At 60.3% G+C, this 109078-nt stretch carries 92 protein-coding genes, 4 tRNA genes, 1 rRNA gene and 1 pseudogene (1 of these 98 cut by a window edge); 75 read left to right on the top strand and 23 right to left on the bottom strand.

Annotated elements, in window-relative coordinates:
* Together rrf and ACNAZA_RS11620 are read left to right on the top strand one after the other, a co-directional pair.
* Nucleotides 1-82, top strand: a 5S ribosomal RNA gene (rrf, locus tag ACNAZA_RS22390); the annotation flags it as partial.
* Between the two features lie 98 nt (nt 83-180).
* Nucleotides 181-927 (top strand): 16S rRNA pseudouridine(516) synthase, encoded by a 747-nt coding sequence (locus tag ACNAZA_RS11620; RefSeq protein ID WP_415796725.1) that lies wholly within the window; start codon nt 181-183, stop codon nt 925-927.
* Between the two features lie 72 nt (nt 928-999).
* On the opposite strand, the gene ACNAZA_RS11615 is transcribed toward ACNAZA_RS11620, so the two are convergent.
* The 4 genes from ACNAZA_RS11615 to ACNAZA_RS11600 all read right to left on the bottom strand — a co-directional run bounded on the left by ACNAZA_RS11615 (nt 1000) and on the right by ACNAZA_RS11600 (nt 4825).
* A complete protein-coding gene (locus ACNAZA_RS11615) occupies nt 1000-1812 on the bottom strand; it encodes a DNA/RNA non-specific endonuclease (RefSeq protein ID WP_415796736.1) in 813 nt (270 codons plus the stop codon).
* A 420-nt stretch (nt 1813-2232) separates the two neighbouring features.
* Nucleotides 2233-2676: an RNA-binding S4 domain-containing protein gene (locus ACNAZA_RS11610; protein ID WP_415796724.1), complete on the bottom strand. Its 444-nt coding sequence runs from the start codon at nt 2674-2676 to the stop codon at nt 2233-2235.
* A complete protein-coding gene (locus tag ACNAZA_RS11605) occupies nt 2673-4139 on the bottom strand; it encodes a sensor histidine kinase (RefSeq protein ID WP_415796723.1) in 1467 nt (488 codons plus the stop codon). The genes ACNAZA_RS11610 and ACNAZA_RS11605 overlap by 4 nt, the downstream gene beginning before the upstream one ends.
* Nucleotides 4136-4825, bottom strand: a complete 690-nt coding sequence (locus ACNAZA_RS11600) for a response regulator (protein ID WP_415796722.1) — start codon at nt 4823-4825, stop codon at nt 4136-4138. Before ACNAZA_RS11600 ends, ACNAZA_RS11605 begins: the two co-directional genes overlap by 4 nt.
* A gap of 145 nt (nt 4826-4970) precedes the next feature.
* Between ACNAZA_RS11600 and ACNAZA_RS11595 the strand changes: the two genes are divergently transcribed.
* The 14 genes and pseudogenes from ACNAZA_RS11595 to ACNAZA_RS11530 all read left to right on the top strand — a co-directional run bounded on the left by ACNAZA_RS11595 (nt 4971) and on the right by ACNAZA_RS11530 (nt 22606).
* Nucleotides 4971-5930 carry a Bug family tripartite tricarboxylate transporter substrate binding protein gene (locus ACNAZA_RS11595; protein WP_415796720.1) on the top strand — a complete coding sequence of 320 codons (960 nt, stop codon included), beginning with the start codon at nt 4971-4973 and terminating at the stop codon, nt 5928-5930.
* A gap of 222 nt (nt 5931-6152) precedes the next feature.
* A complete protein-coding gene (locus ACNAZA_RS11590; protein WP_415796719.1) occupies nt 6153-6746 on the top strand; it encodes a tripartite tricarboxylate transporter TctB family protein in 594 nt (197 codons plus the stop codon).
* Entirely contained in the window at nt 6746-8266 is a 1521-nt protein-coding gene (locus tag ACNAZA_RS11585) for a tripartite tricarboxylate transporter permease (RefSeq protein WP_415796717.1), read from the top strand. The genes ACNAZA_RS11590 and ACNAZA_RS11585 overlap by 1 nt, the downstream gene beginning before the upstream one ends.
* 245 nt (nt 8267-8511) lie before the next feature.
* The gene (locus ACNAZA_RS11580; protein ID WP_415796735.1) at nt 8512-10053 is read left to right on the top strand and encodes a sigma-54 interaction domain-containing protein; all 1542 of its coding nucleotides are present in this window, start codon (nt 8512-8514) and stop codon (nt 10051-10053) included.
* 120 nt (nt 10054-10173) lie between these two features.
* Nucleotides 10174-12156, top strand: a complete 1983-nt coding sequence (locus tag ACNAZA_RS11575) for an acetoacetate--CoA ligase (RefSeq protein WP_415796716.1) — start codon at nt 10174-10176, stop codon at nt 12154-12156.
* 48 nt (nt 12157-12204) lie between these two features.
* Nucleotides 12205-13080, top strand: coding sequence for an amidohydrolase family protein (locus ACNAZA_RS11570; protein ID WP_415796715.1), 876 nt, complete (start codon nt 12205-12207; stop codon nt 13078-13080).
* A 299-nt stretch (nt 13081-13379) separates the two neighbouring features.
* Nucleotides 13380-14570, top strand: coding sequence for a substrate-binding domain-containing protein (locus tag ACNAZA_RS11565; RefSeq protein ID WP_415796714.1), 1191 nt, complete (start codon nt 13380-13382; stop codon nt 14568-14570).
* Between the two features lie 108 nt (nt 14571-14678).
* Complete coding sequence (locus ACNAZA_RS11560) at nt 14679-15446, top strand: ABC transporter ATP-binding protein (RefSeq protein ID WP_415796712.1); 768 nt, start codon at nt 14679-14681, stop codon at nt 15444-15446.
* Nucleotides 15443-16171, top strand: coding sequence for an ABC transporter ATP-binding protein (locus tag ACNAZA_RS11555; RefSeq protein ID WP_415796711.1), 729 nt, complete (start codon nt 15443-15445; stop codon nt 16169-16171). The genes ACNAZA_RS11560 and ACNAZA_RS11555 overlap by 4 nt, the downstream gene beginning before the upstream one ends.
* A 94-nt stretch (nt 16172-16265) precedes the next feature.
* Nucleotides 16266-17249, top strand: coding sequence for a branched-chain amino acid ABC transporter permease (locus tag ACNAZA_RS11550; RefSeq protein ID WP_415796710.1), 984 nt, complete (start codon nt 16266-16268; stop codon nt 17247-17249).
* An 11-nt stretch (nt 17250-17260) separates the two neighbouring features.
* Nucleotides 17261-18319, top strand: a pseudogene (locus ACNAZA_RS11545) (branched-chain amino acid ABC transporter permease); the annotation flags it as partial.
* Nucleotides 18320-18377: 58 nt separating this feature from the next.
* The gene (locus ACNAZA_RS11540; RefSeq protein WP_415796709.1) at nt 18378-20579 is read left to right on the top strand and encodes a 3-hydroxybutyrate oligomer hydrolase family protein; all 2202 of its coding nucleotides are present in this window, start codon (nt 18378-18380) and stop codon (nt 20577-20579) included.
* 65 nt (nt 20580-20644) lie between these two features.
* Entirely contained in the window at nt 20645-21583 is a 939-nt protein-coding gene (locus ACNAZA_RS11535; protein WP_415796708.1) for an alpha/beta fold hydrolase, read from the top strand.
* 72 nt (nt 21584-21655) lie between these two features.
* A complete protein-coding gene (locus ACNAZA_RS11530; protein WP_415796707.1) occupies nt 21656-22606 on the top strand; it encodes a rhodanese-like domain-containing protein in 951 nt (316 codons plus the stop codon).
* A 74-nt stretch (nt 22607-22680) separates the two neighbouring features.
* Here the strand turns inward: ACNAZA_RS11530 and ACNAZA_RS11525 are convergent, their stop codons facing one another.
* The 4 genes from ACNAZA_RS11525 to hemH form a co-directional block, all read right to left on the bottom strand.
* A complete protein-coding gene (locus ACNAZA_RS11525; protein ID WP_162989488.1) occupies nt 22681-22854 on the bottom strand; it encodes a hypothetical protein in 174 nt (57 codons plus the stop codon).
* Nucleotides 22855-22869: 15 nt separating this feature from the next.
* A complete protein-coding gene (locus tag ACNAZA_RS11520; RefSeq protein WP_415796706.1) occupies nt 22870-23967 on the bottom strand; it encodes a YeeE/YedE thiosulfate transporter family protein in 1098 nt (365 codons plus the stop codon).
* Between the two features lie 122 nt (nt 23968-24089).
* A complete protein-coding gene (locus ACNAZA_RS11515) occupies nt 24090-25046 on the bottom strand; it encodes a sulfurtransferase (protein WP_415796705.1) in 957 nt (318 codons plus the stop codon).
* Between the two features lie 295 nt (nt 25047-25341).
* Nucleotides 25342-26439, bottom strand: a complete 1098-nt coding sequence (gene hemH, locus ACNAZA_RS11510; protein WP_415796704.1) for a ferrochelatase — start codon at nt 26437-26439, stop codon at nt 25342-25344.
* 95 nt (nt 26440-26534) lie between these two features.
* Here hemH and ACNAZA_RS11505 point away from each other — a divergent pair, with 95 nt between their 5' ends.
* The 3 genes from ACNAZA_RS11505 to ACNAZA_RS11495 all read left to right on the top strand — a co-directional run bounded on the left by ACNAZA_RS11505 (nt 26535) and on the right by ACNAZA_RS11495 (nt 28493).
* Nucleotides 26535-27296, top strand: coding sequence for an HAD family hydrolase (locus tag ACNAZA_RS11505; protein WP_415796703.1), 762 nt, complete (start codon nt 26535-26537; stop codon nt 27294-27296).
* A gap of 68 nt (nt 27297-27364) precedes the next feature.
* A complete protein-coding gene (locus ACNAZA_RS11500; protein ID WP_415796702.1) occupies nt 27365-28207 on the top strand; it encodes a DUF2189 domain-containing protein in 843 nt (280 codons plus the stop codon).
* 73 nt (nt 28208-28280) lie between these two features.
* Complete coding sequence (locus ACNAZA_RS11495) at nt 28281-28493, top strand: DUF2788 domain-containing protein (protein WP_120970791.1); 213 nt, start codon at nt 28281-28283, stop codon at nt 28491-28493.
* Nucleotides 28494-28552: 59 nt separating this feature from the next.
* On the opposite strand, the gene ACNAZA_RS11490 is transcribed toward ACNAZA_RS11495, so the two are convergent.
* The 5 genes from ACNAZA_RS11490 to hpnC all read right to left on the bottom strand — a co-directional run bounded on the left by ACNAZA_RS11490 (nt 28553) and on the right by hpnC (nt 33718).
* On the bottom strand, nt 28553-29575 hold the full coding sequence (locus ACNAZA_RS11490) for a Bug family tripartite tricarboxylate transporter substrate binding protein (RefSeq protein WP_120966780.1): 1023 nt from the start codon (nt 29573-29575) through the stop codon (nt 28553-28555).
* A 93-nt stretch (nt 29576-29668) separates the two neighbouring features.
* Nucleotides 29669-31024: a hydroxysqualene dehydroxylase HpnE gene (hpnE, locus tag ACNAZA_RS11485; RefSeq protein ID WP_415796701.1), complete on the bottom strand. Its 1356-nt coding sequence runs from the start codon at nt 31022-31024 to the stop codon at nt 29669-29671.
* Entirely contained in the window at nt 31021-31788 is a 768-nt protein-coding gene (locus ACNAZA_RS11480) for a hypothetical protein (RefSeq protein WP_415796700.1), read from the bottom strand. Before ACNAZA_RS11480 ends, hpnE begins: the two co-directional genes overlap by 4 nt.
* Nucleotides 31789-31803: 15 nt before the next feature.
* Complete coding sequence (gene hpnD, locus ACNAZA_RS11475) at nt 31804-32643, bottom strand: presqualene diphosphate synthase HpnD (RefSeq protein WP_120966782.1); 840 nt, start codon at nt 32641-32643, stop codon at nt 31804-31806.
* A 184-nt stretch (nt 32644-32827) separates the two neighbouring features.
* The gene (gene hpnC / locus ACNAZA_RS11470; RefSeq protein WP_415796698.1) at nt 32828-33718 is read right to left on the bottom strand and encodes a squalene synthase HpnC; all 891 of its coding nucleotides are present in this window, start codon (nt 33716-33718) and stop codon (nt 32828-32830) included.
* A 199-nt stretch (nt 33719-33917) separates the two neighbouring features.
* On the opposite strand from hpnC, the gene ACNAZA_RS11465 reads away from it, so the two are divergent.
* The 33 genes from ACNAZA_RS11465 to ACNAZA_RS11305 all read left to right on the top strand — a co-directional run bounded on the left by ACNAZA_RS11465 (nt 33918) and on the right by ACNAZA_RS11305 (nt 70311).
* Nucleotides 33918-35177, top strand: coding sequence for an efflux RND transporter periplasmic adaptor subunit (locus ACNAZA_RS11465; RefSeq protein WP_415796697.1), 1260 nt, complete (start codon nt 33918-33920; stop codon nt 35175-35177).
* On the top strand, nt 35174-38380 hold the full coding sequence (locus ACNAZA_RS11460; protein WP_415796696.1) for an efflux RND transporter permease subunit: 3207 nt from the start codon (nt 35174-35176) through the stop codon (nt 38378-38380). The genes ACNAZA_RS11465 and ACNAZA_RS11460 overlap by 4 nt, the downstream gene beginning before the upstream one ends.
* An 83-nt stretch (nt 38381-38463) precedes the next feature.
* Nucleotides 38464-38550: transfer RNA gene (locus ACNAZA_RS11455), tRNA-Leu, on the top strand.
* Nucleotides 38551-38946: 396 nt separating this feature from the next.
* Nucleotides 38947-40257 carry a trigger factor gene (tig, locus tag ACNAZA_RS11450; RefSeq protein ID WP_415796695.1) on the top strand — a complete coding sequence of 437 codons (1311 nt, stop codon included), beginning with the start codon at nt 38947-38949 and terminating at the stop codon, nt 40255-40257.
* A 139-nt stretch (nt 40258-40396) separates the two neighbouring features.
* On the top strand, nt 40397-41005 hold the full coding sequence (gene clpP / locus ACNAZA_RS11445; protein WP_415796694.1) for an ATP-dependent Clp endopeptidase proteolytic subunit ClpP: 609 nt from the start codon (nt 40397-40399) through the stop codon (nt 41003-41005).
* Between the two features lie 155 nt (nt 41006-41160).
* Nucleotides 41161-42423, top strand: coding sequence for an ATP-dependent Clp protease ATP-binding subunit ClpX (gene clpX, locus ACNAZA_RS11440; RefSeq protein ID WP_415796693.1), 1263 nt, complete (start codon nt 41161-41163; stop codon nt 42421-42423).
* Between the two features lie 142 nt (nt 42424-42565).
* Nucleotides 42566-44980 carry an endopeptidase La gene (lon, locus tag ACNAZA_RS11435; protein ID WP_415796691.1) on the top strand — a complete coding sequence of 805 codons (2415 nt, stop codon included), beginning with the start codon at nt 42566-42568 and terminating at the stop codon, nt 44978-44980.
* Nucleotides 44981-45090: 110 nt separating this feature from the next.
* Nucleotides 45091-45166: transfer RNA gene (locus tag ACNAZA_RS11430), tRNA-Gly, on the top strand.
* Nucleotides 45167-45224: 58 nt separating this feature from the next.
* Nucleotides 45225-45300 (top strand) — tRNA-Gly (locus ACNAZA_RS11425).
* A gap of 16 nt (nt 45301-45316) precedes the next feature.
* A tRNA-Cys gene (locus ACNAZA_RS11420) sits at nt 45317-45390 on the top strand.
* A gap of 213 nt (nt 45391-45603) precedes the next feature.
* Entirely contained in the window at nt 45604-46338 is a 735-nt protein-coding gene (locus tag ACNAZA_RS11415) for an SDR family NAD(P)-dependent oxidoreductase (RefSeq protein WP_415796690.1), read from the top strand.
* 12 nt (nt 46339-46350) lie between these two features.
* Nucleotides 46351-47118 carry an SDR family NAD(P)-dependent oxidoreductase gene (locus ACNAZA_RS11410; RefSeq protein WP_415796689.1) on the top strand — a complete coding sequence of 256 codons (768 nt, stop codon included), beginning with the start codon at nt 46351-46353 and terminating at the stop codon, nt 47116-47118.
* A 13-nt stretch (nt 47119-47131) separates the two neighbouring features.
* A complete protein-coding gene (locus tag ACNAZA_RS11405) occupies nt 47132-47779 on the top strand; it encodes a nuclear transport factor 2 family protein (protein ID WP_415796688.1) in 648 nt (215 codons plus the stop codon).
* A gap of 18 nt (nt 47780-47797) precedes the next feature.
* On the top strand, nt 47798-48880 hold the full coding sequence (locus tag ACNAZA_RS11400; RefSeq protein WP_415796687.1) for an alkene reductase: 1083 nt from the start codon (nt 47798-47800) through the stop codon (nt 48878-48880).
* A gap of 322 nt (nt 48881-49202) precedes the next feature.
* Nucleotides 49203-50108 (top strand): VOC family protein, encoded by a 906-nt coding sequence (locus ACNAZA_RS11395; RefSeq protein WP_415796686.1) that lies wholly within the window; start codon nt 49203-49205, stop codon nt 50106-50108.
* A gap of 11 nt (nt 50109-50119) precedes the next feature.
* The gene (locus ACNAZA_RS11390; RefSeq protein WP_415796685.1) at nt 50120-50998 is read left to right on the top strand and encodes a CoA transferase subunit A; all 879 of its coding nucleotides are present in this window, start codon (nt 50120-50122) and stop codon (nt 50996-50998) included.
* A 9-nt stretch (nt 50999-51007) separates the two neighbouring features.
* Nucleotides 51008-51778, top strand: a complete 771-nt coding sequence (locus ACNAZA_RS11385; protein WP_415796684.1) for a CoA-transferase subunit beta — start codon at nt 51008-51010, stop codon at nt 51776-51778.
* Between the two features lies 1 nt (nt 51779).
* Nucleotides 51780-52688, top strand: coding sequence for an enoyl-CoA hydratase (locus tag ACNAZA_RS11380; RefSeq protein WP_415796683.1), 909 nt, complete (start codon nt 51780-51782; stop codon nt 52686-52688).
* The gene (locus tag ACNAZA_RS11375; protein ID WP_415796682.1) at nt 52685-53773 is read left to right on the top strand and encodes an NAD(P)H-dependent flavin oxidoreductase; all 1089 of its coding nucleotides are present in this window, start codon (nt 52685-52687) and stop codon (nt 53771-53773) included. Before ACNAZA_RS11380 ends, ACNAZA_RS11375 begins: the two co-directional genes overlap by 4 nt.
* A gap of 11 nt (nt 53774-53784) precedes the next feature.
* Nucleotides 53785-54543 (top strand): enoyl-CoA hydratase family protein, encoded by a 759-nt coding sequence (locus tag ACNAZA_RS11370; protein ID WP_415796681.1) that lies wholly within the window; start codon nt 53785-53787, stop codon nt 54541-54543.
* A gap of 29 nt (nt 54544-54572) precedes the next feature.
* The gene (locus ACNAZA_RS11365; protein ID WP_415796680.1) at nt 54573-55727 is read left to right on the top strand and encodes an acyl-CoA dehydrogenase family protein; all 1155 of its coding nucleotides are present in this window, start codon (nt 54573-54575) and stop codon (nt 55725-55727) included.
* Nucleotides 55728-55746: 19 nt separating this feature from the next.
* Complete coding sequence (locus tag ACNAZA_RS11360) at nt 55747-56892, top strand: acyl-CoA dehydrogenase family protein (RefSeq protein ID WP_415796679.1); 1146 nt, start codon at nt 55747-55749, stop codon at nt 56890-56892.
* Entirely contained in the window at nt 56889-58043 is a 1155-nt protein-coding gene (locus tag ACNAZA_RS11355) for an acetyl-CoA C-acetyltransferase (RefSeq protein WP_415796678.1), read from the top strand. Before ACNAZA_RS11360 ends, ACNAZA_RS11355 begins: the two co-directional genes overlap by 4 nt.
* A gap of 100 nt (nt 58044-58143) precedes the next feature.
* A complete protein-coding gene (locus tag ACNAZA_RS11350; RefSeq protein ID WP_415796677.1) occupies nt 58144-59715 on the top strand; it encodes an amidase in 1572 nt (523 codons plus the stop codon).
* 60 nt (nt 59716-59775) lie between these two features.
* Nucleotides 59776-60651 (top strand): SDR family oxidoreductase, encoded by an 876-nt coding sequence (locus tag ACNAZA_RS11345; RefSeq protein ID WP_415796676.1) that lies wholly within the window; start codon nt 59776-59778, stop codon nt 60649-60651.
* A 41-nt stretch (nt 60652-60692) separates the two neighbouring features.
* Nucleotides 60693-61832, top strand: a complete 1140-nt coding sequence (locus tag ACNAZA_RS11340; protein ID WP_415796675.1) for an acyl-CoA dehydrogenase family protein — start codon at nt 60693-60695, stop codon at nt 61830-61832.
* Nucleotides 61829-63007 carry an acyl-CoA dehydrogenase family protein gene (locus ACNAZA_RS11335; RefSeq protein WP_415796674.1) on the top strand — a complete coding sequence of 393 codons (1179 nt, stop codon included), beginning with the start codon at nt 61829-61831 and terminating at the stop codon, nt 63005-63007. The genes ACNAZA_RS11340 and ACNAZA_RS11335 overlap by 4 nt, the downstream gene beginning before the upstream one ends.
* Before the next feature lie 272 nt (nt 63008-63279).
* Nucleotides 63280-64065 carry an SDR family oxidoreductase gene (locus ACNAZA_RS11330; RefSeq protein ID WP_415796673.1) on the top strand — a complete coding sequence of 262 codons (786 nt, stop codon included), beginning with the start codon at nt 63280-63282 and terminating at the stop codon, nt 64063-64065.
* Nucleotides 64066-64068: 3 nt separating this feature from the next.
* A complete protein-coding gene (locus ACNAZA_RS11325; protein ID WP_415796671.1) occupies nt 64069-64554 on the top strand; it encodes a MaoC family dehydratase in 486 nt (161 codons plus the stop codon).
* A gap of 140 nt (nt 64555-64694) precedes the next feature.
* The gene (locus ACNAZA_RS11320; RefSeq protein WP_415796670.1) at nt 64695-65897 is read left to right on the top strand and encodes an acetyl-CoA C-acyltransferase; all 1203 of its coding nucleotides are present in this window, start codon (nt 64695-64697) and stop codon (nt 65895-65897) included.
* A gap of 36 nt (nt 65898-65933) precedes the next feature.
* Nucleotides 65934-67181: a helix-turn-helix transcriptional regulator gene (locus ACNAZA_RS11315; RefSeq protein ID WP_415796734.1), complete on the top strand. Its 1248-nt coding sequence runs from the start codon at nt 65934-65936 to the stop codon at nt 67179-67181.
* A gap of 260 nt (nt 67182-67441) precedes the next feature.
* A complete protein-coding gene (locus ACNAZA_RS11310; RefSeq protein ID WP_415796668.1) occupies nt 67442-68830 on the top strand; it encodes a spinster family MFS transporter in 1389 nt (462 codons plus the stop codon).
* 191 nt (nt 68831-69021) lie between these two features.
* Nucleotides 69022-70311: an MFS transporter gene (locus ACNAZA_RS11305; protein WP_415796667.1), complete on the top strand. Its 1290-nt coding sequence runs from the start codon at nt 69022-69024 to the stop codon at nt 70309-70311.
* Between the two features lie 293 nt (nt 70312-70604).
* On the opposite strand, the gene ACNAZA_RS11300 is transcribed toward ACNAZA_RS11305, so the two are convergent.
* The 3 genes from ACNAZA_RS11300 to ACNAZA_RS11290 form a co-directional block, all read right to left on the bottom strand.
* The gene (locus ACNAZA_RS11300) at nt 70605-71711 is read right to left on the bottom strand and encodes a Rieske 2Fe-2S domain-containing protein (RefSeq protein ID WP_415796666.1); all 1107 of its coding nucleotides are present in this window, start codon (nt 71709-71711) and stop codon (nt 70605-70607) included.
* Nucleotides 71712-71830: 119 nt separating this feature from the next.
* A complete protein-coding gene (locus ACNAZA_RS11295; RefSeq protein WP_415796665.1) occupies nt 71831-72667 on the bottom strand; it encodes an SDR family NAD(P)-dependent oxidoreductase in 837 nt (278 codons plus the stop codon).
* A gap of 33 nt (nt 72668-72700) precedes the next feature.
* Nucleotides 72701-74041, bottom strand: a complete 1341-nt coding sequence (locus tag ACNAZA_RS11290; protein ID WP_415796664.1) for a spinster family MFS transporter — start codon at nt 74039-74041, stop codon at nt 72701-72703.
* A 117-nt stretch (nt 74042-74158) separates the two neighbouring features.
* Between ACNAZA_RS11290 and ACNAZA_RS11285 the strand changes: the two genes are divergently transcribed.
* Both ACNAZA_RS11285 and ACNAZA_RS11280 read left to right on the top strand, forming a co-directional pair.
* On the top strand, nt 74159-75583 hold the full coding sequence (locus ACNAZA_RS11285) for a coniferyl aldehyde dehydrogenase (RefSeq protein WP_415796663.1): 1425 nt from the start codon (nt 74159-74161) through the stop codon (nt 75581-75583).
* Between the two features lie 102 nt (nt 75584-75685).
* Nucleotides 75686-76456: an SDR family NAD(P)-dependent oxidoreductase gene (locus ACNAZA_RS11280; protein ID WP_415796662.1), complete on the top strand. Its 771-nt coding sequence runs from the start codon at nt 75686-75688 to the stop codon at nt 76454-76456.
* Between the two features lie 105 nt (nt 76457-76561).
* Here the strand turns inward: ACNAZA_RS11280 and ACNAZA_RS11275 are convergent, their stop codons facing one another.
* Nucleotides 76562-77425, bottom strand: a complete 864-nt coding sequence (locus tag ACNAZA_RS11275) for an SMP-30/gluconolactonase/LRE family protein (RefSeq protein ID WP_415796661.1) — start codon at nt 77423-77425, stop codon at nt 76562-76564.
* A gap of 73 nt (nt 77426-77498) precedes the next feature.
* Nucleotides 77499-79625: an oxidoreductase gene (locus tag ACNAZA_RS11270; protein WP_415796660.1), complete on the bottom strand. Its 2127-nt coding sequence runs from the start codon at nt 79623-79625 to the stop codon at nt 77499-77501.
* A gap of 427 nt (nt 79626-80052) precedes the next feature.
* On the opposite strand from ACNAZA_RS11270, the gene ACNAZA_RS11265 reads away from it, so the two are divergent.
* Entirely contained in the window at nt 80053-80826 is a 774-nt protein-coding gene (locus tag ACNAZA_RS11265) for an SDR family oxidoreductase (RefSeq protein ID WP_415796659.1), read from the top strand.
* An 8-nt stretch (nt 80827-80834) separates the two neighbouring features.
* Nucleotides 80835-81209 carry a nuclear transport factor 2 family protein gene (locus ACNAZA_RS11260; RefSeq protein WP_415796658.1) on the top strand — a complete coding sequence of 125 codons (375 nt, stop codon included), beginning with the start codon at nt 80835-80837 and terminating at the stop codon, nt 81207-81209.
* 152 nt (nt 81210-81361) lie between these two features.
* Here ACNAZA_RS11260 and ACNAZA_RS11255 read toward each other — a convergent pair whose 3' ends face one another.
* Nucleotides 81362-82174 carry an enoyl-CoA hydratase gene (locus ACNAZA_RS11255; protein ID WP_415796657.1) on the bottom strand — a complete coding sequence of 271 codons (813 nt, stop codon included), beginning with the start codon at nt 82172-82174 and terminating at the stop codon, nt 81362-81364.
* 110 nt (nt 82175-82284) lie between these two features.
* Here ACNAZA_RS11255 and ACNAZA_RS11250 point away from each other — a divergent pair, with 110 nt between their 5' ends.
* The 14 genes from ACNAZA_RS11250 (at nt 82285) to ACNAZA_RS11185 (ending at nt 99442) form a co-directional block, all read left to right on the top strand.
* Nucleotides 82285-83082 carry an SDR family oxidoreductase gene (locus tag ACNAZA_RS11250; RefSeq protein ID WP_415796656.1) on the top strand — a complete coding sequence of 266 codons (798 nt, stop codon included), beginning with the start codon at nt 82285-82287 and terminating at the stop codon, nt 83080-83082.
* An 18-nt stretch (nt 83083-83100) separates the two neighbouring features.
* Nucleotides 83101-84057 carry a Zn-ribbon domain-containing OB-fold protein gene (locus ACNAZA_RS11245; RefSeq protein ID WP_415796655.1) on the top strand — a complete coding sequence of 319 codons (957 nt, stop codon included), beginning with the start codon at nt 83101-83103 and terminating at the stop codon, nt 84055-84057.
* Nucleotides 84058-84073: 16 nt separating this feature from the next.
* A complete protein-coding gene (locus ACNAZA_RS11240) occupies nt 84074-85189 on the top strand; it encodes an acyl-CoA dehydrogenase family protein (RefSeq protein ID WP_415796654.1) in 1116 nt (371 codons plus the stop codon).
* Between the two features lie 13 nt (nt 85190-85202).
* Nucleotides 85203-85619 carry a MaoC family dehydratase gene (locus tag ACNAZA_RS11235; protein ID WP_415796653.1) on the top strand — a complete coding sequence of 139 codons (417 nt, stop codon included), beginning with the start codon at nt 85203-85205 and terminating at the stop codon, nt 85617-85619.
* Between the two features lie 20 nt (nt 85620-85639).
* Nucleotides 85640-86821 carry a lipid-transfer protein gene (locus tag ACNAZA_RS11230; protein WP_415796652.1) on the top strand — a complete coding sequence of 394 codons (1182 nt, stop codon included), beginning with the start codon at nt 85640-85642 and terminating at the stop codon, nt 86819-86821.
* A gap of 18 nt (nt 86822-86839) precedes the next feature.
* Nucleotides 86840-88021 (top strand): acyl-CoA dehydrogenase family protein, encoded by a 1182-nt coding sequence (locus ACNAZA_RS11225; protein WP_415796651.1) that lies wholly within the window; start codon nt 86840-86842, stop codon nt 88019-88021.
* A 41-nt stretch (nt 88022-88062) separates the two neighbouring features.
* Nucleotides 88063-89874, top strand: a complete 1812-nt coding sequence (locus ACNAZA_RS11220) for a long-chain-acyl-CoA synthetase (protein ID WP_415796650.1) — start codon at nt 88063-88065, stop codon at nt 89872-89874.
* Complete coding sequence (locus tag ACNAZA_RS11215) at nt 89867-90934, top strand: MBL fold metallo-hydrolase (protein WP_415796649.1); 1068 nt, start codon at nt 89867-89869, stop codon at nt 90932-90934. Before ACNAZA_RS11220 ends, ACNAZA_RS11215 begins: the two co-directional genes overlap by 8 nt.
* Nucleotides 90935-90949: 15 nt before the next feature.
* Complete coding sequence (locus tag ACNAZA_RS11210) at nt 90950-92146, top strand: acyl-CoA dehydrogenase family protein (RefSeq protein ID WP_415796648.1); 1197 nt, start codon at nt 90950-90952, stop codon at nt 92144-92146.
* A gap of 43 nt (nt 92147-92189) precedes the next feature.
* On the top strand, nt 92190-93314 hold the full coding sequence (locus tag ACNAZA_RS11205; protein WP_415796647.1) for an acyl-CoA dehydrogenase family protein: 1125 nt from the start codon (nt 92190-92192) through the stop codon (nt 93312-93314).
* Between the two features lies 1 nt (nt 93315).
* Nucleotides 93316-95037 carry a class I adenylate-forming enzyme family protein gene (locus ACNAZA_RS11200; RefSeq protein WP_415796646.1) on the top strand — a complete coding sequence of 574 codons (1722 nt, stop codon included), beginning with the start codon at nt 93316-93318 and terminating at the stop codon, nt 95035-95037.
* Nucleotides 95038-95332: 295 nt separating this feature from the next.
* Nucleotides 95333-96712, top strand: coding sequence for a DUF1329 domain-containing protein (locus ACNAZA_RS11195; RefSeq protein ID WP_415796645.1), 1380 nt, complete (start codon nt 95333-95335; stop codon nt 96710-96712).
* A 34-nt stretch (nt 96713-96746) separates the two neighbouring features.
* Complete coding sequence (locus ACNAZA_RS11190) at nt 96747-98264, top strand: DUF1302 domain-containing protein (RefSeq protein ID WP_415796644.1); 1518 nt, start codon at nt 96747-96749, stop codon at nt 98262-98264.
* 71 nt (nt 98265-98335) lie between these two features.
* Complete coding sequence (locus tag ACNAZA_RS11185; RefSeq protein WP_415796643.1) at nt 98336-99442, top strand: dienelactone hydrolase family protein; 1107 nt, start codon at nt 98336-98338, stop codon at nt 99440-99442.
* 193 nt (nt 99443-99635) lie between these two features.
* Here ACNAZA_RS11185 and ACNAZA_RS11180 read toward each other — a convergent pair whose 3' ends face one another.
* From ACNAZA_RS11180 to ACNAZA_RS11170, 3 genes are read right to left on the bottom strand one after another with little or no spacing between them, the layout of a single operon-like run.
* On the bottom strand, nt 99636-100094 hold the full coding sequence (locus ACNAZA_RS11180) for a nuclear transport factor 2 family protein (RefSeq protein WP_415796642.1): 459 nt from the start codon (nt 100092-100094) through the stop codon (nt 99636-99638).
* A complete protein-coding gene (locus ACNAZA_RS11175) occupies nt 100094-102568 on the bottom strand; it encodes an efflux RND transporter permease subunit (protein ID WP_415796641.1) in 2475 nt (824 codons plus the stop codon). Before ACNAZA_RS11175 ends, ACNAZA_RS11180 begins: the two co-directional genes overlap by 1 nt.
* Complete coding sequence (locus ACNAZA_RS11170) at nt 102565-103566, bottom strand: WD40/YVTN/BNR-like repeat-containing protein (RefSeq protein ID WP_415796640.1); 1002 nt, start codon at nt 103564-103566, stop codon at nt 102565-102567. The genes ACNAZA_RS11175 and ACNAZA_RS11170 overlap by 4 nt, the downstream gene beginning before the upstream one ends.
* A gap of 213 nt (nt 103567-103779) precedes the next feature.
* On the opposite strand from ACNAZA_RS11170, the gene ACNAZA_RS11165 reads away from it, so the two are divergent.
* The 5 genes from ACNAZA_RS11165 to ACNAZA_RS11145 all read left to right on the top strand — a co-directional run bounded on the left by ACNAZA_RS11165 (nt 103780) and on the right by ACNAZA_RS11145 (nt 108457).
* Nucleotides 103780-104994 carry a thiolase family protein gene (locus tag ACNAZA_RS11165; RefSeq protein WP_415796639.1) on the top strand — a complete coding sequence of 405 codons (1215 nt, stop codon included), beginning with the start codon at nt 103780-103782 and terminating at the stop codon, nt 104992-104994.
* 2 nt (nt 104995-104996) lie between these two features.
* On the top strand, nt 104997-105941 hold the full coding sequence (locus ACNAZA_RS11160; RefSeq protein WP_415796638.1) for a bifunctional OB-fold nucleic acid binding domain-containing protein/MaoC family dehydratase: 945 nt from the start codon (nt 104997-104999) through the stop codon (nt 105939-105941).
* Between the two features lie 115 nt (nt 105942-106056).
* Nucleotides 106057-106908, top strand: coding sequence for an SDR family NAD(P)-dependent oxidoreductase (locus ACNAZA_RS11155; protein WP_415796637.1), 852 nt, complete (start codon nt 106057-106059; stop codon nt 106906-106908).
* Between the two features lie 38 nt (nt 106909-106946).
* Nucleotides 106947-108134 (top strand): MFS transporter, encoded by a 1188-nt coding sequence (locus ACNAZA_RS11150; RefSeq protein ID WP_415796636.1) that lies wholly within the window; start codon nt 106947-106949, stop codon nt 108132-108134.
* 119 nt (nt 108135-108253) lie between these two features.
* Nucleotides 108254-108457: a hypothetical protein gene (locus ACNAZA_RS11145; RefSeq protein ID WP_415796635.1), complete on the top strand. Its 204-nt coding sequence runs from the start codon at nt 108254-108256 to the stop codon at nt 108455-108457.
* A gap of 219 nt (nt 108458-108676) precedes the next feature.
* On the opposite strand, the gene tesG is transcribed toward ACNAZA_RS11145, so the two are convergent.
* On the bottom strand, nt 108677-109078 hold the 3' portion of the coding sequence (gene tesG, locus ACNAZA_RS11140; RefSeq protein ID WP_415796634.1) for a 4-hydroxy-2-oxovalerate aldolase TesG. It continues 636 nt past the right edge of the window; 402 of the gene's 1038 nt are visible here — the last part of the coding sequence; the start codon falls outside the window, past its right edge; the stop codon is at nt 108677-108679.

Genomic DNA, 109078 nt, shown 5'->3' with positions numbered 1-109078 from the left:
TTCCCATCCCGAACAGGACAGTGAAACGAATTTGCGCCGATGATAGTGCGGGTTCCCGTGTGAAAGTAGGTCATCGTCAGGCTCTTACAGTGAAAACCCCGTAGTCGAAAGGCTGCGGGGTTTTTTATTTAATGGGCCATATTTGCTCTACTGCACCGTGTGAACTAGAAAGGCGTTGATATGCAATTGCAGGACATGTTGTATTCCCAAGGTTTTGGTATCCGTCGCGTGTGCTCTGGTCTGGTGCAGCAGGGCTGGGTAGAGCTGTGGAACCCCGAGAGCAAGGCTTGGGAGCAGGTTCTGGACTCCACTCTGGATATCGACCCTGAGGGTTTGCGCTTCAAAGTGCAAGGCGTGGAGTGGGAATATCACGCACTCGGTTATGTGCTGCTGCATAAGCCTGCCGGCACGGAGTGCTCGCAAAAGCCGTCTGCTCACCCCAGTATTTATTCCTTGCTGCCCGCGCCGCTGCGCCTGCGCCCCAACAAAGGGGCAATACAAGGCGTGCAGGCAGTCGGCCGACTGGATCAGGATACGACGGGCTTGCTTTTGCTCAGCGACGATGGCCAGTTCATTCACCGTATGTCGTCGCCCAAAAAGCATGTGGCCAAGGTGTACCGCGTGACTTGCAAGCATCCGCTGGATGTCAGTCAGGTGCAGCGTCTGCTGGATGGCGTGGTGCTCGATGATGATCCCAAGCCCGTGAAGGCTGCGGCGTGCGAGCAGGTAGACGAGCATGTACTGGACTTGACTTTGACCGAAGGCAAATACCATCAGGTCAAGCGCATGCTGGCCGCCGTGGGTAACCGGGTAGAAGGTCTGCATCGCTGGAAGATGGGCGAGCTGGAATTGCCTGCCAATCTGGCGCCCGGGCAGTGGCGTTGGCTGACGGCCGACGATCTGGCCAAACTCAAGCCAGCCAAGTGAATCTTGAATTCGAAAGCAAAAAGGCCCCGGAGATGACTCTCCGGGGCCTTTTTTGATGGCTGCACTGTTGTATCAGCGCTGTTGAATACGAGCGTCACCTTCTTTGGCAGCCTGCTGCAAGGGCGCCGAGGTTTGCAATGCAGCACCCGGCAGAAATTCAATGCCGGTGCGGCGTACTAGCTCTTCATAGCTGATGGGCTGGCTGACGCGGGCCGCGTCATCATTGGCTTGCCAGTGAGCCCAGGCGCGATGGGTCTGGACGTCATAGACCAGCTTGTACAGAAAGGTGGGAACCTGCACCTGGTTGCCACCCACGCTGGTGGCATCGGCGGCAAACACGGGGCCGGTGATGACGAAGACATCGCCGCGTGCACGCTGAGCGTAGCTGCGCGTGTCTTTTTCGATGCGAGCCCAAGGGCCGGAGTTTTGCTTGCTGGATTGGGGCACCATATTGGCCAGCGAGAAGCTTTGGGCCATGGCCTGGGCTGTAGGCATGTCGCCCGCAGGGGCCATATGACCACGGGAGTAGCCTGAGCGCTTGTAGTCATCGAGCTCGGCGCGCTCATTGCGAGGCAGGCGGGCATCGGTAAAGAACTTGTTGGTGCGCTTTTCGTCGGCGTCGTCCACCAGCTCCCGGTTCAGGCGCTGGGCGACGAAGACCGGGGTCTTAGTCTGGCCGCTGTGCAGTATGGCAAAAGCGTCATAGCAAAGCGCACGCAATTTGGGTTGCTCGTTCAATGCGGGAGGCTTGCCGTTCGCAAAGAATTGCGGGCACTGGCTAAAGCCTTGGGTGCTGCTGGAAGGGTTTTTGATGCCCGCCTGGCTGGTTGTGGCCGTGCTGAGTGGCGTCTTGGCGCTGCAGACCAAACTGCTGAGCGAGAGCATGGCCACTGCGCTGTAGCGTATCAAAGAGCTGCGTAAATGGAATGCCGAGGGTGTGCGGCCGAAGGATTGAGGCATGCGTATATCGAATGCAAGCGGCAATGCGCGCTTGCATGAATCTTGGAAAAAAGCGTGGGGGGGAGTGCTCTGGAATAATGAGCTATTTGCGCTTTAGAGATATAGGTTTCTCGATTAAAGTTCCAGGAAACCTAATCAATGTAAGCGTAATCTGCTCTCATTTTATAAGATGAGAGCTTTTCAAAGCCCTGAATGCTCACCTGATAGGGGCAAGGGCCAGCCTTGGTTAGCTGCATCTGGAGCTGTTGTGCAGGTAGCAGATCCCATTAGCCTGTGCCGCCGACAGGCGTGCCCGTTGCAGAGCTCTGTTGACTTCAATCCCTGCGACAGGGCTAGCTGAAACGCTCAATCGTCGATGGATGCGCTCCAGCGGTCGCCCCAGCGCTCGCTGTTGTCCTGGCGCGCACGATCAATCTCACGGCGATCGCGCTTGGTGGGGCGGCCAGCATGCAGAGCTGCCAAAGCCTCTGCGGGTTCTGGGGCCAGGCGTCGTTGCTCAGCCAGTTGCCCGCGTGTGGCAATGCTCTGGGCGGTTTCCTCATAAAGCTGTTGGGCCACAGGGGCCGGGCCGCGCATGCCGCTGAGTCCGCGCACCAGCACTTCCTTGGGAATATTGCCTTGCTTGAGATGAATGCGGTCGCCCACGCGTATCTCGCGCGAGGCCTTGGCGTTGGAGCCGTTGACGGTCACGCGGCCCCTGCCGATTTCCTCCACAGCCAAGCTGCGCGTCTTGTAAAAGCGCGCGCACCACAGCCATTTGTCCAAGCGCATGGATTCGATTTCACTCATGCCTCTATTGTGCCGCTGTCATCTAGGTTCGGTGCAAGCGGAAGTTGCACCAGGGCCTGCAGGCCGGCCACATCGCCTTCCACGCTATGCAGATTGCGCAGCTCGATGTGGCCGCCCAAGGTCTGGGCGATCTCCTGGCAGATGGCCAGACCTAGGCCAGAGCCGCTGCGGGCATTACCGGCGGAAAACGGCTGAAACAGCCGCTGTGCCAGCTCGTTGTCAATGCCGCTGCCGCTATCGATGATGCTCAGCCTGGCTTGTTGATCTTGGGCTCTCACGTCGATCTGCAAGCGCCCGCCCTGCGGTGTGTGGCGTATGGCGTTGTGCAGCAGATTGCGCGTGAGTTCGCGCAGCATCCATTCATGCGCTGCCGTGGGACAGGGCTGGGTCTCGATGGCGAAGTCCATATCGTGCTCGGCGATCAGCGGCGACAACTCCAGCGCCACATCGCGCACTACTTCGTCGAGAAGACAGACGACGGCCGGCTTGCTGGCACTCCTGTCTTCCTGCCGCAGTTGCTCCACCTTGGCCAGAGCCAGCATCTGATTGGCCACCCGTGTGGCGCGGTCGACGGTGGTGTTGATTTCAGCCAGGGCCTGCATGGGTGGTATATCGCCGCGCTGTGCCGATTGCACCTGTGCCTTGAGCACGGCCAGCGGCGTGCGCAGCTGATGCGAGGCATCGCGCACAAAGCGCTTTTGGTTGCTGAGCAGCAAGCGCAGCCTGTCCATGGTCTGGTTGGTGGCATCCAGCAGGGGCTGCATTTCTCGCGGTGCTTCGGGGGCGCTCAAGGGGCTGAGATCTCCTTGCGCCCGCTCGCGCACATCATGGCTGAGCTGGCGTATGGGCCGCGTGGCGCGCTGCACCACAATCACCACGATCAAGGCCACCACCAGCACCAGCAAGGCTTGTCGGATCAGGGTGTCGCGCAAAATCTGCAGGGCCAGGGTTTCACGCAGCTCCAGTGTTTCCGCGACCTGGATAACGGCCATGCCTCGCCCATTGAAGCTGGCAACCGGTTGCAGCAGCACGGCCACGCGCACCGGCCGCCCGCGGAAATGGTCGTCATAGAAATCCACCAGCGCGGCATAGGGCGGGCGCGGTGGAATCTTGCCGCGCCACATGGGCAGTTCCTCAAAGCCCGAGATCAGTTCGCCGTCGAGGTTGGAGACGCGGTAGAACATACGGCTCTGGTTGTCGGCCTCGAAGATCTCCAGCGCGGAGTAGGGCACGATGGCACGCAGATGGGCATTCTCGTCAAAGCCTTGCACATCGATCTCCTCGCTGATGCTTTTGGCCGATGCCAGCAAGGTGCGGTCATAGGCGGTGTGCAGCGAGGCCAGCGTTTGCTGATAAAGACTCCAGGCATTGAGGGCAATCAGCAAGACCACCGGCAGCAAAATGCCGGTCAGCAGCAGCCGGCGCAAGGACCATGCCACAGGCTGCGCCGCGTGTTTGCTCATGCCGAACCCTGGACCTTGATGAGATAGCCCAGACCGCGCAGCGTGACCAGTTGCAGGCCGGTACCCGTCAGTTTTTTGCGCAGGCGGTAAGCCACAACTTCCACTGCCTCGTACTGCACATCGGCCTCTCCGGGGAACACCAGGCTGAACAGACGTTCCTTGGCTACGGCATGGCCGGGGCGGGCCAGCAAGGCATGCATCATGGCCAGCTCGCGCGGCGTCAACTCCATGACCTCGTCGTTGAGATACAGGGCGCCGCTTTCCTTTTCATAGCGCAGAGCGCCCAGCTGCATTGACTCCTCGGAAGCTCTGGGCGTAAAGTTGTCATGGCTGCGGCGCAACAGGGCGCGCAGACGTGCTTCCAGCTCGTCCAGATCAAAAGGCTTGGCCAGGTAGTCATCTGCACCGGCATTCAGGCCCAGCACCCGGTCACCTACCGTACCGCGGGCGGTGAGAATCAGCACCGGCGTACGCAGGCCCTGGGCACGGGCGCGCTCCAGCACCTGCAGGCCATCCAGGCCGGGCAGGGTCAGATCCAGCACCACGGCATCGGGGGCGCGGGTGGTCCAGTGGGCCAGAGCACTGGGACCATCGGCGGCCACTTCCACATGCATGCCACGGCGCATCAGCGTGCGCTGCAGCGTGGTGCGCATGGCGGTGTCATCTTCAACAAGCAGCAATTGCATGGTGCGCACGTTAGCACCGCGCCATGCAGGCGTAGTGGTAGGCGGCAGGAGTCTGCGTAAATCTAGGGATATCCCTAGACGTTTGGACAGCTGTTTGACAGGCACGCTGTCCATCATCTGCACACCACAACATAAGGAGCAAACCATGCGTCGTGATACCTTTCTGAAGTCGCTTGCCGCTTTGGCAGCTGCAGGCACTTTGCCTCTGTCGGCCCAGGCAGCCGCAGCCATCAAAATGATGCTGCCTGCCAACCCCGGCGGCGGTTGGGACACCACAGGCCGTGCCGTAGGCAAGGCTTTGCAGGACGCAGGGGTTGCTTCTTCCGTCACTTATGACAACAAGGGCGGCGCTGCCGGTGCCATTGGCCTGGCCCAGTTCGTGAACAGCAACAAGGGCGATCCCAACGCCATGATGGTGATGGGCGCCGTGATGCTGGGCGGCATCATCACCGGCAAGCCGCCGGTCAGCCTGTCGCAGGCCACGCCGTTGGCTCGCCTGACCAGCGAATACAACGTGTTCGTGCTGCCAGCCAACTCGCCTTTCAAATCCATGGCCGAAGTCGTGGCCCAACTCAAGAAGGACCCCGGCTCCGTCAAGTGGGGCGGCGGTTCGCGCGGCTCCACCGAACACATTGCCGCCGCCATGATTGCCAAGGCCGTGGGTGTGGACCCGGCCAAGATCAATTACGTGGCATTCCGTGGAGGCGGTGAGGCCATCTCCGCCATCCTGGGCGGCAACGTGACTGTGGGCGGCAGCGGCTACTCCGAGTTCGCCGAGTACATCAGCAGCGGCAAGATGAAGCCTATCGGCGTGACCTCGGCTGCGCGTCTGAAGGGCTCCAACGTGCCTACGCTCAAGGAGCAGGGCATCGATGTGGAAATCGGCAACTGGCGCGGCATCTACGGTGCTCCCGGCATCAGCAAGGCCCAGCGCGACGAGCTGGTGGCCATGATCGAAAAAGCCACCAAGAGCAAGGCCTGGGCCGAAGCGCTGCAAAAGAATGACTGGACACCGGCCTGGCTGCCAGGCGATGCCTTCGCCAAGTTTGTGGACGATGAGTTTGCCAGCTTGCGCGCCATCATGGCCAAGTCCGGAATGATTTGATGACCACAGGCGGCCGGGTGTGGTGCCCGGCCGCTCTCAGTGGCGGATCGGTGCCGGCAGATTGAACCGGCCCATCCTCGCAGCTTGCGGCGCGAGGATGTGAGCATGCGGTGCCCTGAACATGCGCACCCATCACCCAAGCAGGTTGTAGAGGTAGTGATTGCACCTTGCGACCAGGTGCTCCTCACTGAGTTCAAAACCACAGATACAAGCAACTCCATCATGTCTGATTCATTAAAAGACCTTGCCCATGCCGCTGAGGCTGCGCAGGTGTCGGCCTATGCCGATCCTGACGCACCGACCAGCGAGAACGTTCCGTCCACGCGGGCGCAGACCATTGTGGGCGCAGGCGTCGTGCTGGTAGCCATTGGGTTGGCGGTGGGCGCTTTGCAGATCCCCGCAGACTCCGGCTACGGCGGCGTCGGCCCCAATTTCCTGGCCTGGCTGTGCGCTGCGGTTCTGGGCCTGTGCGGTGGCTTGCTGATCTGGGAGTCACTGACCGGTGGCTTTCGCTTTGCGGCGGACCCGGGCGGTCAGCCCAAGGCCGACATCCTGTCCTTTGTCTGGGTGTCAGCAGGTCTGCTGCTGAATGCGGCCCTGATCGGCACGCTGGGCTTTGTTCTGAGCTGCGCCCTGTGCTATTTGCTGGCCGTTCAAGGCCTGCGCCGCGCTGCACACCAGCCGCAGGCGGGTAGCCTGGCCAACTGGATCAAGGACCTCATCACCGGTTTGCTGATCTCGGCCCCTGTGTTCTGGATGTTCACCAAATTCCTGGCCATCAATCTGCCAGGCCTGACTGCGACGGGGTGGCTGTAATGGATATTTTCAATGCATTGATGGCGGGGTTTGCCACGGCAATCACACCCGTCAACCTGTTGTGGGCCCTGGTGGGCTGCGCCCTGGGCACCGCCGTTGGCGTGTTGCCCGGCATCGGCCCGGCCGTGGCGGTGGCCATGCTGCTGCCCATCACGGCCAAGGTGGATGTGACCGCATCCATGATTTTCTTCTCCGGCATCTACTACGGTGCCATGTACGGTGGCTCCACCACCTCCATCTTGCTCAATACCCCGGGTGAGACCGCCAGCATGGTCACGGCCATGGAGGGCAACAAGATGGCCAAGAGCGGGCGCGCAGGCGCTGCGCTGGCCACGGCAGCCATTGGCTCGTTTGTAGCCGGTACCTTTGCCACCGTGGTCGTGACATTGTTTGCGCCCTTTGTGGCCGACTTTGCCGTCAAGCTGGGCCCGCCCGAATACTTCATGTTGATGGTGCTGGCCTTCACCACGGTGAGCGCCGTGCTGGGTCAAAGCTCGCTGCGCGGCATGACCTCGCTGTTTGTCGGTCTGGCCGCTGGCCTGGTGGGCATGGACCAGATCTCGGGTGCTGCGCGCTATACCGGCGGTCAGATGGAGTTGCTGGACGGTATCGATATCGTGCTGGTGGCCGTGGGTCTGTTTGCCGTGGCTGAAGTGCTGTATGCCGCCATCTACGAAGGCAAGGTTGAGGAGTCGCAGAACAAGCTGACCCGCGTTCACATGACCAAGCGCGACTGGAAGCGCTCCTGGCCCGCCTGGTTGCGCGGCACGGTCATCGGTACGCCCTTCGGTTGCATTCCTGCCGGCGGCACCGAGATTCCCACCTTCTTGAGCTATGCGACTGAAAAGAAGCTGGCCAAGGGCGAGCACAAGGCCGAGTTCGGCAAGCAAGGCGCCATCGAAGGCGTGGCCGGCCCCGAAGCGGCCAATAACGCCACGGTGACGGCCGCGCTGATTCCGCTGCTGACGCTGGGCATTCCCACCAGCAACACCACGGCGGTGCTGCTGGGCGCCTTCCAGAACTACGGTATCAATCCCGGTCCGCAGCTGTTTACCAGCTCCGCCACCCTGGTCTGGGCTCTGATTGCCTCGCTGTACATCGGCAATCTGATGCTGCTGGTGCTGAACCTGCCCATGGTCGGCCTGTGGGTGAAGCTGCTGAAGATCCCCCGTCCCCAGCTGTATGCCGGCATTCTGATCTTCGCCACCGTCGGTGCTTACGGCATGCGCCAGAGTGCGTTCGATCTGTTCCTGCTCTACGGCATTGGCGTGCTGGGCGTGATCATGCGTCGCTTTGACTTCCCGACAGCACCTGTGGTGGTCGGCATGATTCTGGGCCCTCTGGCAGAAGCGCAGATGCGCAATGCGGTCTCGATTGGCGAAGGCAGCTGGTGGATCTTCCTGCAGCGCCCCATGTCGCTGACGCTGATCATCATCGTGCTGTCTGTGCTGATTGTTCCCCGCGTGCTCAAGCGCATGTCGGATGTCAAGCAAGCCAGTCAGCCTGCTTCGGCCGGATGACGCCATGATTGACTAGCCTGCTGCGGGTGCATGACGCCTGGTGCCCGTTGGCATTTCCAGCCCTTGTTCAAGCAATTGAACAAGGGTTTTTTTATTTCTCAAGCTGTTTTACCTTGAATCCCTTGCTGGATATGCGCAAGACGCTCACTTTTTGATATTTTTGATATGGTCTGCCCCGATCCTTGCCGGCCGGGATGGCGCCTAGCATGGGGCCCATGAGGGACCACATGACTGCTCGTAACGATATGACTGAAAGCCCGGCCCTGGCCGGGGGCGCAAAAATACTGGGTAAAGGGCTGCCGGCCGACCCCGAGGGCATTTACGCGCTGGCCGCGCGCTCCATGTTCCAGCTGTTCTCCAGCATGAGCCAGGGCATGTTTCTGGCCGACAAGACGGGGCGCATCGTCTGGCTCAATGAAGGCTACGAGCTGTTGCTGCCGCGCCTGGGAGTGGCCTCGGTCCATGATTTCCTGGGTCATATGGTCGAAGACGTCATACCTAACACCCAGATGCGCCGGGTGCTGGAGACCGGCCAGCCGGTGCTGATCGACCTGCTGACCAACCGCGCCGGCACTTTTGTGGTGAGCCGCCTGCCCTTGCGCGACGATGAAGGCAGCGTGATTGGCGCCATCGGCATCGTTTTGTTCGATCAGCCCGAAACCACACTGCAGCCTTTGATCAGCAAGTTTGCTCTGCTGCAACGCGACCTGGATGAGGCCAAGCGCGAGCTGCTGGCCCAGCGCAGCCGCAGTCTGCGCGCCATGGCTTCGGGTGAGCGGCGCGCCAAATACAGCTTTGCCAGCTTTGTGGGCAGCAGCCCGGCTGCGGTGGAGGTCAAGCGTCAGGCGCGACGTGCGGCGCAGTCGCTCAGCCCGGTATTGCTGCTGGGCGAAACCGGAACCGGCAAGGAGTTGCTGGCCCACGCCATTCACGGTGCTTCGGCCCGTGCCTGCGGGCCGTTCGTCAGCGTCAATATCGCGGCCATTCCCGATACCCTGCTGGAAGCCGAGTTCTTCGGCGTGGCGCCTGGTGCCTACACCGGGGCCGATCGCAAAAGCCGTGACGGCAAATTCAGGCTGGCCGACGGCGGCACCTTGTTTCTCGATGAAATCGGCGATATGCCGCTGAGCTTGCAGGCCAAGCTGCTGCGTGCCTTGCAGGAAGGCGAGATCGAGCCCTTGGGCTCCAACCAGCTGGTGCGCTTTGATGTGCGGCTGGTCGCCGCCACCTCGCGGGATTTGCCGCGCATGGTGCGGGAGGGGCAGTTTCGGGAGGACTTGTTCTACAGGTTGCATGTGTTGCCGATCCGCGTGCCGCCTTTGCGCGAACGGGCTGCAGACATTGCGGCCCTGGTTGAAGTGCTGGGTGAGGAACTGGCGCTGCGCAACGACATGCCGGTGCCCGAACTGGATGCTGCGGCGCTGCAACTGCTGGCAGTGCAAAACTGGCCAGGCAACATTCGCGAACTGCGCAATGTGCTGGAGCAGGTCACCATGCTTGGCGATGATGCGCGGATCACCACCTCGCTGCTGTTGCAGGTGCTGCAAAGCGCCGGAGTGAAGCCTGTGCAGCTCGGTGAGGCGCCTGCAGCGCAAGCCCCGGCCGATGCCGTGGTTGCCGATAGCACTTTGCTGAGGCCTTTGGCCCAGCAGGTGGCCGAGCTTGAAGCGCGTGCCATCCGGGCCAGCTTGGCTGCTCATGGCGGCAACAAGTTGGCAACGGCCAAGGCGTTGGCGATTTCCCGCGCCACCTTGTACGACCGCATGGCGGTGCTGCAGATCCGCTGAGTTCATAGCCTAGGCTTGTGGGGGGCTGTCGCCAGGGATATCCCTATGAGAGTCGCTGCGTTTTGTTTTTATAGTTATAAAACATACTTATTTGGGTAAATCAAAACAACAAGGCAGCGCATGGTGGTCGAGCAAGGGCAGCAGCTGTGGGCGCCTACACAGCAGAAAATCGATAGCAGCGGTCTGGCGCACTATATGCAGTGGCTGCGCAGTCGGGGCGTTTGCGATGCTGCCGATTACCAAAGCCTGTGGCAGTGGTCGGTCACGGATCTGGAGGGCTTTTGGCGCTCCATCTGGGATTACTTCGAGATTCAGGCCGATGGCGATCCCGCGCAGGTGCTGGTCAGCCGCCGCATGCCGGGCGCGCAATGGTTTCCCGACACGCGGCTGAACTATGCCGAGCATGTGTTTCGCCAGGCTTCGGCGCAGCGCCCGGCCATCATTGCGCGCTGCGAGTCGGCGGCGGTGCAAAGCGTATCTTGGGCGCAGCTGCAGCGCGATGTGGGCGCTCTGTCTGCCAAGCTGCGCCAGCTGGGCGTGGTCGCAGGCGACACCGTGGTGGCCTATCTGCCCAATGTGCCGCAGACGGTGACCGCCTTTCTGGCATGTGCCAGCATTGGCGCCATCTGGTCCAGCTGCGCGCCGGAGATGGGCGTTTCCGTGGTGCTCGATCGCTTTCAGCAAATTCAGCCCAAGCTGATCTTTGCCACCGACAGCTATACCTACGCGGGCAAGCACTTTGACCGCAGAGCGGTCTTGCAGCAGGTGCTCGACGGCCTGCCCGAGATCGAGCATGTGGTGCATGTGCCGGGCCCGCTGTTTGCGACCGGCGAGACAGAATTGAGCTGGCGCAACACCCTGGACTGGGCGCAGATGCTTGCCGAGCCGACGGCCCTGCAGTTCGAACGCCTGCCGTTCTCGCACCCGTTGTGGGTGGTGTATTCCTCGGGTACCACAGGCCTGCCCAAAGCCATGGTCCACAGCCATGGCGGCATTGTGCTCACCCACCTCAAGACCAACCGGCTGCAGCACGATGTTCAGCCCGGTGATCGCTTCATGTTCCTGGGCAGCACGGGCTGGATTGTCTGGAATCTGATGATCGGCAGCTTGCTGGCCGGTGCCACGGTGGTGCTCTCCGACGGCAACCCGACAGAGCCCGATGATGCGGCGCTGTGGGACTTTATCGACCGGTACCAGGTAAGCCTGTTTGGCTGCGGCGCCGCCTTCCTGAACAAGAACATGAAGGACGGCATCCAGCCCGGCCAGGGCCGCTGCTTTGAGAAGCTGCGCGCCATCAACTCCACGGGCTCGCCCTTGCCGCTGGAGGCCTATGCCTGGGTGTACGAGAACGTGAAAAGCGATCTGTGGCTGGCCTCCATCAGTGGCGGCACCGACATCGCTTCGGGCTTTGTGGCCTGCGCGCCCATACTGCCTGTGAATGCGGGCGAGATTCAGTGCCGCGAACTGGGCGTGGCCGCCTATGCCTTCAACGAGCAGGGCCAGCGCGTTGTGGGCGAAGTCGGCGAGCTGGTGATTACCGAGCCAATGCCTTCCATGCCCGTGCATTTCTGGAACGATGTAGAGGGCGCGCGCTACTACGACAGCTATTTCGACGTCTTTCCCGGTCTCTGGCGCCATGGCGACTGGATAGAGTTCAGCGAGCGTGGCTCGGCCGTGATTTACGGCCGCTCCGACAGCACCATCAACCGCTTTGGCATACGCATGGGTACGGCGGAAATCTACCGGGTGGTGGAGGAACTCGATGCCGTCACGGACAGTCTGGTGGTCGATCTGGAATATCTGGGTCGCCCTTCCTTCATGCCGCTGTTTGTCACCCTGGCGAAGGGCGAGCAACTGACGCCGAAGCTGGGCGAGCAGATCAAGAACGCCATCAAGACCCGGGCTTCGGCTCGCCATGTACCGAATGTGGTGGTGCAGGTGGCGGAGATTCCGCGCACCCTGACCGGCAAGAAGATGGAAGTGCCGGTGCGCAAGCTGCTGCTAGGGGCCGATGCTGCCAAGGTGGCCAGCCCCGATGCCATGGCCAATCCGTCCAGTATTGACTTCTTTATTCAATTTCGAGAGCAGGTTCCGCAGGCGTGACAAGCGCTTGAGGCTGATTTGACTCATTACCCCAAAGCAGACCCACCCATGAATCACCAAGACCTGATCGCCATCGACTTCCACACCCATGCCGAGGTGAGCTGCCGCAACCCGTTTGACAACTACGGCGAGGAATATGACCGCGCCGCCGACAAGTATTTCGGCAGCTCCCAGCGCCCCACGATTGCCGAGACCATTGCCTATTACCGCGAGCGCAAGCTGGGTCTGGTGATGTTCACGGTGGACAGTGAATCGCAAATGGGGCGCCGCCGCATTCCCAACGAAGAGATTGCCGATGCCGCGCGCGAGAACAGCGACATGATGGTGGCCTTTGGCAGCATAGACCCGCACAAGGGCAAGATGGGAGCGCGCGAGGCGGAGCGTCTGATCACCGAATGTGGCGTCAAAGGCTTCAAGTTTCACCCTACGGTACAGGGCTTTCATCCCTACGACCGCATGGCCTGGCCTATCTATGAGGTGATCAATCACTACAAGCTGCCTGCCATTTTTCATACCGGCCACAGCGGCATCGGCAGCGGCATGAAATGCGGCGGCGGCCTGCGCCTGGCCAACAGCAATCCCATGCTGCTCGATGATGTGGCGGTGGACTTTGGCGATATGCAGATCGTCATGGCCCACCCCAGCTTTCCCTGGCAGGACGAGGCGATTTCGGTGGCGCTGCACAAGCCCAATGTCTGGATCGATCTCTCGGGTTGGAGCCCCAAGTATTTCCCCAAGCAGCTGGTGCAGTACGCCAATACCTTGCTCAAGGACCGCGTGCTGTTCGGCAGCGACTTCCCGCTGATCACCCCCGACCGCTGGATGAAGGATTTTGAGGTGGCCGGCTTCAAGCCCGAAGTAATGCCCGGCATTCTCAAAGGCAATGCCGTGCGCTTGCTGGGCTTTGAGACGCCTGCGTCTTAAGCCGCTCTTCAGCTCGTCAAAAGGGATGTCTTGTAGATCCCTTTTTGTTGCTCCGCGTCGTCCGGGGGCTCAGACAACTGTCTGATAAACGCTCATTGCCTGAATATCGGGCAAGTATTTGTCTGAAATTCAGTCAATTTTCCTGCGGGCGTGCAGTGCAGGCTGTTCGCGGACTGCGTTTGGGCGGCCTGGCAAAGCTGGTTTATCTCTATGGTTTGGCGTCTTGCCTACAGCGGTTTGCAGTTGGCATGAAGACTGCTTAGGCTCGATGCACAAGAGCACCTCAAGGAGACCCACCCATGCAAAAACGCCTCTGGATTCAGGCTGCCGCAGCGGCCGCTGTCAGCACTTTGCTGGCCGGCACGGCGCAAGCGCAATCCGAAATTCGCATTGCCCACGTCTATAGCAAGACCGGCCCGCTGGAGGCCTATGGCAAGCAGACCCAGGCGGGCTTGCTGATGGGTCTGGAGTACGCCACGGGCGGCAGCATGGCCGTCAATGGCAAGAAGATCGTGGTGATCGAAAAAGACGATCAGGGCAAGCCGGATCTGGGCAAGAGCCAGCTGGCCGCCGCCTACTCGGACGACAAGGCCGATCTGGCCGTTGGCCCAAGCTCCTCGGGGGTGGCCCTGGCCATGCTGCCGGTGGCCGAGGAATACAAGAAAATCCTGCTGGTCGAGCCTGCCGTGGCGGACTCGATCACCGGCGACAAATGGAATAAATACATTTTCCGCACCGGCCGCAACTCCAGCCAGGACGCCATAGGCAATGCGGTGGCCATAGACAAGCCCGGCGTGACCATTGCCACGCTGGCGCAGGACAATGCTTTCGGCCGCGATGGCGTCAAGGCTTTCAAGGAAGCGGTCAAGAAAGGCAAGCTGGTGCATGAGGAGTATCTGCCGGCGGCCACCACGGACTTCACCGCCGGCGCGCAGCGGCTGATCGACAAACTCAAGGATCAGCCGGGAAAGAAGGTGATCTGGATCGTCTGGGCGGGCGCAGGCAATCCCTTCAAGATCTCCGACATGGACTTGAAACGCTACGGCATAGAGATCGCCACGGGCGGCAACATCCTGCCCGCCATGGCGGCCTACAAGAACCTGCCAGGCATGGAAGGCGCGACGTACTACTACTACGGCATTCCCAAGAACCCGGTCAATGAAGCCCTGGTGTCCATGAACTACAAGCAGTACAAGGCGCCGCCGGATTTCTTCACCGCAGGCGGCTTTTCGGCGGCCATGGCCATCGTGACGGCGCTGAAAAAAACCGGTGGCGATACCAAGGCCAACACGTTGATCAAGGCTATGGAAGGCATGAGCTTTGACACGCCCAAGGGCCCCATGACGTTCCGCAAGCAGGACCATCAGGCCATGCAAAGCATGTACCACTTCAAGATCAAGAACGACCCGGCTGTGGCCTGGGGCGTGCCCGAGCTGGTGCGCGAGATCAAGCCTGAAGAGATGAATGTGCCCGTTCGCAATGGACGCTAACTAGCCCAGCCGCCCGCACCGGGCCGGTCACGGCCCTGTCATTCCCTTTTGATAGCTAAATGCGCTTGTTCAGCAAGCGTATGGGGCTGTTTTGACTGAAATAAACCGATGCTGACCACTGACAAGCTCACCATACGCTTTGGCGGCCATGTGGCTGTGAATGGCGTGAGCTGTGCCTTTGAACCGGGCACGCTGACGGCCATCGTCGGCCCCAATGGGGCGGGCAAGACCACGTATTTCAATCTGATCTCGGGCCAGCTCAAGGCCAGCGAAGGCCGCGTGCATCTGGGCGGCAAGGAGCTGACCGGTCTGCCGCCTTCGCAGCGCACGCGTGCCGGGCTGGGCCGGGCGTTTCAGCTGACCAATCTGTTCCCGGGCCTGTCGGTACTGGAGAACGTGCGCCTTGCCGTGCAGGCCACGCGCGAAGGCAGTCACAGGCATGGCCTCAATCTGTGGAGCATCTGGAGCGATCATCGCCAGCTGCTGACACGCGCCCAGCAAATACTGGAGCAGGTCGCGCTGTGGGCGCGGCGCGACGAGCCGGTGTCGGCCTTGCCGCATGGCGATCAGCGTAAGCTGGAAGTGGCGCTGCTGATGGCGCTGGAGCCGCAGGTTTATATGTTTGACGAACCCACGGCGGGCATGAGCCATGACGAGGCGCCGGTGATTCTGGACCTGATACGCGAGCTGAAAAAAGACAAGAGCAAGATCATCTTGCTGGTCGAACACAAGATGGATGTGGTGCGCGAATTGGCCGACCGCATCATCGTGCTGACCAATGGAGAGCTGGTGGCCGACGGCCTGCCGGCCGAGGTGATTGCTTCGCCCGTGGTGCAGCAGGCCTATCTCGGTAATGTGATGAAGGAGGGCGCATGAGCAAGACCGCTTTGCTGCAGCTGTCGGGCGTGCACACGCATATCGGCGCCTATCACATACTGCACGGCGTGGACCTGACCGTACCCCGGGGCGAGGTCACCATGCTGCTGGGCCGCAATGGCGCGGGCAAGACGACCACGCTGCGCACCATCATGGGCTTGTGGCAGGCCAGCCAGGGCAGCATTCGCCTGGGCGAGCGCGATATCACGCGGCTGGCGACGCCGGCGATTGCCCAGCTCAATATCGCTTACGTGCCCGAAAACATGGGCATTTTTGCGGACCTGACGGTCAAGGAAAACCTGCTGCTGGCGGCCCGCGCCGCCAAGCATGCGGGCCAGATGGATGCGCAGCGGCTGGACTGGATCTACCAGCTTTTCCCCGCCGTGCAGAAGTTCTGGAATGCACCGGCCGGCAAGCTCAGCGGCGGCCAAAAGCAGATGGTGGCCGTGGCCCGCGCGATTGTGGAGCCGCGCGATCTGCTGATCGTCGATGAACCCAGCAAAGGCCTGGCGCCCGCCATCATCAACAACATGATTCATGCCTTTGCCCAGCTCAAGGCCAGCGGCGTGAGCATCTTGCTGGTGGAGCAGAACATTGACTTTGCCAAGCGCCTGGGCGATGGCGTGGCCGTGATGGACAACGGTCGCGTGATTCACGCCGGCCGCATGGCCGAACTGGCGGCCGACGAGGCGCTGCAAAAGTCGCTGCTGGGCCTGTCGCTATGAAGATCTATGAATACCAGCCAAACAGGGCTGTGGTGCTTATGCATCAAGCGCGAGCAGCTATCAAACGGGAAGTGATCGGGAAGGCGGTAAGAGCATGAAGTTCAAGGATCTGGATTACCCGCCGCTGTTGCTGGTGCCGCTGCTGGCGCTGATCACCTTGCCCCTGGTCGGCTCGCCCAGCACCTGGCTCACGCTGACCGTCGCCGGCCTGGCCATGGGCATGATCATCTTCATCATTGCCTCGGGGTTGACGCTGGTGTTTGGCCTCATGGATGTGCTGAACTTCGGCCATGGCGTCTTTATCGCTCTGGGCGCTTTTGTGGCCACCAGCGTGCTGGGTGCCATGACGGACTGGACGGGCTCGGATCAGCTGTGGCGCAATCTGGTGGCGGTGTTTCCCGCCATGCTGGTGGCCATGGCGGTGGCTGCTGCGGTGGGGCTGGCGTTCGAGCGCTTTATCGTGCGCCCCGTCTACGGCCAGCATCTGAAGCAGATTCTCATCACCATGGGCGGCATGATCATCGGCGAGGAACTGATCAAGGTCGTCTGGGGCCCGCAGCAGATACCGCTGCCCTTGCCCGAAGCCATGAAGGGCGCCTGGCTGCTGGGTGACGCAGCGGTGGAGAAATACCGGGTGTTTGCCGTGCTGGTGGGGGGCGCGGTGTTTGCGGTCCTGGCCTGGACGCTGTCGCGTACCAAGGTCGGCCTGCTGATCCGCGCCGGCGTGCAGGATCGCGAGATGGTCGAGGCTCTGGGCTACCGCGTGCGCCGTCTGTTCATCGGCGTGTTTGTCGTGGGCTCGGCCCTGGCCGGTCTGGGTGGCGTGATGTGGGGTCTGTACCAGCAGAACGTGATTCCCCAGATGGGCGCCCAGGTCAATGTGCTGATCTTTATCGTCATCATCATTGGCGGCCTGGGCAGCACGGGTGGCGCGTTGATCGGTGCGCTGCTGGTGGGGCTGATGGCCAATTACACCGGCTTTCTCGTGCCCAAGGTGGCGCTGTTTTCCAATATCGCGCTGATGGTGGCCATTCTCTTGTGGCGCCCCCAAGGTGTCTATCCAGTCGCAAATCGCTAGGAGTCAAGCACATGCTCAATCGTTTGCTCTCCGGCGATCTGCCGCGCAGCCGCGTGCTGGCCGTGATGCTGCTGGCCATCTTGATCGGTCTGGCTGTCGCGCCGTTTGTCTTTCCTGGCGTCAAGGCCCTCAACGTGGCGGCCAAGGTGCTGATTTTTGTGGTGCTGGTCGCCAGCTTTGATCTGCTGCTGGGCTATACCGGCATCGTCAGCTTTGCCCACACCATGTTTTTCGGCATAGGCACCTACGGCGTGGCGATTGCCTCCAGCAAGCTCGGCGCCGGCTGGGCCTCGCTGGCCCTGGGACTGGGCGCGGCGCTGCTGGTGTCCTTGCTGCTGTCGCTGGCCATAGGTCTGTTCTCGCTGCGGGTACGGGCCATTTTCTTTGCCATGATCACTTTAGCCGTGGCGGCGGCGTTTCAGACCCTGGCCTCGCAGCTGTCGGACTGGACAGGAGGCGAAGACGGTCTGACCTTCAAGATGCCCGAATGGCTGTCGCCCAGCTTTGAGCCTTTCGAGAACGAAGTCCTAGGCCTGGTGATCGACGGCAAGGTCATCAGCTATTACCTGTTGTTTGTCGTGGCCGTGCTGTTGGTGCTGATGCTGCTGCGCATTGTCAATTCACCGTTCGGCCGCGTGCTGCAGGCGATTCGTGAAAACGAATTTCGGGCCGAAGCCATTGGCTACCGCGTGGTGGTGTACCGCACCACCTCCAGCGTGCTGTCCGCCTTGTTTGCCTGCGTAGCCGGTGCCATGCTGGCCGTCTGGCTGCGCTACAACGGGCCGGATACCACGCTGTCTTTCGAGATCATGATGGACTGTCTGCTCATCGTGGTGATTGGCGGCATGGGCACGATTTATGGCGCGGTGATCGGCTCGCTGATCTTTCTGATTGCGCAAAGCTACCTGCAGGACCTGCTGCGCGTCGGCAGCGAGGCGGCCGCCAGTCTGCCCTGGTTGGCGGCCTTGCTGTCGCCAGATCGCTGGCTGTTGTGGCTTGGCGTGCTGTTTGTGCTGTCGGTCTATTACTTTCCCACGGGCGTGGTGGGGCGCCTGCGTTTTTCGCGCGCCGGGGCCGAAGCGGCCAAGGCGCATTCGTGCATCAGAGAAATACCGCAAGGAGATGGGCATGTTGAAGCGTGAAGAAAAAACACTCTCGAACGAGCGAATCTCATGGCGCTGGGCGGCTACGGCCGTGGCCGCCGCCACGCTGGTGGCCTGCGGAGGAGACACCATGCCCAGCAACAATCTGCCCAGGGGCTTTACTGATCTGGGCGTAACGGCATACCCGGCGACAGCCGTGAGTACAGGCGCTACGGCGGCCACGCAGGATCTGCTGACGGGTGGCCTGGGCAAGACGGGCCTGGGCGCGGCGGCGGCGCCGACCTATGCGGACCCGGCTAATCCCACGGCGGCCGAGTTGCGGCGCAATGCGCTGTATTCCAACTACCGGGGCATCCTGGACCCCACGGTCAATGGCGGCTATGGCACGCTGTATGGCCCCAACATCACGGCCGATGGCCAGGTGACCGCAGCCGAGGGCCTGATTCCCGGGCGCGAGTACCGGGGCGTGCTGGATGACGGCACGGGCCGCAAACAAACCATGGTGGTGGTCCAGCTGCCCGACAGCTTTGATCGCAATCGGGCCTGTGTGGTGCTGGGCCCGTCCTCGGGCTCGCGCGGCGTGTATGGCGCCATAGGCACGGCCGGGGAATGGGGGCTGAAGAAGGGCTGCGCCGTGGCACTGACCGATGCAGGCAAGGGCGTGGGTCTGCACAATCTCTCGGACGACACGGTCAACAAGCTAGACGGCACGCGCGCCACGCGCACGGATGAGGGCAGCCTGTCCTTCTTCGCCGCACGGCTCAGTGATGCGGCGCGTGCGGCCTACAACACGGCATTTCCGAACCGCATCGCCATCAAGCACGCACATTCCCAGCAGAACCCTGAAAAAGACTGGGGCAACGACACGCTGGCGGCGGCCCGCTATGCGCTGTATGTGCTCAACCAGCGCTATGGCACGGAAACCGACCCCGTGCCCTTCACCAAGGCCAACACGCTGGTGCTGGCGGGCTCGGCCTCCAATGGCGGCGCGGCCGTGCTGCGCGCAGCCGAACTGGACACGGACGGTCTGATTGACGGCGTGGTGGCTTCCGAGCCCGTGACCGAGATGCCCACGCGCCAGGGCTACACCATCAGCGTGGGCGGCCAGATCGCGCCCAATGCCGGCCGCACGCTGGCCGAATACACAACCTACGGCAATATTTACCAGCCCTGCGCGGCGCTGGCGTCCGATGCGGCCCTGAGCGAAAGCTCGATCTTCAACTACATCGGCCTGACGGCCATGACGGCGCGCGCCGAGGCACGCTGCAGCGGCTTGGCCGCCAAGGGTCTGGTGGTGGGAACGACTACAGCCGAGCGCGCGGCCCATGCGCTGGAAAAGCTGCGCCTGTACGGCTGGACGCGCGACAACGACCGTATGCACAACGCCCACTACGGCTTGGGCAACGGGCCTATTTTGTCGGCCATGTACACCATGGCTTACGGCCGCTTTGGCGTGGAGGCCAATCTGTGTCGCACCAGCTTTGCCGCCGCCAACACTGCGGGCGAGGTGGTGCCGGCTGCGGCGACCGCGCTGGCCCAGAGCTTTGCCACGGCCAATGGCACGGCCAACGGCACGCCAGCCACCGTGATCTACAACGATTCGCTGGGCGGTGCACGTTCCTGGCCGTTGGCGGTCTCGCCTTCCACCGGCGTGGCCGACTTTGGCCTGGACAATGCGCTATGCCAGCATGCGCTGGTGACGGGCGTGGATACGGCCACGGGCTTCAATCTTACGGACAGCAGCCTGCCCACGCAGGCCCAGAGCGATGCGGTGCGCGCCGGTATCAGCGAGGTGCTGCACAGCGCCAAGCTGCGCGGCAAGCCCGCCATCATCGTGGCCGGCCGCAGCGATGCGCTGGTGCCGGTCAACCACAATGCGCGCGCCTACACGGTGCTTAACCGCAGCCTGGACGGCTCCGGCACGCGGCTGCGCTATATCGAGGTGGTGAATGCCCAGCACTTTGATGCCTTCCTGCCGTTCTCGGGCTTCGATACACGCTTTGTGCCGCTGCATCCTTATTTCAACCAGGCCATGGATGCGATGTGGGCCCATCTGCGCAATGGCGGGGCGCTGCCGGCCAGCCAGGTGGTGCGCACCACGCCACGCGGCGGCCAGCCCGGAGCGGCACCGGCCATCACGGCGGCCCAGGTGCCGCCGTTTGTGGCGGCCCCTGTGACGGGTAACGCCATCGAGGTCAGCGATGGGCTGATCCGTATCCCCAACTGAGCGCCGCTCATCGTTGTCGCATCAGGGGCCGGCCGCAGCCGGCCCCGCCGAATCGAGATTGTCTTATGTCTTCCCCTGTGCACTCCTTCACCCACGGTGCTGCCGCGCCTGTCTCCTGCTATGCCCGCTGCGCCGGCTACGAGATTCATTACATGGACTGGCAGCCTGAGCCTGGTGCGACACTGGCGGGCACCGTCATCGCCTGGCATGGCCTGGCGCGCACCGGACGGGATATGGATGCTCTGGCGCAGTTTCTCCAGGCCCAGGGCTATCGCGTGATCTGCCCCGACACTTTGGGTCGTGGCCTGAGCCAGTGGAGCCGCAACTCGCGTGATGAGTACCAGTTGCGCTTTTATGCCCGCCTGGCACGCGAGCTGATGGAGGCGCTGGCGCTGGAGCAGGTGCATTGGGTGGGCACCAGCATGGGCGGGGCGATTGGCACGGTCTGCGCGTCGGGGCTGTGGGAACCGGCGCTCAAAGATCGCATTCTGACTCTCACCCTCAATGACAACGCGCCCGAGCTGGCTCAGGCGGCGCTGCAGCGCATCAAGTCCTATGCGGGCCAGCCGCCGGTGTTTGATACCGTGACCGAGCTGGAGGCTTTTTTTCGCCAGGCTTACCAGCCCTATGGCTGGCTCAGCGAGACGGAGTGGCGCAAGCTCACCGAGACCAGTACCCGCCGCCTGCCCGACGGCCGCGTGACCCCGCATTACGACCCGTGCATGATCGAGCAGTTCACCCGGCATGAAAACGACTACCTGATCTGGGAGCATTACGACGCGCTGGAGCTGCCCGTGCTGCTGCTGCGCGGGGTGGAATCGGATCTGGTGCTCAAGCCCGTGGCCGAGCAGATGATGCTGCGAGGCCCCGGTGCCAGAGGCCAGCTGAGCTGGCTGGAGGTGCCTGGCTGCGGCCATGCGCCGGCGCTCAATGTGCAGCCGCATTTCGATGCCGTGCTGGCCTGCCTGCAGAACCGTCCTTCAACCCCAGTCAGGCAGGGATGATGCCGCGCAGGCTAGAGTCTTGCGGCAAGGCTTGCACACGGATGCTGCGGCCTGGTTCTTGGAGTGCCTGCCATGGGTTTTCTGGTCGATCTGATTCGCGAATACGGTCTGGGCATCGTTTTCCTCAACGTGCTGGTGGAGCAGCTGGGTGCGCCTATTCCTGCCTATCCGGTGCTGGTGGTCACCGGGGCTCTGGAAGGCGCCAGTTGGGCGCGGCTGGGCTGGCTCACGCTGATCGCGGTGGTGGCGGCGCTGATTGCCGATGTGCTCTGGTATCACGCCGGCAAGGCCTACGGTCACCGGGTGCTGGGGCAGATTTGCCGCATCTCGCTCTCGCCCGATGCCTGCATACGCCAGACCGAATCGGTATACGGCCGCTGGGGCGCGCGCTCCCTGCTGGTGGCCAAGTTCATTCCGGGCTTTGCGTCGATTGCCAGCGCCTTGGCCGGTGTGGTGGGCACGCCGCTGCGCACGTTTGTGCTGTTCGACACCCTGGGCGCGCTGATCTGGGTGGGCTCGGCGGTGTTTCTGGGCTCGCTGTTTTCGTCTACGGTGCAGGATTTGCTCGATGTGCTCACCGCTCTGGGCAAATGGGGGCTGCTGCTGCTGTTGCTGGCTTTTACCGTGTTTGTGGCGCGCAAATGGTGGCAGCGCAAGCGTGTCATCCGTTCGCTGAAAATGCCGCGCATGTCGGTGGCGGAGCTGGCCGGCCTCCATGCCCAGGGCGTGACGCCCACGGTGATCGATGTGCGCGAGCCGCTGCTGTTCGAGCGCGGCCATATACCGGGGGCCAAGTCCTGGCTCCATCACCAGGCCAAAGGCAAGCCCAGCTACGAGCATTTGCTGCCGCACGATCAGCATGCGCATGGCTTGGTGGTGTATTGCGACTGCCCCAACGAAATCTCTGCCGCGCGCGTGGCCCGGCAGCTGCAGCGTGCCGGTTTCAGCAATGTGCGGCCGCTGACGGGCGGTTTGACGGCCTGGGAGGCGGCCGGCTTTGAGGTGGAAAAGCCGCAGAACTGAACGCGCCATCCAAACGCGCAGTAAAAACGCCCTGAACCGTAGCGGTCAGGGCGTTGTGCTTTGGGACAGAGGCTTTATTTGCCTGCGGGCATGGAGCAGTGGCCGCCCTGCGCGGCCTGGCCGGAGCCGGCGGCAATCAGTGGTGCTTCAAAACGCAGATCGATGGCTGGCGATTGCCAGAAATCCCAGGCCAGAAACAGCACGAGGACCGACCAGAAGACGGCGCGCAAGGTAGATGCTTGAGTCATATGTTCTTTCATTGCTCAAAAGCCGAAATGGCGGCGGATGCGCAGACCGAAAATCGTGCCTGCAAAAGCCAAAGGCACCCAGATCCAGCCGTGGATGGAGCCCGTGGAAATGCCCGACAGCATGGCGCCCACATTGCAGCCAAAAGCCAGGCGCGAGCTGTAGCCCAGCACCAGACCCGCGACCAGAGCGACTGCCCACTGCGTGCCGCTCAAAGACTTGGCGGCAGCGGGCTTGCCGGCGGCAATCCACAGCGCGCCGCCCAGAATGCCGATATTGGTGATGCTGGTCACATCGAGCAGCACGGTTTCATGCAGACGGGCGGCATTGCCCGGCTGGCTCCAGAACCAGTTGCTGGCCAGATCGACCGCGCCCGTGGCATTGGCGATCTTGGCGGCCCACAGACCAAAGCCATAGACCACGCCCCAGGGCTGGCCGGCGATGATGAGGTTGAGCGTGGCAAAAACCGCCAGCAGCACGGCGCCCACCATCCATTTGCGTACCAGCAAGGGCTTGGCGGGGCGGTTCAAAGCCGTATTGGCTTTGTTCACATAGACAGCGACGCCCGCAGCAATCACGGCCAGGGCGGCCAGGGTGGCCAGTAGCGCAGGTGCCCAGCCCCATTCGGTGACCAGGCCCACGGGGGCGGTATTGCCCAGATCCAGCCACCAGCCCAGGTGCAGGCTGCCCATGAAGCTGCCCAGCGCAAACAGCGGCAGGATGGCGGCGTTCATGGGGATGCCCAGGCCGGCCTTGTACAGCGTGCCGCTGCCGCAGCCGTCGGCAATCTGCATGCACAGGCCAAACACGAAAGCGCCGATCAGCAGGCTGATGCTGGGCGGGCCCAGAGCGGCCGTCAGCTCGGGGTAGTGGCCCAGCAGCGGCATGGCCAGGGCGGCAGCCAGCGCCAGCAGCAGCAACTGGCCGAAAACGCCGCTGGCGTCTTTCTCCTCCACCAGCATGCGCCAGCCGGTGGTAAAGCCAAAGCGCTTGCCGGCCAGCACGGCACCCAGGCCAATGCCCACGCCAAACAGGGCGGCCTGGCGCACGGAGACCGACCACAGCAGCCAGCCAAAAAAGACGGCCAGCAAGACCGTAATGGGAAGTCGTTTCATATTTTTGTTGTCAATTCAGAGTTCAAGAGTCTGAGGCTTGTGAAACTGTCACATACCAAGTCAGAGACACCGAGCAAGAGCCGCCGTCCCCCTTGGGGGAAGGCGCGAAGCGACTCAGAGGGTCATTTAAACTTTTTATCCCACCACTTCTGGGCGTCATAGGCCAGCGATTGCAGGCGGCCCGGCTGATTGGCCATGCGCGGTGCGTCCTTGGACTGGGTCCAGTCCACCATGGAGCCGGCATACAGCTTCACATTGGGCAGGCCGGCCATTTCAGACAGGCCGAACCAGTCGGTGGCCGCCCAGTGGCCGGTATTGCAGAATGCCACCATATCCTGGCCTTGCTGGCGCTGGATCTTGGCGGCAATGTCCTTGGCCTTGGCTGCATCGACAAACAGCGTCGTGCCGGGCGCAAACCACTGGTTGAAATCGAGCTGCTGGGCGCCGGGTAAGGTGCCCGAGAGCTTGGCTGCAGGCGCGCGGGTCTTGCCCTGGTAGAAGGCATCGGGGCGCGAGTCCACCAGGGCGGCGTTGGACAGGTCCAGGTGCTTGCCCACATCCTGCTGCGTGGCCAGCCAGTTGGCGTCAAAAGTCGGTGCGTAGCTGCTGGGGGCAATCTTGATGGCCGTCTTGCCCACGGGCTGGCCGGCCGCTTGCCAGGCTTGCATGCCGCCGTTGACTATGGACAGCTCGGTCAGACCCAGGCTTTTCAGCGTCCAGTACACCCGGGCCGTGGCGCCAAAATCCGTGGCATCGGCGCCGCTGGAGATGACGATGGCGTGGGTGGCCGGAGTCAGGCCCAGCGATTGCACCAGTTTGACCAGTTGGGGCTGATCGGGCAGCTCGCCGGGGTTGCTGGCCGGGCCGCGCCATTTGCCGTAAGGGGCGTTGACGGCCTGGGCAATATGGCCGGCTTCGAAGGCCTTGGGGTCGCGGATGTCGATGAGGCGGATTTCGGCACCGGCCTCGGCTTTTTGCAGCAAAGGCTGCAACTGCTGCGGGCTGAGCAAGGGCTGGGCGGCCAGCGCGAAGCTGCTGGCGCCAAGACCCAGCGTATAGGCAATCAGGAATTTTTTCATGGCTTGGGTGTGAGGTCGGCATCTGCATGCCTGAGGCCTCTATTGTCCCGCCTTGCGGCCAGGCATGTCGCCACCAAACATGCTCTGCAGCCGGACTGTCGCCCTGTCTCTGGCGTAGGGCGCAAGCTGAAACCTGAATTTGAAAGAAAAATGGCTTGAAGTCTTTATCAATAAAGCGCATCTAGCTATGGAATCAGGAGTTCATGCGCGCAGGCAAGGCCTGTCCCGTCTGCCGTATGCCGTATGCCGCCATAGCCCGTACAGCAAAAAAGGTTTCCGCCGACCCTGATCCAGTCTATCGAGCCGCGCCCATGTCTTTGGCGCGTTGCAAACGGGTTTGGAGGGCTTCGTCATCCTCGCGCTGCGTGGACCAGCCTGCCAGATGCTGCTGGGCAATGGTCGAGAGGGCGTCAATCCAGGGCGCGCTGTCGTTGAGGCAGGCAATGTATTCAAACTGCTGGCCGCCGGCGTGCAAAAAGGCTTCGCGGGCCTCCTGGTTGATTTCCTCCAGCGTTTCTAGGCAGTCGCTGGTAAAGCCCGGGCAGACCACATCCACGCGTTGGGTACCGGCTTTGGCCAGAGCGATCAGCGAGGGTTCGGTATAGGGCTCCAGCCACTTGGCCTTGCCAAAGCGCGACTGAAAGGTGACTAGGTATTGATCCGGGTTCAGCTTGAGCCGCTCGGCCAGCAAGCGCGCCGTTTTGTGTGACTCACAGTGATAGGGGTCGCCCAGATGCAGGGTGCGCTCAGGCACGCCGTGAAAGCTCATCACCAGTTTCTCGCCCCGGCCATGGCCGCGCCAGTGGGCTTCGATACGCTGGGCCAGCGCGTCGATATAAGCCGCATGGTCGTGATAGCGGTTGACAAAGCGCAGCTCGGGAATATGGCGCTGGGTCTTGGCCCAGTCATAGACCGCATCGAACACGCTGGCGGTGGTCGTGCCTGAGTACTGGGGGTAGAGCGGCAGGATGAGGATGCGGTTCACGCCTTGCTGCTTGAGCGCATCCAGCTGCGATGCAATCGAGGGCTGGCCATAACGCATGGCAGGTAAAACCGTCAGCTGATGGCCGGCCTCGCCCAGCCAGCCACGCAGCAGTGTGGCCTGGCGCTGGGTCCAGTGCAGCAGGGGGGAGCCGTCTTTTTCATGCCAGATGGTGGCGTACTTGGCGGCAGACTTGGCCGGGCGCGTGCGCAAGATGATGCCGTGCAAAATGGGCCACCAGGCCAGTTTGGGAATCTCCACCACGCGGTCGTCGGACAGAAACTGTGCCAGATACGGACGCACCGCCGCAGCGGTCGGGGCATCGGGCGTTCCCAGATTGCACAGCACAATGCCGGTGCGGGAGGGTTGATCGTGGCGGAGTTCGGGTTCAGGCACAAAGCGGGATGGCATGGCCCGATTGTGGCAGTTTGAGGAGCGGCCTAGACACTCGCGGCTTTTATGCCGGGCATGCTGAGTTGGCTGCAAATTTTTTGTATTCTTGGCCCATGCATCCTGACTCCACAGAAACTCTCGCCGTCTCCCCGGCTCTGGCCCAGTTGCAGGCATTGCGCCGCAGCGGCCGGATCCGGGCTATTTCCATTGACCTGGACGACACCTTGTGGCCCATCTGGCCCACGATTGCCAAGGCCGAGGCCGTGCTGCTGGACTGGCTGCGGCTGCATGCGCCGGCCACGGCTCAGCAGCTGGGCGATACCGCTACGGTCAGGGCCTTGCGCCATGAAATCGTGGGCTTGCGCCCGGATCTGCAAAGCGATTTGAGCGGCCTGCGCCGCGAGTCCATCCGTCTGGCCCTGCAAAGAGCGGGTGACGATCCGGCCCTGGCCGAGGCTGCATTCGATGAATTCTTTGCGGCCCGCCAGCGGGTCGATCTGTTTGAAGACGCTCTGCCCACGCTGCAGTTTCTGGCAACGCACTGGCCGGTGGTGGCCTTGTCCAATGGCAATGCCGATGTGCATGTGGTGGGCATAGGCCAGCACTTTCATGCCTCGCTGAGCGCCAGCTTGAGCGGCATGGCCAAACCCGATGCACGCTTTTTTCATGCCGCCGCCGAGGCGGCCGGCGTGGCCCCCGAGCATGTGCTGCACATAGGGGATGACGCGGAGCTGGATGCGCGCGGCGCCATGGATGCGGGTATGCACGCGGTCTGGTTGAACCGTGGCGGCGTAGCATGGCCTTGCGAGGGGCGAGAGCCTCACGTCACGGTGGCCAGTCTTGCGCAGTTGTGTGAGGGGCTGGCCGAGAGCTGACCGAAATGAGAAGCGGCAGGTCGTCGGTCTTGAGGTCAGCAGCCTGGATTTTTGCGTGTGAGCTGCCTATGCCTACCTGCCTGTCCGCCTGTCTTCTCACTCCACCACCGCTTGCGCCTGTCAGAGCCGTTGCCTGGAGTCGGCCTTTGGCCTGGCTCAGGCGCGCCGTGCAGGATATGGCGGCGTCCCCGCTGCTCAGCCTGGCCCACGGTCTTGTCTTGATCCTGATCGGCGCAGCCATCTTGACGCTGGGGCACAATCGCTTCTGGTTGATGGCGGGTGCCCTGTCCGGTTTTCTGGTCGTGGGGCCTGTGGTAGCCACCAGCCTCTATGCCATCAGCCGAGCCTTGGAGCGCGGCGAACCTGCCGATCTGGCGCTGGTGGGCAAGACCTGGACGCAGTGGCAAAACGGCCATGGGGCAGGGCAGGGCGGCTACTGGTGTCTGGTGCGCTTTGGCTTGCTGCTGGCGCTGGCGGCCACGGGCTGGGTGCTGGTGTCGGCTTCGCTGATCAAGATCATGTCGCCCATCGCCATTGAAACCCCGGCCGACTTTGTGCGGCATGTGGTGCTGGCACCCGATGGACAGTTGTTTGCCCTGTGGATGGCGCTTGGCAGCTTTCTGGCTGCCCCCATTTTTGCGTCCAGCGTGGTGGCCATGCCGCTGATGCTGGACAGACGCGTGACCGTGCGTCAGGCCGTGCTGACCAGTTGGTCCGTCGTTCTGGCCAACCCCGGGCCTTTGGCCCTGTGGGCGGCACTGATTGTGTTGTTGACCTTGCTGGGCCTTGGCACGTATTTGCTGGGGCTGGTGATTGTGATGCCCATGCTGGGTCATGCCAGCTGGCATGCCTATCGCGATCTGGTGGATGCCTCGGTATTCCCCGCCCGCGATGCGCGGCCACAGGCTTGAGGCGTTGATTCAAAGCGCCTGACAGGGGCGCCGTCACCAGGTCCTGGCGGGGAATGAGTAGGACTTGGTTGCTGTGATTTTTGGCTATACAGAAGAACAAATTGCCCATTTTTTCCTGACCTGGGGTGTGGGCGCCTTCATCTTGTTCATGGTGTTCATCATCTTGCAGCTGGCCCGCCAATCCAAGGCCGGAAAGTTCGGCACCTTTGTGATTTTTCTGGGTCTTGGCGTGGGCTTTGTGGGCTATGTGGCCAAGATCGTCATCCAGTGGTGGATGGAAAAATAAACGGCCTTTGAGCGACTGTGTCTTTCGCTCAAAGGCCGGTTGCGGGCTGATGGCTGGATTTAGTTGGGCTTGACCTGGGCGCGCTGCAGCACTTTTTGCCAGCGGGTTTGCTCGGTGGCAATGAACTGGGCAAATTGCTCGGGCGTGCTGCCAATGGGCTCGGCGGCATCACCTTGCAGGCGCTTGAGCGCATCGGGGGCCTTGACGGCCTTGGCGCATTCGGCAGCCAGCTTGCTCACATGGGCCTTGGGCAGGCTGGACGGTGCCAACATGCCATACCACTGCGTCATCTCGAAACCTGGGAAGCCCTGCTCGGCCACGGTGGGTACATCGGGCAGCTGTGCCAGCCGCTGGGTGGAGCCGGTGGCAATGCAGCGCACCTTGCCCGCCTTGATAAAGGGCAGCAGAGCCGAAGCGCCCACTGAAGCCGCATCGAGCCGGGCCGACAGCAAGTCCTGCATCATGGGGCCGGTGCCGCGATAAGGCACATGCAGCATGAAGATATTGGCGGTCATCTTCAGATATTCAAACGCCAGATGGCCGGCGCTGCCATTGCCTGCCGAACCGTAGCTGAGCTTGCCGGGGTTTTTCTTGGCGTAGGCCACCAGATCGGCAATGTTCTTGATGGGCAGATCCGGATGCACCACATACAGGCTGGGCACCTTGGCCAGCAGGCTGACGGGGACGAAGTCCTTTTTCGGATCGTAGGGCAGCTTGTCGAAAATATAGGGGTTCACGGCCAGCGTGCCGATATGACCGAGGATGACGGTGGACTGGTCATCGGCACGGGCCACTTCCTGCATGGCGATGTTGCCTGCAGCGCCCGGCTTGTTCTCCACAAACACATTCTGGCCCAGGGTCTTGGACAGCTCGGCGGCCGTGGAGCGGGCCACGATTTCCGAGCTGCCACCGGGCGCAAACGGCACCACAAAGCGCACCGGGCGGCTGGGCCAGTTGCTCTCTGACGCACGGGCCAGACCAGGCAACAGGCTGGCGCAGGCCATGGCTCCGGCGCCAGTCAGCAGATGACGGCGCGAAATGGCCAGTACCTGGCTGGTGGATGTGTCAAAAGTCGATGCCATGTTGTCTCCGTTTGCTGTTATTGGCTTGTGCCATGGTGGCCACTATGGCTGTCAAACGGCTGTCATTCCTGCATCAGTTGGACTATTGCTGCATCAGGATTTCCCTAGCTGGCCTGCGGCGGTCTGGTTTGAATTGACTACGCTTTTTGCAGCGTCAAGCCCACTGAGTACGGCGCCTTCCAATGTGGCGGGGTAGGGGCCGGCCACATAGTCACCACAGGCCCACAGGCCCTGGCCCAGCTCGGCGCCGGGGCGCGCGACGTCCGGCGTGCAGGCAAAAGTGGCCCGCTTCTCGATCACGGTCTGCACGGGCCGTATGTCGCTCCAGCCCAGTTGCTCTCTTGCCTGCTGCAGCACCTGGGCTTGCAGTGTTTCGCGGTCGCTGCGGCAGTCGCTGACCACAAAAGCCATCAGTCCTTGCTGGCTGGCGTCGCCTGCATGCAGATGGCCGCGATCGAACACGAACTGGGCCGGATGATGATTGTTGCTGCGCAAGGCCAGCCAGGGCAGATGGGCAGACAGGCGCTGCGCGGTTTGGGCATAGACGGTGGCAATCGCCGTGTGCTCCAGCGCCTGGGCCGTCTGTGCCCAGCGTTGATGGCTTGGGTCTTTACGGTCCATGCCCAGAACCAGCCGTGCCGCTTCATGGGGCGGACAGGCCAGCAGCACGCCGCCGTAGCGGGCCGGTGCTGACGCCTGTGTATCGGCGCTGGTATGCAGCGTCCATTGCCCGCTCTGGGGCTGCAGCGCCAGCACGCGGGTAGCGGTATGAACGGCATGGCCGCCGACCTTGAGCCACTGAGCGGCCGGTTCGGGAAAGAGGGCGCCGAGGCTGACGCGGGGCACCAGAAAATGAGAGCCGCCGCTGCCTGCAAACAAGGCATCCTTGAGCACGCGCAAAAAAATGCTGCCGCTGGCCTGGGCGGCAGGCAGGTTGAGCGCCGATACGCACAGCGGTTCGATGAAATCCAGCATCAGCGGTTCGGGCAGGCCTTGGCAGACATCGGCCACGGTGGCGGCCGGGGCACAGGCAAAACCCTGCAAGCGCCAGCGTATGGCCCGGGCCAACAGAGCCCAGCGTTGGCCCGGCGTCCACCCCCTGGCGCAGGCAATGCCGGCTAGAGCGTCCAGCGGTGCGGGCAGGGCAGGAAAGCGCAGGCCGTTGCCGTCTGCATAGGGTAGAGTCAGCGGCTTGCGCAGCAGTGCTTGCTCGGCCGAAACACCTACGCTGCGCATCAGCGCCAGGCATTGGGTATAGGCGCCGATCAGAATGTGCTGGCCGTTGTCTGCCGTGGCGAAGGCCGCCTCGGTCAAACTCAGATTCAGGGCCCGGGCACGGCCGCCCAGGATCTTGGCGGCTTCGAAAACCGTGGGTTCGTGGCCCGACTGGGCCAGTTGTACGGCAGCGGCCATGCCGGCCCAGCCGCCGCCGATGATCGCAATCTTCATGAAGTCTTGGGTGCGCTGCGGCACAGGGCCGCATGCTCGGCCTCCTGGCCTTGCGGCGCCGGGGCCTGGCAGCGGCGCTGCAGTTCCTTGCGTGCGTTGCGGTCGCCAGCGCCGGCGGCATGGGCCAGCAGCCGCAGGGCGTGAAAGCTCAGCTCGGCATTGGAAATACTGACTTTGCTGGCCGCAGGTGTAGCTGCCGAAACGCCTTGGCCGGTGGTGGCTGCCGGTGCCGTATCCAGCGTCTTGGCGCCATGTATCTGGGGCATGCGCTCTATTACCGTGAAATCGCCGCTCTTGCCGGCCTGGTGCATCAGGTCCTGATAGACCTTCATCATCTGCGCGGTGTCGCCCGCCGTCAGCGCTGCGGCCGGACGTGAGAGATAGCTGGCCACCTCGGCAGGCATGGCCATATGGCCGGCATGGGCCATGTTGGCCAGCGGAGCCTTGCCGGCCAGACGGGCTGCGTCGTCGGCAGAAAAAATGGCGGTACGGGCGGCGGCGCTCAAGCCTGCCCCCGCCAGTTCGGCACCGCCCACGGCCACTGCACCGGCGGCCCCCACCTTGGCGGCACCACCGGCCTTGCCCGCCGTGGCTGCGGCCTTGCCGGCTTTGCCCAGCAAGCCCCAGAACGCATAGCTGCTGGGCGCCGCTGCCAGCAGTGATGCGCTGAGCAGGGCCACGGCGATGGGGCGCAAGGCGCTGGAAGGGGTGCGGGCAGCAGACTTCATGGCATAGGCGGGGTTAGGGCTGGATGCAGCAAGCATGCCGTTTGCGGCGGATTACATCAAGCCCAGGGCCTGCATCTTCCAGGCCAGCCACAGCTTGCGCAGCGGTGGCAGGCTGATGCGCTGGTGCAGCACCTGAAAGTTCTCGGACTCGATTTCGCGCAGCAGCGTACGGTAAATGCTGGCCATCATCAGGCCGGGCTTTTGCGTGCGGCGGTCGGCTTGCGGCAGCAGGCCCATGGCCTTGTCATACAGCCCGTGTGCGCGCTCGGCCTGAAAGCGCATCAGCGCCGTAAAGCGTTCCGAATACTCGCGCTTGTTGATCTCATGGGCCTTGACGTCGAACTGCTGCAGCTCGCTGATGGGCAGATAGATGCGGCCGCGCATGGCATCTTCGCCCACGTCGCGGATGATGTTGGTCAGCTGAAAGGCCAGACCCAGCGTGTGGGCGTACTCGGTGGTGCGCTCATCGCTCTGGCCGAAGATGCGTGCCGCCACCTCGCCCACGATGCCGGCAACCAGATGGCAGTAGCGCTCCAGACCGGCAAAGTCCAGATAGCGGGTCTGCTCCAGATCCATCTGGCAGCCTTCAATCACGGCCTGCAGATGGCGTTCTTCGATGCCGAAGGTCTTCACATGCGGCATGAGGGCCAGGGTGACGGGATGGGTGGGCTGGCCCGCAAAGGCCTTGTGCACCTCGTTGCGCCACCAGGCCAGCTTGGTGGCAGCCACGCCGGGGTCGGTGACCTCGTCCACCACGTCGTCCACTTCTCGGCAAAAGGCGTAGAACGCGGTAATTGCAGCGCGGCGGTCTTTGGGCAAAAAGAGGAAGGCGTAATAAAAGCTGCTGCCCGAGGCGGCGGCCTTGTCTTGGACGTACTGATCCGGATTCATAGGGGCTGGATTGTCCCACGGCTGCCATGCTGGCCGGAGCGGACACTGAAATGACTGGGTTGATTGCAATCGCGGCAAGCTGTTTTGCAATCAAATTAATAGCTTTATGCGCTTTTCCAATATGGGGATTCGATGAATTTCATTCAAATTTCATGGAAATCCGCAGGCTGTGGCGGGCAAGCCGCTACATCCGGCAGGCTTTCCACAGCATGCTGGGGACATCGGTCTTGCCCACCTTGACGCGCTGACAGAGGTTGCGCCCCTGCATGGCGTCTATCTTGCCCAGAATGCACAAGCCGCCTTGCACCACCAGGCGCAACTCCCAACCCATGCGGCCGGGCAGGCGATGCACCAGGGGTGCACCTTGCTCCATCAGGCTGCGGGACTGGGCGGCCAGTTCTGCCAGCAGGCTGCACACGGCGGGCGTGAGTGCAGAAGCTTCTGGTTTGATAGCGCTGCGCGCAATCTGGTAGCGGGCTAGATCGCTGTTGGTGAGGTAATGGCGGCCGCGTGGCAAATCCTGGCTCAGGTCCTGCCAGAAGTTGATGAGCTGCAAGGCGGTGCAGATGGCATCGCTTTGCTGCAGGGCTTTTTCGTTGTTCACACCGTAAAGATGCAGCAGCAAGCGCCCTATGGGGTTGGCCGAGCGGCGGCAATAGTCCAGCAGCTGTGCGCCATCGGCGTAGTGCGCCTGGTCGGCCGTCATGCGCACATCCTGCTCGAAGGCGCTGAGCAAGTCTGCCAGCAGCGGCTTGGGCAACTGCCAGGTCTGCACTTGGGCGGCCAGCGGCGCAAAGATATGCGGCCAGGCCGTGCGCGCCAGCATGGCGGCTTCGTCCTCGGTGGCCAGGCGCTGCAAATCGCCGCCATAGGCCTGCAGTGCGGCAATGCGCTGCGCGGGGCTGTCCGTGCCTTCATCAGCCAGATCATCGGCCGTGCGCGCAAAGTGGTAGATGGCGGCAATGGGCGCGCGCAGCTGCGGCGGGCACAGCCACGATACCACGGGAAAATTTTCGTAGTGGGTGACCGCTGCCGGCGCAGCACTGGCTGGGATTGTGTCGCGTACTTGATTCACAGGCCGTATTGTGGGGTGGGAAAGTGGATGCCCTGTGCAAGCGGGGCGGTCGGCAGTTCCACATGCTGTTGCAATTGCGGGCTTGCCCAGCCATTTTGTACTTGCAAAGTGCACAATCCCTGCTGCTTTCGGTGTGCGCCGGGCTGCTTGCCGTGTGTTGCGCACCGCTGTTTTCATGAGCCGATCAATACAGAACACCATGGCTTTTACGCACTACTTCCCGTCTGTTTCTTCTGTCTCTCAGGGCAAGTCACCCCGGCAATGGCTGGTGTTGTCGGCCGTGGCTGGCGCTGTATTGCTGTCGGCTTGCTCCAAAAAGGAGACGCCGCCAGAGCCGGTGCGCGCCGTCAAGCTGGTGACCGTGGGGGCTTCGCCCGTGCAGGCGCAGCTGGAGTATTCGGGTGATGTGCGTGCGCGCATCGAATCGCGCCTGGGCTTTCGTGTGGCCGGCAAGATCACCAAGCGCGAAGTGGAGCTGGGCCAGCATGTGAAGGCTGGCCAGGTGCTTGCGCGGCTGGATGCCAAGGATTACCAACTGAGTGCCGATGCGGCCCGCGCACAGCTGGCTTCGGCCACCACGCAGCGCGATCTGGCTGAGGCCAATGCCAGGCGTTTTCGCTCGCTGAGGGCGCAGAACTTCATCAGCGCCGCCGAGATGGAAAGATACGAGGCCAACCTCAAGGCCGCCCAGGCCACGCTGGAGCAGGCCCAGGCCCAGCTGTCGGCCCAATCCAACCAGACCCAGTACACCCAGCTGCTGGCCGATGCGGATGGCGTGGTCACCGCCGTGGAGGCCGAGCCCGGCCAGGTGGTGTCTGCGGGCGCTACCGTGGTGCGCATTGCGCAAGACGGCGCACGCGATGCGGTTTTCAGCGTGCCTGAGGATAAGCGCGCGGCCGTGAAGATAGGCCAGAGCGTGCAGGTCATTCCCTGGGCCGATGAGTCGGGTCGCCTGAGTGCTTTGGTGCGCGAAGTGGCGGCCAGTGCCGACCCCGCCACCCGAACCTATCTGGTGAAGGCGGCTCTGCAGGGCGAGCCCATGCCGGCGCTGGGCTCTACCGTGCGTGTGCGTCCGGCAGGCATGGGCATGGGGCAGGAAGCGGGCGCCAACGCCATCAAGCTGCCGACCACGGCGCTGCGCCAGGAGGGCGGCAACGGCCAGGGCACGGCCGTGTGGGTGTATGACGCGGCCAGCAGCACCGTCAAGCTGCAGCCGGTGAAGGTGCTCACGGCCGATGGCAACGAGGCGGTGATTGGCTCGGGTCTTGCGGCCGGCATGCAGGTGGTTGCCACGGGTGTACATGTGCTGACGCCGGGGCAAAAGGTGACGGTGTACCGGGATAAATACGATAAATCCAAGCCAAACAAGCCTCAAGCCCAATCGGAACAAGCGCAGGAAGCTATCAAAACTGAGGCGGCAGCCGAAGCCAAGCTTGCGGCTGCGGGAGCTGCTCAATGAGTTCGCCACACAAGAAAGCTTCGGGCGACCATTTCAATCTCTCGCGCTGGGCCCTGGACCATGTGGCGCTGACGCGCTACTTCATCGTGGTGTTGATGGTGATGGGCTTTGCGGCCTATTTCCAGCTGGGGCAGGATGAAGATCCGCCCTTCACCTTCCGCGCCATGGTGATTCGCACCTACTGGCCCGGCGCCTCTGCCGAGCAGGTGGCACAGCAGGTGACGGACAAGATAGAGCGCACGCTGCAGGAAGTGCCGTATGCGGACAAGATCAGCAGCTATTCCAAGCCTGGTGAGTCTCAGGTGATCTTCCAGTTGCAGGACACCTCTCCGCCCAAGGAGGTGTCCCAGATCTGGTACACGGTGCGCAAGAAGATCGGCGATATGCGCTACACCTTGCCGCAAGGCGTGCAGGGTCCGTTTTTCAACGACGATTTTGGTGATGTGTACGGCGTGATCTATGCCTTGCAGGCCGATGGCTTCAGCTACGCCGAGCTCAAGACCATGGCCGACGACGTGCGCCAGCAACTGCTGCGCGTGCCCGATGTGGCCAAGGTGGACCAGTTCGGCGTGCAGGACGAGAAGGTTTATGTGGAGCTGTCCCAGCGCGCCACGCAGCTGGGGCTGGACATGCGCCAGGTGATAGATCAGCTCAACCAGCAAAACGCCGTGGCTTCGGCCGGTGTTTTGCGCACCCCCGCTGAAACGATCGTGCTGCGCGTGAACGGCCAGTTTGCCGATATGGAGCAACTGCGCGACATGCCCATACGCGGCCCCAGCGGCGCGCAACTGCGCCTGGGCGATATTGCCGAGATCAAGCGCGGCTACGCCGATCCAGCCAATGTGAAGGTGCGCTTCGAGGGCCAGAACGCCGTGGCCCTGGGCGTGTCCATGGTCAAGGGCGGGGACATCATCGCCTTGGGCAAGGCTTTGACCCAGACCACGGACGGCATCAGCCGGTCTTTGCCGGCAGGCGTCACGCTCAGGAATATGCAGAACCAGCCCAAGGCGGTTGCCGATTCGGTGAACGAATTCGTGCGCGTGCTGATCGAGGCCGTGGTGGTGGTGCTGGCCGTGAGCTTTATCAGCCTGGGCCTGCACCGGCGCGAGGGCCATCAGCCGCTGTGGAAGCGCTGGTACATAGACCCGCGCCCGGGCCTGGTGGTGGGCATCACCATTCCGCTGGTACTGGCCGCCACCTTCCTGGCCATGTGGTACTGGAACATAGGCTTGCACAAGGTCTCGCTGGGCTCGCTCATCATTGCGCTGGGCTTGCTGGTCGATGACGCCATCATTTCGGTGGAGATGATGGTGCGCAAGATGGAAGAGGGCTACGACAAGTACCGCGCCGCCACCTTCGCCTACGAAATCACGGCCAAGCCCATGCTGACGGGCACCTTGATCACGGCGACCGGCTTTTTGCCCATCGGCATGGCCAAGTCCATGACGGGCGAGTACACCTTTGCCATCTTTGCGGTGACGGTGATTGCGCTGGTGCTCAGCTGGTTTGCCTCGGTGTACTTTGTGCCCTATCTGGGTCTGTTGCTGCTCAAGAAGCCACCGCACGCGGCCACGCTGCCGCCCGAGGTGGCGTCTGGCGAAATCTCGGCAGAAGAGGCCGGCATCAACACCGAAGCCAGCGAGCACGATGTATTCGACAGCCCTTTCTACAACCGCTTTCGCCATACGGTGGACTGGTGCGTACAGCACCGCTGGCTGACGATTGGCGCCACGGTGCTGGTGTTCGCGCTGGGGCTGGCGGGCATGGGCAAGGTGCAGCAGCAGTTCTTCCCCGACTCCAGCCGCCCCGAGGTACTGGTGGATATCTGGTTCCCGGAAGGCACGGCGCTTCAAGCCAATCAGGACATCACGCTGCGCGTGGAGGAGCGCTTCATGCAATTGGAGGGCGCGGAGACGGTCAGCGAATGGATTGGCTCGGGTGTGCCGCGCTTTTATCTGCCGCTGGACCAGGTTTTCCCGCAGAACAACGTCTCGCAGTTCATCATCGTGGCCAAGGATTTGAAGGCCCGCGAGGAGATCCGCAAAAAGCTGCCGGCGTTGATGGCCGAGGAGTTCCCCGAGGTGCGGGCCCGCGTCAAGCTGCTGCCCAATGGGCCGCCCGTGCCTTATCCGGTGCAGTTCCGCGTCGTAGGTTCTGACCCGGCCAAGTTGCGCGATTACGCGGACGAGGTGAAGAAGGCCATGATGGCCAACGCGGACATGCGCGGTGTGAACGACAACTGGAACGAGTCCATCAAGGTCATTCGCCTGCAGGTCGATCAGGACAAGGCGCGTGCTCTGGGCGTGACCAGCCAGTCTCTGGCCGAAGCCACCAGCCAGAACTTCAGCGGCATCACGGTGGGTCAGTACCGCGAAGGCGACAAGCTGATCGAGATCGTGATGCGCCCGCCCAAGGCCGAGCGCGATGCCATCACCGATATTGCCAATGTCTATGTCACCACCAGCGCGGGAAAATCCATCCCGTTGACGCAGATTGCCAAGCCCGTCATGGCCTGGGAGCCCGGCGTGATGTGGCGTGAAAAGCGCAATTTCGCCATCACCGTGCAAGGCGATGTGCGCGAAGGTCTGCAGGGCGCAACCGTGACCAATGCCTTGCTGCCCGAGCTGCGCAAGATGGAGGGCAGCTGGCATGCGGCAGGTGACCTGGGGTATCGCATCGAAGTGGCAGGCGCGGTGGAGGAGAGCTCCAAGGGCTCGGGCGCCATCGTGGCCGGCATTCCGGTGCTGCTTTTCCTGACCTTCACCTTGCTGATGCTGCAGCTGCGCAGCGTCAGCCGTTCGTTGCTGGTGTTTGTGACCGGGCCTCTGGGTATTCCCGGCGTGGCGGCGGCCTTGCTGCTGCTAAACCGGCCCTTCGGCTTTGTGGCGCTGCTGGGTGTGGTGGCTTTGATGGGCATGATTCAGCGCAATTCGGTGATTTTGATCGATCAGATCGAGACCGGCCGCGCCAAGGGTGTGCCGGCCTGGGATGCCATCATTGAAGCTGCGGTGCATCGCTTGCGCCCTATCGTGCTGACGGCCGCAGCCGCCGTGCTGGCCATGATTCCGCTGACACGCAGCGTGTTTTGGGGACCCATGGCCGTGGCCATCATGGGCGGGCTGATTGTGGCGACCGTGCTGACGCTGCTGGCGCTGCCTGCCATGTACGCCGCCGTGTTTCGCATCAAGCGTGACACTGCATAGGCCCGTATTCGCAAAAGCCGCAAATTTGCGGCTAGAATCTGCGCCTTGACCCCAGCAAGCGTGGATTCGCGCATTGCTGGACCGCGCGGGTGGCGAAATTGGTAGACGCACCAGGTTTAGGTCCTGACGGTGGCAACACCGTGCCGGTTCGAGTCCGGCTCCGCGCACCAGATTTTTTCAGGCGCCCTGTCCGGGTCACCACCGTATCAAGCCCGTATCCCCTCGCAGGTGCGGGCTTTTTTCTTGTCTGCCCCCTTTGCATACAGGCGTTTGTCAGCCTTCGCGGGCAAACCCTGCATGGCGCTCGCCAAGGGTTGACGGCGCCTCGTTATAATGGTCGGCTTCGCCTGTATCCGTTTTGTGCGGTCCGCTCAAGTGGGATGCTCGCCCGGTGCAATGAGAAATGTGCTTTTTCACTTTTCCAATATTGCCCAGTGCTGGATGCAGGCTATCCGGAAAATCTGAGGTGCCGCATGCCGCAAGACGTGCGCGCACCGTGACTTTGCGCAATACGGTGCAGGTTGCAGGCGCAGCCCGCACGGTCCACATCCCTCATAGGAAAAATCATGGCCGTTAACGTTGAAACTCTTGAAAAGCTCGAGCGCAAGATCACGCTGAGCGTGCCCCTGTCCGCTATCCAGTCCGAAGTCGAGACTCGCCTGAAGAAGGTTGCTCGCACTGTGAAGATGGACGGCTTCCGTCCCGGCAAGGTGCCCATGAATGTGGTGGCCCAGCGTTATGGCTACTCCGTGCAATACGAAGTGCTCAATGACAAAGTGGGTGAAGCCTTTGCCCAGGCCGTGAACGAAGCCGAACTGCGCGTTGCCGGTCAGCCCAAGATCACCGAGAAGGAAGGCGCTGCCGAAGGCGAAGCCCAATTCGAAGCCGTGTTCGAAGTGATGCCCGAAGTCAAGATCGGCGATCTGACTACGGCTGAAGTGGAAAAGCTGTCCACCGAAGTGGACGACGCTGCCATCGACAAGACCATCGACATCCTGCGCAAGCAACGTCGCACTTTCACCGAGCGCGCTGCTGGCGAAGCTGCTGTGGACGGCGACCGCGTGACCGTGGACTTCGAAGGCAAGATCGACGGCGAGACTTTCTCCGGCGGCAAGGCTGAAGACTTCCAGTTCCTGGTTGGCGAAGGCCAGATGCTCAAGGAATTCGAAGATGCAACCCGCGGCATGAAGGCTGGCGAGTCCAAGACTTTCCCCCTGGCTTTCCCCGCTGACTACCATGGCGCCGATGTGGCCGGCAAGACTGCCGACTTCCTGGTGACCGTGAAGAAGGTGGAAGTTGCCAACCTGCCCGAAGTGAACGAAGAGTTCGTGAAGACTCTGGGCGTTGAAGGCGGTTCCGTGGAAGCGCTGCGCGCCGACATCAAGAAGAACCTGGAGCGCGAAGTCAAGTTCCGCGTGCAAGGTCGCAACAAGCAAGCCGTGATGGACGCTCTGGTGTCCAAGGCTGAGCTGGACCTGCCCAAGGCTTCCGTGCAAGCCGAAGTGGCCCGTCTGATGGAAGGTGCCCGCGCCGAGCTGGAACAGCGTGGCATCAAGGACGCAGCCAAGGCTGAAATCCCTGAAGACATCTTCCTGCCTCAAGCCGAGCGCCGCGTGCGCCTGGGTCTGGTGGTGGCCGAGCTGGTCAAGTCCAACAATCTGCAAGCAACCGCTGACCAGATCAAGGCCCATGTGGACGAGCTGGCTTCCAGCTACGAAAAGCCCGAAGACGTGGCCCGCTGGTACTTCAGCGACCGCAACCGTCTGGCCGAAGTTGAAGCCGTTGTGATCGAAAACAACGTGACCGAATTCGTGCTGGGTCAGGCCAAGGTCAGCGACAAGGCTGTGTCCTTTGACGAACTGATGGGCCAGGCCTGATAGCTTGACCTTTTATCGACCCGGCCGGCAAAGACGGCGGGTGTCGATGAGTTGAAAAGGCGGGGCTTGTGCTTTTGCGCACAGGCCCCATTTTCTTTTCAGAATGCGGCTACAGTAGGCGCATAGCACTGGAGAAAACATGAGCGCATTGGATACATTGGGTTTGGGCATGGTGCCCATGGTCATTGAACAGTCGGGTCGCGGTGAGCGCTCCTATGACATTTATTCACGCTTGCTCAAGGAGCGCGTGATTTTCCTGGTGGGTGAGGTCAACGACCAGACTGCCAACCTCGTGGTGGCTCAGCTGCTGTTTTTGGAAAGCGAAAATCCTGACAAGGACATTTCGTTCTACATCAACTCTCCGGGCGGAAGCGTGACGGCTGGCATGGCGATCTATGACACCATGAACTTCATCAAGCCGGATGTCTCGACACTGTGCACAGGCATGGCTGCCAGCATGGGTGCTTTCCTGCTGTCTGCAGGCACCAAGGGTAAGCGTTATGCTCTGCCTAATGCTCAGGTCATGATTCACCAGCCTTTGGGCGGTGCGCGTGGTCAGGCCACCGAGATCGAAATTCATGCCCGCGAGATCCTCAAGACGCGCGAACGCCTGAACCGGATCCTGGCGGAACGCACCGGTCAGCCGCTGGAAAAAGTCCAGCATGACACCGATCGTGACTATTTCCTCACGGCCGATGAGGCCAAGGAATATGGTCTCGTGGATCAGGTGATCAGCAAGCGTTCTTGAAATATGTAGCGCCGGGCCCTGTGCTACTTTGGTTCACAGGGCATTGCCCTTCATACCCGCATGGGCCCGCTGGCGGCGTTTATCCTTGACGGGAAACGCCGCCTTCGCTTTGGTTATCATTTATTTTCGTTTTTTCGTAACGAGGCACAGCCCCCATGGCCGATAAAAAAGGCTCTTCCACCGAAAAGAATTTGTATTGCACCTTCTGTGGCAAAAGCCAGCATGAGGTCAAGAAGCTGATTGCCGGCCCGTCCGTCTTCATCTGCGACGAATGCATAGACTTGTGCAATGAGATCATTCGCGACGAGCAGCCTGCTGCGGATGCCAAGGAAGCTCGCAACGATCTGCCCACGCCTTCCGATATCAAGACCAATCTGGACAGCTATGTGATTGGCCAGGAGCAGGCCAAGCGTACTCTGGCCGTGGCGGTGTACAACCACTACAAGCGCCTGCGTTACAAGGACAAGGCGGGCAAGGATGAGGTGGAGCTGTCCAAGAGCAATATCTTGCTGATCGGCCCTACAGGCTCGGGCAAGACCTTGCTGGCCCAGACGCTGGCGCGCCAGCTCAATGTGCCGTTCGTGATGGCTGATGCCACGACACTGACCGAAGCCGGTTATGTGGGCGAGGACGTAGAGAACATCATTCAAAAGCTGCTGCAAAGCTGCGAGTACGACGTGGAACGCGCCCAGCGCGGCATTGTCTACATTGACGAAATCGACAAGATTTCGCGTAAGTCTGACAACCCCAGCATCACCCGCGACGTATCGGGTGAGGGTGTGCAACAGGCTCTGCTCAAGCTGATTGAAGGCACCATGGCCAGCATTCCACCTCAAGGTGGACGCAAGCATCCCAATCAGGATTTTCTGCAGATCGACACGACCAACATCCTGTTTATCTGCGGCGGTGCGTTTGCGGGTCTGGAAAAAGTGATCGAGAACCGTACCGAAGCTTCGGGCATCGGTTTTGGCGCCTCCGTCAAGAGCAAGAAACAGCGCTCCATCTCTGAAGTGTTCCAGGAAATCGAGCCTGAAGATCTGATCAAGTTCGGCATCATTCCCGAACTGGTCGGTCGCATGCCTGTGGTGACGGCTCTGGCGGAGCTGAGCGAAGACGCGCTGGTGCAGATCCTGACCGAGCCCAAGAACGCTCTGGTCAAGCAATACAGCAAGCTGCTGGCCATGGAAGGCGTGGAGCTGGAAATTCGCCCCACGGCCCTCAAAGCCATCGCCCGCAAGGCTCTGGCCCGCAAGACGGGTGCTCGGGGTCTGCGCTCCATTCTGGAGCAGGCGCTGATCGGCACCATGTTCGAGCTGCCCACTGCCGAAAACGTGGAAAAAGTGGTGGTGGACGAGTCCACCATCGAAGACGGTAAAACCCCGCTGCTGGTTTACCGCGAGGCGGCCAAAAAGGCCTGATACTGTGAGTGCGAGGCGGCCGGTGGCCGCTTCCCGCAGGCCTGAAAGGCAGCACTCCCCGGGGCCGGGAAAACATTTGTGGCCCCGGGGTTGAAATACACCGGTAAGCGGACCATCTTCCGCTGAGAAACCGAGGAAACCTATGCCAGGACAAACCCCTTTGCCTTCCACACCGCTAGACCTGCCACTGTTGCCATTGCGCGATGTGGTGGTGTTCCCGCACATGGTGATCCCCTTGTTCGTGGGCCGCGCCAAGAGCATCAAGGCTTTGGAATTGGCCATGGAAGGCGACCGCCGCATCATGCTGGTGGCGCAGAAAACGGCCTCCAAGGACGAGCCGGCCGCGGAAGACATGTTTGATGTGGGTTGCGTCTCCACCATCTTGCAAATGCTCAAGCTGCCTGACGGTACGGTGAAGGTGCTGGTCGAAGGCCAGCAGCGCGCCCTGGTCAAGCAGGTCAACGACGAGGAAACGCATTTCACCTCTTCTGTGACGCCCGTGGAGCCTGAAGAAGGCGTTCATGAGCACAGCGAGATCGAGGCACTGCGCCGCGCCGTGACCCAGCAGTTTGACCAGTACGTCAAGCTCAACAAGAAAATTCCTCAGGAAATTCTGACCTCGATTGCCAGCATTGACGATGCCGGCCGACTCGCGGATACGATTGCTGCCCACCTGCCTCTCAAACTGGAAAGCAAGCAGGCAGTGCTCGATCTGGTGGATATCAAGGAGCGGCTGGAGAACCTGTTTGAGCAGCTTGATCGTGAGGTCGACATCCTCAATGTGGACAAGCGCATCCGTGGTCGCGTCAAGCGTCAGATGGAGAAAAACCAGCGCGATTTCTATCTGAACGAGCAAGTCAAAGCGATTCAGAAGGAGCTGGGCGAGGGCGAGGAAGGCGCTGACATCGAGGAGATCGAGAAAAAGATCAAGTCGGCCAGAATGCCTGCGGAGGCCCGTAAGAAGGCCGAGGCCGAGCTCAAGAAGCTCAAGCTGATGTCGCCCATGTCGGCGGAAGCCACCGTGGTGCGCAACTACATCGAGGTGTTGACGGGCTTGCCCTGGAGCAAGAAGACCAAGATCAAGCACGATCTGGCCAATGCTGAGGAAGTACTCAACGAAGATCACTTTGGCCTGGAAAAAGTCAAGGACCGCATTCTTGAATATCTTGCAGTGCAACAGCGCGTGGACAAGGTCAAGGCGCCTATCCTGTGCCTGGTAGGCCCTCCTGGTGTGGGCAAGACTTCGCTGGGGCAATCCATTGCCAAGGCCACAGGGCGCAAATACGTGCGCATGGCTTTGGGTGGCATGCGCGACGAAGCTGAAATTCGCGGGCACCGTCGCACCTATATCGGCGCCATGCCGGGCAAGGTGTTGCAGAGCCTGGAGAAGGTAGGCACGCGCAATCCGCTGTTCCTGCTGGACGAAATCGACAAGCTGGGTATGGATTTCCGTGGTGATCCGTCGAGCGCCTTGCTCGAAGTTCTGGATCCCGAGCAAAACCATACCTTCGGCGATCATTACGTGGAGGTCGATTTCGATCTGTCGGACGTGATGTTTGTGGCGACCTCCAACTCCATGAACATTCCATCGGCCCTGCTGGATCGCATGGAAGTGATTCGTCTCTCGGGCTATACCGAAGATGAAAAGACGAATATCGCCATCCGCTATCTGTTGCCCAAGCAGATCACCAACAACGGTGTGAAGGAGGGTGAGCTGGATGTGACGGAGTCTGCGATTCGTGACATCGTGCGTTACTACACCCGCGAAGCAGGTGTGCGTTCGCTTGAGCGTGAACTCTCCAAGATCTGCCGCAAGGTGGTCAAGGGTCTGCAACTGGGCAAGCTGCAGCCCAAGGTGGTCGTATCGGATGCGAATCTGGACGAATACCTTGGCGTGCGCAAGTTCAGCTATGGCCGCGCCGAGCACAACAACCAGGTGGGCCAGGTGGTCGGTCTGGCGTGGACCGAAGTGGGTGGCGATCTGCTGACCATCGAGGCTGCGACCATGCCCGGCAAGGGCGTGATCACCCGCACCGGTTCTCTGGGCGATGTGATGAAGGAATCGGTCGAGGCTGCTCGTACCGTGGTGCGCAGCCGCTCGCGCATGCTGGGCATCAAGGATGAGGCTTTCGAGAAGCGAGACATCCACGTCCACGTGCCGGATGGAGCAACGCCCAAGGACGGCCCCAGCGCCGGTGCCGCCATGACCACGGCTTTTGTCTCTGCGCTGACGGGTATCCCCGTGCGCTCCGACGTGGCCATGACGGGTGAAATCACCTTGCGCGGCGAAGTCACTGCCATTGGCGGTCTCAAGGAAAAGCTGCTGGCGGCTCTGCGTGGTGGCATCAAGACCGTGCTGATCCCTGAAGAGAACGCCAAGGACCTGCAGGAAATTCCGGATAACGTGAAAAGCGCTCTGGAGATCGTGCCGGTGAAGTGGATCGATCAGGTGCTGAAGGTGGCTTTGGAGCGTCTTCCCGAGCCATTGACTGAGGAGGCGGTGCCCGCTGTGGCTGCTGCCGAAGCCAAGCCCGCCGGAGCTGCTATCAAGCATTGAAGGTGTTTTTATGAAAAATGTGGCGTTTTTCCTGAGTGCTCTCAGAACTGCGCTACAATTCGATCCATCGCAGCAAACAACGTTGTACAATGTTGGGCTTCGGTAGATATGCGGGAATAGCTCAGTTGGTAGAGCGATACCTTGCCAAGGTATAGGTCGACGGTTCGAACCCGTTTTCCCGCTCCAGGTTTTCAGGATCTGTAGCAATGCAGATCCGGCACAAGANGCGAAAGCTTTTTGTATTGCGGGAATAGCTCAGTTGGTAGAGCGATACCTTGCCAAGGTATAGGTCGACGGTTCGAACCCGTTTTCCCGCTCCAGGTTTTTTGTGATGACGGCGCGATAGCAAAGCGGTTATGCCCCGGATTGCAAATCCGGTTAGACCAGTTCGACTCTGGTTCGCGCCTCCAAAACAAGCCAGAACTCTTATGAGTTCTGGCTTTTTTCATTTCTGCATTGTTCTTTTGCAGAGTCTTCTTGTTGCGAGTTCATGCGTGGGACCTGTGGCTGAAAACACATGCAGTGACAGATCTCTTTGCTTAGTCTTATTGGACGATGGGCATTCCTGCGTCTTTTCCTAAGCTGTCTCCATGCGTCGATCGCAAATCAACAAGGAGACATGTATGCGTTTAGCTGGGAAAGTGGCCGTAGTCACAGGTGCAGGTCAAGGCATGGGCCGCGCAATTGCCCAACGTTTCGCTGACGAAGGTGCCACCGTGGTGGCGGTGGACCTGAACGAAGAGGCGGCAAAGCAGACGCTGGACGGCAAGAGCGGCAAGCATGCCGCCCGTTCTGTGAATGTGGCCGACAGCAGCGCAGTCGAAAAGCTGTTCACCGAGATTAAAAAGGATTTTGGGCAGGTGGACGTGCTGGTGAACAACGCCGGTGTGGGCTCGGTAGACCAGTTTGTCGACATTCCTGATGAAACCTGGGCTCGTGTGATCGGCGTGAACCTCAACGGCGCTTTTTACTGCGCCCGCCAGGCCGTGAAGCTGATGCAGGAAACCCAAACCGGCGGCACCATCGTCAACATCTCCAGCACTTCGGCCATCAGCGGCGATGGCCCTGCGCACTACTGCGCATCCAAGGCAGCGCTGATGGGCTTGACGCGCGGCATGGCCAAGGAGCTGGCTCCCAAGGGTATCCGCGTGAACACGCTGGTTCCAGGCCCCACCAACACACCCATGATGCAAGGCATTCCTCAGGAATGGGCCGATGCCATCATCGCCGGCGTTCCCATGGGCCGCATGGCCGAGCCAGACGATATCGCCAAAGTCGCAGTGTTCCTGGCCAGCGATGACAGCAGCTTTGTGACCGGTCAGAACGTGGCGGTCAACGGCGGCAGCGCCTTCCTGTAAGGAGAGATGAAGATGAGCAAGCGTCTGGAAGGTAAGGTAGCTTTTGTAACGGGTGGCGGCTCCGGTATCGGTGCTGCAACCGCCGAGCGTTTCGCACAAGAGGGGGCAACCGTGGTGATCTGCGGTCGCCGCCAAGAACCGCTTGATGCTGTTGTGGTCAAGATCAAGGCGGCTGGCGGTAAGGCTGAGGCCGTGGTCGCCGATGTGGGTCAGGAAGCTCAGATCGTGGGCGCACTGGAGCAGGCCGCCAGGAATCACGGCGGTCTGGACATTCTGGTGAACAACGCCATGGCCTATACCTGGGGTGCTATCGACTCCATGACGACTCAGGACTGGCAAGCCAACTTCGGTACGTCCGTGGACGGTACTTTCTGGGGTACGCGCACGGCATTGAAGCTGATGAAGGCCAAGGGCGGCTCCATCGTCAATCTGAGCTCCATCTGCGGCACGCTGGGCACGCCGTATATGTCCGGCTACTCGGCGGCCAAGGCTGCGGTCATCAATTTCTCGCGTGCTGCGGCCGCTGAGGGCGCGCCCGCCGGCGTGCGTGTGAACGTGGTGATTCCTGCCGTGGTGGAGACACCAGCAACGGCGGGCATGCTGGCCGATGACGCATCGCGCAAGACCACCGAAAAGCTCATTCCCATGGGCCGTGTGGGTCAGTCCTATGAGCTGGCCAATGCCATCTTGTTCCTGGCCAGCGATGAAGCCAGCTATGTGACGGGTGCTGCACTGCCCGTGGATGGCGGTCGCTCTGCCGTTCTGGTGACTGCGCTGTAAGAGGATGGCCGAGATGAGTGAATCCGTGAATCAATGGCCAAACACGCTGGACGAGCGCATCGACCGTCTGGAGTCGCTGGATGCCATCCGCCAGCTGGCGGGTAAATATTCTTTGTCGCTGGACATGCGCGACATGGAGGCTCACGTCAATCTGTTTGCGCCCGATATACGGGTGGGCAAGGAAAAAGTGGGGCGCGCGCACTTCATGGCCTGGCAGGACAGCACGCTGCGTGACCAGTTCACGGGCACCTCCCATCACCTGGGCCAGCACATCATCGAGTTTGTGGACAAGGACCATGCCACGGGCGTCGTCTACTCCAAGAACGAGCATGAGTGCGGTGCCGAGTGGGTCATCATGCAGATGCTGTACTGGGATGACTATGAGCGCATGGATGGTCAGTGGTTCTTCCGCCGCCGCCTGCCTTGCTACTGGTATGCCACCGATCTGAACAAGCCGCCCATAGGCGACATGAAGATGCGCTGGCCAGGTCGCGAGCCTTATCACGGCGCTTTCCACGATCTGTTTCCCAGCTGGAAGGAGTTCTGGGCGAATCGTCCGGACAAGGATGTCCTGCCCCAGGTGGCAGCTCCCGCGCCGCTGGAACAGTTTCTCAAGACCATGCGCCGCGATACCCCCGCACCGCGCATGCGTGTTCGCTAAGCAAAGTTAGGAGTGCGGATGAGTACCACACTGTTTACACCCATCATGCTGGGCAAGATTGCGCTGCAAAACCGTATCGTTATGGCGCCCATGACGCGCAACCGCGCAACTCCGGACGGCGTGCCTACGGAAGCCATGGCTAAGCACTACGGTGCGCGCGGCGATGCGGGTCTGATCGTGGCGGAAGGCACCTGGCCTGAAGTCATCGGCCAGGCTTACTGCCGCCAGCCCGGCATTGAAACGGCAGCACAGGTACAGGCCTGGCGTCGTGTGACGGATGCGGTGCATGGGCGCGGCGGCTCCATCGTGTTGCAGGTCATGCATTCCGGCCGTATTGGCAGCAGCCATATCAAGCCCCAAGGAGTGCGTACCGTATCGGCTTCGGCACTCAAGGCCCAGGGCCAGGTCTGGACCGATGCGGCAGGCATGCAGGACTATGAAGTTCCCCATGCGCTGACGACCGAGGAAGTACGCCAGGCGGTCGCCGAGCATGCGGCTGCAGCCAAGCGCGCCATGGATGCCGGCTTTGATGGCGTGGAATTGCACGGCACCAGCGGCTATCTGTGCATGCAGTTCCTGAGTTCCGCGACGAATCAGCGCACCGACGAGTACGGCGGCAATGCCGCCAGTCGCTCCCGTTTCGCTGTTGAGTGCCTGGCCGCAATGGCCGAGGTCATCGGTGTGGACCGCGTGGGTTTGCGCCTGAATCCTGGCAATACCTTTAACGACACCTCGGACGAAAACTCGGCCGCCACGCATGGCGAATTGATGCGCCAGTCCGCCAAGCTGGGCATTGCCTACCTGCATGTGATGCGTGCGGTGTTTGACCCGAGCATTGATGCCTTCCAGCTGGCACGCGAGAATTTTGGCCAGAACCTGATTCTCAACGACGGCTTTGATGCCCAGAGCGCGCAAGCGGCGCTCGATGCTGGCCAGGGGCAGGCGGTGTCTTTTGCCCGCCATTTCATAGGCAATCCCGATCTGGTGCAGCGCATGCGCCAGGGTCTGCCGCTGGCCAGGTTTGATCGCAAGACGCTCTACACCGCAGGTGATGAGGGTTACAACGACTATGCATCGGCCGCCGAGATGCAGGCCGCCTGAAGACCGACAGGAACCATCGCCGTCAAGTTCAGTTACTTCAACGAGTTCATCGTGTTGCGCCGCATCTCCTTCGGGAGTGCGGCGTTTTTTTTTCATTGACTTGAAAACAGTGTTGAACGGCAAACCAGCGGCGGTGCCTCAAGTGGCTGATGTTTCAACAGGGTAACTACCAGTGCTCCTTGTGAATAAAGCGTGTGGTGCTATTAATTTAGTTGCAGAAAGTGGAATTTCGTTAGTCTCAACGGACGATGTTTCTGGTGCTGATCCTGCCCAGAATGAATGCCATCAATCTACAAATATTTGGGTTGGAGGCCCGGCATTCATGATGGAAATACGTGGACTTGCTTACGTCGTTGCAGAGAGTTCTGATCTGGATCGCTGGGTCAGCTACGCACGTGATGTGCTTGGCATGATGCCCAGTACATCCACCGACGGTGACCTGCTGATCAAGATGGATGAGCGTCAGTTTCGCTTTCAGGTACAGCCCGGACGCAATGACAAATATCTGGCCTCTGGCTGGGAAGTCGCGAACCAGGAGGCTTTCGAGCAAGCCCTGAAGGTGCTGGATGCTGGCAAGGTCGGCTACGAACTGGGTAGCGCAGAACTGTGTGCCAAGCGCCAGGTGCAGCAGCTGGCCGTGGTGAGGGATCCTTCGGGCAACCGCCACGAGATTGTCTGGGGCTTCAAGTCCGACTTCACCCACTTTGCCTCTCCCCAGGGTGTCTCCAAATTCATTACCGGCGATTACGGTCTGGGCCATACCGTGCTGCCCGCCCCGGACTTCGACAAGACCGTGGCCTTTGTGCGCGACGTGTTGGGCTTTGGCCTGTCGGACATCTACAACTTCAAGCCCGCGGGAGATGCCGGCCCCACCATCCGCATCCACTTTTTCCACTGCGAAAACGCTCGCCACCACAGCTTGGCGCTGGCCGAGTTTCCGGCTCCTTCGGGCTGCGTACACGTGATGGTGGAAGTGGACAACATGCCTGAAGTGGGCCGCGCCATGGATCGCATGAAAGCACAGAACGTGCAACTGACGGCCACGCTGGGCCAGCACACCAACGACAAGATGATTTCTTTCTACATGCGCTCGCCATCGAATTTCGATGTGGAGTACGGCTTTGGCGGCGCCATTGTGGATTGGGCGCAGCACATCACGCATGAATTCACAGCGGTCAGTCTTTGGGGACATGACTTCAGTGTCGGTCGCACCGCTGAAAACGCATAGGAGGCTTAAAAATGGTTAATAAGGTAATGAACGCGAAGGATGTCGTCGCTTCGATCAAGGATGGCATGACGATTGGCATTGGTGGGTGGGGACCACGTCGCAAGCCTATGGCTTTGGTGCGTGAGCTGCTGCGCAGCGATCTCAAGGATCTCACCGTGGTGTCTTATGGCGGCGCAGATGTAGGCATGCTCTGCGCTGCGGGCAAAGTCAAAAAGCTGATTTTTGCTTTTGTGACGCTGGATTTCATTCCGCTGGAGCCCTACTTTCGCAAGGCTCGCCAGAACGGTGAGATCGAAGTGGTGGAAATCGACGAGGGGCAGATGGTGCTGGGTTTGAAGGCTGCAGCCATGCGTGTTCCCTACATCCCCACTCGCATCGGACTGGGCTCGGATCTGGTCAAGCACAACCCTGGGATTCGTGTGATCGACTCGCCTTACGACAAAAAGGAATGGGTGGCCATGCCCGCCATCGAACTGGATGTAGCGCTGCTGCATGTGGACAAGGCGGATGCGCGTGGTGTCTGCCAGATCAGCGGTCCCGATGTCTACATGGACGACTTGTACGCACGCGCAGCCAAGAAAACCTATGTGAGCTGCGACGAGCTGGTGGAGTCCAGTAGCTTTGAGTCGGCGGACAGCGCGCGGCTGGTGTTCTGGGAGCGTTCTGAAACTACCGGTGTGGTGCATTTGCCTGGTGGCGCACATCCCGCATCAAACGCTCCGTTGTATGGCTTTGACATCAAGCATTTCAAGGAATACGCGGCCAGCGCCAAGGAAGACGGAGGCTGGGAGCAGTACGTGCAGAAGTACGTGCAATGCAGCCAAGAAGAGTATCTGGAAAAAGTGGGTGGCATGGACACGATCAAGCGTCTGCCCTTGCCCGTGTTTTAAGGAGTGGAGATGAGTGAAATTAATTTGGTGGATCGCATCATCTGCGCCGCAGCTCAGTCCTGGAAAGATGATGGCGAAGTACTGGCAACCGGCATTGGCCTGGTGCCACGCCTGGCGGCATCGCTGTGCATGAAGTCGATCAATACCGACCTCATGATGACGGACTCAGAAGCCTGGATTGTCAGCGAGCCTGTGCCCGTGGGGCCGCGCGGAGACTATCAGATCCGGCGTGAAAGCTGGATGGGTTTTTCGCGCATTTTCGACAATGTCTGGGGCGGCAAGCGTCATGCCATGGTGGGTCCGGTGCAGGTCGATCGATTCGGTCAGGCCAACATTTCCATGGTCGGTGACGACTACGCGCGCCCCAAGGCCATGATGTTGGGGGTACGCGGCTTTCCCGGCAACTCCATCAACCACGCCAATTCCTTTTTTGTGCCCAACCACAACCGCAAGGTATTTGTGGAAGGCGAGGTGGACATGGTCGGTGCTGTGGGCTACAACCCCGCTCGGCTGGCCAAGGGCTGGACGCTGGAGGAAACCACGGACATCCGTTTCATCTACACCAATTTGTGCGTGATGGACTTTGGTGGCCCCAACTATCAGGTACGTCTGGTGTCCTTGCATCCAGGCGTCACGGCGGCACAGGTGCAGGATGCGACGGGATTTCCTCTGCATATCCCAGACCATGTGCCGCAAACGGCGGATCCGACCCCGGAACAGCTGGAAATGCTGGCCCAGCTGGATCCGCACAATATGCGTGCGAGCGTTCTGGGAGCCTGATATGCAGAACCTGGCGACCCCCAGCGAGTTTGTCTCGCGTGAAGACAAAGCCGTTTATGAGACGGATGAGCCTGTGCTCTACAGCGTGAGGGACGGGGTCGCCACGGTGACCATGAATCGTCCCGGATTCAACAATGTGCAGAACTCGCAGATGACTTATGCGCTGGACGAAGCCTTTCGCAAGGCGACGGACGACGATGCGGTCAAGGTGATTGTGCTTTGCGGTGCCGGAAAGCACTTCAGTGCCGGCCACGATATTGGTACGCCTGGACGCGATATCAACAAGAGCTTTGATCGCAAGCACCTCTGGTGGGACCATACCAACAAGCCCGGCGGCGAGCAGTTGTTTGCCCGGGAGCAGGAGGTGTACCTGGGCATGTGCCGCCGCTGGCGCGACATTCCCAAACCCATGATTGCCATGGTGCAGGGCGCTTGCGTGGCTGGCGGCCTGATGCTGGCCTGGGTCTGCGATCTCATCATTGCCAGCGAGGATGCGTTCTTTCAGGATCCCGTGGTGCGCATGGGCATTCCCGGCGTGGAGTATTTCGCCCACGCACATGAGTTGCACCCGCGCATCGCCAAGGAGTTCTTGCTGTTGGGCGAGCGTATGACGGCGGAGCGTGCCTATCAGATGGGCATGGTCAACCGTGTTTTTGCACGCGATCAGCTGCAAGAGCAAACCATGGAGATTGCCCATCGAATGAGTGCTCAGCCACGCATGGGATTGGCGCTGACCAAGACTGTCATCAACCGTGCAGAAGAGTTGCAAGGCTTGCGCGCAACGATGGAAATGGCCTTCGGCTATCACCATTTTGCGCATGCCCACAGCATGGCTCTGGGCAGTGGTCATCTTGGTGGGCACGATGCCAAGACCATGGCCGAAGCCAACAAAAAAGAGGCTAAGGCATGAGCAATATGAACGATATGAGCAGCTTGCGCACCCCGGTCTGCGACCTACTGGGCTGCCGCTACCCCATCATCCAAACGGCCATGGGCTATGTGGCAGGGGCTGATCTGGTGGCCGGAACGACCAATGCCGGTGGCTTCGGGTTTCTGGCTGGAGCCACGATTGCCGCCGACAAGATCGAGGACGAAATCCTCAAGGTCAAGCGCTTGACGGGTGACCAGCCTTTTGGTCTGAACTTTCACATGTTTCAGCCCAATGCACAGCAACTGCTGGACCTGGCTGTGAAGTACCGCCTACGGGCGGTGAGCTATGGTCGCGGTCCGGACAAGAAGGTGATTGGCCGTCTGCGGGATGCCGGCATTGTCTGCATGCCGACCGTAGGGGCTTTGAAGCACGCACAAAAAGCCATTGAGATGGGCGCCAACGTCATCACCGTGCAGGGTGGTGAAGGCGGTGGCCACACAGGCAGTGTCCCCACCACGGTGTTGTTGCCCCAGGTGGTGGATGCAGTGAGCGTGCCGGTGGTGGCCGCTGGTGGCTTTTATGACGGGCGCGGCCTGCTGGCTGCACTGGCCTATGGCGCATCAGGCATTGCCATGGGGACGCGCTTTTTGATGACCAGTGACTCCAAGGTTCCTGATGTGACCCTGCAGCGCTATCTGGCCACCAAGGATGCGGAAAAGATCGCTGTGTCGTATCTGGTGGATGGCATGCCACAGCGAATGATTCCCAACGAATACCTGGCAATGCTGCAAAAGGCCAGCCCGGTCAAGCGCTTGCGCATTGCTCTGGGTCTGGCACTGCAGTGGAAATCCGAAACCGGCATGACTACAGCTCAGGCAGTGAGCATTTTCATGAAGGCCCTGCGTGAAGACTCCTCCTCGGTCGCTCAGACCGTGATGGCTGCCAACGCGCCCATGCTGCTGCAGCGGTCCATGGTGCATGGCGACCCGGCAGACGGAGTGATGTCGGCTGGGCAGGTGGCTTCGCTGATCCAAAAGCTCGATAGCTGTGAAACCGTGATATCGGGGATCGTTAAGCAGGCTCTGGAGCGCCGCAGCGCAATCAATCAACTGACTACCGTTTGAAAAATTCTCATATGTCTTTCCAACAATTCCATTCAACTATTCACGACAACGGTGTGGCCGAACTGGTGCTTGACCGCGCGCCGGTCAATGCATTGAACGCAGCCGGCTGGAATGGGCTTGCCAAGGAAATCGAGGCTCTGGGCAACAACGCCGAAGTGCGCGTTATCGTGATTCGCGCAGAAAACCGGGGCTTTTGCGCAGGTGTGGACATCAAGGAGCTGGCTGCTAACGACAAGCTTATTCTGGATGTCAACGCCGGTAACTACGCCACCTTCAAGGCCGTGCATCTGAACAAGGTACCTGTGATTGTGGCCGTGCACGGCTTTGTGTTGGGCGGAGGCATCGGCATCTGTGGAGCAGCCGACATCGTGATCGCTGCGGAAGACGCAACTTTCGGACTGCCTGAAGTTGATCGCGGCGCCATGGGTGGCGCTGCGCATCTGCAGCGCATGTTTGGCGTGCAAAAAACGCGCTATCTGTTCTTTACGGGCGAGATGATTGGTGCGGCCGAAGCGCTGCGCTGGGGTGCAATCGAGCGTGTTGTACCACGCGACCAGCTGCGTGAAACGGCCATGCAGATTGCCGAAAAGATTGCAGCCAAGAGCCCGGCCATGATCCGCATTGCCAAGGAATGCCTGACCGGCATTGAAGACGGCAATCTGGAAGACAAATACCGCTGGGAGCAGGGCTTCACGCTCCAAGCCTATATGAGCCCCGATTCCGCCGAAACGCGCGATGCGTTTGTGGAAAAGCGCGAAGCCAAGTTCTAAGCACTTCTTGCACAGGAGGAGACCACATCATGGATTTGACCTACACCCCCGCGCAAAAAGCATTTCGCGCCGAAGTGCGCGCCTGGCTCAAGGACAACGTACCGCGCGAAAAGCTCACCACTTACGATGTGCGTGAAGGCTTTGATCAGCATCGTCAGTGGGAGGCGAAGCTGGCCTCGGCAGGCTTTAGCAGCGTGACCTGGCCCAAGGAGTTGGGCGGACGCGGCTGCGACCTCAACGAATGGCTGATTTTTGAAGAAGAGTACTGGGCAGCCGATGCGCCTCAGCGCGTGAACCAGAACGGCATCCTGCTGCTGGGCCCGACCTTGATGGAGTTCGGTACCGAGGAGCAAAAGGCCCGCTTCCTGCCGCGCATGGCGCGCTGTGAGGATATGTGGGCCCAGGGCTGGTCCGAGCCCAATGCCGGCTCTGACATGGCAGCCATCAGCAGCCGCGCCATACGCACGGGCGACAAGTATGTGCTCAACGGCCAGAAGATCTGGTCCACACGTGCCGTGTTTGCCGACTGGCTGTTTGGCCTGTTCCGCAGCGACCCGGGCTCCAGCCGCCACCATGGCTTGAGCTACATTCTCGTGCCTTTGAGCACGCCAGGCATCACCGTGCGCCCGATTCGCGATATCGCGGGCAAAGAGCATTTCGCAGAAATCTTCTTTGACGATGTGGAAGTGCCCGTAGAGAACCTGCTCGGTGCCGAAGGCAAGGGCTGGAACGTGGCCATGGCCACGGCCGGCTTTGAACGCGGTCTGCTGCTGCGTTCGCCCGCGCGCTATCAGCACAGCGTGCGCAAGCTCGTCGAGCTGTACCAGCGCAACCAGTCTGTGGCTGATCGTGACGGTTCTATTCGCGATGCCATCATGCGTGCCTGGATGGGCGCCGAGGCCTATACCCAGTCCTCTTATCACACGGTAGGGCGCATGCATAAGGGCTCGCAGATTGGCGCCGAGGCCAGCACCAACAAGCTGGTGTGGTCCGAGCTGGACATTCTGATCAACGAAACGGCCATGCGCATTCTGGGCTCGCGCGCCGAGTTGCTGGACGACCATGAAGCCAACGAATGGCTGGAAGGTTTTCTGTTCTCGCAAGCCGGTCCCATCTATGCGGGCAGCAACGAGATTCAGCGCAACATCATTGCCCAGCGCATGCTGGGTCTGCCCAAGTCCTGAGAGTTTGAGGAGAGCAAAAATGGATTTCACATTCTCTGAAGATCAGATTGCCTTCCGTGACTCGGTCAGCCGCTTTTTGATGACCGAAGCCGCGCCAGAGATGCTGCGCGATGTCTGGGAAACCGAAACCGGTCGCAGCCCCGAACTGTGGGCCAAGATTGCCGAGCAGGGCTTGATGGGGCTGTCGGTGCCCGAGGCCTATGGCGGCATGGGCATGGCCGATGTGGATTGGGCTTTGCTGCTGCAGGAAGTCGGCTACTACGCCTTGCCCGATTCGCTGGTTGATACCGCCTATGTGGGAGCTGGCATGCTGGCCGCCTTGCCGGTGGGCAATGCGGCGCGCGAAAAATGGCTGCCAGGCATTGCCAATGGCAGCTGTCGTGTGGCGGTCGGACATCCGCTCAATCCGACAGTTTCCGACGCAGCGCTGGCCAATGTATTGCTGCTGCCGCATGCCGTAGATGGCGGCATTGAGCTGCATGCCGTGCTGCCCGAGCAATGCGTCATTCAGCAGCGCAAGAGCATCGACTCCTCGCGCCGTCTCTACGATGTGCAATGGACGCCTGGCGCCCAAACGCGCATTGCCGATGCGGTCACGGGTCAGAAGATCTGGGATCAGGCGGGCGAGCGCGGTGCTTTGGCGGCTGCAGCCCAGCTCGTGGGACTGAGCCAGCGCATGCTCGATTTGTCGGTGGACTATGTGGTCCAGCGCAAGCAGTTTGACAAGGCCATCGGCAGTTTTCAGGCCGTGCAACACCATCTGGCCAACATCGTGACCAAGATCGAATTTGCCAAGCCCGTGCTGTACCGCGCTTTCTATGCGTTGCAGCACGAGGAATCCGATGCCGCAACACGTATCTCGCATGCCAAGGTGCAAGCGGGCGAAGCGGGCTGGTTTGGCGCGCGCAACGGTCTGCAGGTGCACGGTGCCATGGGTTACACCTGGGAAGTGGATCTGCAGATGTTCATGAAGCGCGCCTGGGTGCTGGATGCCGCCTGGGGTGACAAGGTTTTCCATATGGCACGTTTGGCAGGTCGTCTTTTGCATAGCCAGAATCCCCCCCTGGGCGCAGGCTCGACTTTTGATAGGGATACCGCTCTCGGTCGCTGTGCCTCGCTGCCGCAGGGACAGTGCAAGCAGCTTGCCGAGGAGGTTGCCGCATGAGAGCGCAAGCCTATATTGTTGACGCCGTTCGTTCTCCCACAGGCAAGCGCAAGGGTTCTTTGGCCCATGTGCACGGCGCAGATCTGGGAGCCCATGTCATCAAGGCGCTGGTCGAGCGTAATGACGTGCCTGCTGCCGACTATGACGATGTGATCTTTGGCTGCGTGGACACCGTCGGTGCCCTGGCCGGCGACATTGCCCGCACTTCGTGGCTGGCGGCCGGCATGCCTTTGAATGTGCCAGGCACCACGGTGGATCGCCAGTGTGGATCGTCTCAGCAGGCCATCCACTTCGCAGCGCAGGCCGTGATGAGCGGCACGCAGGATGTGGTACTGGCCGGCGGTGTGCAGACCATGAGCTCGATTCCCATCTCCTCGGCCATGATTGCCGGTCAGGCGCTGGGTTTCACCACGCCATTTGCCGAGAGCAAGGGTTGGCAGGCGCGCTTTGGTAATGCGCCGGTCAACCAGTTCTACGCGGCCCAGCGTATTGCCGACCATTGGGGAGTGAGCCGTACTGACATGGAGGTCTTTGCCAAGGAAAGCCATGACCGAGCGCTCAAAGCCATCGCCGAAGGTCGCTTCGACCGCGAAATCGTACCGTTTGGCGATTTCAAGATGGATGAAACCGCACGCCTGAGCACGCTGGAGAAGATGGCGACCCTGGCGCCAGTGGACCCAACCTATCCGTCGATCACGGCGGCCGTTTCCAGTTCCACCTGCGACGCGGCTGCCGCCGTGCTGGTGGTATCGGAGGAAGCGCTTAAACGCTATAACCTCAAGCCACGTGCCCGTATTCACCACATGAGCGTGCGCGCTGATGACCCGATCTGGCATTTGACAGCCCCGATTCCGGCGACCGAGTACGCACTCAAGAAGGCCGGCATGAAGCTCGCCGACATGGATCTGGTCGAGATCAATGAAGCGTTTGCTTCCGTGGTCATGGCCTGGCTCAAGGAAACCGGCTACGACCACGCCAAGACCAATGTCAACGGGGGCGCGATTGCTCTGGGTCATCCGCTCGGCGCTTCGGGAGCCAAGCTGATGACGACTTTGCTGCACGAGCTCGAGCGTACGGGTGGTCGCTATGGATTGCAGACCATGTGCGAGGGTGGTGGGCAGGCCAACGTCACCATCATCGAGCGCCTCTGATCGGCTGCAAGGCGGACACCTGACGGTGTCCGCCTTTGTTGTCTGCTCACAGGGGTGAAACTTGCGTCAGCCATTCCAAAACACCAACGGATATCAAGACATGCAAAACAACGCGACAGCTAACGATCGCCGTACTTTTTTGCTGGGCGCTGCAGCGACAGCGGCGACGGCTGCTCTGCCTGCAACGCCGGCTTTGGCCCGATCGGCTGTCAGCCGCTCCGCGCCTGACGATGCCATCACCATGGCCGGTCAGCTGCGAGCGGGCGAGGTCACGCCACTGGAGGCACTGGATGCAGCGATTGCGCGTGTAGAAGCTTTGCCCAAGCTCAATGCCGTGGTTGTCAAAAACTACGATATGGCGCGCGAGCATGCAAAAAAGCTCTCGAGCATGGGCAGAGATGCGCGCAAGCAGGCAAGCGCAAAAGCTCCGCTCTGGGGTCAGCCCTTTGTGCTTAAGGATTTGGGCGCCAGCATGGCGGGCACGGTTACCACCAATGGCTGCGGCTTCTTCAAAGATGCGGTGGCGGCGCAGGATTCCACACTGGTCACCCGCTACAAGGCGGCGGGCCTCAATATTTTTGGCAAGACCGCCACGCCAGAATTTGGCATGACGACGACGACCGAGTCGCGCTTGCACGGCGTCACGCCCAATCCCTGGAACCTGCAGCACACCACGGGCGGTTCTTCAGGCGGCAGCGCCGCGCTGGTGGCCGCAGGCGTGTTGCCGGTGGCGCATGCGACAGATGGCGGCGGCTCCATCCGCATCCCTGCGGCGCATTGCGGTCTGTTCGGTCTCAAGCCCAGCCGTGGCCGCGTGCCCGGCGGCCCGGATGCGCTGGATGGCGCCGTGGGCCTGTCGGTGCACCATGTGGTCAGCCGCACGGTGCGTGACAGCGCCTTGTTGCTGGATTTGACCGCAGGGCCAGAACTGGGATCACGTGTGCGCCCCGGCATGGATGTGCAGGGCAGCTATGTGCAAGCCCTGCAGCAGCCCGAGCGCAAGCTGCGCATTGCCATCTGGCGCAAAAACCACTTTGGCGTGCCTGTGCATGCCGACTGCCTGGCGGCGCTGGACAAGGCCGCACGCGCCTGCGAGGCCATGGGCCATGTGCTGGAAGAAGCCTTCCCCGAGCTGCCTATCGCCGAGATTTTCGCGGGCCAGGGCCTGGCTACCGCCACCGGCATGCTGAACGCTGTCAGCTATCGCGAAAAGCAGCTGGGCCGGGCGGTGCGCGAAGACGAGATGGAGCCGCTGAACTGGGTGGCTTTGCAGATGGCCAAAAAAGGCTCGGCGCTGGACCTGTACCGTGCACGCGCGGGCTTTGATACAGCAGGCCGTTTGCTCGATGCCTTCCTCGGTCAGTACGACCTGATCCTGACGCCCACCACGGCCGTGCCTGCCCAGCAACTCGGTGCGCTGCGGCTCGACCAGCCCTATCAGAGCTATGCGGCTGAAGCGATGAAGTCAGCGGCTTTCACGGCGCTGTTCAACATCAGCGGGCACCCGGGCATGAGTGTGCCGGTGCACTGGACGGCAGACCACATTCCCGTGGGAGTGCATTTTGTCGCGCCCTTTGGGGGAGAAGGGCGTTTGCTGCGACTGGCGGTGCAGATGGAGCAGGCCCTGCCATGGGCACATCGCATGCCCGACCTGTCGGCACTCAAAGCGTAATTTCAAGAAGGCAGACGGGCCGCTGGCCCGCGCTGCAAAGCAAGCAAAAAGGGGAAAGAAATGGGTATTTGCGACCAACGTACCGTGGTGATCACTGGCGCAGGCGGTGGCCTGGGCCGCGCTTATGCGCTGGCTTTTGCCAAAGAGGGCGCCAATGTGGTGATCAACGATATCCGCGCCGAAGCCGCACAGGCTGTGGCCAATGAAGTGATCGCCGCTGGCGGCAAGGCGCTGGCCAATACCGGCGACATCACCACCACAGCCGGCGCCCAATCGATTCTGGATGCGGCAGTGACCCAGTTTGGCGATGTGCAAGTCATCGTCAACAACGCCGGCGTGCTGCGCGACCGCATGTTTCTGAGCCTTTCCGAAGAGGATTGGGACATGGTCATGCGCGTGCATCTGCGCGGTCACTTCTGCATGGCCAATGTGTTTGGCCGCTATTGGCGCGATCAGAAGAAGGCCGGCAAGGCAGTAGATGCGCGCATCATCAACACCAGCTCTGGCGCAGGCCTGCAAGGCTCCATTGGCCAGAGCAACTACGCGGCAGCCAAGGCAGGTATTGCGGGCTTGACGCTGGTGCAGGCTGCGGAAATGGCGCGCTATGGCATCACGGCCAACAGCCTGGCTCCCGCTGCACGTACCGCGATGACGGAAGGTGCCATGCCCGATATGGTCAAAAAGCCCGAGTCCGGCTTTGATGCCTGGGATCCGCTGAACGTGGCGTCCATTGTGGTGTGGCTGGGCAGTTCCCTGTCCAGTCATGTGACCGGTCGCTGCTTTGAAGCCAAGGGCGGCGAGATCTCGGTGGCCGACGGCTGGTTCACCGGTCAGATCCGTGACAAGCAAAGCCGTTGGGAGCCGAAGGAACTGACCGAAGTGGTTGACCAGTTGATCGCACAGGGCCGCGCACCGCAAAAAGTGTACGGAACCTGATGGCAGCCTAGCCCATTCTTACTTTCTGAGCGCGAGCCATCATGGATTTAATTCTGAACGAAGAACAAAAAATGATCGCCGAGAGCGCTGCGGTGTTTTTGCAGGAAAACAGCAGCACGGCGCAGGTCCGCAAGATCTGTGAAGCCGAGGGCGGCCTGGACCGCGCGCTGTGGCAGGAAGTAGTGGACATGGGCTGGTGCAGCGTGGCTTTGCCGGAAGCCGCAGGTGGCATGGGCCTGGGCTGGCGTGAGCTGGTGCTGCTGCAAGAGCAGATGGGCTACCACCTGGCTTGCGTGCCGTTTTTTGATGCCGTGGTCGCCGTCACTCCGCTGTGGAAGGCGCTGAGCCAGACCGAGGCAGGCCTGCAGGTGGTGGCGCGCCTGGCCGCGTCGGGCCAGATCTGTGTGCTGGGCATGACGGTGCGCGGCGAGTTGCCGGCCGCTGCGACCTTGAAGGTCGAAGGGGATGCGCTGGTGCTCAATGGCCAATGGAGCCAGGTGGGCTCCGGTGCACATGCCGATGTATTCCTGTTGCCCGCCACGCTGCCTTGCGGATCGCTGGGTCTGCTGGAGGTGAACGCCAAGGCCGATGGTCTGAGCGTGCAGGCGCTGCCTACGGTGGACGCCACGCGCAGCAGCGCCCAGGTATCGGCCGTGAATGTGGCGTTGACCGGCGCCGCCTTGCTGATGCATGGCGATGCTCTCAAGCAGCTGTGGGCGCAGACCCGTAATCTGGCCGCCATCGGTCTGGCCGCTGAACAGGTCGGTGTAGCCGAGCGTGCACTGAATCTGGCCGTGGACTACACCAAGGAAAGGCAGCAGTTCGGCAAGGTCGTGGGCAGCTTTCAAGGCCTCAAGCATCGCGCAGCGCAGATGTTGGTCAAGGTGGAAACGGCGCGCTCTGCCGTTTATGCAGCAGCTTTCATGGCTGACACCGCTGGCGATACAAGCGATTTGACCTATTTTGCAGCGCAAGCCCGCACAGATGCTACGGAAGCTGCTCTCTTTTCCACAGGTGAAAGCATTCAACTCCATGGTGGCGTGGGCTTTACATGGGAGTTTGATCCCCATTTGTTCTTCCGCCGCGCGCAGTCGGCCAGCCAGCGCATGGGCACGGTGGAGCAGTGGCGCGAATTGGTGGCTGTGCGTTTGTTGGACGAGAGCGTGACGGAGGCAGCATGAAGATGCAGGAATCGGAAATCAATGAAGCCTTTCGCGCCGAGGTGCGGGAATGGATGAGCCAGCATCTGACGGGCCAGTTCGCACCGCTCAAGCATGCCAGCGGCCTGGGTGCCGAGGGTTATGACGCGCAGCTGGCCAAGGAGTGGGAGCGGGAGCTGGCCCGCGGCGGCTGGACCGGGCTGGGTTGGGAGTCTCAGTACGGAGGGCGCAATGCGCCGCTGACCCAGCAAGTTATCTTTCACGAGGAATATGTGCGCCTCGGCGGCCCCGGTCGTATCGGCCATATTGGCGAGACCCTGCTGGCCCCCACATTGATGGCCTTTGGCACGCCTGAGCAGAAAGCGCGCTTTCTGCCGGGCATTCTGGCCGGCACCGACTATTGGGCTCAGGGCTACTCCGAGCCCGGTGCCGGTTCCGATCTGGCAGCCATTCGCACCAAGGCCTATCGCGATGCAGCCACGGGCGAATGGGTGATCAACGGTCAGAAGGTCTGGACATCCTGGGCGCATGAGTCCGAGTGGATTTTTGTGCTGGCCCGCACCGATGAGGTCGGCACGGCGGCGGCCAGCACGCGCCACGCCGGTATGGTGCTGCTGCTGGTGCCCATCAAGCAGGCGGGCGTGGAAGTGCGCCCGATCCGCCAGATCACCGGCACTTCGGAGTTCAACGAGGTCTTCTTTGACGGGGCTCGCACCGAAGGTGCTTTGCATCTGGGCCCGGTGGGCGATGGCTGGAAGGTGGCCATGTATCTGCTGGGCTGCGAGCGTGGTGCATCCACGCTGGGCCAGCAGGCGCATTTTCGCTACGAGCTGGATCTGATCATTGAGCTGGCCAAGCGCAATGGCACGGCCCGCGACCCGCTGATGCGCCAGCGCCTGGCCAAGGCCGATCTGGGCCTGCAGACGCTGCGTGCCCACGCGCTGCGCTCCAGCAGCGAAGACACGCTATTTCGGGTGGCCTCGGTCTCCAAGTACGCCTGGTCCAACTGGCACCGCGATCTGGGTGAGCTGGCCATGGATGTCCTGGGCGAGCAGGGCGAGTTGGTGCTCAAGGACTCGGCCCTCGCCGCGCTGCAACAGCTGTGGCTGGTCAGCCGTGCCGACACGATCTACGCAGGCACCAACGAGATTCAGATGAACCTCATGGCCGAGCGCGCCCTGGGCATGCCGCGCTGAATCAGCGCCATTGCGGCTGCGGCCTCAAGCAAATCAGTTGCAAACCGGCAGCCGCCGATGGCTTTGCCGCGTTTGCTGTATTGGTGTGCGGGCATTTACTTTCTCTGCATCGCTCTGAGAAGAATCGATGTCACGAGCATTCTCTGGCGAGGCAAGCGCACTGTCGAGAATGTCCGGCAAACGACATTAGGGAATGACCTATCGTCCAAAGTGACGATGTTGCAGCCCGGGGCGAAAGAGATGATTCCCTCAATCCTCATCTTTGACGAAAAATGACAAGCTCTCCTTCTTACGTTGCTGCCCATGGTCTGCTTAAAGACAAAACTGTGCTTGTCACCGCTGCTGCTGGCGCCGGTATTGGCTTCTCTGCTGCAAAACGTGCAGCAGAGGAAGGCTGCAAAGCCTTGTTCATCTCGGATGTGCACGAGCGTCGCCTGACCGAGGCCGTGGAGCAGATCAAGAAAGATACGGGTTTAACCCAGGTGTTTGGCAAGCTCTGCGATGTGAGCAAGGAAGAGCAGGTTCAAGCCCTGATCTCCGAAGCCGATGCCGTCATGGGCGGGATTGATGTGCTGATCAACAATGCAGGTCTGGGTACCAGCTGCAAGGTTGTCAATATGAGCGATGACGAGTGGGGCAAGGTCATCGACATCACGCTGACGGGTACTTTCCGCATGACGCGCGCCGCGCTCAAGGTCATGCAGCCGCGTGGCAAGGGCGTGATTGTCAACAACGCATCGGTACTGGGCTGGCGCGCCCAGGTCGAGCAGGCGCATTACGCCGCAGCCAAAGCGGGTGTGATGGCTTTCACCCGCTGCTCGGCGCTGGAAGCGGCTGAATTCGGTATCCGTATCAATGCGGTGGCACCTTCCATCGCCATTCATGCGTTCCTCAAGAAGTCGGCTTCTGAAGAGCTGCTGGCCCAACTGTCCGAAAAAGAAGCCTTCGGCCGGGGCGCAGAACCCTGGGAAGTGGCCAACGTCATGATTTTCCTGGCCAGCGACTACTCCTCGTACATGACGGGTGAAGTGGTTTCTGTCAGCTCGCAAAGGGCCTGAGCCATGAATGCCGTTGCCGAAAAAGTAATGTTTGACTCGGCTGCCTCGGTGTTGGCTGCCGTGGGACGCCAACTGGGCGAGACCGAATGGGTGCAGATCAGCCAGGAGCGCATCCAGCAGTTTGCCGATGCCACGGGTGACCACCAGTGGATTCATGTGGACCCCGAGCAGGCCAGGAATGGCCCGTTTGGCGCCTGCGTGGCCCATGGTTACTTGACGCTTTCGCTGGCCAATCTGTTTTTGCCCCAGCTCGTGGCCTATGAAGGGCTGACGATGGGCGTGAACTACGGCTGCGAAAAAGTGCGTTTTCCATCTCCCGTGCTGGTGAATTCCTGGATTCGCGGCAGCGGCGAGGTGATTGCGGCGACGCAGATGGGCGATGACGGCGTGCAGGTCACGATTCGCATCACGGTGCAGATCAAGGATCAGGACAAACCCGGCTGTGTGGTCGAAACCATCAGCCGGCTGTTTTTTGTCGGGAACAATTGAGTGCCAGCGATTGTGTACAAAGTTTTATACAGCTGCTGAACGGCTAAGCAAGGGAGTGCCGCCGCAGAGTGGCCACCTTTGAAATGAAGAGCAAATGAACTTGCTCCAGTGATGAACAACAACGAGGTTTGGAGACAGAGATGAAAGACGCAGTTATCGTTGCTACGGCACGCACTCCCATTGGCAAAGCATTTCGCGGAGCATTTAACGATACCGAGGCTCCTGTGCTGGGTGGACACGTCATTCGTGCTGCGTTGAACAAGGTGGGTGTCGATGGAGCGGATGTAGGTGATGTGATCTTGGGTATCGCTGCCCAGCAAGGAACTCAGGGCTACAACCTGGGACGCCTGTGCACTTACACGGCAGGCCTGCCAAATACCGTTGGCGGCATGGTGATCGATCGCATGTGTGCCTCCGGCCTGATGAGCATTGCAACGGCTTCCAAAAGCATCATGACCGGCGAGCTGAACATCGCAGTGGCTGGTGGTCTCGAATCCATCTCTCTGGTGCAGAACAAGCACAAGAATTCCTATCGCGCCCAATCCAAGGCGGTGCTGGCTGCAGAGCCAACGGCCTATATCCAGATGATTGAAACGGCCGAAATCGTGAGCCAGCGGTATGGCATCAGCCGCGAAGCTCAGGATGAATACTCTTTGGAAAGCCAGCAGCGTGTGGCCGCTGCGCAGGCCAAGGGTCTGTTCGACGATGAAATCGTGCCGCTGACCACCGTCAAGCAGCTGTTCGACAAGGAAGGCAATGTCACGGGTGCTGAAGAGGTGACTCTTACCCGTGATGAGGGCAATCGCGCCGATACCTCGCTGGAAAGCCTGGCAAAGCTCAAGCCTGTCTGGAAGAACGGCCAATGCGTGAGTGAAGGTCAGTTCATCACCGCAGGCAATGCCTCGCAGCTGTCGGATGGCGCCAGTGCTAGCGTATTGATGAGTGCCGATGAAGCGCGGGCGCGGGGCCTGACTCCACTGGGTACCTATCGAGGTATGGCCGTGGCGGGCTGCCGCTCGGACGAGATGGGTATTGGGCCCGTCTATGCTATTCCCAAATTGCTCAAGCAGCATGGCTTGGAAGTCAAGGACATCGACCTCTGGGAAATCAACGAGGCTTTCGCCTGTCAAGTGATCTACAGCCGCGACATGCTGGGCATTCCCAAAGATCGTCTGAATGTGAACGGGGGCGCCATTGCGATAGGTCATCCGTTTGGCATGTCGGGTGCACGCCTGGTGGGGCACTCGCTGCTGGAAGGCCGCCGCCGTGGCGCCCGTTATGTGGTGGTCAGCATGTGTATCGGGGGTGGCATGGGCGCTGCCGGCTTGTTTGAACTGAATTAATCCGTCTAAAACCACTTTTCAAAGAGGTTGAGCATGCTGATGGACAGTACTTACGCAAGAATGGGGTTTTCAACGTACCCATCGCCTTCTATGGCCTGTGTTCTCAAGGATGTACCGGTTTTCGAAAAACCTGTAGCCATGAATGCAACTAAAGATACTGAGTACATTTCGGCTGAGAAATTCAGTCAGATCACCAGCTTGCTTTACGAGGCTGCTCAGGACCCCGAAAGCTGGAAGCCGTTTCTCGAGGCGATTCGCCTGCAACTGGGTGGTAACTACACCTCGTTGATTGTGCGCCCCGGGAATGCGGATGACGTGGGTTTGATTGTTTCCGCTGCGGGCGACCGTCAAGATATTGACTCGAGCAACCCCAAGATCAGCATGAGTCCGTTTCGAGGCATGCCAACGGACCGTATCGTGACGATTGGTGATGTGATGCCGGAGTCCGAATGGCGCGGCTCGCAATACTACAAAGACTGGTGCAAGGGTCTGCAGGTGTTTCACGTCATGGCGGCCGATGTGGCTACCAAGGATGGCTGCGTTTATGGATTGCGTGTCACGCGCTCTGAAAGCAGTCCTGCTTTCAATCAGCAAGAGCGAAACTTCGCTGGCATGCTGCTCTCGCACCTCAAGCGCGCGCTGAATCTGCACCTTGCGCTGCATCAGGATCGCCAGGTGATCTCGCTCTACAGCCGAGCCATGGCGCAGCTCATGGTGGGCGTGGTGATTCTGGATCAGAACGGCCTCGTCATTGAGTCCAACCCCGCGGCTTCCGGTATTTTGGAGATGCAGGATGGGCTGAAGATCTCCGGTGGAATGCTGGAGGCCAATTACGGCAACGACAACCGCAAGCTCCAGCGTCTGATCAAGGACGCGCTGATGCATACCCAGGTCTCGCGCCTGTCTATGACCGAAGGTATGTCGGTCAGCCGCCAGTCGGGTCAACTTAACTGGGGGGTGGTGGTGCAAAGCATCTCCCCCGACGAATGGACCGAAGGCAAGCAGCGCCCCAGTGTGGCCGTATTTGTACGCGACACCGGCGGCAAGGCGGATCCACCCGTGAAATTGGCCCAGCAGTTGTTCCAGCTGACTCCGGCCGAAACGCTGCTGGCGATTCAACTAGCCAATGGCCTGTCGTTGGAGGAAGCTGCAGAGGCATTGAACATTCGCCGCAACACGGCACGTGCTCACTTGCGCTCCATCTTCTCCAAAACAGGTGTGCGTCGCCAGACGGAGCTGGTGCGAATTTTCCTTAACAGCGTGGCCTGGCTGGGCAACAAATAATCTGTTGATGAGGAAATTAAAAATGGGCTCAGGCCCATTTTTAATGGACACCCTTGTTTGCTCTGAGCTGCGGGAGCCAGGGCCAGGAGGCCATCGCAAGTGCTTTTGCCGCTGCGTCATGCATTGCTTATCTGGATGGCGTTATTCATCACAGGGCTGCGCCTTGGGCGCAGGCTGTGGTTGAAGGCTTTTGTTCTTACTCGCCGGCGGGCGTGTGGAGACACGGTAGATACCGGCCAGAGTTGAACTTGGAGACAAAAATGCAAATCCCATCGGTTTCTGCCAAAGACAAGTCTGCCGCGGATTCGGAGGCTTCAGCCCTGCCAAAAACCAGAGGTTTCAGACGACATTACCTGCTGGTCGTGCTGCTGTTTGTCTATGCCATGAGCATGATCGACAGACACATCATGGGTGTGCTGATTCAGCCGATCAAGGAAGAATTTGGCGTCTCCGATAGTGCCATGGGTTTGCTCACGGGGCTGGCATTCGCCTTGTTCTACAGCATATTGGCCGTGCCTTTCGGGCGCTTGGCCGATCGCTCCAATCGCCGAAACCTGGTCTCTTATTGCTGTCTGGCCTGGAGCCTGGCTACCGCGTTGTGCGGAATGGCGTTGGGCTTCTGGAGCCTGGTAGGGGCCCGCGTAGCTGTGGCGGTCGGCGAGGCCGGTGGTACGGCTCCCTCAGGATCCATGATCGCCGACGTGTATCCACCTGAGCAGCGCAGCCGTGCCATGAGCATCTTCATGCTGGGCCCGCATTTCGGCACTTTGTTTGGGTTGGGGCTGGGGGCCTGGATTGCACAGCAATATGGTTGGAGGCAGGCTTTTCTCTCGCTGGCAATTCCAGGGATTGTGGCTGCGCTCTTGCTGCGTTTTACCTGCTCCGAGCCTGAGCGTGGTGCGCAGCAGCGTGATCCCCAGGCGCTGGCCGAGAAAGCCGTGGGCTTGGTGACCGAGCGCTTCGGCGATGTGGTTTTGGCTTTGCGTAAAAACGCTGCCTTTGTCGGCCTGGGTCTGGCGAGTTTGTTGCTGGCTTTTGCCGGTTATGCAATCGGCATGTGGAACACCTCGTTTCTGGTGCGTTCACACAGCTTGTCGCTCAAGGATGCTGGCGCTTTGATGGGGATTTTCGGTGGCGGCGCAGCCATCATCGGTGCAGTGCTCAGCGGCTGGTTGACGGACCGAATGGCGAAGCGCAGTCCGGGCTGGCAGATTGGGGTGCCGGTGCTGGGGGTGTTGGCATCTGTTCCGTTTGGCCTGTATTTCTATATGGCTCCGGCATCCACACCATGGGCCTTCGGTGGTTTGCAGATTCCGCATTCCATGCCTGCGTACCTGGTGTTTGCTGTGTTGTCCAGCTTTTGGGTGGCTCCGACCTACGCCGCCTTGACGAATGTGGTGCCAGCCAAGTATCTGGCAACGGCGCTGGCCATCTACAACTTGTTGGTCACGGCTGCTGGTGGAGGGCTGGGACCTTTGACCGCAGGCATGCTGAGTGATGCTCTCAGCGGCCTGGCTGGTGTCGAGTCGTTGCGCTGGGCACTGGTGTGCATGCTGGCTTTTTATCTGGTGGCTGTGGCTGCGTATGCGCTGACGCTGAAAAGCTATGTCAATCAGATCCGGACCGGACAAAGCGCGGGTGTGGCTTGAGCATGCAGTGAGTGCACCTGACGGGCCGATTGTTTGAAACAAGGTCTGTTTGGACGATGAGCGACAGGGCCGTAGTGCGCACCATAGGGCAAGAGAGGTCAATACACCTTCATGTCGCGCGCTCCCTTTGCGGAGTGCATTGATCACTTGCAGAAAGCCTCTTTCAGAGGCCAAAGGTGACTAAAAATCGTATGAGCAATCCACACTCCGAGCAGCGCTCGCGTCGCTATACCTTGGTATTACTCACCATGCTTTCTGCGGTGACCTTCATGGACCGGCAGATTTTGGCGGTACTGCTTGAGCCCATCAAGAGGGAATTCGGTTTTACCGATTTGCAGATTGGCTTGATTACCGGAATGGGTTTTGCAGTGACCTTCGGGCTGCTCGGTCTTCCGCTTGGACGATTGGCGGACAAGCATGAGCGCCGCAGTTTGATTGCATGGTGCCGCGGCCTGGGTGGCTGTATTGCCTCATTAGGGGCATTTGCGACCGGCGCAGGGGGGTTGACTGCTTCACGCGCGGGCGCCGCACTGGGCGATGCGGGTGGGGGAGCGGCATCCATGTCGATACTGGCTGATCTGTATGGGCCATCGGAGCGATCGCGTGTTATGAGTGTGTTCGGCATGGGCGCCAGCGCCGGCGCGCTGCTTGCCTTGCTCCTGGGGCCAACTTTGGCCGAGATGTGGGGATGGCGCGCAACAATGGCGGTCATTGGCTGCGCCAGCGTTGTTCTGGCTTGGGTGCTGCAGCTGACCGTGCAGGAGCCTGCACGTGCAGATCGCATGGTGCAGCCCGCAGGCTCTGCAACGCCTACGACAACGACTCCTGCAATTGTTCTGATCTGGCGCGAACCAGTGACGCGCTGGTTGATCATTGGTGCCGCTTGCGCATTGCTGGCCTGTCTGTCCGTGGGGGCCTGGAACATGGCCTTGCTCAGCAGACGCTTCAATATTTCGCTCACCGACGCAGGCTGGATTTCGGCGACCGGCGCAGTGCTTTCGGTCACAGGCAACCTGATCTCGGGATGGACTACTGACCGCATGGCCCAACGTCACCTGCGCTGGCAGTTGGGTGTGCCGCTAGTGGCTCTATCCCTTGCTACGGTGTTTGGCATGGGATATCTGCTGATGGGAGAGCAGCATTTTTACATCTCCATTGCTTTGCTGATGGGCTACTCCTTTTTTGCTCCTTGGTGGGCTTCAGCCACCTATGCAGCGCTCAGCCTTGTGGTTCCATCGCAGCGGCGTGCGACGGCAAGCGCCATGGTGTTGATGTCGGGGGCTTTGCTGGGGAACGGGCTGGGACCCATTGCCAGCGGCTGGCTCAGTGATGTATTCAACGCCATGGCTCCGGGCCAGGGCCTGCGCTATGCCTTGCTGGTGATGATGTGCGTCATGATTCCTGGTCTGATGGCCTATGCCAAGGCCATGATGTTCTACCCCAAGGCCTATCGCACCCTGTATGCGCCGGCCGCAGCCTAAAGCTTGCCGGCTCATCTGCTGAATCCGGGTATCTTCTTGGCCTCAAGGCGAAGAAGTTATCTGGGCAGCGTTTGACCGGATGTTTGGCAAATGGCGTGAGGTGAACATGCAACCTGCAGTGCTTGTTGCCAGATGGATGTTTGAAGCACGGACCGCAGGCATAACGTGGCTGCAGGGGCGCAAGCCGCACAGGCCGAGACAAGCAGGTTGCAACTCATCTCGCACGAGTCCGTGAAGAAACAATAAAAAAGGCCCATGCAATATTCCATGGGCCTTAGCTTTGGTGCTGATTTTTAAGCTTCAGCAGTCTCTTCCTGCGTGTACGCAACCATACCCTTGGGCACGTATTTGCCTTCGCACTGATCCAGGTAGTCGGCAGTCTTGGCGCGAGGGTTGTAGAACTGCTTGTACCAGATGCGGGCCTTGAGGAAGGCACCGTCGCTGGGAATGAACAGCGGGTTCAGGCAAGGGGCTTTTTGCGACCAGACTTCAAAGTCCTGCGCAAATGCCAGGCGGCTGGCATCCTGGAACTGCTTGGCGGAAACCACGTCGGCCTTGTTGGGCTTGCCTGCATGCGAGGTTTGTACCAGCAGGTTGTGCCAGACCTTGATCTTGCCGTCTTCAATGGGGGTGTGCATGATCATCATGAAAGAGTTGAACATGCCGCTGACCTTGGAAACCAGAATGCCGGGGCCGTGGTACCAGGTGTCGGTATGCAGGTCTGCGCTGGCACCGCCTTCACCCACCAAAGTACGATGTCCACCGCATTGGCGCTGAATAGCGTTGTGGCCCTTGAAGACATTTTCAAAGCGCTCAACGGTTGAGCCGTGGATGGGGCTCAGATGGCCGTAGTCGGCAATATTGTCAATGACCTCCATCGGGTGCTGATTCAACTCGCCCAGGTAATCCCATTCGCCATTGACATAAGTCTCATCGTTCCAGGCGCTGAATGTGGGCAGTTCATAGTCAGGCTCGCCCCCTTCTGGGTCGAACCAAACCCAGATCGCACCATATTGCTCCACCACTTTCCAGCTCTTGACTGCGGCCGCAGCTGGAATGGCGCCGTCGTGATAAGGGATGTCGTTGCACTTGCCGTCTGCTCCAAAGCGCCAGCCGTGATATGGGCAGCGAATGCCGTCACCTTCAACGTTGCTGCCGCCGCCATCAATCACCACATAGCTGGTGGTATTGGATGCCGCCAAATGGGTTTTCATGTGGGGGCAGTACGCGTCCAGCAGAACGACGTTGCCGCTTTCTCGGCCACGATACAGTGCGAAGTCTTGGCCAAAGAAGCGGACGGCCACGGGCTTGTGGGTGTCTAGTGCTTTGGCTTCGGAAATCATGAACCAGCCACGCGGGTAGGTAAATTCACCGAGGCGATAGTCTTTCGTGGTTGCCATGGGGGTTGTGTCTCCGGGTATGTTTGTGTGGACGATTGATCTTCATAGACGCTCGACGCAGCCGCATACTCTGTTCGGACGAGTCCGCTTTTACCGGCTTGATCTGGCGCAAAGTCCGCTCAGGCCGTGATTTCCAGGCGCTCTTTTATCAAGGTTTGCAGTTCAAGCATGGTTGGCGCTTTGGCCAAGCTCGGGGCGTCTGCTGCCGTACCGAGCCAGAACAGTGCAGCGGCGATCTGCGCAGGTGTGGCTGCTCCATAACGTTGGGCTAGCACTCCGTCGTCGCCCAGCGTGGCTTTGACTGCCTCGGTAGTCACAACACCGGGATTGACACTGAATGCGCAAATGCCCTGTGTTTTGTATTCCGTGTTGATGCACCCCGCCAGTCGTGCGATGGCCGCCTTGGAGGCGCCATAGGCAAAGCCCCATCCACCCTTGTCCGCGGAAACCGGTGGGTTGTATTGACCGGCGCCGGAGCACATATTGATGATGCGGCCGCCGCCTTGCGCCACCATGCTTGGCAGCAGGCGCTGTGCCAAATGAAACGGGGCAATCACGTTGCCTTGAAACGTGCGCTCCATGGCTGCAGAATCCAGTTGTGGAATCAATGCATTGACTTCACGGTCTTGATATACGGCGTTGTTGATCAGCAGATCGACGCGACCATAGTGCTCCAACACCGCATTGGCTGCGGTGTCCAGGGAGGCGAGCTGCATCAAATCCATCGCGTGCGCAAATACTTCTCCGCCCACGGCTTCGATTTCCGTCGCCGTGCTGGCCAGGCTGCCAGCCAGCAATTGCCCATCGGGCAGACGAAGCTGATGCGGCAGCTTCGTGCCCTCATTTTGAGTACGCGCGGTAATGGCTACACGCCAGCCATTGCGCGCGAAGTGAATGGCGGTGGCGGCACCGATGCCGCGACTCGCGCCGGTGATGAATACGACAGGTGTGGGCATGGATAGCTATGAAATACGGAAGGATTTCTGCAATCAGGCAAAGGCCGGTTGAAGATCTTTGAGGCGTTTTTGATAGGGATTCAGCGATGAGCCCAGAAACATGACACTGAAGCTCATCAGCATGACGATGCTGGCCAGCGCCCAGCGAAGACCATCTGCGCCATGTGTATGGGCGAAGTAGTCACTCAAGCCGCCGGTAATGAGAGGACCCATGCCGGCGCCAAGCAAGGTGATGAACAAATTGAGCAGAGCCAGGCCTACGCCGCGTTCGGATGGCAAAACCATCTGGCTTACGGCGCTGTATGACAGCGAAGGCCACCAGCTGCAGAAAAATGAAAACAGCAGAACGAACCCCATGGCTTCGGGAACATGAATCCCTCCAATGTTCCAGAAGCCTTGAGAGGGCCAGACAAAGATGGCCACTCCCAAGGGCAGCGCAATCAAGACGCCCAGCGTTGGCAGGCCCAGTTGCCAGCGAGAGTCTCGCAAGCACAACTTGTCGCTCAGCCAGCCGCTAAAAATTGCGCCACTTACGGCGCCCAGGCCGCTGGCCAGGCCGAACACCAGGCCGGCATGCGCAATGCTCATGCCGTGTGTGCGCATGAAATAAGTAGGTGCCCATACGGCATAGCCGTACCCCGAGACTGCCGCGATGCCGCAGCCAATCGCTACATTGCGCAGTGGTTTGAGCTTCCACAGGCGCAGCAATTGGCGAATCAAGGACTCCTGAGGCGTTTTAGTTGCACTGGGGGTGGGTTTGGCGGCGGCTTGCTCGAATGCGCCGCGTAAGGGCTCTTTCACCAGCACATAGACAATCAGGCTCAGCAGCATGCCGGGGAGGCCAAACGCCAGAAAGGTGGCCCGCCAGCCGTAATGCTGAGCGATCAGGCCGCCGATCGACAAGCCCAGAAGCACGCCAAGGCTGGGGCCCATCATGAAAATGCTGATGGCCAGTGATCTGCGCTTGGGTGGATAGAGATCCGAGATCAGGGAGATGGAGGGTGCCATGCCACCAGCCTCTCCAACCGCAACACTCATACGTGCAAGCAGCAGCTGCCAGTATTGTGTGGCCAGGCCGCAGCCCAGGGTGGCAAGACTCCACAGACCACAGCCTATGGCGACAATGTTGCGGCGATTGTGCTTGTCTGCCATTCGGCCTACGGGAATACCCATCACGGCATAAAGCAGGCCGAAGGCTAGGCCGGTAAGCAAGCCTATTTCCGTGTCGGAAGCGTTGAATTCATTTTTGATGGGCTCGATCAAAATAGAAATTACCTGCCGGTCTATATAGGCAAAGATATAAACCAAGGCAAGCAGAGCAAGGCTGAGATGAGTGCGCCAAGTGACTTGCGGAGTGATATGGGATGTAGGCATGAAAAGCATCGTGCTTTGGCTTGGTTTTGGCGCCATCGTCTTAATGGACGACGCCCGGGTATTCCTGAGGCCCCAGCATGAAAGCTCTGCACTTATTACATAGACAAGGAGACAGACATGAATCAGACCATTCAGAATTTTTCGATAGGCCAGGTGCTGGACATGCAAAAAAAGGCTTTTATCGAGGAGGGTCCCGTCAGCGCGCAGCTGCGTATTGAGCGTTTGCAACAAGTCATTGACATGCTGGTTGAATGCAAAAATCCGCTTTGCCAGGCCATGGGTGAGGACTTTGGCGGACGGCCTTCGGTGTTTTCCCTGGGTAACGATGTTCTGGGCTCGCTGGCTTCGCTCAAGCATGCTCGTGACAGCCTGAGCGGTTGGTTGGATGACTCGCCACGCCCCAGTATCAAGCCCTTCGATATGTTTGGTGCGACGGCATGGGTCAAATACCAGCCCAAGGGTGTGATCGGCATCATCGGCACCTGGAATGCGCCATTGTTTACTTTGTTGTCCCCACTGGCATGCGCATTTGCTGCGGGCAATCGCGCGGTGCTCAAGCCCTCGGAAATTGCGCCTCGAACGGCGCAGGTGCTCGCTGAAGCGATTGCCAAACGTTTTGATCCACAGATACTGGCGGTGGTTCAAGGAGGCCCCGAAGTCGCCGCGGAGTTTGCCGAGCAGCCATGGAATCATCTGGTCTTTACCGGCTCTACGGTGGTGGGCAAGCTCATCATGACGGCCGCAGCCAAGAACCTCGTTCCCGTGACCCTGGAGCTGGGCGGCAAGTCTCCGGTGCTGGTGAGTGACACGGCCGACCTGGAAAATGCGGCCGAACGCATTGCGGTGGGCAAGTCTCTTAATTCTGGCCAGTTATGCGTTTCGCCCGACACTGTTTGGGTGCATGAATCCCGCCTGCAGGAGCTTGTCGAGAAGATGGGCGCCGTCTATGAGGGCCTGTATCCGACGATTGACGGTAACGGCGATGTGACGCCAATCATCAACGAGCGCCATCTGGCACGTGTGCAGTCTTATGTTGAGGATGCAAAGGCGCGCGGAGTTCAGGTGATCGAAGTCGGTGGTGCACAGACCGGCTCGGATCGACGTCTGCCGCTGGCGATTGCGATCAACCCTCCACAGGATTGCGAGATCTCGCAGCATGAGATCTTCGGTCCAGCCATGGTGGTGCGCAGCTTCAAGCACTTGCGAGATGCCGTGAGCGAAATCAATGCCGGCGAGCGCCCGCTGGCGCTGTACTACTTTGGTAGTGACGAGGCGGAGCTGGCTTGGGTGCTGAACAACACCTTGTCTGGCGGCGTCACTGTCAATGACGTGACCATGCACCCTGCGCTGGAAGAGGCCCCATTTGGTGGTGTGGGTGCATCGGGCATGGGGCACTATCACGGCCGCGAAGGCTTTCTTGAGTTCAGCCATGCCCGCTCGGTTTATCGCGCAGGCAGCCATGATCCTCGACGTGAATGGGGAATGCTGCCGCCCTATACCCAACAGTTTGCCGAAATGCTCAACGCTGCAGTGACTCCCTGAAAGCAGGTCTGAATTTTTGAGCGGCTTGGTCCGTTTGGCCGATGCCCATGCATCGCAGCCTGCGGACCATGAGCCTGTGCCAAACACATTTGAGGTTTTTTCATGAATGACGTTTTTCGCCAGTTTTCGCTGGAAGGTCAGGTCGCTGTCGTGACCGGCGCTGGCAAGGGCATTGGCCGCGCTTGTGCGCTGATGCTGGCCCGGGCCGGTGCCGATGTGGCCTTGTTTGCACGCACCGAGGCCGATCTGGCCAGTGTCAATGCTGAAATCATTGCCATGGGGCGCCGGGCCATCATCGTGCCGGGTGATGCCAACAAGGAAGAAGATCTGGATCGGCTGATGCAACGCACGTTGCAGGAGCTGGGCAAGCTGACTGTTTTGGTCAATAACGTCGGAGGCGGCGGCCCCAGCGATCCGCGCAAGTTCAAGGGATCGTCCGTGGCCGACATGCTGTCTTTTAACGTCGTGCCTGCGTACAACCTGATCCAGAAGTCGGCAGCCGCGATGGAGACTGCGGGCGGCGGCGCTGTGATCAATATCTCTTCCGTTGCGGCCAAGTATGCGCAAAAGCACTTCAGTGCTTATGCGGCATCCAAAGCGGCGCTGAATCAGCTCACGCGCAATCTGGCGCAGGACTTTGGCCCCGTGGTCCGTATCAATGCGATTGAGCCCGGCACCATCATGACGGACGCACTGGCACCGTTTCTGACGCCCGAGCGCAAAGAGCGTATGGAGCGCAGCACTCCCATGGCGCGCATGGGGCGTCCCGAAGACATCGCTTCTGCCGTGTTGTTCCTGGCATCGCCAGCATCGAGCTGGATCACGGGCAAGGTGCTGTCGGTCGATGGCGGCGTGGAAGCGCCTAATTTTTAAGATCGCACTCCAGGCCTTAAGGCACCAAAGATAAAGCGCAGGAAGCTATTGAAATAATAGCTTCCTGCGCTTGCTTTGCTGCGCTGAATAGTCTGAATCAACGGCTCAATCGAGCTTCTGCCCCCATTGGGCTCCAGCGATGGGGACGCGTACCGATTCGATACGGCTTTTCCGCTGGGCGATGGCCTCGCTGGGGCTGCATGTGGGGCCGCTGACCAGGTACAGGGTGCGACCGTCCGTTCCGCCCAGGGTGCATGCAATACCTGGCTGCGAGCAAGCAATGCGATCCGTGATTTCACCGCCCTCGCGGATACGTACAAACTCCGCAGTCAATGGTGAGCCAGCCCAGATGCCGCCTTGTGCATCTAGACATATACCGTCCGGCATCACGCTGCCAAGATCTGCCCAGATGCGGCGACCGCTTAGAGAGCCGTCTGCGGCGATATCGAATGCCGTGAGCCGGTAGTGAAAGGTTTCGGCGATGATCAGGGTTTTGCCGTCCGGGGTGATGACGGCCCCGTTGGGAAAGCCCAGGTCTTGCGCCGCCGGCTGAACATTTCCTTCCGGCGTCACCATGGCCAGCGTTGCGCTTTGAAAGGGCGCGCCTGCGAATACGTCGAACCCCAGGTTGCCGACATAGGCGCGGCCATGGCGATCCACCACCATGTCGTTGCAGTCAAAGCTTGCGAACGCACTCAGATCTGCATGCGTGGCCAGGCCCTGTGGGTCCAGGCGCAGCAGCTTGCGCTGCTGCATGGACACGACCAGCAGCCTTCCGTCAGGCAACCAACCCAGCCCTGAAGGATGACCGGGAACCTCAACAACGGTGGCGATACTGCCGTCCGCATCCACGCAATGAACCCTGTTCGCATACATGTCTGAAAACCACAGCTTTCCCTGGTACCAGCGGGGCGCTTCGGCAAAGCTGAGGTTGTCAACGACGAGCTGTGGCTCTGAAATAGCGGACATAAAAGCTTCCTGCAGAAATTGGGAAACTCAGGCCGCCATCAAAGTTGCCTGAGGGTGCTCACGTGATGAAGGTTTAAACCGTGCTGCCTGCCTGATGGCCGGAATGCATGGCACCTTCTATGTAGCCGAGCTCGCTGCAGTCGCCCATGCGGCGTACCGTCGTCGATGTCTTCGACTGCAGAGCATCCGACACGCTGCTGTCGGCTTCGGCGCCCAGAGCAATGACGACGGAGTCCGCGGGCGTTTCATGGGACTCGCCATTCTTGTCCGTCCATTGAACTTGCTTGCGGCCGATGTTGGTGACCTGGGCTTGCAACTGCAAAGTGCCATGCGCCTTCACCGCTTCGACAACACGCCAGCGGCGGACGATGGGAAGCTCCGTGCCAGCGTGCGTGCCAGGATCGAGCACGGTGACATTGCGGCCGCGCTCCAGCAGGAATTCCGCCAGCTCCAGACCCACCAGGCCGGCACCGATGATGACCACCCGTTTGCCCAATGGCATCCAGAGCTTGGACAGACCTTGAATGGCATTGGTGCTGTCCGTGACGCCCAGCATGCCGCCCGCCTTGAACATGGCCCGCTCGGTCAGGCTCAGCTTGGCTTTGGCAATCTCATCGGCGCGGTCGCCCGTCATGAGACGGCGCAATTCATCGCCGCTCCAGACATGGGTTTGATCTGCGCCGGGAATGGCCGGAGCCGCTCGCTTGGCACCGGTGGCGACAAAGATTTCATCGGGTTGGAGTGTCTCTATCAATGCCGCATCAGCGGCCGTGTTCAAGCGGACGGTGATGTTGGGGTGTTTCATCTGCTTGACCAGATAGTCGAGCAGGCGGCCGTTCTCCGGGTAAGCCAGAGCGGCAAAGAACAGCGTTCCGCCCAGGCGGTCGCTGCGCTCCAGCAAGGTGACGCGGTGGCCGCGCAGGGCCGCCACTCGAGCGGCTTCCATGCCTGCAGGGCCTCCCCCCACGATCAGCAAATGCTTGGGCTTTTCCACAAAGCGGATGGGGGCCTCGAATTCATGGCCGGTGCGGGCATTCACGGCGCATTTGATGGGGTGATTGACGAAGATTTCGCTGACGCAGGCATAGCAGAAGATGCAGGGGCGCACATCCTGGGCTGCATTGTTTGCCAGCTTGTTGGCGATGTCCGGATCGGCCAACAGCTTGCGCCCAAAAGCCACAAAGTCGATCTCGCCATTGCCGATGGCTTGATTGGCAGCATCCAGCTCGTAACGGCCCGCCGAGATGATCGGAATGCCGACGGCTTTCTTGAATTCCTTGGCAAAGTGCAGATAGGCATTGGATTTTTGAGGAATCGGTGCATCGGTGAACGCAGATCCCGTGGGCAGGCGCGCATAGGCGGAGACGCTGATGGCGTTCACCCCCAGTTGCTCGCACAGCTTGGCCGTTTGCAGTGCCTCGTCCATGGTAATGCCGCCCGGGGTATGCATTTCCTCGGAATCCAGGCGCACCCAGACAGGATAGTCGGGGCCCACACGCTTGCGCACTTCGGTGAGCACCTCGCGCAGCAGCCGGGTACGGTTCTCATAGCTGCCCCCATACTCGTCCGTGCGACTGTTGAAGAAGGGCGAGAGAAAGTTGGCAATCATGTAGTTGTGCGCGCAATGCACTTCGACAGCGTCAAAGCCTGCTTTCTGCGTACGCACCGCTGCGGCGGCAAACCACTCGATCATCTGCGCAATATCGGCTTTGTCCATGACGCGGTAACGCTCCGGGTAGGGGCCGACACCCACAAAAGTCGAAAACTCCTTGGGCGTGATGGTGCGCATGGAGTCATGCACCGGCGCTTTGGGGGGGAGCGAAGAGACCCACATCTCCCGGCCGTGGGCGCGGTCGTTGGCGGCAACTTTGCCGCTGTGGTTGATTTGCAGCGCAATCTTGCCGCCATGGGAATGCACGCGGCGCGTGGCTTCGCTCAGGCCGGGAATGAAATCATCGCTGGAGATGCCCAGCTGATAGGGCTCGCTGGTGCCGCTGGGCCAAGAGATGGCGGTCGTGCCCATGATGATGAGGCCGGTACCGCCGGCGGCCCGCTCCTCGTAGTAAGCATGGGCTTTTTCGCCGCATATGCCGTCGGTGCCGGCAAAGTTTTCGCCCATGGGCGCCATGACAATGCGATTGCTCAGCTCTAACTTACCGATGCGGCCAGGCTGTAGAAGAAATGCGTGGGGGTTGCTCATGATGTTTGTCTCCTGTCAATTGTTATGAAATTCAAGTGGGTGGTCTAGTTTGGCCGTTTCGCTGAAGACCGGCACGTTCTCAGCTTTGTGTGCGCCGCGGGAGCGATGCGCTTGAATCCATGTGTTTCGTAGCGCCGATCGTGCAGGCTTGGCTTGCCTTTTGCCTTGGTGTGGATCTGCTGTTTCACGTCGGCCGGCAGGCCTGCAGGGATGAGAGGGCTCGACCCGTTGAGCGTGTCGACAAGGGGCGGCTGAGATGGCGGGGTGAAATTCATGGAACTTCTGGCGGCAGATGGCTTGGCAACAGCGTTGGAGCTGCCACACTAAATTCCCCGTAGCGGAACTACATCGTCCGTTTGCATGTGGTGCCGTCGCGAAACGTCGGTTTTGATGTGCCCACTCAAGCAACAACCCAAAGGAAAGAGACATGTCCACAGTAGTGATGACTGGCTGCGCCACCGGTATCGGCGCATCCACAAGAAAGGCGCTGGAAGCCGCCGGTCACAAAATCATCGGCATCGATATCCGCGACGCTGAGATCATTGCCGATCTGTCTACGGCCCAAGGCCGCAAGCAAGCATTGGCGCAGGCGCTGGAGCAATCTGGCGGCATGCTGGATGGATTGGTCCTGTGTGCGGGGCTGGGTGCGCAATTTCGCCCCGTTGGCAAGGTGGTGTCGGTCAATTATTTCGGCGCCGTGGAACTGCTTGATGGTTTGCTGCCTGCACTGCAGCGTGGCAAGGCGCCTGCGGCGGTGGTCATCTCTTCGGTGGCATCGGCTCATCTGCCATGGGAGAAGAACCCATTGGCTGCCGCATTCGAGAGCGGAGACGAGGCGGCGGCCCAGGCCATCGTCAGTGCCGCCGGCGAGCAGGGCGGCAATCTGGCTTATGCGGGTAGCAAGAACGGGTTGACGGTGGCGGTGCGCAAGCGTGTCACGGCCTGGGGGCAGGCCGGCGTGCGTTTGAATACGATTGCTCCGGGCGCCACAGAGACGCCTTTGTTGCAGGCAGGTCTGCAGGATGCGCGCTTCAGTGAATCGATTGCCAAGTTCATTCCGCCCATGGGACGGCGCGCGGAGCCCGCGGAAATGGCTTCGGTCATTGCCTTTTTGATGAGTGCCGCGGCAAGCTATGTGCATGGTGCGCAGATCTGCGTCGATGGCGGCATTGATGCGCAAATGCGTCCCACACAATTCTGAGGCCGCAGATGAATACCGCCGAGCATATGTGCGCCGTGGTGAATCGTTATATCGCGGCACTCTGTAACGCCGATATCGAAGGCATTGTGGCCATGTATGCCGAGGATGCCTCGGTCGAGGATCCCGTGGGGTCGCCACCCAAGCGGGGTCATGCGCAGATTCGGGCGTTCTATACCGAGGCGCTGAAGCTGCCGCTCGAGGTCGCGTTGCAAGGTGAAGTCAGGGCCTCAGCCAATGAGGCCATGTTTGCGTTCACCGTGAGCTTCGAGCACCAAGGTCGCCGCACCACCATCGCGCCTATCGACCATTTCTGCTTTGATGCCCAAGGCAAGGTGAGCCGCATGCGTGCGCTGTTCGGAGCACACAATATCCGGTCGCGCTGACGATCCGCTGAGCGCCAATCAGGCCTCGGTTTTTGCTAATATTTAGATAGCTGGCAGCGCTTTATTTTTCTTGATTTCAAGTGTTTTTCTACCTGAACTCAATGGAAATAAAGCACAACCAGCTCCTGTTTGCATAGCGTTGCTTCAGCAGCTCAGCGGCCTTCAAACACGGGTTTGCGCTTCTCGATGAAGGCGCTCATGCCTTCCTTCTGATCTTGCGTGGCAAACAGGATCTGATTGGCCTTGCGCTCCAGCATCAAAGCGGTATCGAGCGAGGCGTCCATGCCCGCAATCACCACTTCCTTGATCTGTTCGACTGCCAGCGGTGGCATGGCGGCAATCAAGCTGGCCATCTTGAGTGCTTCTGCCTGCACCAGATCGTCCTCACAGACTAGGCTGACCAGACCCATTGAGTAAGCCTCTGCGGCAGATATGGGCTTTCCGGTCAGCAAGATGCGCATGGCCTGGAACTTGCCGACCGCGCGCACCAGTCGTTGCGTGCCACCGATGCCCGGCATGATGCCGATGCGAATTTCGGGTTGGGCAAAGCTGGCGCTCTTGCCGGCAATGATGATGTCGCAATGCATGGCCAGCTCCGAGCCGCCACCGAATGCATAGCCGCAAACCGCCGCGATGATGGGCTTGGGGCATTTCTCGATTGGTGCCCAGACGCGCTCCGTATGGCGTTCGAGAATCTCGATGGGGCCGCAGGAATCCAGGCTCTTGATGTCGCCGCCAGCGGCAAATACCTTGTCTCCGCCGGTCAGCACGATGCAGCGGACATTGGCATCGGCACCGAGTGCCAGGAAGGCCCGGGACAGTGCTGCTTGCAGTGAAAGATTCAGTGCATTGGTGGCCTGTGGACGGTTGAGCCGCACCACGGCGACACCGCCTTCAAGAAGTGAAACCTCCAGCTCGGAGGTGGAAATTTCGGTGGGATTCGCGGGGCTGTCGAGAAGAGACATAAGACCTTCGATAAAGCTTGTACTGGCTTGAATGGTCGTTTTCCCACTGGGTACCTACATCGTCCTTTTGGACGTATCTGGTGTTGATGCCGGCCCCTAAATTGCTAGGCATGGACACGAATCAAGAATACTCATCTCGCGTTGTGCTGGTGACGGGCGGCACCAAGGGCATAGGCAAAGGCATTGCCGAAGCCTTTTTGCAAGCCGGTGCCACGGTGGTCGTTTGCGGACGTCAACAGCCCGAGCAGTTGCCCAGCGCTGCCGGCCGCAAGGCAGAGTTCATTGCCTGCGATGTGCGGGAGGCGCAGGCCGTCAAGGATCTGGTCACGCAGGTGCATGAGCGTCATGGTCGCCTCGATGTGCTGGTGAATAACGCCGGAGGTGCGCCGGCCGTGGATTCGGCCACCGTTTCGCCGCGTTTTCACGAAGGCGTTTTGCGTCTGAATCTTTTTTCCACGCTGCATGCATCGCAGGCCGCCAATGCCGTCATGCAGCAGCAAGAGAGCGGTGGCGTGATTGTCTGCATTGGCAGCATCAGCGCGCTGCGCCCCTCGCCCGGCACTGCGGCCTATGGCGCGGCCAAGGCGGCGGTACTGAGTCTGGTCAGCTCTCTGGCCGTGGAATGGGCACCCAAGGTGCGCGTGGTGGCGGTCAGCCCCGGCCTGGTGCGTACAGAGCAGTCGCATCTGCATTTCGGTGACGAGGCAGGCATTGCCTCCGTGGCCCAGACGATTCCGGCCGGCCGCTTGGCCGAGCCTCAAGACATTGCCGACGCCTGCGTGTTCGTGGCGTCTTCCAAGGCTTCTTACATGAGCGGCAGCAATTTGCTGTTGCACGGTGGCGGCGAGCGCCCCGCATTTTTAGGCGCCGCCAATTCGGATCAGGCGCATCAACCTCAAGCGAAGTGAAAAACAAAGGAGACAAACTTGATTGATCAAGACTGGATGGCAGAAGTCCGCGCTCTCGTGGGCAAGCAGTACGGGCGTGTCTACGCTTGGGACAAAGTCAATGCGCCCATGATTCGCCATTGGAGCGAGATCATGGGGGTGATGGAAAAGCGCACCGCCGATGGCCGAATGATTGCGCCGCCCGGCATGCTCCAGGTCTGGTGCATGGAAGGCCCGGTCACCAACAACTACCCTCCAGGCTCCACGACCGAGAACCCCTACGAAGTCGTCAAGCTGATGGATGCGCAGGGATTTTCCTCCACCGTGGCGGTGAACTCCGAGCTGACTTTTGATCGCGATGTGGTGGAAGGTGAAGACCTGTACTACACCACGCGACTGGACAACGTGGGCGAGCAAAAGACCACGGCTCTGGGCACGGGCTACTTTGTCACGCTGATCATGGATTACTACTCCATCGGCGCGAAAAGCGGCGATGACGAGCATGTGGGGCAGCTGCTGTTCCGCGTCTTCAAGTTCCGTCCGGCCAATGCGCAGACACCGGCAGCGGCCGAAGCCAAGAGCGAAGAGAAGCCCAAGGCCAAGCGCCCGATGCCTGGCATCAGCGACGACAACCGCTTCTTCTGGGAAGGTGTCAAGCAGGGCAAGCTGCTGATTCAGCATTGCAAGTCTTGCGGTGAGCTCAATCACCCGCCCGGCCCGGTATGCCCGCATTGCCATTCCTTTGAGTGGGACACGGTACAGGCTAGCGGCCTGGGCGAGGTGTATTCCTTTGTGGTCATGCATTACCCAGAAGTTCCTCCTTTCGATCATCCCAATCCCATTGGTCTGATCGAGCTGGAGGAGGGGACTCGCCTGATTGCGCAGCTGGTGGGTATCAAGCCAGAGGACGTAAAGATCGGCCAGAAGGTGAAGGTGGAGTTCAACACCTTCAATGACGGCGAGCTGACCTTGCCCCAATTTCGCCCCGTGGCTTAACGCTGAGGAGACATTCATGGATTTCCAACTCAGTGAAGACCAGCGTGCATTTGCCGACATGGCGCAAAGCCTGTTTGCCGACTACTGCACCGACGAAAAATTGCGCGAGCACGATACCTCGGGCAAGCCCTTCATGCAGGACCTGTGGCAGCAGTGTGTGGCGGCCGGATTGAACAGCATCCTGGTTCCCGAATCGGCCGGCGGTCTGGGCCTTGGCATGACCGAGTTGCTGGCCGTGCTGGAGCAGCAAGGGCGTGCTCTGGCGCAGGTGCCGCTGTGGCAGCAGCAGGTGGCGGCGGCCGCGCTGGTCAAGTTTGCGGAGAGTTCGGAGCCTGCGCAGGCGGTGGTTCAGCAGGCCTTGCAAGGCGAGCTGGTCACCGTGTCTTTGCAGACCCTGTTCAACACCCGTGGCGCAAACCTGCAGCTTGAAGGCGAGTGGCTCAACGGCAAACTACAAGGCATTGCTCTGGGTGCGCAAGCCAAGTACGGCCTGCTGGTGGCAGCGAATACCAAGGGCGTGGAGCAGGTGGTGCTGGTGGCGCTCGACGATGCCACGGTGAGCCGCGTTTCCGGCATGCGCGAAGACTACTGCGCTGTTGCGGATCTGAGTTTTGCCAATACCAAGGTTGTGGCGGTGCTGGATGCAGCGGCCCTGGCCTGGGTCAACGAGCATGCGATCGCCAGCCTTGCCGCCTTGCAGCAAGGCGTGATTCGGGAGCAACTGCAGCGCACGGTGGCTTACGTCAGCGAACGCAAGCAGTTTGATCGCCCGATTGGCTCCTTTCAGCTGGTGGCCGGGCAGATGGCCGATGGCTACATCCTGATGCAGGCACAGCGCAGCACTTTGGCGCAACTGGTATGGCGTCTGGATGCCGGGCTGCCTTGTGCGCCGCAAGCACATGCCGTGCGTGCGCAGTCTAACGATATGGGTCTGAAGGTTGGCCGTGTGGCGCAGCACGTGCACGGCGGCATGGGCGTGGATGTGACTTATCCCATGCACCGCTTCCAGTTCTGGTGCCGTGCATTGGCCGTGGAGGCTGGCAGCGGTGAGCACCACCTTGAAGCTCTGGGCCAATGGCTGGCCGACAACGACAACCTTGGCTGGAAGTACGACCTTCCCGAAGACCGCTAACAGGAACTAGATCATGGACATCCAAACCCCAAGCTTTGAATCGGTCAAGACCGGCGATGAACTCAAGAGCGTGACGGTACCGATTACGGTTCCCCTGATTGCCGGCGGTGCGATTGCGACGCGTGACTATTTCCCCGGTCACCACGACCTAGAAGCCGCACGCCAGCTGGGCTCGGCCCATATTTTCATGAACATCCTCACCACCAACGGGCTGGTGCAGAACTTCGTGGAGAGCTGGGCGGGTCCGCAGGCACGTTTGATGGATCTGAAGATCCGTCTTGGAGCTCCCAACTATCCAGGTGACAGCATGAAGCTCACCGGATCGATCACCGAAAAGAACGATGCCACGCGCAGTGTGCAGATCACGCTCAAGGGCACGAACTCCATGGGCGCTCATGTGAGCGGCACCGTGCAAGTAGCCCTGCCATAAAAAGAATCGGAGACACACTCATGACAGACATGAATATTTCTGGGCGCACAGCCATAGCCGGCTTGGGTGCCACCGAGTTTTCCAAGAATTCCGGCCGTACCGAGCTGCGTCTGGCGATGGAAGCTACGCTGGCCGCTCTGGCGGATGCGGGCATTGATCCAAAGGAAGTCGACGGTTTCTCTTCCTACACCGTGGACAAGGTGCCCGACTATGAAATCGCACGCTTGCTGGGTGCTCGCAACGTCAATTTCTTCTCGCAAGCACCGCACGGTGGTGGTGCTGCTTGCGCCCCGATCTTGCACGCCGCGATGGCGGTTGCCACCGGAGTGGCCAAGACCGTGGTGGTTTACCGCGCCATGAATGAGCGCAGCTGGTACCGCTTTGGCTCCGGCAGCTATGGTTTCGGCAGCACCCCATTTTTTGACAATGTGAACTATGGCTGGTACATGCCCCATGGCTTTCACACACCGGCCTCCTGGGTGGGCATGTTTGCACAACGCTACATGCATGCCTTTGGCGCAACCAGCGAGGACTTTGGCCGCGTAGCAGTCGCCGTGCGTGATTTTGCGGCCACCAACCCCAAAGCCTTTTTTCATGGCAAACCCATCACGTTGGAAGAGCATCAGGCCAGCCGCTGGATCTGCGAGCCATTGCATTTGCTCGATTGCTGCCAGGAGTCCGATGGCGCTGTGGCCATGGTCATCACCTCCAGCGAGCGTGCGCGCGATCTCAAGGCTAAGCCCGTGTACATCAAAGCCGCGGCCCAAGGTATGACGGAAGGTCAGCAAAGCATGACGTCGTTCTATCGCAAGGAGATCGTGGGTCTGCCTGAAATGGGACATGTGGCCAAGCAACTGTGGAAGCAAAGTCGCCTGACACCCAAGGATGTGCAAAGCGCCATCCTCTATGACCATTTCTCTCCATTTGTGCTGCCCCAGCTGGAAGAGTTTGGCTTTGTCCCGCGTGGCGAGGCCAAGGACTTCATCCGTGCCGGAGAGCATGCACGTGGCGGTTCATTGCCCATCAATACCAATGGCGGCCAGCTCGGAGAGGCTTACATCCACGGCATGAACGGTATTGCCGAAGCGGTGCGTCAGATTCGCGGCCAGTCGGTCAATCAGGTTCAGAACGTACACAACATGGTGGTGACGGCCGGTACCGGCGTGCCCACCAGTGGTCTGATTTTGGGCGACGACGCCTGAGGCAAAGGAGAACAAGCCATGATGATTGACTTGACCCCCGAGCAGCATGCGCTGCGCTTGAAGGTTCGCGACTATTTTTCGGAGCTGATGACGCCCGAGATCAAGGCCCGCATGCGCGGCGCCGAAGGTGGCGATGAGTACCGTGCACTGATTCGCAAGATGGGGCGCGATGGCTGGCTGGCCATTGGCTGGCCCAAGGAGTATGGCGGCCAGGGCCTGTCGGCGACCGAGCAGCTGATCTTCTTTGAAGAAGCCAATATCGCCGGCGCACCGCTGCCCTTTGTGACCATCAGCACGGTAGGCCCTGCTTTGATGGAGCACGGCACGGAAGCGCAGAAAAAGGAGTTTCTGCCTGGCATGGCCAGTGGCGACATCATTTTTGCCATCGGCTATTCCGAGCCTGGTGCCGGCTCCGATCTGGCCATGCTCAAGACGCAGGCGCAGCTGCAGGGCGATCTGCAAACCGGCCACTTTGTGGTGAATGGTCAAAAGCTCTGGACCTCCGGCATCGAGTCTGCCGACTATGTGTGGCTGGCCGCGCGAACCAACCCCGATCTGGCGCGCCACAAAGGTGTGTCCATTATGGTGGTGGATACCAAGGACCCGGGTTTCTCACACACCTTGATCCAGACCGTTGGCAACTACACGGCCGCGACCTACTACGACAACGTGCAAGTTCCTGCCTCTCGCCTGATAGGTGAACTCAACGGCGGCTGGAAGCTCATTACGGCGCAGCTCAATCACGAGCGTCTGGGGCTGGGAGCCTGGTCCGACAAGGTGTTTGCGCCTTTCGGCAAGGTGCTGGCCTGGGCCAAGGCCAAGGAAGAGAACGGTCACCGTGCGGTGGATCTGCCATGGGTGCGTCGAACGCTTGCAGACTGCTTTGTGCGCCTGGAGGCCATGCGTCTCATCAACTTCCGCATTGCGGCCGATCTCGAGGCCGGAACCATGGATGTTGGCCTGGCTTCTTCGACCAAGGTCTATGGCTCCGAAGGCGTCGTGGAAATTCTCACGCGCTTGATGGATGTGGTCGGCCAGAGCGCAATGGTGCGCGGCGGCTCCGCAGCCTCCTTCCTGATGGGCGAGCTGGAGTATGAGCTGCGTGCCGCAACCATCAACACCTTTGGTGGCGGTACCAATGAAATTCAGCGAGAGCTGATTGCGCAGTTCGGGCTGGGCATGCCTCGCCCGGTTCGCTGACCACTCACACACAAGCAACAAGATCAAACGGAGACAATGTGATGAGCGTATTGAACGTCGTTTCGCGTGAGCAGACGCAGGAAAAGCTCGACCGTCGCGCGCCGGTGGTGATGCGGTATCTGGCGTCCACTCCCTACACCATGACGGACAGGCTGGAAGAGGGTGCGACCAAGCATGCACAACGGCCTTTTCTGCTGGAAGGTGACCTGCGCTACACCTATGCGCAGGTCAACGCCAAGGCCAATCAGGTGGCGCGCGCCTTGCAGGCTGCAGGGGTGCGCAAGGGGGATGTGGTCGCCATGGCGATCGAGAACCGCATCGCATTTTTTCTCGCCTGGTTCGGCATTACCAAGCTCGGCGGCGTAGCCGCCTTCATCAACACCAATGTCAGCGGCAAGCCTCTGTCTCACGCCATCAGCGTGACGCATGCGCGCCATGTCATTGTGGGCGAGGAATGCGCGCCGCGCTTTGCAGAAACCGAAGGTCTGGATCCTGAGCTGGCCTATCTGCACTGGCCGGATCCGGAGCGCCCAGCTCCGGCAGGGATGCTGGCGCAGTTTGGTGCGGACCTGCAAGCTGCGGCTTTGCAGGAAGATGGCAGCAATGTCCCGGCGTCATGGCGTGAGGCCTTGCTCGCGGGTGATACGGCCCAATACATCTTCACTTCCGGTACGACCGGCTTGCCCAAGGCGGCCGTCGTCAGCCATGCCCGCTGGCTGGTGGCCGGTGACGCGATGAAGGAGCTGTGGGAGATTTCGGAAAACGATTGCTTCTATTGCTTCCTGCCGCTGTACCACGGTGCGGCGTCCATGTCGGCGACTTCGACGGCCATGAGCGCTGGCGCCAGTCTGGTGGTGCGGCGCAAGTTCAGCCGCAGTGAGTTCTGGAGCGATGTACGCCGCTACGGCATCACGACTTGCCAGTACGTGGGCGAGATCTGCCGCTTTTTGCTGAGTCGCGATCCCGAGACCAACGACAAGCAGCACACGCTGCGCAAGATGGCCGGTACCGGCCTGACGCCGGAAATCTGGAACCAGTGGGTAGAGCGCTTTGGCGATGTGTTCCAGATTTATGAGGGCTGGGGCGGCACCGAGTCCAACACCAACACCATCAACGTAGACAACCGGATCGGCTCCTGTGGGCGTGTGCCATTCTGGGAAAAAACCAATTTGCGCATCGTGAAGTACGACCAGGAAAAAGGTGAGTACATCCGTGATGCCAACGGCTATCTGCAGACGGTGGGCATCAACGAGGCTGGCGAGGCGCTGGGCCGCATGGTCGATCACCCGGAAGTCATGGCCGGCCGCTTCGAGGGCTACACCAGCACGGAGGCATCGGAGAAAAAGATTCTGCGCAATGTGTTTGAACAGGGTGACGCCTGGTGGTCATCGGGCGATCTGCTGCGCTGTGATGAAGACGGCTATTGCTGGTTTGTGGACCGCATTGGTGACACCTACCGTTGGAAGAGCGAGAACGTCTCGACCATGGAGGTCACCGATGCCTTGGCCGAGTTTCCCGGTGCCGATGCCACCACGGTGTATGGCGTGCAGGTGCCCGGTCACGAAGGGCGTGCCGGCATGGTGGCATTGGTCATGATTGCCGGGGTGGGTTTTGATCCCCAGGCCTTCTACGAAATGGCTTTGGCGCGCTTGCCCCGCTACGCAGCGCCGCTGTTTGTGCGCCTGATGGATGCACCGGACATCACGGGCAACTACAAGCTGCGCAAAGTGGATCTGCAAAAGCAGGGTTTCGATCCCGAGCAGGTCAAGGATGTGATGTTTGTGCGGGATGATCGCCAAAAGACCTTTGTGCCGCTGACGCCCGCATCGGTGCAGGAGGCCTTGCGTGGATAGCGCTGCCTGCGTCAGCCATGAGCGGGTTCGCGCCAGCGCGGACCTGCGCTACCCGTTCGAGCCGCCAAAGGCCGATGGGTCGCTGGTTGAGGTGGCCCCTGGCGTCATGTGGGCGCGCATGCCCATGCCCATGACGCTAGACCATATCAACGTCTATCTGCTGCGCGACGGAAACGGCTGGGCAGTGGTGGACACCGGGCTTGGCATTCCAAGCACCCATGCGCTGTGGGAGAAGATTTTTGGCGAGCTGCTGCAGGGGCAGCCCATGACGCGCCTGATCTGCACCCACTGCCACTATGACCATGCAGGGGCGGCGCACTGGATTCAGAAGCGCTTTGGCGTGCCGCTGCTGATGACCTTTGGCGAGTACATGATGATGCGCGGGGTCATGGGCCCGCCGCCGGATCCGCTGCCTGCTGCGCATCTCGAGTTCTATCAACGAGCCGGGGTGGATGAAGCCTTGATGGACCGCATGTTCACCGCCATGCGCAAAGACCCTTTCATGCCCAAAGCACCCGAGGACTACCAGCGCATTCGTGCCGGGCAGGTTCTGCACATCGGTGAGCGCCGCTGGCGTGTGGTGCTGGGCGAGGGGCATTCCCCGGAGCATGCCTGCCTGTACGACGAGGAAGGCAAGCTGCTGCTGGCGGGCGATCAGTTGCTTCCGCGCATTACGTCGAATGTGATGGTGTCGCCCATGGAGCCGGAAGGCAATCCGCTTCAGGACTGGATGGCATCCATGCAGCGTCTGGCCGCGCTGGATGAGGGCACGCTGGTGTTGCCATCACATCAGGGTGTTTTCTATGGCGTGCGCGAGCGTGCGCACGAGGTGATCGCCCATCACGAAGCGCAGTACAGGATCATCGAGTCGTATCTGGAGCGCGTGAGCTGCGCCAGTGCGCTGGAGATCATGAAGGCTCAGTTTCCCAAGCTTAGAGGGGCGGTTGACCACCTCATGGCACTAGGGGAAACGATAGCTCATTTGAACCTGCTGATGTATGCGGGGACGCTGCGCCGCGAACGCCGGACTGGCAAGATTGACAGCTATGCGCTGGCTTGAATATTAGGAGATGACATGACCGATCTGGATGATTTCAGACAAGACGTAGCGCAATGGCTGGAAAGCAACTGCCCTGAGAGCTTGCGCCGTCCCATTGTTTCTGAGGAGATGGTGTGGGGAGGGAGCCAGCTGAAGTTTTTGAACGAAGACCAGCAGCATTGGTTTGAACGCATGCGCGAGAAAGGCTGGTTTGCGCCTTCATGGCCCAGGGAGTATGGTGGCGGCGGCTTGAACCCCAAGGAAAATCGCGTGCTGGAAACAGAAATGGCGCGTCTGGGTTGCCGCCAGCCCCAGTACAACCTGGGCGTCTGGATGCTGGGTCCTGTGCTGCTCGAAGCGGGTACGCATGAGCAAAAGCAAGAGCATCTGATTCCCATGATGAAGGGGCAGCGACGCTGGTGCCAGGGATTCTCGGAACCTAACGCGGGTTCTGATCTGGCCAGCCTCAAGACTTTCGCGCGCCGCGTCAGCGACGAGCAGGGCGAGGCTTACATCGTCAATGGCAGCAAGATCTGGACTTCGGATGGCGACAAGGCCGACTGGATGTATGCATTGGTTCGTACCGACACCTCGGTCAAGAAGCAAAGCGGCATCAGCTTTCTGTTGATTGACATGAAGAGCCCTGGCGTGACGGTCAAGCCCATCGAGCTCATCAGCGGAAAGTCCAGCTTTTGCCAGGTGTTCTTCGACGATGTGCGGGTGCCGGTACGTCAGCTGGTGGGCAAAGAGGGCGAGGGCTGGACGCTGGGCAAAAAGCTGCTGCAGCATGAACGCGCGGCCATGTCCAAGTTCACCGAAGGAGGCGCACCTTCGCATGATTTGCTCAAGACAGCGATTCGCTACATGGTCGATGAGGACGGCAAGATCGAAGATAGCGCGTTGCGCAACCAGCTCGCAGGCGTGCTCATGGATGCGCAGGCTTTTTCGCTGACACACCGCCGGGTGACGGAGAAAGCTTTGGCGCGCCAGGATGTGAGCGGCCCCGTGAGCATCATGAAGCTGGTGCAGACAGAGCAGGAAGTGGCCAAGTACGAGTTGCTGGAGCAGGCCATGGGACTGCGTGGTCTGGGCTGGTCAGGTGAGGAGTTCACGGCCGACGAGCTGGATGTGTGCCGCACCTGGCTGCGCACCAAGACCTACGTCATCTCTGGCGGCAGTTCAGAGATTCAGCTCAACATCATTGCCAAGCGCGTGCTGGGTTTGCCGGGCTGAGCGCATTTGCAAGGCCTAGAAAAAAATCGATAGGAGACAAGAAATGACAATGCTTTTGTCGCAGGAACAGGAGCTGCTCAAGGACAGCGCGATGGCTTTTCTGTCCGAGCAGGCGCCGGTCGCCCAGCAGCGCAAGCTGCGTGACGACAAAGTGGCCCAGGGCTTTGATGCCCATCTGTGGCAGCAGATGGTAGAGATGGGCTGGCCTGTTGCGGTGCTGCCCGAGGCGCATGATGGCTTGCAGGTCGGTTATCTGGGCATGGGGGCGGTGTTTGAGGCGCTGGGGCGCCAGCTGGCGGCGCAGCCCTTGCTGAGCCAGGCGGTCATTGCACCTGAGCTGCTGATTCGCGCTGGCAGCAGCGCGCAGCAGGCGCATTGGCTTCCCAGGCTGGCTTCAGGAGAAGCGCGTATTGCACTGGCGGTGGATGAAAAGTCGGGCAAGCATCTGCATCCGTCCATGGCGACCGAGGTCGTGAAAGGCGCCAATGGGCAGCGTCTGAACGGTGAGAAATTTTTTGTCTTTGACGGCGCGGGTGCCGACGCCTTCATCGTGGCCGCAGGCCCGCTGCAGGCATTGACGCTGTGGATGGTGCCCGCGGACGCGGCAGGCGTGAACGTGCAGCCCATGCAGATGCTCGACAGCCGCAACGTAGCGCGTGTGCTTTTTGACAATGTGGTGTTGACGCCGGATATGGCTTTGAGTGCCGAGTCTGCACGCAAGGCGCTGGACGAAACCCTGGATAGGGCGCGCGCCTGCCTGGCGGCCGAGAGCCTGGGCTTGCTGCGCGAGATTTTCGAGCGCACCGTGGCCTATATGAAGGAGCGTGTGCAGTTCGACGTGGTGATCGGATCGTTTCAGGCGCTGCAGCATCGCGTGGCCCGTCTTTATGCCGAGCTGGAGTTGCTTGAGAGCTGTGTGCTGGCGGCATTCGAGGCCATCGACGCCGGCCGTGAGTCCGATGTGGCTCTATACAGCAGCATGGCCAAGGCCCGGGCGGCGGAGCTGTGCGAGAAGATCGGCAATGAGTCCGTGCAGCTGCATGGGGGCATCGGGGTGACCGATGAGCTGGATCTGGGGCTGTTTTACAAGCGTGCGCGCATGCTGCAGCGCATGTTGGGGGACGCCAGCTTTCACCGTGACCGCTATGCCACATTGAAGGGGTTCTGAAATGACTGCACACAACGAAGGCACGCAACAAATCGAAGGTGTGGGAGATCAAGTCAAGGCCTTGCGATCTCAGCTGACCGCGCCAGGTGCACCCTTTGAACTGGAACAGGTTCAACTGCGTGACGGGCAATGGGTAAGTGCTTATCGCAATGCGTTCAAGACCTTTCCGGAACTGCTGAACTCGGCAAGAGTTCACTCCGCCGCAGAGTTCATGATCTACGGAGAAGAGCGCTGGACCTACGCACGGTTTTTCGCCGCTGCTGACGCCCTGGCATGCCGCCTGCAAAAAGAACTGGGTGTGAAAGCCGGTGACCGGATTGCCGTGGCCATGCGCAATCGTCCGGAGTGGGCGGTTGCCGCCATTGGTGCCGCGTTGATTGGCGCCGTGCCTGTGCTGCTCAACAGCTTTGGCTTGGGTAGTGAGTTGCTGGCGAATCTGGAGGATACGACCCCTGACTGGCTGATTTGCGACGCGGATCGCTTCGAGCGCGTGCGTGAAGGGCTCCAAGGCAAGGGACCCAAGCTGATTGTGGTGGATGCCGAGGCAGGGGACTATGCGTGGAATGAACTGATTGCCGATGGGCATTCCGGTTACGACGCGCCCGTGATTGACCCCGATGATCAGGCCTTGATTCTTTTTACCTCGGGTTCAAGCAGCCGTGCGAAAGGTGTTTCTTCTACCCACAGGTCGGTATGTCAGAGCATCTTCAATATTGATTTCATCGGCGCGATTGCCGCCATGACTTCGCCCGATGCAGTGGCCCGCATCATGGCCAAGAAGCTGCAGCCTACGACACTGTGTGCAGTACCTCTGTTTCATATCAGCGGCATGCATGCGCAGTTGCTGATCTCTCTGCGCCACGGCCGTCGCCTAGTATTTCTCTATCGCTGGGATGCGGCTCAGGCCATTGAAGTGATTCGCAAGGAGCGCGTGACGCAGTTCAACGGTGCGCCCAGCATGGTGCAGCAGTTGATCGAGCGCCCAGAGTTCAAGCGGGAAGAGTATTCAGGCGATCTCTCGGGGCTTGGCTTCGGTGGGGCTGCCATCAATCCCCGCTTGATCGGGGATGTGCTGCAAACGATTCCCGGCCGTATGTCCGGTATAGGATTCGGTTTGACCGAGTCCAATGGGGTATGTGCGGCTTGCTCAGGTCGCGGCTTTGAGGAGCGACCCGGAAGTGCTGGAACGCTGTCGCCCATCATCGAAGTCAGGATCGCGGATCTGGATGGCTCTGCGCTCCCAGCCGGCTCGGCGGGCGAGGTGTGGCTCAAAGGGGTGAGCTTGATGCAGGGCTACTGGGCCCAGCCTGAAGCGACGCAGGCCGCCATCGTCGATGGCTGGTTCCGAACCGGTGACATAGGCGTTATCGATTCAGACGGCTTCCTGACTATCGTGGATCGCATCAAGGATGTGATCAACCGCAGTGGCGAAAAAATTGCCGCTGTAGAGGTGGAGTCCTGCCTGATGCAGCACGAGCTGCTGGATGAGGTGGCTGTGTTCTCCATGCCCCATGAGGTTACGGGAGAGCAGGTGGTGGCTGTGGTCGTGGGTAAGGCCGAGAGCCATTTGACGGAGGAGCAGCTTCGCGACTTTGTGGCGCAGCGACTGGCGTCATACAAAGTACCCAGCAAAGTCTTTCTGAGGGCGCAGCCGCTACCTCGCAATCCGGCCGGAAAAATGCTCAAGAATTCTCTGCGAAAGGATGTCGAGCATTTGCTCTAAGCCGCCTGGCGTTCTGAACACGGCCTCTTCGATGCCGGGTGTTGGCTGCCTTTTAATTTGGTAAAAAACGCGCTGCTTTCTCTAGAAGCCCGTCGACGCTTGCATTGCGTCGACGGGCTTTTTCGTTGGGCCGTCGCAGGCGGAAAAGCACTGCGGGTCTGACAGTAGTCTTATTAGACGATGGGCGAAATGAAGGCAGCCATCACTATCCAACTGCCGCTGAGTTGAGTGTTTTCTCACGCTGAAAAACTCGGTGAATGCAGCAAATACAGGTTGGATAACTAAGGAGATGTAAATGACGATTGCGCTAGTTAAGACGCCGCTGGCTATCGCTGCGGGCTTGTTGTTGGTGACTTCTGCCTGGGCCAAAGTGCCAGCAAGCGAGGCAGATCAGCTGGGTAAAAATTTGACTTGCGTCGGTGCTATCAAGGCCGGCAACAAGGAAGGAACCATCCCTGAATTTACGGGCAAATGGGTAGGCGCGCCTGCAGGTGTGGCACACACCCAGTCCAGCGGCAAGCATCCCGTGGATATTTATGCAGACGAGAAGCCGATTTTCGTCATCACGGCCGAGAACGCTGAAAAGTATGCAGACAAGCTCAGCCCTGGCCAGAAAGCCATGTTCCAGAAGTACCCCCAGACCATGAAGATCCCGGTCTACAAGGGCCACCGTGATTTCCGCTATGCAGATGATGTCTGCGAAGTCGTGAAGAAGAATGCGCTGGAGTCTGAAGTGACCGATGGCGGTCTGGGCGTCAAGGGCTATCTGGGTGGCATCAACTTCCCGATTCCCAAGAACGGTCTGGAACTGGTCTGGAACAATCTGCTGCCCATGCGTGCCACGACAGAGAACATGGTCCGCGATGTGGCCAATGTACTGTCCGATGGAACCATGAGCTTCGGTCGCCAGGAAAACCTGAACCTGGATATCACAACGGCAGCGGAGAACCGAGGCAAGCCGATCGAAGGTCGCATGGCCTATGCGAGAACGCGTGTTCTGCTGCCTGAGCGCGAAAAAGGTGGCGTATCCATGACCACCGAACCCGTCAATTTTGCCAAGGACAAGCGTCTGGCCTGGAGCTATGACGCCGGCACGCGTCGTGTGCGTCAGGTGCCCGAATATGGCTTTGATCAACCCATGCCAGGCACAGGCGGCAAGCTGACAATTGACTCGGACCGCCTCTTCAACGGCTCGCCGGAGCGTTACAACTGGAAGCTGATTGGCAAAAAGGAAATGTTTATTCCTGCCAACGCCTACAAGGTTCACCAGCCCACCATCAAGTACGCGGACCTGCTCAAGCAAAACCATGCCAACCCTGAATTCATGCGCTATGAACTGCGCCGCGTCTGGGCTGTGGAAGGCTCGCTCAAGGAAGGCTACCGTCACCTGTTTGGCAAGCGTGTGCTCTTCATTGACGAAGATACAGGGCAGGCCGTGGCATCGGATGTGTATGACGCGCGTGGTCAGCTGTGGCAACACGCCTTCATCAACTACTACTACTCGTTTGACATCAATGCCTGGCATGCCGGCACCTCGTTCTATCACGACCTGAACTCCGGCTCATACATGGCCTACAACCTGTTCCAGGAGCGCCCGCTGGGGCCGGTCTTGAACAAGGGCGGTATGGAGCCTTCTCAGTTCACACCTCAGGCCGCACGCAACCTGGGTACCTAACCCTTTTTCAAAATAACTAGCTATGAAAAAAAACATGAAAAAGCTCAAGCCCATTGCAATGGCATGCTTGCTCTCTTCGGGGATGGGGGCCGTTTACGCGGGGGAGAGTGTCGAGCTGGGCGACGGGCTGAAGCTCGACTGGCGCTTGAACGTGAGCTATGGCATTGGAACGCGTTTGAGCGACCCAACTTCCGTGCCGGCGCTGCGCACCGATGGCAATATGAACTTTGCCAAAGGATCTTTGACCGCCAATCGTCTGGGGGCCTTGTTTGAAAGCAAGTTGTCCAAGGGCGATAGCGGCTTTGTACTGAACGCCAGCACCTTCTATGACGATGTTTACCATCGCAGCAACGACAACAAGGGGCCTATCAGCACGGTAGGGCCGGTCAACGAGTTCAACGCGGCGGCCAAGCGCTATGGCGGTGGCTATTCACGTCTGCTCGACACTTATGCCTACACCAGCTTCAACATGGGTGAATCCCGTGCCACGGTGCGTGTGGGTAAGCAGGTGGTGAACTGGGGTGAATCGCTGTTCTTTGCCAACATCGCTGCGGCTCAAGGCCCCAGCGACGGCGCCAAGGCCGCTTCTCCCGGTGCGGAGATCAAGGAAATCTTGCTGCCGGAGGATCAGATCTCGGCCTCGCTTGAACTGAGTCCTCGTCTCTCGCTTCTGGGTCACTATCAGTTTGGCTTCCATGAGACCTTGGTGCCCGCGCCTGGCATGTACACCAGCACAAGCAATGCCTTGGGCCCTGGTGCCAGCTGCCTGGGTGTCTATAACGGCGGTGTATGTCGCGGCCTGGCCCGTGGGACCGACATTCGCCCCAGCAGCACCGGTCAATGGGGCTTTGGTGGCCGCTATCGCGTGACCGAAGAAACCGAAGTAGGCCTCTATTACCTGAACTACAACGACCGCACCCCCTCTCTGGTGGTGAATATGCGGGGGGCTGTGCCTACCGGCTACCAGGTGCGCTATTTTGATGACATCAAGATGCTGGGCACCACGGTCAGCACGACCTTCGGCAAGTTCTCTGCCTTTGGTGAAGCCAGTTATCGCAAGGGAGCGGCCGTGCTGAACGGCAACGGTGTAGCGGTTCGCGGTGACATGGTTCAGGGCAATATGGGCGGTATTTTCAATATCGGTCGCACCAGCATTGCGGATGACATGTCGCTGGCAGCGGAAATTTCCGGATCGCGGGTGATGAGCGTGGACGATGGCAGTAACGTAGATAACCTGCAATTCAAAACCCGCAATTCGCTGGTGGCCGGCGCGACGCTGACTCTCGGTTACCCCGGCATCTTTGAGGGCTGGGATCTGACGGTTCCTATCAGCTACCAGTCGCAACTGCGTGGCCGTGCGCTGGTGGGCACCTTTGGCGGCGGCCAAAGCGACAGCCGTCTGAGCATTGGCGCGACTTTTGTGCGCAAGAGCAACCTCTCGGTGAACGTCGCATACATCAACTATCTGGGCAATCCTTCCAACGATGCCCTGCGTGCACGCCCACTGGCCGATCGCGATCAGCTTTCCATGACCGTGAAGTACTCGTTCTAACTTTCAGGATCGAGCCCTTTAGCAAAAGCCCGGGCCTGCCCGGGCTTTTGTGTCTGAGCCGGGAGTAAACAATGCCATTCGTGATTGCCAAGAAAAACTGGTCGCCGCTGGGCTGGAGCATGCTGTGTCTGTGGAGTGCGGCAGCTGGCGCACAGTCTCTGTTCGATGCGCTGCCGCCACTGCCCAAAGTCATTCCCATGATGCCGCCCACCGTGCTGCATGGCGATACACAGGGCGATATTCGCTACAGATCCAGCAGCCCTTACGACCTTGATGTACTGCTGAACCAGCCCACCAAGGCGGAAGCCACCATGGGCATGGGCAAGCTGTTTTTGCCGCAGAACGCCAGTGACAAAAATCCGGTACCTGCCATGGTGATTTTGCCTGGCGGCGCTGGTGCCATTCCCGGGCGCGAAATGGAAACGGCGCAGGCGCTGGCCGACAACGGTATTGCGGCCTTGGTGGTGGACAACTTCAAGCCTCGTGGCATCAGCGAGGAGATGCCCTATGCACTCAAGATCATGGGGACCTCGGAATTCGATGCCGTGGCCGATGGCTATGCGGCGCTCAAGGCGTTGAACAAACATCCAGCCATCGACGAGCGACGCATAGGTGTCATGGGCTTCTCCAAAGGCGGCATTGCTGCGCGCATGAGCATGGACGAACGCATCAAGAGCAAGCTGGCTCCCAGCCAGAAGCCATTTGCCGTACATGTGGATTTCTATGGCCCCTGCTATACGCAGATGGCCACGCGCAAGACCACAGGTGCGCCGTTGCTGAGTTTTCGGGCGGGTCGGGATGCCTCCAATGACTTGGTGGCTTGCGCCCAGCAAGAGGCCTTGCTGCGCCAGGCGGGATCTGAGGTGAGCACCGTGGTCTATGCCAAGGCTGGTCATGACTGGGAAAGCAACAAGCCGCGTGAGATGACGGACCGACCCTATCTGGCTGGCTGCAATATTGAGTTCAATGACAAGGACTTTCCCACTTTCAATGGCAAGCCTTTGATCCCTGCGGGGGCCAACCCGGATCGTCAGACCCGCTACCAGATTCGCGTGCAAAACGGCAAGGCGCTCGGTGACTGCGTGAAAGTGGGCTACATCAGCGGCCGCGACGAAACCGCGCGCAGCCTGGCAGGAAAGCAGCTCATGCAATTTCTCAAAGTGAAGTTCGAGCTGTAAGCGCTGAAATTTCAAACAGCATCTCAGCGCATATCTTCTGCAGGCCAGCATTTGGCTGGCCTTTTTCAATGAAATATGAGGCTTATCCAATACTGTAAGCGTCATAAGCTACTTATTGAGTAGCAAACGACTTGTTGGGAAGGGCATGAAAAAGCCGCGCAGGGTGACTGCGCGGCTTGTTGCAAAGCTGTAATCAGGCTGCGGGCTGAAGCACCGAGTGGTCTCCGATTCCCATCAGCAGTGTCATGCTGCGCTTCTGAATGCGCCAACCCTGCGGCAATTGCACCCATACGTCTTCGTAAAAGCCAATCGCGTCGTAGCGCAGCGCTGAGCGTTCGTTCAGGCCTTTGTGCACGGCGCGCACATGGATCTTGCTGACAACGCATGCCGGTTCGGAGGCATCGACTTCCAGATTGCCCAGCAGATGCTGGGTAGGGCCGCAACCGTCCAGATGCGAGCTGATCATGTGGCGAACTTCGCTCAGCCCCTGGCATCGGGATTTCCCGCCATAGAGGGTGCTGCAGTCAGGTGCGAACACCTGCTGCAGCAAGTCCCAGTTGCGCGTATCGCATGCCGTGGCATAGCGCACGAGGACCTGAGATAGAGCGTGCTCCAGCAGAAGCTGCTCCATAGTGCTTGTTGCAGCTTGCATCACAGCTTCCTGTTCACGGAGGACTGGGGTTCGGGCTTGAGCAGACCGCCGCTGGCATGGCCCACGCCGCCGGTGCCGGCCTTGGGCCGAGGCCGCTGTTGCCGACGCTTGGCACGGGCTTTGGCTTCTGCCATGTCAACGTTGAGCCAGCAGGCCATGGCAGGCAACAGGAAGATAGCGCCAAGCATGTTCACCAGGAACATGAACGCCAGCAAGATGCCCATATCAGCCTGGAATTTCAGCGCCGAGAAGGCCCAGGTGCCAACGCCAATCGACATGGTCAGTGCCGTGAAGACGGCAGCATTGCCACGCTGGCGCATGGCTTCATAGAAAGCCTCCCGCAGCGTGATGTCGCGCTCGCGCAGTTCGTGCTGCATGCTCTCGAACAGGTAGATGCCATAGTCCACACCCACGCCAACGCCCAGGGCCACGACGGGCAGCGTAGGAACCTTCAGGCCGATGCCCAGCCAGGCCATCAACGCATTGCACAGAATGGACACCAGCGCCAGAGGCACGACGATGCACAGCACGGCGCGCCAGCTGCGGAAAGTCAGCCAGCACAACAGCGTGATGGCACCGAAGATGGAGCCCAGCATCTGCACTTCGGCGTGTTCCACTGCTTCATTGGTGGCAAAAGCCACACCGGCATTGCCGCCGGCCAGCTGGAAACTGACATGAGGGTTTTTTTCCTCGGCGATGAAGTTGCGGGCTTCGTTGACCACATGGGTCAGCGTGGAGCCTTCGTGGTCCTTGAGGAAAACCTGCAGGTTCAAGACTCTGCAGCCTTCGGTGTTCAAGCCGAGGTCAGGAGACAAAGCCTTGGTGCCCGAGCGCAGAGCGGCTTCATTGCGTTGTAGCGCCGTCCAGCGCGGGTTTCCTTCGTTGTTGGCAGAGGCTGCAATCTTGGCCAGACCTGCTGCGGTGGAAACGGACTGCACGCCATCAACACGGCTCATGCGTGCCTGAAAACGTTCGGCCGCGTTCATGACCTGCCAGCTCATGCAGGCTTCTTCCACATCGCGCGCTTCGACAAACACCGACAGCACATCCATACCGATGGAGTAGTTGCTGATGATGTTGACGTTGTCCAGGTTGTAACGGGAGTCTGCGCGCAGTTCAGGCGCTCCGGTTCCGATGTCGCCGGTGCGCAGGTTGCGGGATTCGTAAGTGCCGAACGCCAGCAGCAGCATCGACAGTGCCAAAGTGATCAGGGCGGGGCCAGGAGTCGCCAGTGCGGAAAGCGCCCACCAGCGTGCATTGAGGCCATTGGCGTCCGATGCGGTCTGGGCCAGCGCATTTTTTTCGAGGCGAATATTGGCCAGTACAGCCGGCAGGAAGACCTTGTTGGTGATGATCATCAGCAACACGCCCAGGCAAGCCGTCAGACCCAGTTCGTGCACGATGGGGATGTCGATCAGCATGATGACCATGAACCCCAATGCATTGGTCAGCAAGGCCAGCGTGCCGGGAATGGCCAGTTTGCGGATGGCGTTTTCTGCGGCCAGCCGTGATGTCAGTCCTGCGCGAATGTCCTGCTTCCAGGCGCCGGTCATCTGGACGGCGTGGGACACGCCGATCGAGAAGATCAGAAATGGCACAAGAATCGACATGGGGTCAATGCCATAGCCAATCAAAGGCAGCAGGCCCAGCAGCCAGATCACGGGCAGCAAGGCCACAAGCAAGCCCACCACCGTAAGGTTGGTCGAGCGTGTGTAAACACGCAGCAAGATGGCAGTGATGACGAATGCAATGGCAAAGAAGGTGATGACGGTGAGCAGGCCGTCCATCACATCGCCCAGCACTTTGGAAAAACCAATGATGTGAATTTCGATCTTGCTGCCTTCAAACTTGGCGCGAATCTCTTCAAGTCGCTGCGCGACCTTGTGATAGTCCAGCTTCTCACCAGTCTTGGGATCCACCTCCTGCAAGTCGGCGCGCACCATGGCCGACTTCAGGTCGTTGCTGACCAGCGAGCCGATTTGCCCGGATTTGGCCACGTTGGAGCGGACCTTGGACAAGCCCTCTTCGTTGGCTTCAAATTTGGAGGGGATCAGCACCTCGCCCACATAGCCGTCCTCGGTGATCTCGATGTATTTCACATTGGGGGTGAAAAGCGAGTACACCTGGCCGCGGTTGACGCCTGGCGTGAAAAAGACCTCATCGGTCACGCCGCGCAGGGCTTGCAAAAACTCAGGGTTGTAGATATCGCCTTCACCCTTCCATTGCACGCTGACCAGGATGCGGTTGGCGCCGGAGAAGGTGTTGGCATGCTTGAGAAAGGCGGCCATGTATTCATGGCGCATGGGGATCAGTTTGTTGAAGCCCGGATCCAGATGGGTGCGCATGGCCGAGACGGCCAGCAGTGCGGTGGCGATCAAGGTCAGCACCACAATTGATTTGCTCCAGGAAATCAGCCAGCGCGCAATGGCGGCGATTGCTTTGTCCAGGCGACTAACGGGCTCGGAAAGAGTCATGGATTGGCTCCTTGGCTAGATTGAGGGGCCAACTTTGCAGCGGGAGGAAAGGGTTGCAGGCCTGCGTCGCTGGAGATCCAGCCTTTGTCTTGGCCTGTCAGCGCAATGTCGGTCAGCGTGGCGCGGCCCTTGGCACGTTCTAGCTTGAAGCTTTTGCCGCCGTCATCGCTCAGACCCAGCATGCTGCCCTGGCCCACGAGGACAATGGTTCCGTCTTTTTCCTGCGCGTGACCGAAGAAGGACACAGGTGCGGGGACTTCAGACTTGTCCCATTGCTTGCCGTCTGCAGATTGCACAAACACATTGCCGCGCATGCCATAGACTAGCCAGCCGCCGCTGCGCAAAGGCATGGCGTTGTAGAAAGAGCCGTTGTAGAACTCTGGCTGTGCCTGCCAGCTGCGGCCGGAGTCTTGAGACTTCAGAATCAGACCGCGCTCGCCGACGATCAGCCATTCCTGCCCGTTTTCTGAGCCGACAATGCGGTTGAGGTGCTTGTCTTCCACTTCGGCAGGAAGTTCCAGCTTTTCCCAGGTCTTTCCGCCATCTTTCGAGATTTGGGCGCGTCCAAAGGCGCCCGTTGCCACCCAGTCGCCCGAGGGCAGATGTGCAATGGACATCAAAGGCTCGCTGCCTTGCTTGTCGAAGCTCATTTCCTGCCAGGTGCTTCCGGCATCGGTGGTGCGCAGAATCCAGCCCTCATGGCCGACCACGATTCCGGTTTTTTTGTCGGCAGAAAATGCCATGTTGACCAGCAGGGCCTGGCGGTTTTCGCTGAGCTTGGCTGCTTTCCAGTGAGTGCCCTGATCATCGGAGTAAAGAATCTCTCCCATGGCTCCGGCGGCGAGCAAGCGATCTCCGGCCATGGCCAGAGTATTGAATTGAAGTTTCTCCGCACCAATGGAGGTAGGGGCCAGTGGCGGTGGGGTTCTGGGTGCAAAGGCGAGAGCAGAGGCAAAAGCCACCAATGCTGCCGCTCCAATGCCTACGGCTGTTTTCACGTTGTCTCCTTCTTACGTTCTCTCATGCCCGTGCACGAATTCAGAACATAGGGGCGAGATTCTTGTGTCGCCGCTCTTGGGGCATCGTCCGAATGGACGTTTGCTCCATGAGTTGAGGGTATCTACGTAGAGTGGTGTTTTAGTCTGCTCAGACGATGGTCTGACGGCTCTTCGTTCTCACAATGAAGCGGTACTTTCTTAAAGGGATGACTTATGGGTTTGCAAGGAAAAGCGGCGCTGGTAGGCGCTGCGCAGTACAAGCCTGAGAAATACGCGACGGCCCCACGCATGTTCCATCTGGAGCAGATTGCGGATCTGACGCTGCAGGCACTGGAGGACGCGGGCATGGAACTGTCCGAGGTGGACGGTCTGATTACCAGCGCTCCGTACTTTCATGAAGCCAGCTGCTTTGTGCCCGCCATGGTGGGCGAGTATCTGGGCGTGCGGCTGAACTTTGCCGAGGTCGTTGACCTGGGTGGTGCCAGCTCCGTGTCCATGGTCTGGCGTGCGGCCGCGGCCATCGAGATGGGCATGTGCGACACCGTGGTGTGCGTCATCCCTTCGCGCATGGCGCCGTTTTCGGAGCATGACGACCATGTGGCCGAGGTGATGAAGTCCAGCCGCTTTGGCGGACATAGCACGCGTTTTGGCGCTCCTGAGGCGGAGATGGATCTGCCTTACGGCCACATGGCGCAGAACACCGGCTACGCCATGATTGCCCAGCGCTATGCGGCTACGCATGGTTATGATGCGGCAGCCATGGCTCGCATCTGTGTGGATCAGCGCTTCAACGCCTGTCACAACCCGCAAGCCATGTTTTACGGCCAGCCCATCACGGTGGATGACGTGCTGAACTCGCGCATGGTGGCAGACCCGCTGCATGTGCTGGAGATTGTGCTGCCCGCCGCAGGCGGTGGCGCCATGATCGTCACGCGCGCCGACCGTGCCAAGAGCTGCAAGCATCGCCCCGTCAAGATCGTGGGCAGCGGCGAGCATGTGCACAGCAAGTCCCCCACCTATGCCACCGATATGCTGAATACGCCCATCGGCCCGGCATCGCATCGGGCTTTTGCGATGGCGGGTCTGAAGCCTTCCGACATGCACATGGCGCAGATCTATGACTGCTACACCATCACCGTGATGCTGACGCTGGAGGACGCAGGCTTTTGCGAGAAGGGCAAGGGCCTGGACTTCCTGCGCAATAACGACTTCACCTTCAAGGGCAACTTCCCCATGAATACCCACGGCGGTCAGCTGAGCTTTGGCCAGCCGGGCAGCTCGGGCGGCATGACGCAGGTGATCGAGGCCATCCATCAGATTCAGGGCCGCGCAGGCGAGCGCCAACTGTCGCGCCACGATCTGGCCTATGTGTCCGGCACGGGCGGTGTGATGAGCGAGCAGGGCGCATTGATCCTGCGAGGAGAGTAAGCATGGCCTGGAATAAACCTTTACCCATCCCCACCGAAATCTCCGCACCTTTCTGGCAGGGCTTGAAGGCGCAAGAAGTGCGCGTGCAGCGCTGCGATCAAGGTCACTGGTTGTTCTTCCCGCGCCGTCACTGCCCGGTGTGCGGCTCGCGCGATGTGCAGTGGCACAAGGTCTCTGGCGAAGGGCAGCTCTACAGCTTCACCATTGCCAGAATTCCCACGCTGCCGGAGTTCACCGACGAGCTGCCCCAGTTGCTCGCCGTGGTGGAGCTGGAAGAGGGCGTGCGCATGAACACCACCATCTTGGGTGTGGAGCCCGAAGCGCTGAAGATCGGCATGGCGCTGCGCCCCGTGTTCGACGAGCGCCCCGGCGAGATCAGCCTGCTGCGCTTTACGGCCCGCGATGGCGCTCATCCTTCGGTGATCAAGGCCGAGCAAAGCGACGCAGCACCTGTGCAGACCCCTGTGGAAGCCGCTGCGCCCAAGCGCGTGGTGTCCTGCAAGGATGTGGACGCCATGAAGGCGCTGGTGTCCACCGAGTACAGCCCCTGGTCCAACGAGTACACGGTGACGCAAGAAGTGATCAACGCGTTTGCCAAGCTCTCGGGCGATGACTACTGGATTCACACCGACCCGGAAATGGCCAAGGCCAAGAGCCCGTTTGGCACCACGATTGCCCACGGTTCGCTGGTGCAAGTGCTGGCCAGCCAGCTCAAGATCCCCATGGACTTTGAAGTGGTGGACTTCAACAACATGGTCAATTACGGCTCGGACCGTCTGCGCTTTCCCACCCCCGTACCGGCGGGCTGCAAGATCCGCGCGCGCATGCGCATCAAGGCAGTGGAGCAGGTCAAGAGCGGCCTGCAGATGACCATGGAGCTCAACATCCACATCGTGGGCCAGGATCGTCCCTCGGTCATCAACGATCTGGTGATTCTCTATATGTGACGCGTACCTGCCAGGCGGTGCGCAAGCCCGTCCTGGCCTGACCACAGGTTTCCAAAGCAGCCGCTTTGCGAGGTGCTGTGGTCTTTTTTTTACCCAATTTCAGGAGGAGACTGCTATGGCCGGAACATTAAAAGACAAGGTTGCCATCATCACCGGCGCCAGCCGCGGCATTGGTGCGGCGATTGCGGAGCGCTTTGCAGCAGAGGGCGCCAAGGTGGTAATCACCGCCCGCACGCTGGAGGCCGATGGCAAGCTTCCAGGGTCGCTCAACGAGACCGCCGAGCGCATTCGTGCCCGCGGCGGCGAGTGCTTGTGCGTGCAGGCCGATCTGGGGGATGCCGAGGCGCGAGCCAAGATTATTCCTGCCGCGATTGAGCAATTTGGTCACGTAGACATTCTGGTCAACAACGCTGCTTGGGCGCGCTACAAGCCCACGCGCGAGCAGGCTCCGCGCTATACCCATCTGGCGTTTGAAATTAATTACTTCGGCCCGCTCGAGATGTCGCAGCAGGCGGTAGAGAACATGGCGCCACGCGGCAGCGGCTGGATTCTCAATATCTCCAGCGCCACCACCAAGCACCCGGATCCTGCGCCTTATGACGCTGGTAACCGCTCGTTTGTCTTTCACCAGAACACGCCGCCCACGCTGTACGGCTCGACCAAAGCCGCGCTGGAGCGTACCTCTGCCGGTCTGGCCGCAGAGCTGGCACCCGTGGGTATTGCCGTCAACACGCTGGCCCCTGTGGAAGCCGTAGCCAGCTTTGGCGCTCTGCAGTCCGGTGCGATTGACTCTCACGCCCACATGGAGCCCGAAGAAGCCATGGCAGAAGCCGCGCTGCAGCTGTGCTCGCGCCCGCCGGCCGAGCTGTCGGGGCGCTGCGTGCTGAGCTTGCCCTTGCTCAGAGAGCTGGATGTGAAAGTTCACACCCTGGACGGCAAGGCTGCGCTGCCCGGCTACAGCTTCTGACCCTGGCAATGCGCGCGCACCAGAAAGGCGAATGACCTATGAACTCTTCCTCGGTGCGCGATCGCACACTGATCGCTCTCATGCTTTCGGCCAGTTTGGCCTCCACCATAGGCGGGCTGCCTTTCAACTCGCTGCCCGTCATGCTGGGCAGTCTGGCCGACTCTTTCAAGCTCGATGCGACGGCCGTCGGGCTGATGGGCTCGGTCTGTTTTGCCGGCTATCTGCTGGGTACGCTGGGCGCGCCGTTCTGGATGAATCGGCTCAACTGGCGCTTGCTCACCGTCATCAGCACGGCGGGCACGGCCGCCTCCTTTGCACTCAGTGCGCTGGTCAAAGAGGCGTCTTTGCTCTATGTGATCTGGGCATTGATTGGTTTTTTTGCCTCGACCATGACTTGCCTGGGCATGCGCATTCTGGCCGATTTGCCCAACAAGGTGCGCGCCTATGGCGTGCGCCAGGGCGTGGAGCTGTCGGTGACGGCCATCGCCTTGTTCGCCTTGCCGCCGCTGGTGATTTCTGTCTTTCACTATCCCGGTGCGGCGCTGGCCATGGCCGCCATGGTGGCGGTGCTGGGCTTGTCGGCATTCTGGGTGCCCCATGGGCCCGTCGCCGCAGAGGCCGGCGCGCCGCTGACGCTGGCGCACATGCCTGCCGTGGCTTGGCAAGGGCTGCTGGTGTATTTTTTATTTCTGGTCGGGAATATCGGCCTGTGGGCTTTTCTGGAACGCTTTGGTGTCGCACTGTCCGTCAGTCCGGGCGAGATGGGTATTGTTTTTGCCGTGCTCAAGCTGCTGGGGGGTGTGGCTGCTTTCTCCATGGCGGCCGTGGGCGATCGCGCGGCTTCCGTACGTGCCGCCGTTTGCGTGCTGGTCGCAATCGGCCTGGGGCTGGCGCTGCTGGCGGGGGCCGAAGGCTTTCCGATGTTTGCCATCGGGGCCTGGGTCTGGGAGTTCGCTTTTACCTGTGGCTGCGTGTTTCAGACGGCCCTGGCAGCTAGGCTGGATCCCAGTGGTCGCGCCGTCTTGTTGGTCCCTGCCGTATTTTCCGCCGCCTCGATAGCAGGGCCTGCATTGGCGGGCTATTTGCTGGCGGGCGGCGGCTTTGGCTGGGTGCTGGGCCTGGCCGCAGCTTCGGCCTTGATTTATCCATTGGCCATGGTGTGCCATGGCGGGCTGAGGTCTATGCGGCAGGTCGGTGTGGTGAGTGAGGTTCGGGTAAAGACCTAAGTGAATACGCGCTCATCAAAACGGACGATGTTCAAAGTTTGCCAATGCCAATACTGGCAACTGTGGGGAGTGAGTCAATCCAAGAGCCATCAAGGCCAGCCCGCCACAGGAGACAAAAGATGAAACATCGTTCGCGTTGGACTTATGCATTTCGTGGCCTGCTGCTCGGCGCAGCGGCCTTGGCCCTGTATCTGCCTGCACAGAATCTGCAGCAGAAAACGCCGGGTATTCAGGTGGCAGATGCCACTGTCACCCTCCCGAGCAGCATTCGGCTGGCCAGCGCTCAGACTTCGTGGCAGGGCTTGCTTTCAGCCCGCTACTGATGGCGAAGGCTGATTTGTAGAATTCACAGTCCAATCGAGCTGTAGTGCTTATCTGTACTGCGTAGGCAGCTATCAGATCTGAATTTGAATGCCCGCATCCTGCAAGGGGTGCGGGCATTCGCGCGTCTGTCATCTGGCTGGACAAGAGGAAAAAAATCCAGTGCCACTTGCGTGGCACTGGACTGAACTTGAAGTTGAAATGAAAAATAAAGCGGCAGCTCAGGCTGCCACGGCCTCCCTGCGCTGGCGCACCAGGGTCAGAGCCGTGTCTTCAATCATGTCTTCCTGACCGCCCACCATGCCGCGGCGGCCCAGCTCCAGCAGCAGCTCGCGTGCGGGAATGCCGTACTTGGCTTCGGCACGCTTGGCAAACAGCAGGAAACTGCCGTACACGCCGGCATAACCCAGGGTCAGCGCATCGCGGTCGATGCGGATAGGGAAGTCCATCAGCGGCACGACCAGGTCTTCGGCCACGTCCTGAATCTTGAACACATCCACACCGGTTTCAATGCCCATGCGGGCGCAGACGGCGACCAGCACTTCCATGGGCGTGTTGCCGGCGCCTGCGCCCAGGCCGGCGGCTGCAGCGTCGATGCGGTTGGCACCGACTTCAATGGCTGC

The organism is Comamonas aquatilis (assembly GCF_965139575.1).
In the GTDB taxonomy this organism is placed as follows: domain Bacteria; phylum Pseudomonadota; class Gammaproteobacteria; order Burkholderiales; family Burkholderiaceae_C; genus Comamonas; species Comamonas aquatilis.
Note: the sequence above shows the minus strand (reverse complement) of the source record. Positions and strands in the feature narration are given on the sequence as shown.

What these genes read in the sequence shown, in the direction of transcription:
- ACNAZA_RS11580 (WP_415796735.1), top strand. Translation starts at nt 8,512, where the DNA reads ATGACTGAAAGCCCGGCCCTGGCCGGGGGCGCAAAAATACTGGGTAAA.
- ACNAZA_RS11405 (WP_415796688.1), top strand. Translation starts at nt 47,132, where the DNA reads ATGAGTGAATCCGTGAATCAATGGCCAAACACGCTGGACGAGCGCATC.
- hemH (WP_415796704.1), bottom strand. Translation starts at nt 26,439, where the DNA reads ATGCCATCCCGCTTTGTGCCTGAACCCGAACTCCGCCACGATCAACCC.
- ACNAZA_RS11505 (WP_415796703.1), top strand. Translation starts at nt 26,535, where the DNA reads ATGCATCCTGACTCCACAGAAACTCTCGCCGTCTCCCCGGCTCTGGCC.
- ACNAZA_RS11365 (WP_415796680.1), top strand. Translation starts at nt 54,573, where the DNA reads ATGGATTTGACCTACACCCCCGCGCAAAAAGCATTTCGCGCCGAAGTG.
- ACNAZA_RS11610 (WP_415796724.1), bottom strand. Translation starts at nt 2,676, where the DNA reads ATGAGTGAAATCGAATCCATGCGCTTGGACAAATGGCTGTGGTGCGCG.
- ACNAZA_RS11535 (WP_415796708.1), top strand. Translation starts at nt 20,645, where the DNA reads ATGTCTTCCCCTGTGCACTCCTTCACCCACGGTGCTGCCGCGCCTGTC.
- ACNAZA_RS11300 (WP_415796666.1), bottom strand. Translation starts at nt 71,711, where the DNA reads ATGGCAACCACGAAAGACTATCGCCTCGGTGAATTTACCTACCCGCGT.
- ACNAZA_RS11555 (WP_415796711.1), top strand. Translation starts at nt 15,443, where the DNA reads ATGAGCAAGACCGCTTTGCTGCAGCTGTCGGGCGTGCACACGCATATC.
- ACNAZA_RS11335 (WP_415796674.1), top strand. Translation starts at nt 61,829, where the DNA reads ATGAAGATGCAGGAATCGGAAATCAATGAAGCCTTTCGCGCCGAGGTG.
- ACNAZA_RS11285 (WP_415796663.1), top strand. Translation starts at nt 74,159, where the DNA reads ATGAATCAGACCATTCAGAATTTTTCGATAGGCCAGGTGCTGGACATG.
- clpX (WP_415796693.1), top strand. Translation starts at nt 41,161, where the DNA reads ATGGCCGATAAAAAAGGCTCTTCCACCGAAAAGAATTTGTATTGCACC.
- ACNAZA_RS11370 (WP_415796681.1), top strand. Translation starts at nt 53,785, where the DNA reads ATGTCTTTCCAACAATTCCATTCAACTATTCACGACAACGGTGTGGCC.
- ACNAZA_RS11295 (WP_415796665.1), bottom strand. Translation starts at nt 72,667, where the DNA reads ATGCCCACACCTGTCGTATTCATCACCGGCGCGAGTCGCGGCATCGGT.
- ACNAZA_RS11160 (WP_415796638.1), top strand. Translation starts at nt 104,997, where the DNA reads ATGGCCTGGAATAAACCTTTACCCATCCCCACCGAAATCTCCGCACCT.
- clpP (WP_415796694.1), top strand. Translation starts at nt 40,397, where the DNA reads ATGAGCGCATTGGATACATTGGGTTTGGGCATGGTGCCCATGGTCATT.
- ACNAZA_RS11345 (WP_415796676.1), top strand. Translation starts at nt 59,776, where the DNA reads ATGGGTATTTGCGACCAACGTACCGTGGTGATCACTGGCGCAGGCGGT.
- ACNAZA_RS11465 (WP_415796697.1), top strand. Translation starts at nt 33,918, where the DNA reads ATGGCTTTTACGCACTACTTCCCGTCTGTTTCTTCTGTCTCTCAGGGC.
- ACNAZA_RS11165 (WP_415796639.1), top strand. Translation starts at nt 103,780, where the DNA reads ATGGGTTTGCAAGGAAAAGCGGCGCTGGTAGGCGCTGCGCAGTACAAG.
- ACNAZA_RS11360 (WP_415796679.1), top strand. Translation starts at nt 55,747, where the DNA reads ATGGATTTCACATTCTCTGAAGATCAGATTGCCTTCCGTGACTCGGTC.
- ACNAZA_RS11525 (WP_162989488.1), bottom strand. Translation starts at nt 22,854, where the DNA reads ATGACTCAAGCATCTACCTTGCGCGCCGTCTTCTGGTCGGTCCTCGTG.
- ACNAZA_RS11395 (WP_415796686.1), top strand. Translation starts at nt 49,203, where the DNA reads ATGATGGAAATACGTGGACTTGCTTACGTCGTTGCAGAGAGTTCTGAT.
- ACNAZA_RS11290 (WP_415796664.1), bottom strand. Translation starts at nt 74,041, where the DNA reads ATGCCTACATCCCATATCACTCCGCAAGTCACTTGGCGCACTCATCTC.
- ACNAZA_RS11340 (WP_415796675.1), top strand. Translation starts at nt 60,693, where the DNA reads ATGGATTTAATTCTGAACGAAGAACAAAAAATGATCGCCGAGAGCGCT.
- ACNAZA_RS11520 (WP_415796706.1), bottom strand. Translation starts at nt 23,967, where the DNA reads ATGAAACGACTTCCCATTACGGTCTTGCTGGCCGTCTTTTTTGGCTGG.
- ACNAZA_RS11205 (WP_415796647.1), top strand. Translation starts at nt 92,190, where the DNA reads ATGACAATGCTTTTGTCGCAGGAACAGGAGCTGCTCAAGGACAGCGCG.
- ACNAZA_RS11380 (WP_415796683.1), top strand. Translation starts at nt 51,780, where the DNA reads ATGCAGAACCTGGCGACCCCCAGCGAGTTTGTCTCGCGTGAAGACAAA.
- ACNAZA_RS11390 (WP_415796685.1), top strand. Translation starts at nt 50,120, where the DNA reads ATGGTTAATAAGGTAATGAACGCGAAGGATGTCGTCGCTTCGATCAAG.
- ACNAZA_RS11375 (WP_415796682.1), top strand. Translation starts at nt 52,685, where the DNA reads ATGAGCAATATGAACGATATGAGCAGCTTGCGCACCCCGGTCTGCGAC.
- ACNAZA_RS11325 (WP_415796671.1), top strand. Translation starts at nt 64,069, where the DNA reads ATGAATGCCGTTGCCGAAAAAGTAATGTTTGACTCGGCTGCCTCGGTG.
- ACNAZA_RS11255 (WP_415796657.1), bottom strand. Translation starts at nt 82,174, where the DNA reads ATGTCTCTTCTCGACAGCCCCGCGAATCCCACCGAAATTTCCACCTCC.
- ACNAZA_RS11570 (WP_415796715.1), top strand. Translation starts at nt 12,205, where the DNA reads ATGAATCACCAAGACCTGATCGCCATCGACTTCCACACCCATGCCGAG.
- ACNAZA_RS11180 (WP_415796642.1), bottom strand. Translation starts at nt 100,094, where the DNA reads ATGCAAGCTGCAACAAGCACTATGGAGCAGCTTCTGCTGGAGCACGCT.
- ACNAZA_RS11585 (WP_415796717.1), top strand. Translation starts at nt 6,746, where the DNA reads ATGGATATTTTCAATGCATTGATGGCGGGGTTTGCCACGGCAATCACA.
- ACNAZA_RS11540 (WP_415796709.1), top strand. Translation starts at nt 18,378, where the DNA reads ATGTTGAAGCGTGAAGAAAAAACACTCTCGAACGAGCGAATCTCATGG.
- ACNAZA_RS11200 (WP_415796646.1), top strand. Translation starts at nt 93,316, where the DNA reads ATGACTGCACACAACGAAGGCACGCAACAAATCGAAGGTGTGGGAGAT.
- ACNAZA_RS11620 (WP_415796725.1), top strand. Translation starts at nt 181, where the DNA reads ATGCAATTGCAGGACATGTTGTATTCCCAAGGTTTTGGTATCCGTCGC.
- ACNAZA_RS11270 (WP_415796660.1), bottom strand. Translation starts at nt 79,625, where the DNA reads ATGAGCAACCCCCACGCATTTCTTCTACAGCCTGGCCGCATCGGTAAG.
- ACNAZA_RS11560 (WP_415796712.1), top strand. Translation starts at nt 14,679, where the DNA reads ATGCTGACCACTGACAAGCTCACCATACGCTTTGGCGGCCATGTGGCT.
- ACNAZA_RS11565 (WP_415796714.1), top strand. Translation starts at nt 13,380, where the DNA reads ATGCAAAAACGCCTCTGGATTCAGGCTGCCGCAGCGGCCGCTGTCAGC.
- ACNAZA_RS11460 (WP_415796696.1), top strand. Translation starts at nt 35,174, where the DNA reads ATGAGTTCGCCACACAAGAAAGCTTCGGGCGACCATTTCAATCTCTCG.
- ACNAZA_RS11595 (WP_415796720.1), top strand. Translation starts at nt 4,971, where the DNA reads ATGCGTCGTGATACCTTTCTGAAGTCGCTTGCCGCTTTGGCAGCTGCA.
- ACNAZA_RS11195 (WP_415796645.1), top strand. Translation starts at nt 95,333, where the DNA reads ATGACGATTGCGCTAGTTAAGACGCCGCTGGCTATCGCTGCGGGCTTG.
- ACNAZA_RS11330 (WP_415796673.1), top strand. Translation starts at nt 63,280, where the DNA reads ATGACAAGCTCTCCTTCTTACGTTGCTGCCCATGGTCTGCTTAAAGAC.
- ACNAZA_RS11265 (WP_415796659.1), top strand. Translation starts at nt 80,053, where the DNA reads ATGTCCACAGTAGTGATGACTGGCTGCGCCACCGGTATCGGCGCATCC.
- ACNAZA_RS11280 (WP_415796662.1), top strand. Translation starts at nt 75,686, where the DNA reads ATGAATGACGTTTTTCGCCAGTTTTCGCTGGAAGGTCAGGTCGCTGTC.
- ACNAZA_RS11515 (WP_415796705.1), bottom strand. Translation starts at nt 25,046, where the DNA reads ATGAAAAAATTCCTGATTGCCTATACGCTGGGTCTTGGCGCCAGCAGC.
- ACNAZA_RS11235 (WP_415796653.1), top strand. Translation starts at nt 85,203, where the DNA reads ATGGACATCCAAACCCCAAGCTTTGAATCGGTCAAGACCGGCGATGAA.
- ACNAZA_RS11155 (WP_415796637.1), top strand. Translation starts at nt 106,057, where the DNA reads ATGGCCGGAACATTAAAAGACAAGGTTGCCATCATCACCGGCGCCAGC.
- ACNAZA_RS11575 (WP_415796716.1), top strand. Translation starts at nt 10,174, where the DNA reads ATGGTGGTCGAGCAAGGGCAGCAGCTGTGGGCGCCTACACAGCAGAAA.
- ACNAZA_RS11605 (WP_415796723.1), bottom strand. Translation starts at nt 4,139, where the DNA reads ATGAGCAAACACGCGGCGCAGCCTGTGGCATGGTCCTTGCGCCGGCTG.
- ACNAZA_RS11350 (WP_415796677.1), top strand. Translation starts at nt 58,144, where the DNA reads ATGCAAAACAACGCGACAGCTAACGATCGCCGTACTTTTTTGCTGGGC.
- ACNAZA_RS11250 (WP_415796656.1), top strand. Translation starts at nt 82,285, where the DNA reads ATGGACACGAATCAAGAATACTCATCTCGCGTTGTGCTGGTGACGGGC.
- hpnE (WP_415796701.1), bottom strand. Translation starts at nt 31,024, where the DNA reads ATGAAGATTGCGATCATCGGCGGCGGCTGGGCCGGCATGGCCGCTGCC.
- ACNAZA_RS11275 (WP_415796661.1), bottom strand. Translation starts at nt 77,425, where the DNA reads ATGTCCGCTATTTCAGAGCCACAGCTCGTCGTTGACAACCTCAGCTTT.
- ACNAZA_RS11500 (WP_415796702.1), top strand. Translation starts at nt 27,365, where the DNA reads ATGCCTACCTGCCTGTCCGCCTGTCTTCTCACTCCACCACCGCTTGCG.
- ACNAZA_RS11550 (WP_415796710.1), top strand. Translation starts at nt 16,266, where the DNA reads ATGAAGTTCAAGGATCTGGATTACCCGCCGCTGTTGCTGGTGCCGCTG.
- tig (WP_415796695.1), top strand. Translation starts at nt 38,947, where the DNA reads ATGGCCGTTAACGTTGAAACTCTTGAAAAGCTCGAGCGCAAGATCACG.
- ACNAZA_RS11305 (WP_415796667.1), top strand. Translation starts at nt 69,022, where the DNA reads ATGAGCAATCCACACTCCGAGCAGCGCTCGCGTCGCTATACCTTGGTA.
- ACNAZA_RS11220 (WP_415796650.1), top strand. Translation starts at nt 88,063, where the DNA reads ATGAGCGTATTGAACGTCGTTTCGCGTGAGCAGACGCAGGAAAAGCTC.
- ACNAZA_RS11230 (WP_415796652.1), top strand. Translation starts at nt 85,640, where the DNA reads ATGACAGACATGAATATTTCTGGGCGCACAGCCATAGCCGGCTTGGGT.
- ACNAZA_RS11385 (WP_415796684.1), top strand. Translation starts at nt 51,008, where the DNA reads ATGAGTGAAATTAATTTGGTGGATCGCATCATCTGCGCCGCAGCTCAG.
- ACNAZA_RS11185 (WP_415796643.1), top strand. Translation starts at nt 98,336, where the DNA reads ATGCCATTCGTGATTGCCAAGAAAAACTGGTCGCCGCTGGGCTGGAGC.
- ACNAZA_RS11260 (WP_415796658.1), top strand. Translation starts at nt 80,835, where the DNA reads ATGAATACCGCCGAGCATATGTGCGCCGTGGTGAATCGTTATATCGCG.
- ACNAZA_RS11410 (WP_415796689.1), top strand. Translation starts at nt 46,351, where the DNA reads ATGAGCAAGCGTCTGGAAGGTAAGGTAGCTTTTGTAACGGGTGGCGGC.
- ACNAZA_RS11175 (WP_415796641.1), bottom strand. Translation starts at nt 102,568, where the DNA reads ATGACTCTTTCCGAGCCCGTTAGTCGCCTGGACAAAGCAATCGCCGCC.
- ACNAZA_RS11145 (WP_415796635.1), top strand. Translation starts at nt 108,254, where the DNA reads ATGAAACATCGTTCGCGTTGGACTTATGCATTTCGTGGCCTGCTGCTC.
- ACNAZA_RS11490 (WP_120966780.1), bottom strand. Translation starts at nt 29,575, where the DNA reads ATGGCATCGACTTTTGACACATCCACCAGCCAGGTACTGGCCATTTCG.
- ACNAZA_RS11615 (WP_415796736.1), bottom strand. Translation starts at nt 1,812, where the DNA reads ATGCTCTCGCTCAGCAGTTTGGTCTGCAGCGCCAAGACGCCACTCAGC.
- ACNAZA_RS11310 (WP_415796668.1), top strand. Translation starts at nt 67,442, where the DNA reads ATGCAAATCCCATCGGTTTCTGCCAAAGACAAGTCTGCCGCGGATTCG.
- ACNAZA_RS11590 (WP_415796719.1), top strand. Translation starts at nt 6,153, where the DNA reads ATGTCTGATTCATTAAAAGACCTTGCCCATGCCGCTGAGGCTGCGCAG.
- hpnD (WP_120966782.1), bottom strand. Translation starts at nt 32,643, where the DNA reads ATGAATCCGGATCAGTACGTCCAAGACAAGGCCGCCGCCTCGGGCAGC.
- ACNAZA_RS11240 (WP_415796654.1), top strand. Translation starts at nt 84,074, where the DNA reads ATGGATTTCCAACTCAGTGAAGACCAGCGTGCATTTGCCGACATGGCG.
- ACNAZA_RS11320 (WP_415796670.1), top strand. Translation starts at nt 64,695, where the DNA reads ATGAAAGACGCAGTTATCGTTGCTACGGCACGCACTCCCATTGGCAAA.
- ACNAZA_RS11600 (WP_415796722.1), bottom strand. Translation starts at nt 4,825, where the DNA reads ATGCAATTGCTGCTTGTTGAAGATGACACCGCCATGCGCACCACGCTG.
- ACNAZA_RS11150 (WP_415796636.1), top strand. Translation starts at nt 106,947, where the DNA reads ATGAACTCTTCCTCGGTGCGCGATCGCACACTGATCGCTCTCATGCTT.
- ACNAZA_RS11210 (WP_415796648.1), top strand. Translation starts at nt 90,950, where the DNA reads ATGACCGATCTGGATGATTTCAGACAAGACGTAGCGCAATGGCTGGAA.
- ACNAZA_RS11355 (WP_415796678.1), top strand. Translation starts at nt 56,889, where the DNA reads ATGAGAGCGCAAGCCTATATTGTTGACGCCGTTCGTTCTCCCACAGGC.
- ACNAZA_RS11415 (WP_415796690.1), top strand. Translation starts at nt 45,604, where the DNA reads ATGCGTTTAGCTGGGAAAGTGGCCGTAGTCACAGGTGCAGGTCAAGGC.
- lon (WP_415796691.1), top strand. Translation starts at nt 42,566, where the DNA reads ATGCCAGGACAAACCCCTTTGCCTTCCACACCGCTAGACCTGCCACTG.
- ACNAZA_RS11530 (WP_415796707.1), top strand. Translation starts at nt 21,656, where the DNA reads ATGGGTTTTCTGGTCGATCTGATTCGCGAATACGGTCTGGGCATCGTT.
- ACNAZA_RS11480 (WP_415796700.1), bottom strand. Translation starts at nt 31,788, where the DNA reads ATGCTTGCTGCATCCAGCCCTAACCCCGCCTATGCCATGAAGTCTGCT.
- ACNAZA_RS11225 (WP_415796651.1), top strand. Translation starts at nt 86,840, where the DNA reads ATGATGATTGACTTGACCCCCGAGCAGCATGCGCTGCGCTTGAAGGTT.
- ACNAZA_RS11400 (WP_415796687.1), top strand. Translation starts at nt 47,798, where the DNA reads ATGAGTACCACACTGTTTACACCCATCATGCTGGGCAAGATTGCGCTG.
- ACNAZA_RS11190 (WP_415796644.1), top strand. Translation starts at nt 96,747, where the DNA reads ATGAAAAAGCTCAAGCCCATTGCAATGGCATGCTTGCTCTCTTCGGGG.